At 62.8% G+C, this 115,343-nt stretch carries 92 protein-coding genes, 1 other RNA gene and 1 pseudogene (1 of these 94 running past the window's edge); 56 read left to right on the top strand and 38 right to left on the bottom strand.

Annotated elements, in window-relative coordinates:
* From HKD46_RS01445 to ald, 3 genes are all read right to left on the bottom strand, one after another.
* Positions 1 to 1,013, bottom strand: partial view of a diguanylate cyclase gene (locus HKD46_RS01445; RefSeq protein WP_171864798.1) — the 5' portion only. It extends 229 nt beyond the left edge of the window; only the first 1,013 of its 1,242 coding nucleotides appear in the window; it begins with the start codon at positions 1,011 to 1,013; the stop codon falls past the left edge of the window.
* Between the two features lie 58 nt (positions 1,014 to 1,071).
* The gene (gene trxB / locus HKD46_RS01440) at positions 1,072 to 2,022 is read right to left on the bottom strand and encodes a thioredoxin-disulfide reductase (RefSeq protein WP_010674516.1); all 951 of its coding nucleotides are present in this window, start codon (positions 2,020 to 2,022) and stop codon (positions 1,072 to 1,074) included.
* 183 nt (positions 2,023 to 2,205) lie between these two features.
* The gene (gene ald, locus HKD46_RS01435; RefSeq protein ID WP_069651142.1) at positions 2,206 to 3,321 is read right to left on the bottom strand and encodes an alanine dehydrogenase; all 1,116 of its coding nucleotides are present in this window, start codon (positions 3,319 to 3,321) and stop codon (positions 2,206 to 2,208) included.
* A 150-nt stretch (positions 3,322 to 3,471) separates the two neighbouring features.
* Here ald and lrp point away from each other — a divergent pair, with 150 nt between their 5' ends.
* The 7 genes from lrp (at position 3,472) to purF (ending at position 12,524) form a co-directional block, all read left to right on the top strand.
* Positions 3,472 to 3,963 (top strand): leucine-responsive transcriptional regulator Lrp, encoded by a 492-nt coding sequence (gene lrp, locus HKD46_RS01430; protein WP_005300047.1) that lies wholly within the window; start codon positions 3,472 to 3,474, stop codon positions 3,961 to 3,963.
* A 189-nt stretch (positions 3,964 to 4,152) separates the two neighbouring features.
* Positions 4,153 to 6,657 (top strand): DNA translocase FtsK, encoded by a 2,505-nt coding sequence (locus tag HKD46_RS01425; protein WP_171864797.1) that lies wholly within the window; start codon positions 4,153 to 4,155, stop codon positions 6,655 to 6,657.
* Positions 6,658 to 6,728: 71 nt separating this feature from the next.
* Complete coding sequence (lolA, locus tag HKD46_RS01420) at positions 6,729 to 7,337, top strand: outer membrane lipoprotein chaperone LolA (protein WP_039039163.1); 609 nt, start codon at positions 6,729 to 6,731, stop codon at positions 7,335 to 7,337.
* A gap of 67 nt (positions 7,338 to 7,404) precedes the next feature.
* The gene (locus tag HKD46_RS01415; RefSeq protein ID WP_272954092.1) at positions 7,405 to 8,742 is read left to right on the top strand and encodes a replication-associated recombination protein A; all 1,338 of its coding nucleotides are present in this window, start codon (positions 7,405 to 7,407) and stop codon (positions 8,740 to 8,742) included.
* 280 nt (positions 8,743 to 9,022) lie between these two features.
* On the top strand, positions 9,023 to 10,318 hold the full coding sequence (gene serS / locus HKD46_RS01410) for a serine--tRNA ligase (RefSeq protein WP_171864795.1): 1,296 nt from the start codon (positions 9,023 to 9,025) through the stop codon (positions 10,316 to 10,318).
* 175 nt (positions 10,319 to 10,493) lie between these two features.
* Positions 10,494 to 10,985 carry a CvpA family protein gene (locus HKD46_RS01405; RefSeq protein WP_010674522.1) on the top strand — a complete coding sequence of 164 codons (492 nt, stop codon included), beginning with the start codon at positions 10,494 to 10,496 and terminating at the stop codon, positions 10,983 to 10,985.
* 18 nt (positions 10,986 to 11,003) lie between these two features.
* Positions 11,004 to 12,524, top strand: coding sequence for an amidophosphoribosyltransferase (gene purF, locus HKD46_RS01400; RefSeq protein ID WP_171864794.1), 1,521 nt, complete (start codon positions 11,004 to 11,006; stop codon positions 12,522 to 12,524).
* An 89-nt stretch (positions 12,525 to 12,613) separates the two neighbouring features.
* Here purF and HKD46_RS01395 read toward each other — a convergent pair whose 3' ends face one another.
* Positions 12,614 to 14,044 (bottom strand): 6-phospho-beta-glucosidase, encoded by a 1,431-nt coding sequence (locus HKD46_RS01395; protein WP_171864793.1) that lies wholly within the window; start codon positions 14,042 to 14,044, stop codon positions 12,614 to 12,616.
* A 31-nt stretch (positions 14,045 to 14,075) separates the two neighbouring features.
* Positions 14,076 to 15,530 (bottom strand): PTS cellobiose/arbutin/salicin transporter subunit IIBC, encoded by a 1,455-nt coding sequence (gene ascF / locus HKD46_RS01390; protein WP_171864792.1) that lies wholly within the window; start codon positions 15,528 to 15,530, stop codon positions 14,076 to 14,078.
* 253 nt (positions 15,531 to 15,783) lie between these two features.
* Between ascF and HKD46_RS01385 the strand changes: the two genes are divergently transcribed.
* Both HKD46_RS01385 and miaE read left to right on the top strand, forming a co-directional pair.
* Entirely contained in the window at positions 15,784 to 16,794 is a 1,011-nt protein-coding gene (locus HKD46_RS01385; protein ID WP_171864791.1) for a LacI family DNA-binding transcriptional regulator, read from the top strand.
* 93 nt (positions 16,795 to 16,887) lie between these two features.
* Complete coding sequence (miaE, locus tag HKD46_RS01380; protein ID WP_042016277.1) at positions 16,888 to 17,646, top strand: tRNA isopentenyl-2-thiomethyl-A-37 hydroxylase MiaE; 759 nt, start codon at positions 16,888 to 16,890, stop codon at positions 17,644 to 17,646.
* Positions 17,647 to 17,784: 138 nt separating this feature from the next.
* Here miaE and HKD46_RS01375 read toward each other — a convergent pair whose 3' ends face one another.
* The 6 genes from HKD46_RS01375 to pspF all read right to left on the bottom strand — a co-directional run bounded on the left by HKD46_RS01375 (position 17,785) and on the right by pspF (position 24,513).
* The gene (locus HKD46_RS01375) at positions 17,785 to 18,570 is read right to left on the bottom strand and encodes an ATP-binding cassette domain-containing protein (RefSeq protein ID WP_039039015.1); all 786 of its coding nucleotides are present in this window, start codon (positions 18,568 to 18,570) and stop codon (positions 17,785 to 17,787) included.
* An 82-nt stretch (positions 18,571 to 18,652) separates the two neighbouring features.
* Positions 18,653 to 19,651, bottom strand: a complete 999-nt coding sequence (locus HKD46_RS01370; protein WP_010674529.1) for an oligopeptide/dipeptide ABC transporter ATP-binding protein — start codon at positions 19,649 to 19,651, stop codon at positions 18,653 to 18,655.
* A gap of 79 nt (positions 19,652 to 19,730) precedes the next feature.
* Positions 19,731 to 20,624 carry an ABC transporter permease subunit gene (locus HKD46_RS01365; protein WP_010674530.1) on the bottom strand — a complete coding sequence of 298 codons (894 nt, stop codon included), beginning with the start codon at positions 20,622 to 20,624 and terminating at the stop codon, positions 19,731 to 19,733.
* Positions 20,625 to 20,713: 89 nt separating this feature from the next.
* Positions 20,714 to 21,673 carry an ABC transporter permease subunit gene (locus HKD46_RS01360; RefSeq protein WP_010674531.1) on the bottom strand — a complete coding sequence of 320 codons (960 nt, stop codon included), beginning with the start codon at positions 21,671 to 21,673 and terminating at the stop codon, positions 20,714 to 20,716.
* Between the two features lie 61 nt (positions 21,674 to 21,734).
* Complete coding sequence (sapA, locus tag HKD46_RS01355) at positions 21,735 to 23,330, bottom strand: ABC transporter substrate-binding protein SapA (RefSeq protein ID WP_171864839.1); 1,596 nt, start codon at positions 23,328 to 23,330, stop codon at positions 21,735 to 21,737.
* Between the two features lie 136 nt (positions 23,331 to 23,466).
* A complete protein-coding gene (gene pspF, locus HKD46_RS01350; protein ID WP_171864790.1) occupies positions 23,467 to 24,513 on the bottom strand; it encodes a phage shock protein operon transcriptional activator in 1,047 nt (348 codons plus the stop codon).
* 196 nt (positions 24,514 to 24,709) lie between these two features.
* On the opposite strand from pspF, the gene pspA reads away from it, so the two are divergent.
* The 12 genes from pspA to hutW all read left to right on the top strand — a co-directional run bounded on the left by pspA (position 24,710) and on the right by hutW (position 35,876).
* Positions 24,710 to 25,390, top strand: a complete 681-nt coding sequence (pspA, locus tag HKD46_RS01345; RefSeq protein WP_010674534.1) for a phage shock protein PspA — start codon at positions 24,710 to 24,712, stop codon at positions 25,388 to 25,390.
* Between the two features lie 3 nt (positions 25,391 to 25,393).
* Positions 25,394 to 25,630 (top strand): envelope stress response membrane protein PspB, encoded by a 237-nt coding sequence (pspB, locus tag HKD46_RS01340; protein WP_005300084.1) that lies wholly within the window; start codon positions 25,394 to 25,396, stop codon positions 25,628 to 25,630.
* Between the two features lie 106 nt (positions 25,631 to 25,736).
* Complete coding sequence (gene pspC, locus HKD46_RS01335) at positions 25,737 to 26,141, top strand: envelope stress response membrane protein PspC (RefSeq protein WP_010674535.1); 405 nt, start codon at positions 25,737 to 25,739, stop codon at positions 26,139 to 26,141.
* A 72-nt stretch (positions 26,142 to 26,213) separates the two neighbouring features.
* On the top strand, positions 26,214 to 27,620 hold the full coding sequence (locus tag HKD46_RS01330; RefSeq protein WP_134997782.1) for a YcjX family protein: 1,407 nt from the start codon (positions 26,214 to 26,216) through the stop codon (positions 27,618 to 27,620).
* Positions 27,621 to 27,669: 49 nt separating this feature from the next.
* Positions 27,670 to 28,713 (top strand): YcjF family protein, encoded by a 1,044-nt coding sequence (locus HKD46_RS01325; protein WP_171864789.1) that lies wholly within the window; start codon positions 27,670 to 27,672, stop codon positions 28,711 to 28,713.
* 166 nt (positions 28,714 to 28,879) lie between these two features.
* Entirely contained in the window at positions 28,880 to 29,674 is a 795-nt protein-coding gene (gene phhA / locus HKD46_RS01320; protein ID WP_041215282.1) for a phenylalanine 4-monooxygenase, read from the top strand.
* Positions 29,675 to 29,715: 41 nt separating this feature from the next.
* Entirely contained in the window at positions 29,716 to 30,054 is a 339-nt protein-coding gene (locus tag HKD46_RS01315) for a 4a-hydroxytetrahydrobiopterin dehydratase (RefSeq protein ID WP_010674539.1), read from the top strand.
* 142 nt (positions 30,055 to 30,196) lie between these two features.
* Positions 30,197 to 31,744, top strand: a complete 1,548-nt coding sequence (gene tyrR / locus HKD46_RS01310; RefSeq protein WP_010674540.1) for a transcriptional regulator TyrR — start codon at positions 30,197 to 30,199, stop codon at positions 31,742 to 31,744.
* 192 nt (positions 31,745 to 31,936) lie between these two features.
* Complete coding sequence (locus HKD46_RS01305; protein ID WP_171864838.1) at positions 31,937 to 32,485, top strand: YfiR family protein; 549 nt, start codon at positions 31,937 to 31,939, stop codon at positions 32,483 to 32,485.
* Positions 32,482 to 33,723 carry a diguanylate cyclase domain-containing protein gene (locus HKD46_RS01300; protein ID WP_124245223.1) on the top strand — a complete coding sequence of 414 codons (1,242 nt, stop codon included), beginning with the start codon at positions 32,482 to 32,484 and terminating at the stop codon, positions 33,721 to 33,723. The genes HKD46_RS01305 and HKD46_RS01300 overlap by 4 nt, the downstream gene beginning before the upstream one ends.
* A gap of 33 nt (positions 33,724 to 33,756) precedes the next feature.
* On the top strand, positions 33,757 to 34,245 hold the full coding sequence (locus HKD46_RS01295) for an OmpA family protein (RefSeq protein WP_010674543.1): 489 nt from the start codon (positions 33,757 to 33,759) through the stop codon (positions 34,243 to 34,245).
* Between the two features lie 275 nt (positions 34,246 to 34,520).
* The gene (gene hutW, locus HKD46_RS01290) at positions 34,521 to 35,876 is read left to right on the top strand and encodes a heme anaerobic degradation radical SAM methyltransferase ChuW/HutW (protein ID WP_171864837.1); all 1,356 of its coding nucleotides are present in this window, start codon (positions 34,521 to 34,523) and stop codon (positions 35,874 to 35,876) included.
* A 56-nt stretch (positions 35,877 to 35,932) separates the two neighbouring features.
* On the opposite strand, the gene xseA is transcribed toward hutW, so the two are convergent.
* Positions 35,933 to 37,297 (bottom strand): exodeoxyribonuclease VII large subunit, encoded by a 1,365-nt coding sequence (gene xseA / locus HKD46_RS01285; RefSeq protein ID WP_143238326.1) that lies wholly within the window; start codon positions 37,295 to 37,297, stop codon positions 35,933 to 35,935.
* A gap of 173 nt (positions 37,298 to 37,470) precedes the next feature.
* Between xseA and HKD46_RS01280 the strand changes: the two genes are divergently transcribed.
* A protein-coding gene (locus HKD46_RS01280; protein WP_161653749.1) for an IS5 family transposase occupies positions 37,471 to 38,324 on the top strand; the annotation gives its coding sequence in 2 pieces (ribosomal slippage) (positions 37,471 to 37,813 and positions 37,813 to 38,324; 855 coding nt in all).
* Between the two features lie 9 nt (positions 38,325 to 38,333).
* On the opposite strand, the gene HKD46_RS01275 is transcribed toward HKD46_RS01280, so the two are convergent.
* Positions 38,334 to 39,242 (bottom strand): DMT family transporter, encoded by a 909-nt coding sequence (locus tag HKD46_RS01275; RefSeq protein ID WP_171864788.1) that lies wholly within the window; start codon positions 39,240 to 39,242, stop codon positions 38,334 to 38,336.
* Positions 39,243 to 39,618: 376 nt separating this feature from the next.
* On the opposite strand from HKD46_RS01275, the gene HKD46_RS01270 reads away from it, so the two are divergent.
* From HKD46_RS01270 to HKD46_RS01245, 6 genes are all read left to right on the top strand, one after another.
* On the top strand, positions 39,619 to 42,825 hold the full coding sequence (locus tag HKD46_RS01270; RefSeq protein WP_235673790.1) for an alpha-amylase family glycosyl hydrolase: 3,207 nt from the start codon (positions 39,619 to 39,621) through the stop codon (positions 42,823 to 42,825).
* 828 nt (positions 42,826 to 43,653) lie between these two features.
* Positions 43,654 to 44,289 carry a YitT family protein gene (locus HKD46_RS01265; protein WP_010674548.1) on the top strand — a complete coding sequence of 212 codons (636 nt, stop codon included), beginning with the start codon at positions 43,654 to 43,656 and terminating at the stop codon, positions 44,287 to 44,289.
* Positions 44,290 to 44,554: 265 nt separating this feature from the next.
* Positions 44,555 to 46,018, top strand: coding sequence for an IMP dehydrogenase (gene guaB / locus HKD46_RS01260; RefSeq protein WP_010674549.1), 1,464 nt, complete (start codon positions 44,555 to 44,557; stop codon positions 46,016 to 46,018).
* 84 nt (positions 46,019 to 46,102) lie between these two features.
* Positions 46,103 to 47,692, top strand: a complete 1,590-nt coding sequence (gene guaA / locus HKD46_RS01255) for a glutamine-hydrolyzing GMP synthase (RefSeq protein WP_171864787.1) — start codon at positions 46,103 to 46,105, stop codon at positions 47,690 to 47,692.
* A 759-nt stretch (positions 47,693 to 48,451) separates the two neighbouring features.
* A complete protein-coding gene (locus HKD46_RS01250) occupies positions 48,452 to 49,747 on the top strand; it encodes an anti-phage deoxyguanosine triphosphatase (RefSeq protein WP_171864786.1) in 1,296 nt (431 codons plus the stop codon).
* A 69-nt stretch (positions 49,748 to 49,816) separates the two neighbouring features.
* Positions 49,817 to 50,128, top strand: a complete 312-nt coding sequence (locus HKD46_RS01245) for a hypothetical protein (RefSeq protein ID WP_171864785.1) — start codon at positions 49,817 to 49,819, stop codon at positions 50,126 to 50,128.
* 210 nt (positions 50,129 to 50,338) lie between these two features.
* Here HKD46_RS01245 and HKD46_RS01240 read toward each other — a convergent pair whose 3' ends face one another.
* The 5 genes from HKD46_RS01240 to HKD46_RS01220 all read right to left on the bottom strand — a co-directional run bounded on the left by HKD46_RS01240 (position 50,339) and on the right by HKD46_RS01220 (position 54,080).
* Positions 50,339 to 51,166 (bottom strand): bifunctional transcriptional activator/DNA repair enzyme AdaA, encoded by an 828-nt coding sequence (locus tag HKD46_RS01240; protein WP_171864784.1) that lies wholly within the window; start codon positions 51,164 to 51,166, stop codon positions 50,339 to 50,341.
* Positions 51,167 to 51,217: 51 nt separating this feature from the next.
* Positions 51,218 to 51,982 carry an SDR family oxidoreductase gene (locus tag HKD46_RS01235; protein WP_171864783.1) on the bottom strand — a complete coding sequence of 255 codons (765 nt, stop codon included), beginning with the start codon at positions 51,980 to 51,982 and terminating at the stop codon, positions 51,218 to 51,220.
* 420 nt (positions 51,983 to 52,402) lie between these two features.
* A complete protein-coding gene (locus HKD46_RS01230; RefSeq protein WP_171864782.1) occupies positions 52,403 to 52,774 on the bottom strand; it encodes a DUF6616 family protein in 372 nt (123 codons plus the stop codon).
* A complete protein-coding gene (locus tag HKD46_RS01225; RefSeq protein ID WP_171864781.1) occupies positions 52,771 to 53,553 on the bottom strand; it encodes a HEAT repeat domain-containing protein in 783 nt (260 codons plus the stop codon). Before HKD46_RS01225 ends, HKD46_RS01230 begins: the two co-directional genes overlap by 4 nt.
* Positions 53,550 to 54,080, bottom strand: coding sequence for a MarR family winged helix-turn-helix transcriptional regulator (locus HKD46_RS01220; RefSeq protein ID WP_171864780.1), 531 nt, complete (start codon positions 54,078 to 54,080; stop codon positions 53,550 to 53,552). Before HKD46_RS01220 ends, HKD46_RS01225 begins: the two co-directional genes overlap by 4 nt.
* A gap of 260 nt (positions 54,081 to 54,340) precedes the next feature.
* On the opposite strand from HKD46_RS01220, the pseudogene HKD46_RS01215 reads away from it, so the two are divergent.
* Positions 54,341 to 55,711, top strand: a pseudogene (locus HKD46_RS01215) (leucine-rich repeat-containing protein kinase family protein).
* A gap of 110 nt (positions 55,712 to 55,821) precedes the next feature.
* The gene (locus HKD46_RS01210; RefSeq protein ID WP_171864779.1) at positions 55,822 to 56,469 is read left to right on the top strand and encodes a thiopurine S-methyltransferase; all 648 of its coding nucleotides are present in this window, start codon (positions 55,822 to 55,824) and stop codon (positions 56,467 to 56,469) included.
* 284 nt (positions 56,470 to 56,753) lie between these two features.
* Here the strand turns inward: HKD46_RS01210 and HKD46_RS01205 are convergent, their stop codons facing one another.
* Positions 56,754 to 59,528, bottom strand: a complete 2,775-nt coding sequence (locus tag HKD46_RS01205) for an insulinase family protein (RefSeq protein ID WP_042016091.1) — start codon at positions 59,526 to 59,528, stop codon at positions 56,754 to 56,756.
* Between the two features lie 162 nt (positions 59,529 to 59,690).
* Between HKD46_RS01205 and sixA the strand changes: the two genes are divergently transcribed.
* The 3 genes from sixA (at position 59,691) to HKD46_RS01190 (ending at position 61,604) form a co-directional block, all read left to right on the top strand.
* Positions 59,691 to 60,158: a phosphohistidine phosphatase SixA gene (gene sixA / locus HKD46_RS01200; protein ID WP_171864778.1), complete on the top strand. Its 468-nt coding sequence runs from the start codon at positions 59,691 to 59,693 to the stop codon at positions 60,156 to 60,158.
* Positions 60,159 to 60,291: 133 nt separating this feature from the next.
* Positions 60,292 to 60,498, top strand: a complete 207-nt coding sequence (locus HKD46_RS01195) for a DUF1107 domain-containing protein (RefSeq protein WP_005324080.1) — start codon at positions 60,292 to 60,294, stop codon at positions 60,496 to 60,498.
* Between the two features lie 185 nt (positions 60,499 to 60,683).
* A complete protein-coding gene (locus HKD46_RS01190; RefSeq protein WP_171864777.1) occupies positions 60,684 to 61,604 on the top strand; it encodes a DMT family transporter in 921 nt (306 codons plus the stop codon).
* A gap of 49 nt (positions 61,605 to 61,653) precedes the next feature.
* On the opposite strand, the gene HKD46_RS01185 is transcribed toward HKD46_RS01190, so the two are convergent.
* A complete protein-coding gene (locus HKD46_RS01185; RefSeq protein WP_171864776.1) occupies positions 61,654 to 63,270 on the bottom strand; it encodes a peptide ABC transporter substrate-binding protein in 1,617 nt (538 codons plus the stop codon).
* 144 nt (positions 63,271 to 63,414) lie between these two features.
* On the opposite strand from HKD46_RS01185, the gene HKD46_RS01180 reads away from it, so the two are divergent.
* Positions 63,415 to 63,657 (top strand): hypothetical protein, encoded by a 243-nt coding sequence (locus HKD46_RS01180; RefSeq protein ID WP_139739434.1) that lies wholly within the window; start codon positions 63,415 to 63,417, stop codon positions 63,655 to 63,657.
* Entirely contained in the window at positions 63,645 to 64,679 is a 1,035-nt protein-coding gene (fbp, locus tag HKD46_RS01175; protein ID WP_029314452.1) for a class 1 fructose-bisphosphatase, read from the top strand. Before HKD46_RS01180 ends, fbp begins: the two co-directional genes overlap by 13 nt.
* Before the next feature lie 536 nt (positions 64,680 to 65,215).
* On the opposite strand, the gene mfd is transcribed toward fbp, so the two are convergent.
* Together mfd and HKD46_RS01165 are read right to left on the bottom strand one after the other, a co-directional pair.
* Positions 65,216 to 68,680, bottom strand: a complete 3,465-nt coding sequence (mfd, locus tag HKD46_RS01170; RefSeq protein ID WP_171864775.1) for a transcription-repair coupling factor — start codon at positions 68,678 to 68,680, stop codon at positions 65,216 to 65,218.
* 42 nt (positions 68,681 to 68,722) lie between these two features.
* Positions 68,723 to 69,298 carry a hypothetical protein gene (locus tag HKD46_RS01165; RefSeq protein ID WP_049636824.1) on the bottom strand — a complete coding sequence of 192 codons (576 nt, stop codon included), beginning with the start codon at positions 69,296 to 69,298 and terminating at the stop codon, positions 68,723 to 68,725.
* A gap of 76 nt (positions 69,299 to 69,374) precedes the next feature.
* On the opposite strand from HKD46_RS01165, the gene HKD46_RS01160 reads away from it, so the two are divergent.
* From HKD46_RS01160 to lolE, 3 genes are read left to right on the top strand one after another with little or no spacing between them, the layout of a single operon-like run.
* The gene (locus tag HKD46_RS01160) at positions 69,375 to 70,610 is read left to right on the top strand and encodes a lipoprotein-releasing ABC transporter permease subunit (protein ID WP_010674566.1); all 1,236 of its coding nucleotides are present in this window, start codon (positions 69,375 to 69,377) and stop codon (positions 70,608 to 70,610) included.
* 40 nt (positions 70,611 to 70,650) lie between these two features.
* Entirely contained in the window at positions 70,651 to 71,349 is a 699-nt protein-coding gene (lolD, locus tag HKD46_RS01155) for a lipoprotein-releasing ABC transporter ATP-binding protein LolD (protein ID WP_010674567.1), read from the top strand.
* Positions 71,349 to 72,590, top strand: coding sequence for a lipoprotein-releasing ABC transporter permease subunit LolE (gene lolE / locus HKD46_RS01150; RefSeq protein WP_171864774.1), 1,242 nt, complete (start codon positions 71,349 to 71,351; stop codon positions 72,588 to 72,590). Before lolD ends, lolE begins: the two co-directional genes overlap by 1 nt.
* A 130-nt stretch (positions 72,591 to 72,720) precedes the next feature.
* Here the strand turns inward: lolE and yfbR are convergent, their stop codons facing one another.
* Together yfbR and HKD46_RS01140 are read right to left on the bottom strand one after the other, a co-directional pair.
* Entirely contained in the window at positions 72,721 to 73,311 is a 591-nt protein-coding gene (gene yfbR, locus HKD46_RS01145; protein ID WP_010674569.1) for a 5'-deoxynucleotidase, read from the bottom strand.
* 84 nt (positions 73,312 to 73,395) lie between these two features.
* Positions 73,396 to 73,830 carry a YccF domain-containing protein gene (locus HKD46_RS01140; protein WP_039039046.1) on the bottom strand — a complete coding sequence of 145 codons (435 nt, stop codon included), beginning with the start codon at positions 73,828 to 73,830 and terminating at the stop codon, positions 73,396 to 73,398.
* Positions 73,831 to 74,260: 430 nt separating this feature from the next.
* Between HKD46_RS01140 and tig the strand changes: the two genes are divergently transcribed.
* The 6 genes from tig to ppiD all read left to right on the top strand — a co-directional run bounded on the left by tig (position 74,261) and on the right by ppiD (position 82,696).
* The gene (tig, locus tag HKD46_RS01135; protein WP_010674572.1) at positions 74,261 to 75,571 is read left to right on the top strand and encodes a trigger factor; all 1,311 of its coding nucleotides are present in this window, start codon (positions 74,261 to 74,263) and stop codon (positions 75,569 to 75,571) included.
* An 86-nt stretch (positions 75,572 to 75,657) separates the two neighbouring features.
* A complete protein-coding gene (gene clpP, locus HKD46_RS01130; protein WP_005324106.1) occupies positions 75,658 to 76,281 on the top strand; it encodes an ATP-dependent Clp endopeptidase proteolytic subunit ClpP in 624 nt (207 codons plus the stop codon).
* A 70-nt stretch (positions 76,282 to 76,351) separates the two neighbouring features.
* Positions 76,352 to 77,626, top strand: a complete 1,275-nt coding sequence (clpX, locus tag HKD46_RS01125; protein WP_010674573.1) for an ATP-dependent protease ATP-binding subunit ClpX — start codon at positions 76,352 to 76,354, stop codon at positions 77,624 to 77,626.
* 139 nt (positions 77,627 to 77,765) lie between these two features.
* On the top strand, positions 77,766 to 80,120 hold the full coding sequence (gene lon / locus HKD46_RS01120) for an endopeptidase La (protein ID WP_010674574.1): 2,355 nt from the start codon (positions 77,766 to 77,768) through the stop codon (positions 80,118 to 80,120).
* 240 nt (positions 80,121 to 80,360) lie between these two features.
* The gene (hupB, locus tag HKD46_RS01115) at positions 80,361 to 80,633 is read left to right on the top strand and encodes a nucleoid-associated protein HU-beta (RefSeq protein WP_005315375.1); all 273 of its coding nucleotides are present in this window, start codon (positions 80,361 to 80,363) and stop codon (positions 80,631 to 80,633) included.
* A gap of 149 nt (positions 80,634 to 80,782) precedes the next feature.
* Positions 80,783 to 82,696 (top strand): peptidylprolyl isomerase, encoded by a 1,914-nt coding sequence (gene ppiD, locus HKD46_RS01110; RefSeq protein ID WP_171864773.1) that lies wholly within the window; start codon positions 80,783 to 80,785, stop codon positions 82,694 to 82,696.
* 283 nt (positions 82,697 to 82,979) lie between these two features.
* On the opposite strand, the gene HKD46_RS01105 is transcribed toward ppiD, so the two are convergent.
* The 5 genes from HKD46_RS01105 to HKD46_RS01085 all read right to left on the bottom strand — a co-directional run bounded on the left by HKD46_RS01105 (position 82,980) and on the right by HKD46_RS01085 (position 89,269).
* Entirely contained in the window at positions 82,980 to 84,572 is a 1,593-nt protein-coding gene (locus tag HKD46_RS01105; RefSeq protein ID WP_010674576.1) for an ABC-F family ATPase, read from the bottom strand.
* Positions 84,573 to 84,781: 209 nt separating this feature from the next.
* On the bottom strand, positions 84,782 to 86,437 hold the full coding sequence (locus HKD46_RS01100) for a cation acetate symporter (RefSeq protein ID WP_039039048.1): 1,656 nt from the start codon (positions 86,435 to 86,437) through the stop codon (positions 84,782 to 84,784).
* Complete coding sequence (locus tag HKD46_RS01095; RefSeq protein WP_039039049.1) at positions 86,434 to 86,745, bottom strand: DUF485 domain-containing protein; 312 nt, start codon at positions 86,743 to 86,745, stop codon at positions 86,434 to 86,436. The genes HKD46_RS01100 and HKD46_RS01095 overlap by 4 nt, the downstream gene beginning before the upstream one ends.
* A 107-nt stretch (positions 86,746 to 86,852) precedes the next feature.
* Positions 86,853 to 87,479, bottom strand: coding sequence for a 3'-5' exonuclease (locus HKD46_RS01090; RefSeq protein WP_171864772.1), 627 nt, complete (start codon positions 87,477 to 87,479; stop codon positions 86,853 to 86,855).
* Between the two features lie 2 nt (positions 87,480 to 87,481).
* Positions 87,482 to 89,269, bottom strand: a complete 1,788-nt coding sequence (locus HKD46_RS01085; RefSeq protein ID WP_171864771.1) for a putative nucleotidyltransferase substrate binding domain-containing protein — start codon at positions 89,267 to 89,269, stop codon at positions 87,482 to 87,484.
* Positions 89,270 to 89,426: 157 nt separating this feature from the next.
* On the opposite strand from HKD46_RS01085, the gene HKD46_RS01080 reads away from it, so the two are divergent.
* Positions 89,427 to 90,233 carry a crotonase/enoyl-CoA hydratase family protein gene (locus tag HKD46_RS01080; protein WP_114522928.1) on the top strand — a complete coding sequence of 269 codons (807 nt, stop codon included), beginning with the start codon at positions 89,427 to 89,429 and terminating at the stop codon, positions 90,231 to 90,233.
* Positions 90,234 to 90,300: 67 nt separating this feature from the next.
* On the opposite strand, the gene HKD46_RS01075 is transcribed toward HKD46_RS01080, so the two are convergent.
* A complete protein-coding gene (locus HKD46_RS01075) occupies positions 90,301 to 91,800 on the bottom strand; it encodes a sodium:alanine symporter family protein (protein ID WP_043156472.1) in 1,500 nt (499 codons plus the stop codon).
* Between the two features lie 328 nt (positions 91,801 to 92,128).
* On the opposite strand from HKD46_RS01075, the gene HKD46_RS01070 reads away from it, so the two are divergent.
* Both HKD46_RS01070 and HKD46_RS01065 read left to right on the top strand, forming a co-directional pair.
* Positions 92,129 to 92,542 carry a GNAT family N-acetyltransferase gene (locus HKD46_RS01070; protein WP_171864835.1) on the top strand — a complete coding sequence of 138 codons (414 nt, stop codon included), beginning with the start codon at positions 92,129 to 92,131 and terminating at the stop codon, positions 92,540 to 92,542.
* Positions 92,543 to 92,560: 18 nt separating this feature from the next.
* On the top strand, positions 92,561 to 93,370 hold the full coding sequence (locus HKD46_RS01065) for a zinc-dependent peptidase (RefSeq protein ID WP_171864770.1): 810 nt from the start codon (positions 92,561 to 92,563) through the stop codon (positions 93,368 to 93,370).
* Positions 93,371 to 93,448: 78 nt separating this feature from the next.
* Here the strand turns inward: HKD46_RS01065 and HKD46_RS01060 are convergent, their stop codons facing one another.
* From HKD46_RS01060 to HKD46_RS01025, 8 genes are all read right to left on the bottom strand, one after another.
* The gene (locus HKD46_RS01060) at positions 93,449 to 94,045 is read right to left on the bottom strand and encodes an acetate uptake transporter (RefSeq protein WP_171864769.1); all 597 of its coding nucleotides are present in this window, start codon (positions 94,043 to 94,045) and stop codon (positions 93,449 to 93,451) included.
* A gap of 1,062 nt (positions 94,046 to 95,107) precedes the next feature.
* Positions 95,108 to 98,014: a DUF748 domain-containing protein gene (locus HKD46_RS01055; RefSeq protein WP_171864768.1), complete on the bottom strand. Its 2,907-nt coding sequence runs from the start codon at positions 98,012 to 98,014 to the stop codon at positions 95,108 to 95,110.
* 271 nt (positions 98,015 to 98,285) lie between these two features.
* Entirely contained in the window at positions 98,286 to 98,699 is a 414-nt protein-coding gene (locus HKD46_RS01050) for a MerR family DNA-binding transcriptional regulator (protein ID WP_010674587.1), read from the bottom strand.
* A gap of 54 nt (positions 98,700 to 98,753) precedes the next feature.
* Entirely contained in the window at positions 98,754 to 99,725 is a 972-nt protein-coding gene (locus tag HKD46_RS01045) for a hydroxymethylglutaryl-CoA lyase (RefSeq protein ID WP_171864767.1), read from the bottom strand.
* A complete protein-coding gene (locus HKD46_RS01040; RefSeq protein ID WP_171864766.1) occupies positions 99,722 to 101,686 on the bottom strand; it encodes a biotin carboxylase N-terminal domain-containing protein in 1,965 nt (654 codons plus the stop codon). Before HKD46_RS01040 ends, HKD46_RS01045 begins: the two co-directional genes overlap by 4 nt.
* Before the next feature lie 109 nt (positions 101,687 to 101,795).
* The gene (locus HKD46_RS01035) at positions 101,796 to 102,644 is read right to left on the bottom strand and encodes an enoyl-CoA hydratase-related protein (RefSeq protein WP_042878770.1); all 849 of its coding nucleotides are present in this window, start codon (positions 102,642 to 102,644) and stop codon (positions 101,796 to 101,798) included.
* 9 nt (positions 102,645 to 102,653) lie between these two features.
* The gene (locus HKD46_RS01030) at positions 102,654 to 104,270 is read right to left on the bottom strand and encodes a carboxyl transferase domain-containing protein (RefSeq protein ID WP_171864765.1); all 1,617 of its coding nucleotides are present in this window, start codon (positions 104,268 to 104,270) and stop codon (positions 102,654 to 102,656) included.
* Positions 104,267 to 105,415, bottom strand: coding sequence for an isovaleryl-CoA dehydrogenase (locus HKD46_RS01025; RefSeq protein ID WP_171864764.1), 1,149 nt, complete (start codon positions 105,413 to 105,415; stop codon positions 104,267 to 104,269). Before HKD46_RS01025 ends, HKD46_RS01030 begins: the two co-directional genes overlap by 4 nt.
* Before the next feature lie 257 nt (positions 105,416 to 105,672).
* Here HKD46_RS01025 and HKD46_RS01020 point away from each other — a divergent pair, with 257 nt between their 5' ends.
* From HKD46_RS01020 to ffs, 9 genes are all read left to right on the top strand, one after another.
* Positions 105,673 to 107,184, top strand: coding sequence for a CoA-acylating methylmalonate-semialdehyde dehydrogenase (locus HKD46_RS01020; protein WP_221413896.1), 1,512 nt, complete (start codon positions 105,673 to 105,675; stop codon positions 107,182 to 107,184).
* A gap of 81 nt (positions 107,185 to 107,265) precedes the next feature.
* Complete coding sequence (locus HKD46_RS01015; protein ID WP_171864763.1) at positions 107,266 to 108,423, top strand: acyl-CoA dehydrogenase family protein; 1,158 nt, start codon at positions 107,266 to 107,268, stop codon at positions 108,421 to 108,423.
* Between the two features lie 118 nt (positions 108,424 to 108,541).
* A complete protein-coding gene (locus HKD46_RS01010; protein ID WP_041215244.1) occupies positions 108,542 to 109,333 on the top strand; it encodes an enoyl-CoA hydratase in 792 nt (263 codons plus the stop codon).
* A gap of 78 nt (positions 109,334 to 109,411) precedes the next feature.
* Positions 109,412 to 110,512, top strand: a complete 1,101-nt coding sequence (locus tag HKD46_RS01005; RefSeq protein ID WP_171864762.1) for an enoyl-CoA hydratase/isomerase family protein — start codon at positions 109,412 to 109,414, stop codon at positions 110,510 to 110,512.
* Positions 110,513 to 110,539: 27 nt separating this feature from the next.
* Positions 110,540 to 111,460: a 3-hydroxyisobutyrate dehydrogenase gene (gene mmsB / locus HKD46_RS01000; protein ID WP_171864761.1), complete on the top strand. Its 921-nt coding sequence runs from the start codon at positions 110,540 to 110,542 to the stop codon at positions 111,458 to 111,460.
* A gap of 71 nt (positions 111,461 to 111,531) precedes the next feature.
* A complete protein-coding gene (locus HKD46_RS00995) occupies positions 111,532 to 112,293 on the top strand; it encodes an SDR family oxidoreductase (protein ID WP_171864760.1) in 762 nt (253 codons plus the stop codon).
* A 365-nt stretch (positions 112,294 to 112,658) separates the two neighbouring features.
* Entirely contained in the window at positions 112,659 to 114,095 is a 1,437-nt protein-coding gene (arcD, locus tag HKD46_RS00990; protein ID WP_010674600.1) for an arginine-ornithine antiporter, read from the top strand.
* A 91-nt stretch (positions 114,096 to 114,186) separates the two neighbouring features.
* Entirely contained in the window at positions 114,187 to 114,975 is a 789-nt protein-coding gene (locus HKD46_RS00985) for a sulfite exporter TauE/SafE family protein (protein WP_171864759.1), read from the top strand.
* A 102-nt stretch (positions 114,976 to 115,077) separates the two neighbouring features.
* Positions 115,078 to 115,174, top strand: an RNA gene (ffs, locus tag HKD46_RS00980) — signal recognition particle sRNA small type.
* The last annotated feature ends 169 nt before the right edge of the window (positions 115,175 to 115,343 follow it).

The following is a 115,343-nucleotide window of genomic DNA, read 5'->3' as shown; positions in this document are numbered from 1 at the left end:
AGGGCAAATTCTTCACCACCGAATCGGGCTATCATGGCATCCGGGAAGAACTGGGTGAGCAGCCTGGCCAGATGACAGAGCAGCTGATCGCCGATGGCGTGCCCCCAGTGATCATTGACCTGCTTGAAGTGATCCACATCGAGCACGCACAGGGAGAGCTGCGCCTGATGGCGCTGATGCTCCTCGAACCACTTTTGACCCTCGTTGAACCAGTAGCGTCTGTTGTAAAGCCCGGTCAGGTAGTCTCGGTTGGCCGATTCCTGGATGTTGTTGAACTGCTCAAGGGCCTCCAGGTTGTAGCTGACCCGGCACTGCAGCTCCTCGGGTTCAAAGGGCTGATTGAGAAAATCATTCGCCCCTTGCTTGAGGTAGCGTGCCGAGAGGCCGTGCTTGTCCGACACCGAGATGCCGATGATGGCGAGCTGCTGCTTGCTGTAGCGCTCGCGCAGCATTCGCACCAGGCTGATGCCATCGATCTCCGGCATGTAGTAGTCCACCAGCATCAGGCGAATGGCGGGGTGCTGCTCGAGCTGCGCCAGCGCATCGCGTGCTGAATTGGCCTCGTGCACCTGCAACAACTGCTTGCGCAACTGGGCCGCGGTGCGGTGACGGGAGGTGCGTGAATCGTCGACCACCAAGACTTCGATGGCCTGGTTGAGGTAGAGGCGGTGCACCAGACCGACGGCATATTGCAGGGAGTGACGTGAATCCTTCATCACATAGTCCAGCACCCCGGCCTCCAGCCAGGCTTCCCGCTTCTCTTCGCTGATGTCGGCCGTCAGGATCACCACCGGCAGCCCACGCTCCCTCAGCACATTGACAGCTTCTCCGCCGGGGGCGTCCGGCAGGGTGAGATCCACCAGGGCGACCACATAATCTTCCCCATGGCAATCGCGAGCCCCTTCAAGGGTATCGAACGCGTCGATTTCCAGCCCGGTCTGCTGCGCAATGGCCTGGGTCAGCATACGGCGTACCGTCAGGCTGTCTTCCACTATCATTATTTTTCGTTTCATCCTGCTCCTTGCAATAAAAAAGGGCATGCCAACTGGCATGCCCTTTATATCCTTCCGATTATTGTGCGTCCAGATATCGCTCTGCATCGAGGGCGGCCATGCAGCCGGTTCCTGCGGAGGTGATCGCCTGGCGGTAGACGTGGTCGGCCACGTCGCCGGCGGCGAACACGCCCGGGATGCTGGTCTGGGTTGCGAACCCTTCCAGTCCGCCACGCACCTTCAGATAGCCGTTTTCCATGGCCAACTGCCCTTCAAAGATCTGGGTGTTGGGCTGGTGACCGATGGCGATGAAGACCCCCATCAGCGGCAGCTCGGAGGTGGTGTCATCCCGGGTGCTGCGCAGGCGCACGCCGGTGACGCCCATGTCGTCACCCAGTACTTCGTCCAGGGTCTGATGGGTGTGCAGGACGATATTGCCGCTCTCGACCTTGTCGTTGAGGCGCTTGATCAGGATCTTCTCGGCGCGGAACTCGTCGCGGCGATGAATGAGGTGCACCTTCTTGGCGATGTTGGCCAGATAGAGTGCCTCTTCCACGGCGGTGTTGCCGCCACCGACCACGGCCACTTCCTGGTTGCGGTAGAAGAAGCCGTCACAGGTGGCGCAGGCGGAGACGCCGCGGCCCTTGAAGGCCTCTTCGGAGGGCAGACCCAGGTATTTGGCGGAGGCGCCGGTGGCGAGGATCAGCGCATCGCAGGTGTATTCCCCGTTGTCGCCCTTGAGGCGGAAGGGACGCTCGGTCAGCGTCACTTCATTGATGTGATCAAAGAGGATGCGGGTATCGAACTTCTCTGCATGCTCTTTCATGCGCTCCATCAGGGCCGGGCCGGTCAGCCCTTCCGCGTCCCCTGGCCAGTTTTCCACTTCGGTGGTGGTGGTCAGCTGACCACCTTGCTGCATGCCGGTGATGAGCAGGGGATTGAGGTTGGCGCGAGCGGCATAGACGGCCGCAGTGTAACCTGCCGGACCGGATCCCAGGATCAGCAGTTTGCTGTGAGTGACTTGGCTCATGATGTGATTTCCGAGACGTGATGAGTTTGCGCGATTGTAGGTAATTCGTGATCCGTGGTCAAAGGCCAGCGCATCGATTGGGGCAATCGCCAACAAGAGGGGTGAGCCGGGGACGGCAGGCCAAAAAAAACCGCCCATCGCGGGCGGATTTTCACTCATCTACCTCCCTTTGCAGGGACGCGATCAGTTCAGCAGGGTCAGGGGATCCGTGTAAGCCAGGTTGTGGGCCACGGCAACCTCCTTGCAGGTGATTTTGCCCGCCATCACGTTCAGGCCGTGCAACAGGTGGGGATCGGCGAGCAGAGCGTTGCGATAGCCCTGTTCGGCCAGCTTGATGATGAAGGGGAGGGTGGCGTTGTTCAGGGCCACGGTGGAGGTCCGCGCCACGGCACCCGGCATGTTGGCCACGCAGTAGTGCACCACCTCGTCGACGATGAAGGTGGGATCTTCATGGGTGGTGGCATGGGAGGTCTCGACACAGCCGCCCTGGTCGATGGCCACGTCCACGATGGCTGCACCGGGTTTCATGCGAGCAATGTGGTCACGGCTGACAAGTTTTGGCGCAGTGGCGCCAGGCACCAGCACGCCGCCGATGACCAGGTCCGCCGCCAGCAGATGGCGCTCCAGGGTCTCGCGGTTGGAGTAGACCACCTTGGCAGCCCCTTGGAACTCGCTGTCGAGACGGCGCAGGGTATCGACGTTGTTGTCGAGGATGGTGACGTCGGCACGCAGGCCGACGGCCATGCGGGCTGCGTTGGAGCCCACCACACCACCACCGATGATCACCACCTTGGCCGGTTCCACACCGGGCACACCGCCGAGCAGCACGCCGCTGCCGCCACGGGATTTCTCCAGTGCCTGGGCTCCGGCCTGAATAGACATGCGTCCGGCCACTTCCGACATGGGGGCCAGCAGGGGCAGACCGCCACGACCGTCCGTGACGGTTTCATAGGCGATGCAGACGGCACCACTGTCGATGAGATCCTGGGTCTGGGCCTGGTCCGGCGCCAGATGCAGATAGGTAAAGAGGGTCTGGCCGGGACGCAGCATGGCCCGTTCCACTGCCTGGGGTTCCTTGACCTTGACGATCATCTCCGCCTTGGCGAAAACTTCGGCAGCGGAGGCCAGGATCTCGGCTCCGGCAGCCAGATAATCTGCGTCACTGAACCCAATGCCATTTCCTGCGCCGCTTTGGACGAAAACAGTATGGTTTCGTGCTGTCAGTTCACGTACACTGGCCGGAACCATGCCTACGCGATATTCATGGTTTTTTATTTCCTTAGGTACACCGATAATCATGCTATCCCTCGTCTATCGATTGGTGGTTTATGTTGCCTAGATGTTAAGCGACATTTGCGCCTAGTATATTCAGGTATTGACAGGATTTGTGACCATTATTATAAAATGACTGGTGATTCTTACCAAAAAATAGCCAAAGGATGGAATTAAATGATGGAAGCTAAGAGTCGGCTAAAGGATTTGGACAGGATTGACCGCAACATTCTGAATGAACTGCAAAAGGATGGCAGGATTTCGAACGTTGAGTTGTCCAAACGAGTTGGCCTGAGTCCCACACCGTGTCTGGAACGGGTTCGTCGCCTGGAGCGACAAGGGTATATCGAAGGATATGCCGCCATTCTGAACCCTCATTATCTGGACGCGTCTCTGCTGGTGTTCGTGGAAATTACCCTCAATCGTGGCGCCCCCGATGTGTTCGAGCAGTTCAACAAGGCTGTTCAGGTGCTCGAAGAGATCCAGGAATGTCATCTGGTGTCCGGTGATTTCGACTATCTGCTCAAGACCCGCGTCAGCGACATGTCCGCTTACCGCCGCCTGCTGGGTGAAACCCTGCTGCGTCTGCCGGGCGTCAACGACACCCGCACCTACGTGGTGATGGAAGAGGTCAAACAGAGCAGTCGTCTGGTGATCAGCACCCGATAAGCGGGGTTGTGCTGTGACTTGCAAGTTCCATGACGAGTCACGATAGTCAGAAACGAGCGGCCGGTCCGCTCGTTTCTTCTTATAGAGAGTTTCAGGCCCGCCCTCAGGCACTGGCTGACAATCGGTGGGCTTTTCAGGGATACTAGGCCCCCTATCCCCGCATTCATGTTTTCACAAAGGAGCCGGAGTTTGGCCGATAAAAAGCTGTTTACTCCTTTATCAGGTACACAACGGATCTTCGAGGCCGTCTTGATCGCCATCACCCTGATGGCTGCCTATCTTTTGCTTGCCCTGCTGACCTACCATCCCGCCGATCCCGGCTGGTCGCAAACCTCCTGGCAAGGGGAGGTGAAGAACCTCGCGGGCAGCGCCGGTGCCTGGCTCGCCGACATCACCATGTTTACCTTCGGGGCCTTCTCCTATCTGGTGCCCCCTCTGGTGGTGCTGCTTGGCTGGAGCCTGTTCTGGCGCCCGAGCAAGCTGCTGGAAGTGGATTACCTCACCCTGTCGGTACGGATCATCGGCTTCGTGCTGACGGTGCTCGGCATGTCCGCCATCGCCAGCATGAACTTCAACGACTTGCAGAACTTTTCCGCCGGCGGCCTGGTGGGGGATGTGATCGCCTCCGCCGTGGTGCCGCTGTTTGGCGGCGTGGGGGCCAACCTGATGCTGCTCTGCTTCGTGGCGACCGGCATCACCCTCTTTACCGGCTGGTCCTGGCTCACCATTGTCGAGCGCATCGGTGCCGCCTGCACCGGCTCAGTCAGCGCCATCTACCATTTCCCCACCACCCTGGGCCGCTGGCTCACCGGTGGCTGGCGCCAGCCCCGCTATGAGGGGCCGGATCCCCTGCTGGAAGGGGGCGTGGGCAGCTTCGATCAGGAAGAGGATGACGAAGACCCCCACGGCAGCTGGACACGCAACCCCAAGGCGAAGAATCGCGCTCCAAAGACAAAAGCTGACGAATGGCTGCCGGAGCTTGACGAAGACACCTTCCAGTTCGATCCGCAGTTTGACGACGAAGAGGACGAGGCTCCGGCGCCTGCCGCCAAGGGCAAGCGCGTGGCCAATGGCCGTCCGCGTCCAGCCGTGCGCCAGGAAGAAGATGACCTCGACTTGCCCTGGGCGGAGGGGGATGACGAACCCGATGCTCCCGTTGCCGCGGCGCCGGTGAAAGCCAAGCACCGTCCCCAGCCCGGTCTGGCCCCTTTGCCGAGCATCGATCTGCTGGACAGGCCGCCCGCCAAGACCCAGATGATGAGCAAGGACGAGCTGGAGCGCATGGGCCGGCTGGTGGAGGCGAAGCTCGCCGATTACAACGTGCAGGCCAAGGTGGTGGGCGTCTATCCCGGTCCCGTCATTACCCGCTTCGAACTGGACCTGGCGCCGGGCATGAAGGCGAGCAAGATCACCAATCTTTCCCGGGATCTCGCCCGTTCTCTCTCTGCCAGCAGCGTACGGGTGGTGGAAGTGATCCCGGGCAAGACGTTCGTCGGGATCGAGCTGCCCAACCGGGTACGCCAGACCGTCTACCTGCGGGAAACCCTCGACTGCGAGGCGTTCGCGGCCAGCCGCAATCCGCTCACCATGGGGCTGGGTCAGGACATCGCGGGGGAACCCGTGGTGGTGAACCTTGCCAAGATGCCTCACCTGCTGGTGGCGGGTACCACGGGCTCGGGCAAGTCGGTGGGGGTGAACACCATGATCATCTCCATGCTCTACAAATCCTCCCCCGAGGATCTGCGCTTCATCATGATCGACCCCAAGATGCTGGAGCTCTCGGTCTACGAAGGCATTCCGCACCTGCTGACCGAGGTGGTCACCGACATGAAGGATGCCGCCAACGCCCTGCGCTGGTGCGTAGGCGAGATGGAGCGTCGCTACAAGCTGATGTCCGCGGTCGGGGTGCGCAACCTCAAGGGGTACAACGACAAGGTGCTGGCCGCCATCGAGGCGGGGGATCCCCTGGTCGACCCCCTGTGGCGTCCGGGCGACTCCATGGATCAGATGCCGCCGGAGCTGGAAAAACTGCCCCACATCGTGGTGGTGGTGGACGAGTTCGCCGACATGATGATGATCGTCGGCAAGAAGGTGGAAGAGCTGATCGCCCGTATCGCCCAGAAGGCACGGGCGGCCGGTATTCACCTTATCCTCGCGACCCAGCGTCCGTCGGTGGATGTCATTACCGGCCTCATCAAGGCCAACATCCCGACCCGTATCTCCTTCCAGGTGTCGAGCAAGATCGATTCGCGCACCATCCTGGACCAGGGGGGCGCCGAATCCCTGCTCGGCATGGGTGACATGCTCTACATGCCTGCCGGCACCTCCAACCCCACCCGTGTCCACGGTGCCTTCGTCGATGACCACGAGGTACACAAGGTGGTGGCGGACTGGAAACTGCGTGGCGAGCCGGATTACATCGACGAGATCCTCTCCGGCGAGTCGGACGGCGAGGGCGGCGGTGGCGACTTCGGCGGGGGCGGCGATGAAGAGCTCGATCCCCTGTTCGACGAGGCGGTGGCCTTCGTGGTGGAATCCCGCCGTGGCTCCACCTCCAGCGTCCAGCGCAAGTTCAAGATCGGTTACAACCGGGCGGCCCGTCTCATCGAGCAGATGGAAAACCAGGGCATCGTCAGCGCCCCGGGCGGCAACGGCCAGCGCGACGTGCTGGCACCGCCGCCGGTTCGTGACTAAGCCTCACATCATCCTGGCCATGCCCTCTGCGGGCGTGGCCTTTTATCGAGAACCTCCCTATGAAGAGCCTGATGAAAAAACAACTGTTGATGGGTTCCATTCTGCTGGTCGCCAGCAGCCAGGTGTGGGCCGATGCGGCCAGTGATCTCAAGGAGAAGCTCTCCTCCGTCAATGTCTTCTCCGCGACATTTGCCCAGACCGTTTATGACAGCAAGGGCAAGGAGCTGCAAAAGGCGAGCGGCTCCCTGCTGGTGCAGCGACCCAACCGCTTCAACTGGCACACTACCTCCCCGGACGAGAGCCTGATCGTGGCCGATGGCAAGGATGTGTGGGTGTACGACCCCTTCGTCGAGCAGGTCACCGCTCTCAAGATGAAGGATGCGGTGCTCAACACCCCCTTCGTGCTCATCGCGGGCAACGACAACAGCCTCTGGAAGAACTATGACGTGACCCAGGAAGGGGATGTCTATACCGTCACCAGCCGCAACAAGGACGAGCTGATCGCCTCCTTTCGCATCACCTTCGACCGTCAGAACAACATCAGTCGCTTCGACGTGAAAGAGGCGCAAGGGCAGTGGAGCGAGTTCACTCTGAGCAGCTTCAACCGCAAGCCGGTGCTCAAGGGCAACGAATTTGTCTTCAAGATCCCGAAGGGGGTCGAGCTGGACGACCAGCGTTGATGAGCCAGCCGTTACCGGCGTTATCGTCTGACCGGGCGTCATGGACGACCGGTCAGCTGCAAGGTCAATGCAGATGAGCAATTTATCCCTGGATTTCTCCTCGGACTTTCGTCCGCTGGCGGCCCGGATGCGGCCGCAAATCCTCGAGCAGTACATCGGCCAGCAGCATATCCTGGGGCCGGACAAGCCCCTGCGAAAAGCGATCCTGGCGGGGCACTGCCACTCCATGATCCTCTGGGGGCCCCCCGGTACCGGCAAGACCACGCTGGCAGAACTGGTTGCCCACTACTGCCAGGCGGAGGTGGAGCGGCTCTCGGCGGTCACCTCCGGCATCAAGGAGATCCGCGCCGCCCTCGACAAGGCGAAGGAGAACGGCTGGCGCGGGGTGCGCACCATCCTGTTCGTGGATGAAGTCCACCGCTTCAACAAGAGCCAGCAGGATGTCTTCCTGCCCCACATCGAAGACGGCACCATCACCTTCATCGGCGCCACCACCGAGAACCCCTCGTTCGAGCTCAACAACGCGCTGCTCTCCCGGGCCCGGGTCTATCTGCTCAAGAGGCTGGAGGAGCAGGACATCCTCGCCATGATCGATCAGGCGATGCAGGATCCGCGCGGCCTCAATGACCCTAGCCTGCGCTTTGCCCCCGGGGCCAAGGAGGCGCTGGCGAAAGCGGTGGACGGGGACGGGCGCAAGTCTCTTAACTACCTGGAGCTCCTGGCCGACATGGCCGAGGCCGACAGCTCAGGGGCGCGGGTGATCGACAGTACCCTGCTCGCCGCCGTGGTGGGGGAGCACGTGGCCCGTTTCGACAAGGGCGGCGATCACTTCTACGACCTCATCTCGGCGGTGCACAAGTCCATTCGCGGCTCGGCGCCGGATGCGGCCCTCTACTGGTATGCCCGCATGGTGAGCGCCGGCTGCGATCCCCTCTACATCGCCCGCCGCTTGCTGGCCATTGCCTCGGAAGACGTGGGCAACGCCGATCCCCGTGCCATGCAGGTGGCGCTCTCGGCCTGGGACTGCTTCCATCGCATCGGTCCGGCGGAAGGGGAGCGGGCCATCGCCCAGGCCATCGTCTACCTCGCCTGCGCCCCCAAGAGCAATGCGGTCTACACCGCCTGGAAGGCGGCGCTTCACGACGCCAAGAACCTGCCGGACTTCGAGGTGCCACCGCACCTTCGCAATGCCCCGACCAAGCTCATGAGCGAGCTGGGCTACGGCGCCGAGTATCGCTACGCCCACGACGAGCCGGGGGCCTATGCCGCCGGCGAGCAGTACTTCCCCCCGGAGCTTGCCGGCAAGCAGTACTATCAGCCCACCGAGCGAGGCCTTGAAAAGCAGATAGCCCAGAAGCTCGACTATCTGCACGAGCTGGACAAGCAGAGCCCGCGCAAGCGATAGGAAAGACCTTCAAGCCCCTTGCCGGGAAAGCGCACGGCAAGGGCATCAGGGGAGGGGGGCACGGAAAAAACGGGCGCAATAGTCCCTGTTCGGGCGGGGGGGCGGTCTGCTACACTGCCCGTCTGACCCCGGTTGTCTTGGCCTTGCACCATCTTCTTGATTTCGAAGGCCCGATTCCGAAGGCAAAGGGGTGCGCCAACCGATGTTAACTTCCGGATCTGTTTCCCAACCCGGTCACGATGACCCGGGCCCAGATCCCATTAAAAAAAGTAGGTAAACCATGCTGGATCCCAAATATCTGCGCAGCGACATCACCGAAGCTGCCGCTCGTCTGGCGACACGTGGCTACGTTCTGGACGTAGCGGCGGTCAATGTTCTGGAAGAGAAACGCAAGGATCTGCAGTCCCGCACCCAGGAGCTGCAGGCCGAGCGCAACGCCCGCTCCAAGTCCATCGGTGAGGCTGCCCGTCGTGGTGAAGATGTTGCCCCCCTCAAGGCCGAGGTGACCAAGATCAACGACGAGCTCGAGACCAGCAAGGTCGAGCTGGAGGCCCTGCTGGCCCAGCTCAAGGGGATCGCCGACGCCATCCCCAACCTGCCGAGCGAGACCACCCCGGTGGGCCGTGACGAGAACGACAACGTGGAGGTCCGCCGCTGGGGTACCCCGCGTGAGTTCGATTTCCCGGTGCGCGATCACATCGATCTGGGTGAGGCGGCCAAGGGGGTCGACTTCAAGAACGGCGTCAAGCTCTCCGGCGCCCGTTTCGTGGTGATGAAGGGCCAGATTGCCCGTCTGCACCGCGCCCTGGCCCAGTTCATGCTGGACCTGCACACCCTGCAGCACGGCTACACCGAGTGCTACGTGCCCTATCTGGTCAACCCGGACAGCCTGTACGGTACCGGCCAGCTGCCCAAGTTCTCCCAGGACCTCTTCAATACCGGCATCGAAGGGGAAGGGGAAGACGAAGGCAAGGTGCGCAAGTTCTCCCTCATCCCGACCTCCGAAGTGCCGCTCACCAACATGGCCCGTGACGAGATCTTCGACGAGCAGGAGCTGCCCATCAAGATGACCGCCCACAGCCCCTGCTTCCGCTCCGAAGCGGGCTCCTACGGTCGTGATACCCGTGGCCTCATCCGCATGCACCAGTTCGACAAGGTCGAGATGGTGCAACTGGTGCACCCGGAAAAATCCTGGGATGCCCTGGAAGAGATGGTGGGTCACGCCGAGAAGGTGCTGCAACTGCTGGAGCTGCCGTATCGCGTGATGGCGCTTTCCACCGGTGACATGGGCTTCTGCGCCGCCAAGACCTACGATCTGGAAGTGTGGCTGCCGGCCCAGAACACCTATCGCGAGATCTCCTCCGTCTCCAACTGCACCGACTTCCAGGCGCGCCGCATGCAGGCTCGCGTGCGTATCGACGGCAAGCCGCAGCTCATTCACACCCTGAATGGTTCCGGTCTGGCGGTGGGTCGTACCCTGGTGGCCGTGCTCGAGAACTACCAGCAGGCAGATGGCCGCATCGCCATCCCGGCTGCGCTGCAACCCTACATGGGCGGCCTGACCCACATCGGGTAAGCGCTCGTTGCAGACGACAACGCCATGGCATGCCATGGCGTTGTGCATTCTGGGCCCGGGAAACCCGCCGCAAGGGGAAGGGATAGCTCCCTTCGGGCCTGTAACACAATTTTATCAAGCATTGCGCAATCGTTTTTGTTAGACTGCGCCGCAATTTCGCAGGACATCTTTTTCTATGGTCTGGATTGATTACGCCATCATCGGCATCGTCGGTTTCTCCGCCCTCATCAGCCTGGTGCGCGGCTTTCTCAAGGAGGCCATGTCTCTGGTCACCTGGTTCGTCGCCTTTTTCATTGCCAGCCATTTCTATCCCGATCTCGCCGTCTATTTCACCTCTTTCTCCGATGCCATGGTTCGCAACGGTCTGGCCATCGCCGCCCTGTTCGTGGCGACCCTGATCCTCGGCAGCGTGGTGAACTACGTGGTGGGCCTGCTGGTGGAAAAGACCGGGCTTTCCGGCACCGACAGGGTGCTCGGGGTCTGTTTTGGCGCCATTCGCGGGGTGCTGATCGTCAGCGCCCTGCTGTTTTTCATGGATACCTTCACCAGCCTCTCCCAGAGCGACTGGTGGGTGGCGTCCAGGCTGGTGCCGGAGTTCAAGCCGGTGATCCAGTGGTTTTTCGGGTTCATGATGAACTCGTCCAGTTTTCTTCAACAGGTACAGTGACTTCGAGGTAGCAAAGACATGTGCGGTATTGTCGGTATAGTTGGCACCACCCCCGTCAATCAGGCCCTCTACGACGCCTTGACGGTGTTGCAGCACAGGGGACAGGATGCCGCCGGGATCGTGACCATTGACAGTGGAAACTTCCGGCAACGCAAGGCCAACGGTCTGGTGAAGGATGTGTTTGAAGTGCGCCACATGCAGCGCCTGAAAGGGAATATCGGCATCGGACACGTCCGTTATCCCACCGCAGGCAGCTCCAGTGCGGCAGAGGCGCAGCCGTTTTACGTGAACTCCCCCTACGGCATGGTGCTGGCCCACAACGGCAACCTCACCAACGCCAAGGAGCTCAAGGAGCAGCAGTTCAAGGTGGCCCGCCGCCACATCAATACCACCTCGGACTCCGAAGTGCTGTTGAACGTGCTGGCCCACGAGCTGGACTTGTGCGACAAGATGGCGCTGCGCCCGGAAGATATCTTCTCGGCGGTGCGCAAGGTGCACCAGCAGATCCGCGGCGCGTATGCCGTGGTCTCTCTGGTGATCGGCCACGGCCTCATCGGCTTTCGCGACCCCAACGGCATTCGCCCGCTGATCCTGGGTCGCCGGGTCGACGAGCAGGGGCAGGTGGAGTACATGCTCGCCTCCGAGAGCGTGGCCCTCGACGCCATCGGCTTCGAGACGGTGCGTGACGTCGCCCCGGGCGAGGCCATCTACATCACCGAGCAGGGCCAGCTCTTCTCCGAGCAGTGTGCGGAGAACCCGCAGATGAACCCCTGCATCTTCGAATACGTCTACTTCGCCCGTCCCGACTCCTTCATCGACAAGGTCTCCGTCTATGCCGCCCGCCTCAACATGGGTCGCAAGCTGGGCCAGAAGATCGCACGGGAGTGGGACGATCTCGACGTGGACGTGGTCATCCCCATCCCCGAGACCTCCTGCGACGTGGCGCTGGAAATCGCCCACACCCTGGATCTGCCGTACCGTCAGGGCTTCGTGAAGAACCGCTACATCGGCCGTACCTTCATCATGCCGGGCCAGACCCAGCGCAAGAAGTCGGTGCGCCGCAAGCTCAACGCCATCAGCTCCGAATTCAAGGGCAAGAAGGTGTTGCTGGTGGACGACTCCATCGTGCGGGGCACCACCTCCGAGCAGATCATCCAGATGGCCCGTGAAGCGGGGGCCGCCAAGGTCTACTTCGCCTCGGCCGCACCGGAAATTCGCTTCCCCAACGTCTACGGCATCGACATGCCCACCGCCAACGAGCTCATTGCCCATGGCCGTGAAGTGGAAGAGGTGTGCAAGCTTATCGGTGCTGACGGCCTCATCTTCCAGGATCTGGAAGATCTGGAAGAGGCGGTGCGGGAGATCAACCCCGAGCTGCGCCACTTCGAGACCTCGGTCTTCAACGGTCACTATGTGACCTCCGACGTGGATCAGGGTTATCTGGACCACCTCAATGCCCTGCGCAGCGACGACAACAAGGCCGTGCGCGAGTGGCAGGAAGGGACCAGCAACCTCGAGATCTTCAACGAAGGCAGTTAAACGTTTTCAGATTGCCAGCGTGATGAACAACAGGGGGGCCTCGGCCCCCCTGTTGCATGGATGCGCCTTGCGGCGAAACTGAGGGGGCCTCAGGCCAGATCCTCCCCGTTGCTCGCGATCACCTTCTTGTACCACCAGAACGACTTCTTGCGCCGGCGGGCCAGGGTGCCATGGCCGGCGTCGTCCCGGTCCACGTGGACGAAGCCATAGCGCTTGCTCATCTCGCCGGTGGAGGCGGAGACGAGATCGATGCAGCCCCAGCTGGTGTACCCCATCAGGGGCACGCCGTCCTCGATGGCATCCCCCATGGCCTCGATGTGGGCGCGCAGGTAGTCGATGCGGTAGTCGTCCTCTGTCTCCCCTTGCTCGTTCATTTCGTCCACCGCCCCCAGGCCGTTTTCCACCAGGAAGAGGGGCTTCTGGTAGCGATCGTGCAAGGTGTTGAGGGTGATGCGAAGGCCCAGGGGATCGATGCCCCAGCCCCACTCGCTCACCTCGATGTGGGGATTGCGCAGGGACTTGACCACGTTGGCCTCGCTGGTGTTGCCCGCATTCATGTCGGCGGCGGCGCAGCGGGAGGCGTAGTAGCTGAAGGAGACGAAATCCACGGTGTGCCTGAGGATCTCGTCATCTTCCGGCCCCTTCACCAGGGTGATCCCCTTGTCACGAAACACCCTCTGCGCATAGGCCGGATAGGCGCCCCTGGCCTGCACGTCGATGAAGAGGAGGTTCTCCCGATCTTTCTGGAGGGCGGTCCAGACGTCGGCGGGCTTGCAGGAGTAGGGGTAGAAGTTGCCCCCCGCCAGCATGCAGCCCACCTGGTTGGTCGGGTTCACCTCGTGGGCGATCCGGGTTGCCAGGGCGCTGGCCACCAGCTCGTGGTGGGCGGCCTGATACTTCACCTGATCCTGGTGTTCCCCTTGCTCGAACACCAGCCCCGCCCCGGAGAAGGGGCTGTGCAGCAGGATGTTGATCTCGTTGAAGGTGAGCCAGTACTTCACCAGGCCGTCGAACTGCTCGAAGCAGGTGCGGGCGTAGCGGGTGAAAAACTCCACCATCTGGCGGTTGCGCCAGGAGCCGTACTCGGTCACCAGGTGCATGGGCACATCGAAGTGGCACAGGGTCACCAGGGGCTCGATGTTGTACTTTCTGCACTCCTCGAACACCGCACGGTAGAAGGCGATGCCCTCGGCATTGGGCTCGCGCTCGTCCCCCCTGGGGTAGAGACGGGCCCAGGCGATGGAGGTGCGAAACACGGTGAAGCCCATCTCGGCCATCAGGGCGATGTCCTCCCGATAGCGGTGATAGAAGTCGATGGCCCCGTGGCTTGGGTAGAACTCGTCATCTTGCAGGGTGATGCGCTTCTCCTGGCCGAGTTTGACCGCCATGCGGCGCGGGCCATGGGGGATCATGTCCACCGTGGTCAGCCCCTTGCCCCCCTCGAGATAGCCGCCCTCCGCCTGATTGGCGGCCAGGGCACCGCCCCAGAGAAAGCCCTCGGGAAATCTTGTTAACGACATCTGTTACCTCTTGTCATGTCTGAATGGGGTGTCACAGTCCGGCCTGCGCCTGGCTGGTGGCGACGGGTTGCACGGGCTCGGCGCGGGGGGCCGGGCTCTCGACCGGGATGTCCTCGAACCCCATCACCAGGGTCAGCACGAAGGAGAGCACCACCGAGAGGGCCATCACGCCGAACACCCAGGCGATGGTCATGGGGTTGGCCGGATCGAAGAACTGCACGCTGGTAAAGAGCCCGGGGGCGGCCATGGAGTGGCTGGCGAGCCCCGCCATGCCGGCGACGGCACCGCAGACAAAGCCGCTGATGAGGCTCGCGATGAGCGGACGCTTGAGGCGCAGGGCCACACCGTAGAGCGCGGGTTCGGAGATCCCCGCCATGATGGCGGAGGCGGCCGCCGCGAGCGCCGTCTGGCGCAGTTCCGGGTTTCGGGTGCGCCAGGCCACCGCCAGGGACGAGCCGCCAAGAGAGAGATTGGCGCCGATTTCGGAGGGCATCACCATGCCTTCCTTGCCGGTCTCGGCGATGGTCTGGATGATGGTCGGGGTGAAGACGCGGTGCATGCCGGTCATCACCAGCAGGGGCCAGAGCGCCCCCATGATGGCCACCGACAGCCAGCCCAGGTAGTCGTGGACCGTGTAGACCAGGCCGGAGATGGCGGTGCCAATCCAGATGCCGACGGGGCCGATGAAGAGGATGGCGAGGGGCGCCGCGATCAGCACGATCAGCATGGGTTTGAGGAAGTTCTTGGTGACCGCCGGAGTGATGCGGTCGACCCAGCCCTCGATGTAGGAGAGGCACCAGGTCATCACCAGCGCCGGAATGACGGTGTAGGTGTATTTGACCGCGGTCACCGGGACCAGGGCGAAGGTCACCTGCTCCCCCTCGGCGGCTCTGGCCATCAGCTCGATGAAGCTGGGGTGCACCAGCACGCCAGCGATGGCGATGGCCAGGGACATGTTGGTCTTGAACTTGACGGCGGCGGAGGCGGCCACCATCAGGGGCAGGAAGAAGAAGGCCCCATCCCCGGCTACCGTGAGGATGGTGAGGGTCGAGGAGCCTTTCTCCAGCACGCCGGTCATCTCCAGCACCATGGCCAGCAGCTTGAGCATGGAGCCGCCGATGATGGCCGGGATGAGGGGGGACATGGTGCCGATCAGGGCGTCGAGGATGGCGGCGCCCATGCGGCGCAGGCTCCAGCCAGCGGAAGCCTCCGGAAGCGGAGTCTGCCCACCGCCCTGGGGCAGCAGGGCCAGCACCTCGCGATAGGCGTGGGAGACGGTGTTGCCGATGATCACCTGACACTGGTTGTCCGCCTGCACCACCCCGAGCACGCCAGGGATGGCCTTGAGGGCAGGGCCATTGACCCGGGCGGGATCGCCCAGCACAAAGCGCAGCCGCGTCATGCAGTGGGTCACGGCGACGACGTTGTCGGCGCCGCCGAGTGCGGTGATGACGGTACCGGCCAGAGCCGCATAGTTTTTTGACATCGAGGTAGATCCTTTTCACCAAGTGGGCCTGCTCGCCCCCGCCGCCGCGAAGGGCGGGAACGCGCATGAAACCGAATGTGGAACCGGTTCCACATAGAGTGCGCGGCCTGAGCGCGGGAGACAAGCATCTTGTGCAGCGAGCGTCCGGATCCGTGAATGGGATCACTGAACCCGGGCCTGCACGCCATTCGTGCGACGACAAGCCGGGGGCGGTGCAGTACACTGCGCCCCGTTACGAGCAAGGGAGAACACAATGACGACGATGCTGGAGGTGGCAAGGCGGGCAGGGGTGTCGAAGGCGACGGTCTCCCGGGTGTTGTCGGGCAATGGTTACACCAGCCAGGAGACCCGGGACCGGGTGCAGCAGGCCATCGAGGAGTGCGGCTATCGCCCCAACCTGGTGGCGAGGCAGCTGGCGACCAGGCACACCCGGACCCTGGGACTGGTGGTCACCAACACCCTCTACCACGGCGTCTACTTCGGCGAGCTGCTCTCCCAGGTGGCGCGGATGACCGAGGATCGGGGCCGCCAGCTCATACTGGCGGACGGCAAGCACAGCGCCGACGAGGAGCGCCAGGCCATCCAGTATCTGCTCGATTCCCGTTGCGATGGCGTCATCATCTATCCGCGCTTTCTTGGGGTGGAGGAGATGGACGAGATCATCGAGCAGCATGAGCAGCCCATCATGGTGCTCAACCGGCGTCTGAGCCGCCATCCGGCCCACTGCGTCTATGCGGACCAGCAGGCGGCGGCGGAGGCGGTGGTGGACAAGCTGGTGGCCATGGGGCACAGGGAGATCGCCTTCATCGCAGGCTCTGCGGATTCCCCCACCGGCGCCGAGCGCCTGGCCGGTTATCGGCAGGCGCTGATCCGGCACGGCATCCCCGTGCAGGAGACCTTGATCGCCCCCGGCAAATGGACCCCCGCCTGTGGCGCGGCCGCCGTCTCGACCTTGCTGGCGCGAGGCGCTCGCTTCAGCGCCTTGGTAGCCAGCAACGATGACATGGCGATCGGGGCCATCAAACGGCTGCACGAAGCCGGTGTGATGGTGCCTGACGAGGTCTCGGTGGTGGGGTTTGACAACATCCCCCTGGCCCCTTACGTCATTCCCGCGCTGTCGAGCGTCAAGATGCCGGTGAACGGGATGATCCAGGAGACCATCAACCGCCTGATCACCATGGTGGAGGAGGGGAGCCGGGACGCACTGCCCGCCTTCAGCGGCACCCTGATCCGCCGCGACTCCCTCAGGCGTCTGACGGGCTGAGCCATGATGGCGGTGGGCAGGCCGGGCGGGATCCGTTAGCATAGGCCCCCCGGCGCCAGGCGCCGCGTGTCGTATCAACAGATGAGAGTTCAGATGGATGACCTGTTAGCCCCCGTTCGCCAGTTCCTGCATTGCGAGACCCCGGATGAGTGGGTGGAAATGGCGCGGGATCCCGCCCAGTTGCCGACCCTGCTTATCGATCACGCCAACTGCGAGAACAAGGCGGCACTCACCGCCCACAGCCTGGTGCGCCGCTACTGCCTGCCCAAGGAGAAGCGTCACCTGCTGCCCAAGCTGACCTTCTACCGGGAGCTCGATGCCTTGCCGGAGAAGGCGGAGATCCTCGGCAAGCGCACCATGGGCGAATCAGACAGGAGCGTGTTTGCCGAGCTGGAGCGCAATCCCCTGCTGTTCCCCATGGTGCGCCTCATCCAGGAGGAGCTGCATCACTTCGAGCAGGTGCTGGAGATCATGGCCGCACGGGGCATCCCCTATGGTCCCGTCACCGCCTCCCGCTATGCCCGCAGCCTGCTGACTCATGTGCGCACCTACGAGCCGGCGGCCGTGGTGGACAAGATGATCATCGGTGCCTATATCGAAGCGCGATCCTGCGAGCGTTTTGCCAGGCTGGCCCCTCATCTGGACGAGGAGCTTGGCCGCTTCTATGTCTCCCTGCTGCGCTCGGAGGCGCGTCACTATCAGGACTACCTGGCCCTGGCACAGACGTTCGCAGACGAAGACATCAGCGAGCGGGTGGCCTTCTTCGGTCGCCTGGAGGCCGAGCTCATCTGTTCGCCGGATCCGCAATTCCGGTTCCATAGCGGACTGCCTGTCAGATCTGACAGTTGTTGAGGTGACGGGGGCTGCCTACCATTCCCCTGTTCCTACTACGAGCGACGCAATCACTTTTTGAGCGCAATCCCCCGGCGACTGATGAGACATCAGGCCGGGTTTTTTTATGTCTGGCGCAAGGGAAAACGCGCCGCGGGATCAGCGGCGGTATTCGTTGTTGTAGTTCTGAATGAGGCGGCGGGTGACGTCGTGCTGGGGGTCGGCGAAGACCCGCAAGGTCTTGCCGCGCTCCACCACACGCCCTTCGTGCATCACCAGCACCTCGTCGCTGATGTGGCTGACGATCCCCAGATCGTTGGCCACCAGCACATAGCTCAGCCCCATGGTCTCCTGCATCTCCAGCAGCAGGTTGATGATCTGGGAGCGTACCGAAATATCCAGGGTCGAGAGCGCCTCGTCCGCCACCACTATCTTGGGATTGAGGATGAGCGCCCGTGCCAGCCCCACCCGCTGCTGCTGGCCGGCGGAGAGCATCTGGGGATAGAAGAGGGCGTGGTCGGGCAGCATGCCCACCATGCGCAGGGTCTGGATCACCTTCTCCCGGCGCTCCTCCTCGCTCAGGGCCGTGTTGAGGCGAAGGGGGGTCTCCAGGATCTGGCCGACCCGGATTTTCCGGTTAAGGGAGGTGTTGGGGTCCTGGAAGATCATCCGCAGCAGCTTGCAGCGTGTCTGGTAATCGCCGTGGACCATGGGTTGCCCCTCGATGGCGATCTCCCCGCCACTCGGTTCAATCATGCCCGCCAGAATGCGGGCCAGGGTGCTCTTGCCCGAGCCCGCCTCCCCGACGATGGCCAGGGTCTGGCCCACCTCGAGATCGAACGAGAGGGGCTTTATCGCCTCCACCGCGCGGCGCCTGAACAGGCCGGTGCGGTTCTGGTAGGTCTTGCACAGGCCCCTGACCTGCAACAGGGAAGGTTCGGTCACGACGTGGTCTCCTTGGGTGTGCTCGCCGGATAGAGGGGCTGACGGGGCGGGCAGGTGCCCCGGATCAGGGTCTGGTGCCGGTTCATTTCTTCGGTTCTTCCATGTTGAGCGGGAAGTGGCAACTGAACTGATGCCCCTTGACCTTGCTCATCAGCGGCGTCTGCACGCACTGCTTCTGGGCGTAGGGGCAGCGTGGGCCGAGGCGGCAGCCGATGGGCAGATGCTGCAGCGGCGGTATCACCCCGGGCAGGGTCTCGAGCCGGGACTTGTGGCGCACCAGCTTGTCAAAGTCCGGGATGGACTTGAGCAGGGCATCCGTATAGGGGTGGTGAGGGGATTCCAGGATCTGGTCCCGGGTCCCCACTTCCACCATCTGGCCGCAATACATGATGTTGAGGGTGTCGGTCAGGTTCGCGATGGCGGCGATGTCGTTGCTGATGATGAGGATGGTGGTATTGCCCAGCTTGTTCATCTTGTCCAGCAACCGCAGGATCTGGGAGTGGGTGGTGGACTCCATGGCGCTGGTGGGCTCGTCCGCCACCAGCAGGCGCGGCTGGTTGGCGATGGCCATGGCGATCATCACCTTCTGGCACATGCCGTCCGACAGCTCGTGGGGATAGGCCCGCATCACCTTGCGGTGATCCTTGACCCCGACCCGGTGCAGCAGGGCGATGGCCCGCTTCTTGCGCCACTGGAAACGCTGCCAGAACTTGCCGGTGAAGGCGCTGGTGGGGATGGCCTCTTCGAGCTGGGTGCCTATCTCCTCGGAGGGGTCGAGGCAGCTGATGGGGTCCTGGAAGATCATCGCTATCTCCCGCCCCATGATGCGGCGTCGTTCCTTGGGCGCCATGGTCAGCAGGTCCATGTCGTTGAAGCGCATCCGGTCGGCGCGCACCGTCCAGTTGTCCTTCTGGATGCCGACGATCACCTTGGCCACCAGGCTCTTGCCCGAGCCGGATTCCCCCACCAGCCCGCGGATCTCCCCCTCGTTCAGGGTCAGGCTGACTCTGTCCACCGCCTTGACCTTGCCCTGGGGAGTGTCGATTTCGATGGTGAGGTTGCGTATGTCGAGCAGGGGCATCAGCAATGTCTCCCGTTCAGGGCGCAGCCGGGTCGCTCAGGGCGTCCGGGGGCGGGGATAGATAACAAGGCTGGCAACATCAGTCGTTCCCCTCTTTGAGTGCTTCGCGAATGCCTTCGCCCACCAGGTTGGTCACCAGCACGCTGAACAGGATGGCCATCCCGGGCAGGGTCACCGTCCAGGGGGCCAGATAGATAAGATCGCTCGAATCGGCCAGCATGGCACCCCACTCCGGCTGGGGAGACTGGGCCCCGAGACCGAGGAAGCCCACCGCCGAGATGTCCAGGATGGCGGCGGAGAGGGTGCGGGTGGTCTGGGTCACCAGGGTCTCGACGATGTTCGGCAAGATGGCCAGACGCATGATCCGCTGGGGCGGAGAGCCGTCGAGGCGGCTTGCGATGATGTACTCCTTCTGCATCTCGGCGTGGACCGCGTTGTAGGTGGCCCGGATGAAAGGCGGTATCAACGCGAGCGTGATGGCGATCAGGGTGTTGAACAGACCCGGCCCCAGGATGGCCACGACGATGATGGCCAGCAGCAGGGACGGGATGGAGAGCAGGGTATCGAGCAGGTGATGGAGCACGCTCGACTTCACCCCCTTGCTCATGCCGCCGAGGATGCCGATGGCCGAGCCGATGACCAGCGCGATGAGCACCACCAGCAGGGCGTTGCCGAAGGTGAGCCTGGCCCCGGCCACCAGACGGGAGAGGATGTCGCGCCCCAGATCGTCGGTCCCCAGGAAGTAATCGATGTTGCCGCTGTTGGCCCAGGAGGGGGCGAGCAGCAGGTGGTTGCTGTGCTGATCGTCGATGCCGTAGGGGATCACCAGGGGACCGATGAGGGTCACCAGCAGCAGCAGCCCGAAGCACCAGAGCCCCGCCATGGCCAGCGGGTTGCGCCGGTAGGAGGCCCAGGTCTGCTCCAGGGGGGAGAGGATCTTGAGCTCCGGATAGATGTTCGATTTATCGTGCATGATGCAGGCTCCCGTGCTGGTCGCAAGGGGATGGGCACGCCTGTGCGCCGGTGGCCCATGGGCCGCCGTGGTTCATCCACAGACCGCAATCAATCTTGTCTTGCATAGAGTTCTTTACGCCGTGCCGGATACATGATGGTGGTCAGCAGATCGGTGCTGACGCTGATGAAGATGACGAAGCTCGCCACCACCAGGAAGGCGCCGCGGATGGCGGCATAGTCCTGCAGCGCGATGCTGCTCACCAGCCAGCGGCCGATGCCGGGCCAGTCGAACACCACCTCGGTGATCATGGCGGATGTGAGCACGCTGCCAAGTTGCAGCCCCAGCAGCGGCAACACCGGGGGCAGGGCGTTCTTGAGCCCGTGACGCCAGACGATCTGGCGGCGGGAGAGTCCGCGGCTGGCGGCAGCCTTGATGTAGTTCTGTTTCATCACGTCGATGAGGGAGCTGCGCACGTGGCGGATCACCTCGGTGGTGGGCACCACGGCCAGCACCAGGGAAGGCAGTACCAGATGGCGCAGGGCGTCGTGCAGGGCCGCCTCCCGCCAGGGCTCCTGGCTCATCAACACATCGACGATGGCGATCCCGGTGATGGAGGGCACGTCGTAGAGCAGGCTGATCTGGCCAGAGGAGGGGAGCCAGCCAAGATCCAGGGAGAAGAACATCACCATCAGCAGCCCCAGCCAGAAGACCGGGATGGCATAGCCGACGAGGCCGGCGGCCATGATGGAGAGGTCCGGGCTGCGCCCCTGATAGAGGGCCGCGAGGGTGCCCAGGGGGATGCCCACCAGCAGCGAGATGGCGAAGGCGGCGAGGCAGAGGGTCAGGGTCGCCGGGAAGTAGTGACGGATCTCGTCGAGGACCGGCTGGCCGGAGACGCTGGAGAGCCCGAAATCCCCGGCGGCGATGCGCTGGAGGAAGTCAGGATAGCCGTGCCAGAAATCCAGCACCTGGGTGATGAGGCGAAACTCCAGGAGGTAGGCCCCCAGAGTCAGCACCAGGAGGGTGATCACCAGCAGGGTGATGCGGCGCAGGATATAGAAAAACATGCTTATGCCTCCTGGGGACGGTGCGCCGATGGCCCGACGATGGAGTGGTTATCTTTCATGGTCACTCCCGATGTGCCTGGTTGAAGGTTGTGCCGCCAAAGGGCATCAGGGTCAGCCCCTGAATGTCGCTGCGACTCACCTGGGTTCTCAGGGCATGGGCCAGGGGAATGAGCGGCAACTGCTCGTTGAGCAGGGACTGGGCATAGTAATAGTTGCGCAGGCGGAAGGCGAGCTGCGGGGTGGTCACCGCATCGTCCAGCAGCTGATCGAAGGCGGGGCTGCACCAGCGGCTGTAGTTGTTGCCCCGCTCGACGGCGGCGCAGCTCAGCAACTGGCGGAAGAAGTTGTCCGGATCCGCGTTGTCGGCGATCCAGCCCGAAAGCAGGCTGTCATATTGTCCATGGGCGAGCCGGGTCTCGATGACCGGCCAGGCCTGCTGCACTATCTTGAGGCTCACCCCAATCTTGGCGAAATCGCTGCGCATCAGTTGCGCCGTCTTGAGGCCGTCCGGGTTGTAGGGGCGGGCGCCGGGTTGCACCAGCACCTGCATCTCGAAGCCGTTGGGGTAGCCCGCGTCCTTGAGCAACTGGCGAGCGAGCTTGAGATCCGGCTTGCGCTGGGGCAGGGAAGGGTTGTAACCCCAGGAGAGGGGCGGCAACAGGCTGGCAGCGCTCTGGCCGGTCTCGAAATAGACAGCCTGCAGCAGATTCTGCACATTGATGGCGCTGGCGAGGGCCTGGCGCACCTGCACCTTGTTGAACGGGGCCTTGCGGGTATTGAGGGCGAGGAAGGCGACGTTCATCCCCGACTGCACCGACAGATCCAGGTGGGAGTCTTTGTCTATCACCGACAGCTGGCTGGCTGAGGGGGTGCTCATCACGTCGCACTCGCCGGTCAACAGCTTGGCCAGGCGCTTGGAGGACTTGGGCGTGATGTCGTAGATGAGCTGCTCCATTCTGGCCTCGCCGCCCCAGTAGCCGGGGTGGCGCAGGTAGCGCACGAACTCGTTGTGGCGATACTCCTTGAAGCTGAAGGGGCCGGTGCCGATGGGGCGGCTGTCCAGCAGCGCCGGGGTGCCGACCCTTAGCATCTGCTCCCCGTACTCGGCGGAGAGCACGATGGCGTAGTCGCTGGCCAGGGTGGCGAGGAAGGAGGCATCGGGGCGGTTCAGCTCGAACACCACCTCATAGGGCCCCTTCTTGTAGACCCGCTTGATGAGGTTGCCGAGCCCCAGGCTGTGAAAATAGGGGTACTCGCCGCCGGAGACGGCGTGGAAGGGGTGGTGTTCGTCCAGCAGACGCTGCCAGGTGAACAGGACGTCGTCGGCATTGAAGTGACGGGTCGGGCTGAACCAGGGGGTACGGTGGAAGGTCACTCCCTTGCGCAGGGTCAGGGTATAGGAGAGGCCGTCCTCGCTGCTTTGCCAGCGGGTGGCGAGCCCCCCTTCGATGCCGAGGGTGTTGGCATTGACCTCGAGCAGGCGATCGTAGATGGGACGGGCACTGGCATCCAGGGTCGCATCCGAATTGGCAAGCTGCGGGTTGAAGGTTCGGGGTGCCCCTTCGGCACAATAGATGAGCCCGGTTTTGGAGGCTTCATCGCGTTTCTGACAGCCGCTGACCAGGACCAGGAGACCAAGCAGCAGGGGGGTGAGCATTCTCATGTTGGAACCATGTTTTCAGACAAAGTTGCCCGCCAGGGGGCGGGCGCGTTGCGGGGGGCGACCGGGCAGGCGCTCCCGTCGGGGGTGACGTGCGCCGCGTTATCCGCGCGCACAGACCCGGTGCCAGGCATCAGCCCGCCTCCTGGTTGCCACTGTTGTCATCCCCGTCCAGCAATTGATATTTGCGCAGCATCCCCCGGAACTGGTGATAGCTCAGGGCCAGCAACTGGGCTGCTTTGCGCTGATTATACTGGGATTGCTGCATCGCTTGCTTGAGTAAATTAATCTCGTACTCCGCCACCGCCCCTTTGAGATCCAGCGGCAGGGTCGGGGTCGGGGCCGTCTCTGCCGAGGTCGGCGCGTCGGTGGAAGGGGCGGCGTCACCTCGGGCACGGGGGCGCCAGGGGGAGTCAAAGGGATTGAGCACCAGATCCGCCAGCGGCAACTGGGGGTTGCCCTGGCGATAGAGGCTGCGCTCCACCACGTTCTTGAGCTCCCGCACGTTGCCCGGCCAGGGGTAATCTTGCAGCAGCTGGGTCGCCTTGCGCGAGAAGCCGGCAAAGAGCGGATACCCCAGCTCCCGGGTCATGCCGTGGGCGAAGTGCTCCGCCAGCATCAGGATGTCCTCGCGTCGCTCCCGCAGGGGGGGCAGGGTGATAACGTCGAAGGCGAGCCGGTCCAGCAGGTCGTGACGAAACCGTCCTTTCTCTGCCAGTGCAGGCAGATCCTCGTTGGTGGCGCACACCAGCCGCACATCCACCTTGAGGGGCTTGGCGCCGCCCACCCGCTCGAACTCCCCGTACTCGATGACCCGCAGCAGTTTTTCCTGCACCCGGGCGCTGGTGGTGGCCAGTTCGTCAAGGAACAGGGTGCCGCCGTCGGCCCGCTCGAAGCGCCCCTGATGGCGCTTGGCGGCGCCAGTGAAGGAGCCCGCCTCGTGGCCGAACAGCTCGGTCTCCAGCAGGCTCTCGCTCAAGGTGGCGCAGTTGATGGTGACAAAGCTTTGATCCCAGCGATCCGAGAGATAATGTAGGCGGTGGGCGATGAGCTCCTTGCCGGTCCCCCGCTCGCCGATGATGAGTACGGGCTTGCGCAGCGGCGCGAGGCGCGATGCCTGCTCGATGATTTCTAGAAATGCGTTGGATTCACCCAACAGACTTTCCGTGGCCGTGGTCATCCCTGCCCCTGTGAGTTGAAAAATCTGGTTAATCTTACCAAAAGTTGGTTATTTTAATCATCACTTGTTTCCCCGGGACTTGAATTGCATTCTGAGTGCCCATATAAATCAACAAGTTAAATATTGTTCCAGATTGGCACACAAGTTGCCATTGTCAATGGAGACACAACCCGATGCCTATCACAGGAGTACAATCATGAGCATTTTTTCTCGCCTGGCCGACATCATCAATTCCAATCTGACGGCCCTGCTCGACAAGGCGGAAGATCCCCAGAAGATGGTGCGTCTGATCATCCAGGAGATGGAAGATGAACTGGTGAAGGAGCGCTCCAATCTGGCCCGCTTCCTCGCGAATCAAAAAGAGATCGGCCGTCAGGTGAGCCGCCATCAGGAGCGGGTCGCCGAGTGGCAGGGCAAGGCCGAGCTGGCCCTGACCAAGGGGCGCGAAGATCTGGCCCGGGCTGCCCTCATCGAGAAGAGCAAGCAGGCGGAGCTTGCCGACGCCCTGTCTCGTGAACAGCAGGCGGTGGACAGCGGCATCGAGAAGCTGGGGGAGGAGATCCGTCAGCTGGAAGCCAAGCTGGAAGACGCCCGTGCCCGCCAGAAGGCGATGGCCATTCGCAGCGAAGCCGCCAGCAGCCGTCTCAACGTGCAAAGCCAGGTGGCCCGTGGCGACAGTCAGGCCGTGGTGAGCAAGTTCGAGCGCATGGAGCGCCGCATCGACGAGATGGAAGCCCGCGCCGATCTGGGGCAGTCCGACAAGGCGCTCGCCCAGCAGTTTGCCGAGCTGGAAGCGGACGACCAGATCAGCCGCGAGCTGGAAGCCATGCGCCAGAAGCTGGGCCAGCACAATCCGGCACCGAAACAGGGAGAGTAACAGATGGAAGATCTGCTGGGTGTATTGATGGTTCCCATGGTGGTCTTCATGGTGGTGGTGGCCCCCATCTGGCTGGTGCTGCACTACCGCGCCAAGGGACGCATTGGCGCCGGTCTTGCCGATGGTGAGCGTGAACAGCTGCAGGGCTTGCTGGTGCGTGCCGAGAAGATGCAGGAACGGGTCGGCGCCCTGGAGTCGATTCTGGATGCCGAGGTTCCTGGTTGGAGAAACAAGGTATGACGGTTTTCAATGAGAGATGTCATGACTGTGGCAAAAAGCCGGAGCGGGCCGAAACCGTATTGGCGTCGATTCTGGATGCGGAAGTCCCCGGTTGGAGGAACAAGATATGAACAGTGTCAGTCGTGAAGGGCGCAACCTGTACCGGGATCCCCAGCGGGGCAAGATTGCCGGGGTCTGTGCCGGTCTGGCAGAGTACTTCGGGGTGGAGACCTGGATCGTGCGGCTGCTGGCCATCAGTGGTCTCATCTTCGCCGGTTTCATCACCTTCACCGCCTATATTGCCGCCTGGTTCTTGCTCGACAAGAAGCCGGTCACCCTCTACTCCCAGGAAGATGCCGAGTTTGCAGAGGTGCGGATGAAGGCGCGCAGCTGGCAGGCAGGCGTCACACCTCATCAGGCCCTTGCCCGCATCGGCCAGGAGCTGGATGCACTGGAGCCCAGGGTGCAGCGCATCGAGAAGCTGGTGACCTCCAAGGAGTTCACCCTGCAACGGGAGTTCAGCAAGCTCTAATCGTGCCGGGCCGCGAGGATACCGCCTCGCGGCCGTCTCTCTGATGTGATCACAAGGAGAAGAAGACCCGCCTTGATACGCAACAAACTCGAACACTCCTGGTCGGTGCTCCAGCACAAGGCCGTTGACGCGGTGAACCGGGCCCGGGATCGCCACATCCGGCTGGCGGTCACCGGCCTCTCTCGCAGTGGCAAGACCGCGTTTATCACGGCGCTGGTCAATCAACTGGAGCACGCGGCCATCGACGGTCGTCTGCCACTCTGGGACGCCCAGCGCCAGGGACGCATCCTTGGTGCTCGCCGGGTGCCCCAGCAAAACGCCCACATTCCCACCTTTCCCTATGAACGGGGCCTCGATGCCCTGTTTGGCGATCCGCCCGCCTGGCCCGCGCCGACCCGGGGGGTGGCCGAGGTACGCCTCGAGATCCGTTATCGCACCCGCCATCCGCTGCGTCGGCACCTGGGGGAGATCTCCACCCTCTATGTGGATCTGGTGGATTATCCCGGGGAGTGGCTGCTGGATTTGCCGCTGCTGGATCTGAACTACGAGCAGTGGAGCGAGCAGGTGCGGGAGCAACTGTGCCGCCCCGAGCTGCAAGCCCTGGCGGCAGGCTGGTTGACGCCGCTCTGGCAGGCGGATCAAGCCTTCGAGGAGCGTGCCGCCAGCGAACTGGCCGCCCGCTACACCGAATATCTGCACGCCTGCAAGCAGGCGCTCGGGCTTCACCTCATCCAGCCCGGGCGTTTCGTGTTGCCCGGCGAGTATGCCGGTGCGCCGCTGCTGCAATTCGTGCCCTGGGTATGGGAGATGCCCACACACTCCCCCGAAGACGGCACCCTCTACGCCACCTTCAAGCAGCGCTTCGAGCAGTACAAGCAACATCTGGTACAGGGCTTCTATGAGCAACACTTTGCAGGCTTTGATCGCCAGATCGTGCTGGTGGACTGCCTGGCGCCCCTCAATGCCGGTGCCGCGAGCTTTGGTGACATGCAGCAGGCCATCGCCCGCATCATGGAGAGCTTCGCCTACGGCAAGAGCAACTGGTGGCGCCGTCTGTTCGCCCCGCGCATCGACAAGCTGCTGTTTGTGGCGAGCAAGGCCGATCACGTCACGCCGGAGCAGCACGGACCTCTGGTGTCGCTCCTGCAGCACCTGGTGAGCCGTGGCCGGGGTCAGGCCCGCTTCGAGGGGATAGAGACCGAATGCCTGGCGCTGGCCGCCATCAAGGCCACCGAGGTGGGCAAGGGGGTGGCAGACGGACGGGAATTTCCCGCCATTCGTGGCACTACCCTCTCGGGCGAGCCCTTGCTGCTCTTCCCGGGGGAGGTGCCTGCCCAGATCCCGCCTGCGCAGTGGTGGAAAACTCAAGGGTTTGATTTTCAGGCCTTTCGCCCGCTGCCCATGAGCGCTCATCAGGCGCTCCCCCATATCCGACTCGATGCGGCGCTGGAATTCCTGCTCGGGGATCACCTCGAATAACGGGTGGGTGGCCCGCTGTGCTCGAGGGGCGCCCACAGGAGAGAATGCGATGAACGATCAGACAAGATGGCGCACCGATGACGCCGCTCCTCTGCAAGGCAAGGTGACGCTGGAGCCCGCGCCTTCGATGGCAAGCGAAGCGAAGCCACCCGCCCCGGCCCGGCGGTTGGAAGAGGAGAGCTTCGAGCCTCTTGACGTGCTGGACGAGCTCACCGAGGTGGAACCCGCGCTTACCGTCAGGCCTCGGCGCCGTCATCGTCTGCTGGCCTGGGGGCTGGGCGGGGTGGGGCTGCTGTCCCTTGGCCAGTTTGGCGCTTTTCTGGTGGATCAGTTTGCCGCCTCCCCCTTCTGGGGCGGCGCCTGGTTGCTCGCCTCTGGCCTGGTGGCGGTGGGCACCGCCGCGGTGGCGGGGCGCGAATGGCTGCGGCTGCGCACCTTGAAGCGGCGCCAGGATGTGCGCTCAAGAGCCGAGGATCTGCTGGCCCATCAGGGGGTCGGTCAGGGGCAGGCCTTCTGCGAGGCCCTGGCCGAGAAGAGCGGTGACAAGGGGCGGGAAGGGTATCGCACCTGGTTATCCCAGCTTGACGAGAGCCACAGCGATCGGGAAGTGCTGACCCTCTACAGCCAGCTGGTGCTCACCGAGCGGGACAAGCTGGCCCAGGCCCGCGTCGCGAAATGGTCGGGGGAGGCCGCCGTGCTGGTGGCCCTGAGTCCGCTCGCCACCGTCGACATGATGCTGATGCTCTGGCGCAACCTGCGGATGATCGAGGACATCGCCGATGTCTATGCCATCGAGCTCGGCTACTGGAGCCGCATCCGCCTCATTCGTCAGGTGTTTCGCAACATGCTCTATGCGGGGGCCACCGAGCTGGTGACCGAGGTAGGGATGGATCTGCTGGGGGCCGAGCTGACCGCCAAGCTCTCCGCCCGCGCCGCCCAAGGGGTCGGGGCCGGGTTGCTCACCGCGCGCCTCGGGATGCGTACCATGGAAGCCTGTCGTCCGCTCCCCTGGTGTGCCGACGAGAAGCCGAAACTGGGCGAGCTGCGCAAGCGGCTGATCGGCCAGTTGGCGGGTTATCTCAACAAGTCGTGAGGTGGCTGGGGTTCGATAGAGATGTCACAAATTATTTACAATTGTCAAAAGCAGCCGACCCCGGGGTCGGCTGCTTTTTTGAGGGGCAAACCGTTACAGTGATCCCATGACTCAACGGCCAGTGACCGCCCGGATGGCGGCTGGCACCCGAAGGATGGGAGCATTCATGGCAAGTCTCTACACGGCCCGCCAACCGGATGGGCAGGGCCGGATCCACTACACGGACGAGGAGCACGGCACTTGGCGGATCCTGATTGCACGCCAGCTTGCGGCGCTCGATGGCAAGGCCTGCGACGAATACCAGGCCGGGTTGGCACGCCTCGACCTGCCTCTGGACCGCATCCCCCAGCTGGGCGAGATCAACGCCGCCCTGATGCCCGCCACCGGCTGGTCGGTGGCAGCGGTGCCAGCCCTCATCTCCTTTGATCACTTCTTCGCGCTGCTCGCTGATCGCCGTTTTCCCGTCGCCACCTTCATTCGCCGCCGGGACGAGCTCGACTACCTGCAAGAGCCCGACATCTTCCACGAGATCTTCGGCCACTGCGCCATGCTGACCAACCCGGCCTTTGCCCACTTCACCCACCTGTATGGTCGGCTCGGACTCCATGCGAGCAAGGAGGAGCGGGTCTATCTGGCGCGGCTCTACTGGTTCACGGTGGAGTTCGGTCTCCTGCAGGGGGAGGAGGGGCTGCGCATTTACGGCGGCGGCATTCTCTCCTCCATCGGCGAGACCGCTTATGCCCTCTCGGGCAAGCCTGAGCTGCAACCCTTCGATCTGCTGGAGATCCTGCGTACCCCCTATCGCATCGACATCATGCAGCCGACCTATTTCGTGCTGCCTCGTCTCGATACCCTCTATGGTCTGGAGGGGCAGGGGATCATGGCGGCCGTGGCCGAGGCCCGTCGTCTTGGCCTGCGTCCACCCCGCTTTGCCCCCGTTGCCGGCAAGCAGGCGAGCTGACCCGTATTCATTCCCACGATGTTTCATGAAAGGAGTCCCGAATGACTGAACTGGCGAGTCAACGATGCGAGGCGTGCCGCGCCGATGCCCCCAGGGTGAGCGATCAGGAGCTGGGGGAGCTGATGCACCTCATCCCCGACTGGCAGCCCCTGGTGGTCAACGGCGAGCTGCAACTGCGTCGTGAATTTGTGTTTCGCAACTTCAAGGAGGGGCTGGCGTTCACCAACCGCCTCGGAGAACTGGCGGAGGCGGAGTTCCATCATCCGGCGATCTTGCTTGAATGGGGCAAGGTGACCGTGAGCTGGTGGACCCACAAGATAGGCGGCTTGCATCGCAACGATTTCATCATGGCAGCCCGCACCGACGGTCTGATGAAGTAACCGCCTTCTGGCGCCAACGCAGACAGGGCCTGCCCGGTGAAAGCGGGGCAGGCCCGCATTTTTGTGGGGGAGCGCTCGCACTGGCGGGATCGAGTCTGTATTATCCCGTTATTCAGAATGTTAGCTAGGAAGTGTGTGCCGAATGCGTCTTGAAGTCAGCTGTGAAGACCGTCTGGGCCTGACCCGGGAATTGCTCGACCGACTGGTGGAGCACAACATCGATCTGCGCGGCATCGAAATCGATACCTCAGGCATCATCTATCTCAATTTCCCCGAGCTGGAGTTCCGTGACTTTCAGCATCTGATGCCGGAAATTCGCCGCATTCCCGGCGTCTATGACGTCAAGACGATCCCCTACATGCCCTCCGAGCGGGAACACCACGAGATAGAGGCCCTGCTCAAGGCCCTGCCGGACCTGGTTTTCTCCCTCGACAGCAAGGGGCGGGTGACTCAGGCCAACCAGGCCGCCCTCACCACCCTGGCGTTGCCACCGGACGAGGTGCGCGGCGTGGCGATCGCCTCCCTGGTCAAGGGCTTCTCGTTTGGCCGCTGGCTGGAGTCGGGGGAGATCAAGCCCCAGACCTGCAAGCTGAGCCTCGGTGGCGAAGAGTACCTGGGCGATCTGATGCCGCTGTTCGTGGCCGAAGAGAAGGGCAAGCAGGCTCTGGCCGGCGCCGTGGTGGTGCTCAAATCCGCCCGCCGGGTCGGCATGCACTTCAGTGCCCTGCACGCGGTGGAAGTGGGGGGCTTTGAGCACCTCCAGGCCGAGAGCCAGAAGATGAAAGAGGTGCTGGCCCAGGCTGCCAAGCTCGCGATGCAGGACGCCCCCTTGCTCATCGTGGGGGAGACCGGCACCGGCAAAGAATTGCTGGCCCGGGCCTGCCACGGCGCCAGCCTGCGCTCCAGCCACCCCTTCATGGCGCTCAACTGCGCGGCCATGCCGGACAACGTGGCCGAGAGCGAGCTGTTCGGCTATGCCCCCGGCGCCTTTGGCAACAACACCGAGGGCAAGCGCGGGGTGCTGGAGCTGGCCAGCGGCGGCACCCTGATGCTGGACGAGATCGGCGACATGTCCCCCCATCTGCAGACCAAGTTCCTGCGGGTGCTGCAAGATGGCGTGTTTCGCCGGGTCGGTGACGAGCAGGAGGTGAGGGTCAACGTGCGCTTCATCTGCACCACCCAGAAGCAGTTGCTGGATCTGGTCCATGAAGGGAAGTTTCGCGAAGATCTCTACTACCGCCTCAATGTGCTTAGCCTCAATCTGCCGCCGCTGCGCGAGCGCAAGGCGGACATCATGGCCCTGGCCCAGCAGTTCGTGTCGCGCTTTGCCAGCGAACTGCAGCGCCCGCGTCCGCGCTTTACCCGCAACATGGCCGAGTACCTCACCGCCTACCGCTGGCCCGGCAACGTGCGCCAGTTGCGCAACTGCCTCTATCGGGCCATGACCCTGCTGGAAGGGGACGAGATTGGACCCGAGCACGTGGACTTGCCGGTGGCGGCCGATGCCATGCCGCTCATCGACGAGTGGTTCGAAGGGGGGCTCGACGAGGCGGTGAAGCGTTTCGAGAGCCGCCTGCTGGAGCGGCTCTACCCGGCGTTCCCCTCCACCCGCCAACTGGCCAAGCGGCTCGGTGTCTCCCATACCGCCATCGCCAACAAGCTGCGCGAATATGGGATTGGCAAGAAGTAGTGTCGATGGACGGTGTCTGCCTGGGGCATTGAGTGCCTTGCAGGCGCGGCTGCGACACCCGGTGACGCAACCGTGCCACTTGCCTCTGGGGGCTGGCCACCCGGCTGGTAAGCTCGGTGCGGTGCCATGCAGGCACTCTCATCATGGGCGTCGGGTTACCCCGGCGCCGACCTGGACACTCTCGCGGGCACCATGCAGATGTTTTGTTACCTCCGGTTACTGATGTGGCTGGCGCCACTGTGCTGCATGCTGATGCTGGCAAACCAGGCCATGGCGGCAACCTCCGCCGAGGCGCGCGGCGACATGGTGCGCCAGACCGTGCTCGATATCCTCAGTTACACCCGCTGGCCCAGCGAGCCCGCCAGACTTCGGCTCTGCATCACGGCGCCCACGGAATATGCGTCATCCCTTCTGACCATCGAACGGCAGGCCAATGGCCGACCGGTGGAGGTCCATCGCTACGACATGGACGATGAGGCGCTGATCCAGCGCTGCGATGTCATCTATCTGGGGGGGCTGGCACCGGCGCAGCGCCTCTCCCTGTTCGAACGCCTGCGCGGTCACGCCATCCTCAGCATCAGCGAGCAGAGCCGCGAGTGCATCGCCGATGCGGTCTTCTGTCTGCAGGCCGGGGAGGAGAGGGTGCGTTTTCGGGTCAATCTGGATGCGCTGGCCCGCAGTGGCGTGCGAGTGCACCCGGCCGTGCTCAAGCTGGCGCGAGCCGATGAGGAGGTGCGATGACGGTCCATCACGCCACTCCCCGGCTTACCCTGCGACAGAGTCTGGGGCGCACCCACATGATGATCTCCCTGACTGCCGTCTGCATGGCCGGGCTGTTTCTGACCGTCACGGCGCTGCTGGCGCTGCGCCTTTATGCGGATCACAACCTCAAGCTGGTGGCGCGGGCCATCAGCTACACCACTGAGGCGGCCGTGGTCTTCCATGACAAGGAGGCGGCACTGGATGCCCTGGAGACCATCACCTCCCGGGAAGACATAGCCAGCGCCAGCATAGTACTGCCGGACGGCCAGGTGCTGGCGAGCTGGCGCCGGGACATCACTACCCCCTGGACCACCCTGGAGCAGCACCTGGCCCGCCTGATCCTGCCGGGGCCCGTGGCGCTCCCCATGGTGCGCGAGCACAAGGAGATAGCCAGGGTGCATCTGGTCGGTCACGGCCAGTACCTGCTGCGCTTCCTGTTGCAGACCTTGCTGGCTACCCTGGTGTGCCTGCTCATCAGTATTCTCGGGGCACTCCATGTGGCGCGCCGGATGCAACGCTCCATCACGGCACCCCTCAAGGCCCTGACCGAGGTGGCTTACAACGTCAGCCGCCAGCGGGCCCTCAAGGAGCGGGTGCCGGCGGCCAATATCGCCGAGCTGCACGAGCTGGGCGAGGATTTCAATTCGCTGCTCGATGAGCTGGAAGCCTGGCAGGCCCACCAGAAGCGGGAGAACGCCAGCCTGCTGCATCAGGCAACCCATGATCCCCTGACCGGTCTGCCCAACCGCGCTCTGTTCGAGGCTCGCATGGAGCAGGCCATCCTGGCAGGCAACAAGGGGCATGAAGGTTTTGCCCTGCTCTATCTGGATTGCGATCGTTTCAAGCAGATCAATGACAACCTGGGCCACAGCATCGGCGACGAAGTGCTGATCGCCGTGGCGCGGCGGGTGCAGCATCAGCTCAGGCCCCTGGATCTGGTCTGCCGGCTGGGGGGAGATGAGTTCGTCATCCTCCTGACCCCGATCCATGGGGAGGACGAGGTGCGCGAGGTGATAGGGCGAGTGCAGCAGGCCATGAACACCCCCGTGGTATTGAGTGACGGTCGCCATCTCGGGGTGGGGATCAGCATCGGCTCTGCCCGCTATCCCGAGCAGGGGAAGACGGCGGATGCCCTGCTGCAATGGGCAGACGACGCCATGTATCAAGCCAAACGACAACGCAGGGAGGAGAGAGAAACACGAAAAACGAGCACGTGAAGTTGAACCGGAAATAGTGAAAGGATGATAAGAATGCGCATGTTGAACCCGATCAAAGCGGGCCTGGTGGCACTGTTGCTGAGTGTGCTGGCGGCGTGCCAGAGCCCTCCCCAGGGGCTCACGGCGGAGCAGATCGCCGCCTTGAAGGAGCAGGGATTTCACCTGACCGACGAGGGATGGACCCTGGATATCTCCAACAAGGTGCTGTTCGCCAACAATGTGGGGGCCCTCAACCCCGAGACCCGCCAGGTGGTGGAGAAACTCGGCAAGGCCCTGATTGAGGTAGGACTGAACCGGGCCCGGGTGGACGGTCATACCGACTCCAACGGTGATGAGGCCTACAACCAGCAACTCTCCCTCAAGCGGGCACGGTCGGTGGCCGATGTCCTGGTGTCGGTGGGTATGCCACAGGGGAACCTGGATATCCGCGGCCGCGGAGAAGAGGCGCCCATCGCCGACAACGCGACCGCTGCCGGGCGAGCGGAAAATCGCCGGGTTGCCATCATCATCGGCAATGGCTGACCCCCGTCAGCCGGTATCGGCGCGGCGCTCCCGTCGGGAGCCTTGAATCAACCGCCCGATCCTGTGTGTGCCACCACTCTCCAGTGGGAGAGTGGCTCTCTTCCCTTGTTGTTTCACGCTTTCCTTGCCTGACGCGCTGTTGCCCTGATGGGGACAGAGTGACGGCTCAATCCTTCCCGACTTGATCCAGCACAAATACCTGCAACTGATATTCGTTATCATTTGCGTTATTTACGCAGGGTAACCCAGTGACGACTCTCCAGCTTTCTTCGACCATGACGGGGCTTTGTACCCCGGATCCCCTCAAATTCGCCTTCACCGCCAAGACGTCGGCCCATGCCAGCCGGGGAGGGACCGCCCCCCTGATGCTGGACGATGCCGGCTGGCAAGCCTGGTGGCAGCAGGAGAGCGAGGCCAAGGCCCGAGCGCTCTATATCCATATCCCGTTTTGCCGCAAGCGCTGCAGTTTTTGCAACTTCTTCGAAAACGGCGCCAATCCGGCGCGCATGAGCCGCTACATGGAGGCACTCTGCGGGTCGCTGCGCCAGGCAGCCGAGACGCCGCTTGTCCAGAGCCGGCCTTTCTCGGCGGTCTATGTGGGGGGCGGCACGCCAACCGACATGGCGGCGGGCGATCTCGCCCGCCTGGCCAGCGCCATCCGCCGTTTTCCCCTGACCGTGGATGCGGAGCTGACCCTGGAGGGGCGGCTCAACGGCTTTGATGACGAGAAGTGGCAGACGGCCCTGGCGGGTGGCTTCAACCGCTTCTCGTTCGGCGTGCAGAGTTTTGATACCCGCGTGCGCCAGCAGGCGGCCCGCTTCGATGACAGGGAGACCTTGCTGTCCCGGCTGGCGGCGCTGACCCGCCACAACGAGGCGGTGATCGTGGCGGATCTCATCTTCGGTCTGCCGGGGCAGGATGAGGCCGTGTGGCGCCAGGATATCGCGGATGTGATGGCGAGCGGGGTGCACGGGGTGGATCTCTATCAACTCATCTCCATGGCGGGCACCAACCTGGCGCGCGCCGACGAGAAAGGCACCCTGGGCTGGGCCGCCGATGGCCAGCAGCGGGCAGTCATGTATGCCGACGGGGCACGGACGCTGGAGGCGGGGGGCTGGGAGCGGCTCTCCTGCAGCCACTGGCGGCGCATCGATGCCGAGCAGAGCCGCTACAACCAGATGGCCAAGTGGGGCGCCGAGATCCTGCCCTTCGGCGCAGGGGCGGGGGGCAACATTCACGGCCACGGCCTCATGTATGGCCGGGATCTGGCGCCCTGGCATGAGGCGCAGGCGGGGGGCGTGCGTGCTCCCGGCATGGTGATGAGGCCCAATCCCGATGCCCGTCTCGACGGGCTGCTGCGAGGGGGGCTCGATACCGGATGGCTGGCGTTGTCGCAATTGCCACAGGGGCTGGTCTCCCACCTGATGCCGCTCTTTGAGGCCTGGCAGCGACACGGGCTGGCACGGCTCTCGGCCGAGCGTCTCGCCCTCACCCTGGCGGGGCGTTTCTGGAACGTGAATTTGCAGGCCGGGTTGTTCGAGTATCTGAGGTGCAATCCACCGGGGGGGATCAAGGGGGGCGAGAAACCATCCGGCCACCCGGGCAAGATGGCCGGTCATGCCCTGGTATAACGGGCTATCGGAGCACAGAAAGGAGGCGGGGGCCTGGTGCAGGCCCCCGCTTTTTGTCAGCGGTTGTCGACCTCGTCCACCCGTACCCGCAGCGCTCCCTCTGCGAGGGTGGTGATCAGGGTCTGGCCTGCATTGACCTGGGATGCGCGGCGGATCACCTCCCCGGAGGGGGTGCGCACGATGGCGTAACCGCGCCCCAGGGTGGCCAGCGGGCTGATGCCGTCGAGGCGGGCTCCCAGCATGGCGAGGCGGTGGCGGGCGAGATCCTGGCGTTTTGCGATGAGGGCATGGAGGCGCTCCTCGGCAAGCTGGTGACGACGTTTGCCGATGGCCAGCCGCTTTTCGGGGCTTCTGGCCTGCAGGCGCATGGCGAGGCCCGCCAGGCGCCGCTCCCCCTGGTGCAGGCGATCACGCAGGTGCTGCTGCAAGCGGCGGTCGAGCTCGTCGAGGCGCTGGGACTGCTGCTCCAGCCGTCGCTTGGGATCCTGATGATCGAGCCGCTTCTGCAGCAGGACGAAGCCATGGCGGGCGGCGACCTGGTGACGGCTCATGGCCTGGGTGAGCCGCTGGCGCAGGTGCACGAGGCGCTGGGCGCGGGTGCTCCTGTCCGGCGCGACCAGCTCGGCGGCGGCAGAGGGGGTGGGGGCACGAAGGTCGGCGGCAAAGTCGCTGATGGTGACGTCCACCTCGTGTCCTACGGCGCTCACCACGGGGATGGCGGAGCCTGCGATGGCCCGTGCCACCGCCTCTTCGTTGAAGCACCAGAGATCTTCAAGGGAACCGCCGCCGCGTCCGACGATGAGCACATCCACCTCGGCGCGGCGGTTGGCAAGCATGATGGCCGAGACGATCTGGGCGGTGGCGGCGCTCCCCTGCACCTGGGTCGGGTAGATGAAAACGGGCAAGTCCGGGGCGCGGCGTTCAAGCACCGTCAGCATGTCGTGCAGGGCGGCGCCTGTGGCGGAGGTGACCAGCCCGACGGCGCGGGGTTCCCGGGGCAAGGGGCGCTTGCGCCCTTCGTCAAAGAGCCCTTCGGCCCCGAGGCGGCGCTTGAGCTCCTCGAAGCGCAGGGCCAGCATGCCATCCCCGGCGGGCTGCATGGACTCGATGATGAGCTGGTAGTCGCCCCGGGGTTCATAGAGGGAGACTCGCGCCTGCACCAGCACCTGCATGCCATCCTGGGGACGGAACGGCACCCGGCGGTTGTTGCCCTTGAACATGGCGCAGCGCACCTGGGCCGACATGTCCTTGAGGGAGAAGTACCAGTGGCCGGAACTTGGCATCGCGAGGTTCGAGAGCTCGCCGGTGAGCCACACCAGCCCCAGATCCTGCTCCAGGATCATGCGCACGGCGCTGTTGAGGCGGGTGACGGTGAAGATCTGCTGTTGTCTGCTCTGACTGGCGGGTTCGAGGTGATTCAAGGCTGGCCCTGCTGTGGTGTCCGCCGGGGCGGGAGAAACGATGGGGGTCATCTTACCCCAGTTGCGCCCATCTGCCGAGCCATGGGTCCGGCAGATGACGCGGAGCCTAGGCTGTGTTCTTAAAGTGATGAAGATATAATCTCACATCTTCTCAACAGCTTAAGACCTATGTAGTGTCCCGTCGCTATCAGTTAACCGATGCACAATGGGGGCTTATCGAGCCCCTGTTTCCATATCACCGCATAAGCGGACGCCCTACTCGTGAGCCACGCCAAGTGCTTGATGGCATTCTCTGGATACTTCACACCGGTGCACCTTGGCGAGATCTGCCAGAACGTTTCGGCCCATGGAACTCGGTCTACAACTCCTTTCGACGTTGGCAAAGCACAGGCCGCATTGATGCCATCCTTGCGGTGCTGCAACTGCATCTCAATGAAGAAGGGCTTATCGACTTCGACCTGTGGTGCATTGACGGCTCCAATGTCAGGGCATCCAAAGATGCTGCCGGAGCGCGTAAAAAAACACTCCGGTGAATCAAGCACTTGGTCGCTCTCGTGGTGGTTTTGGCAGCAAAATTCACTTGGTCACTGATGGTAATGGTTTACCGCTGGGGTTCTGCCTTTCGCCGGGGCAATCAGCGGAAATCAGATATGCGACAAGTGCGTTGGCCATGGCAAGGATCCCGACTTCATCAGGCCGTTATCGCACGCGACCAACGCATCTTGCCGCAGATAAGGCCTATAGCAGCAGGGCTCTGCGGGCAGAACTCCGGCGCAGAAAGATAAAAGCGGTTATCCCGCAACGCAGCGACCAGCAACGGCACCATAAGGGACGTCCACTGGTATTAGACAAAGCTCGTTACCGTAGGAGAAATGTGGTCGAACGGTGCTTCGGATGGCTGAAGAAGTTTCGCCGATTCTCAACGAGGTATGAAAAGCTGGCGGGAAGTTTTGCAGCCTTTATCAAGCTGGCTTTCTGCCTTCGTTACTTACGGGAACTATTGGTGAACAGAAAGCAAGCATTTTGAGAACACAGCCTAGGCTTGCGCCTTGGCCGGCTTGGCGGCCCTGGCCGGGCTCACCACCAGCCAGACCGCGAGACAGACGATGGCGCCGCCTGCCACGAAGCCGCCGGTGAGGGTTTCGCCGAGCACCAGGTAGCCCCACAAGATGCCAAAGGGGGGGATGAGGAAGGTGACCGTGAGGGAGCGCAGGGGCCCGATGTCGGCGATCAGCCGAAAATAGATCAGGTAGGCGAAGGCGGTGCAGAGGAAGCCGACCGCCAGCACGCTGGCCCAGACGTCAGGTTGGGCCCAGTCGACGGCGGGGCCGGTCACCAGGGTGTAGCCGAAGAAGGGGAGCAGGAAGAGGCAGGCGCCGAGCTGGCTGCCAAAGGCCACCAGCTTGGCATCCAGCCCACCCCGCTCGGTGATCCAGCGCCTCGTCAGGAAGCCGGCGCAGCCGTAGCAGGCGGTGGCGATGAGGCAGGCCAGCACCCCGATGATCAGATTGCCGGAGAGGTTCACTTCCCCCGTGGTAGTGATGAGGGTGATCCCCATCAGGCCCAGCATGACGCCAGCCCATTTGCGCCAGGTCAGCGTCTCGCTGAAGAAGGAGAAGCCGATGAGGGCTCCCATCAGGGGCGTGGTGGCGTTGAGGATGGCGGAATACCCCGCGGGCAGCCAGAGGGCGGCGATGGCGTACATCAGGAAGGGGACGCCGGAGTTGATGATGCCAAGCACCATGGCGGACTTGAGCTTGCCCTGGAACCGCATGGGGGTGCGCAGCAGAAGCAACATGGCGGCGAGGCCGATGAGGGCGAAGAAGACCCGCAGGAAGGTGGTGTTGACCGAGCCAAAGGCGGGCGCCGCGATGCGCATGAACAAAAAGCTGGCGCCCCAGATGGCCGCCAGCGCGAGCAATCTCCCGTAATCCGATGGTCTCATCGTTTCTCCCTGAATGAACCGCCCTGTTGCCCGAGATGGCAAGGGGGATTGCATCATGGGGGCAAGTGTCCCCGATGGCAACGGCGCCGTGCAGGAGGCAGGGGCTGACCCTGTGCCCGAGGTGGTCGCGGAGGGCGGCCATCTTGCTCTCCCCGATGGGGACGCCCCTCACTTCTGCGCCAGGAAATGAAAGCGCTATCAATCACATACAGCCCATGATGAGGTCGACAGTGGTCACATTTTGCGCGTGCTGGCCATGAATTGGTCATGGGGGACTCTAGACTGGTCGGGCTCATCTGAAGGCGGGACGTTGCGGATGGGGGAATGCCGGGACACACCGGCATCACACACAAACAATGAAAATAAAGGACTATCAATGGCTAGATGGATACTCGCGGCCGGATTGTTGGGAACCCTGATCACGGCGCCGAGCACGGCGGCGGAGTGGTTCTTCCGGGGCACCGCGAATGGATGGGCGGCGACCGCCATGACGTCGACGGACGGCGTCAATTTTGATACCTGCCAGCGCTTCGTGAGCGGGGATGCCAGCGGCGGCCCGCGCTTCAAGATCGACCGATACGGCAACTGGCAGCAGAGCTACCCGGCGGCCGACTACGGGGTCAATGCCAACACGGCGTACCAGATCCGCATCAACGCGAGCACCCAGGCGGTGAGCGCGACGGCGGTGGCCAGTTGCGAGGCCTCGGGGTTTGCCAGCACCTTGCCGCAGCTCAATGTGCGCGGCACCTTCAACGGCTGGGCCAGCCTCCCCATGACCCTGGTGGCGGATCACCTGTGGCAGGTGGAAGCCTACCTGGATGGCAAGGCGAGCCAGCGCCTCAAGTTTGATCAGGCTGGCGACTGGGCCGTCAACTTTGGCGACAGCAACGGCGACGGCGTGCTGGAGAAAAGTGGCGGCGACATCTTCTGGATCGCCGTAGGCACGGTGCGCATCCAGGTCAACGATCAGACCCTGGCCTACAGCATCACCCCCCTCGGGGATGACAACCAGCCGCCGCTCGCGGTCATCACCCCGGGGGGGACGGTGAACGTGACCCAGGGGGCGTCGCTCACCTTGAGCGGCAGCGACTCCACGGATCCCGACGGCCAGATCGCGAGCTATCTGTGGAGCAGCGGCGAGACCACGGAGAGCATCGTCGTCAACACCACCCAGACCGGCACCTTCACCTATGGCCTCACGGTCACCGACGATCAGGGCGCCAAGGGCAGCAGCAGCGTGAGCGTGGTGGTCGGGGCAGGACAGAGCAGTGACAGCTGGTACTTCCGGGGCACGGCCAACAACTGGGGGCTCACCCCCATGACCAGCGAGGATGGCACCACCTTCTGCACCGAGCAGGCCTTTGGCAGCAACAACCCCCGCTTCAAGATTGACCACAAGGGGGACTGGAGCGAGGCATATCCGGCCCAGGATTACCTGGTCAGCGCCAACACCAGCTATCGCATCTGCTTTGACAGCCTGCGCAAGGCCATCGAGGTGGAGACGCTGGCCGGGGCCGATCTGCAGGCCCCCACGGTGACGGCCACCCCGTCCCCGGGGAGTTATGTGGACAGCCAGTCCATCACCCTGGGAGTGAGCGACGATCAGGACAGCGCCCCCGCCGTGCATTTCACCACGGACGGCAGCCAGCCCACCACGGCATCGGCCCGCTATGCAGGTCAGCCCCTGGTGGCGAGTGACAAGGGGAGCGGCACCGATCTGGTGATCCGCACCCTTGCCATCGACGCCAGCGGCAATCAGCGCGAGCAGCGCTTCGAGTACCGTATCGGCGAGCAGGGGGTGGCGAGCGGCGATTTTCGCGCCGAGAGCATCTACTTCCTGCTGACTGCCCGCTTCTATGATGGCGATGCCAGCAACAACTACTACAACCGGGATCGCTACAAGGCGGGGGATCCCCAGTGGCGTGGCGACTTCAAGGGTTTGATCGCCAAGCTCGACTACATCAAGGATCTCGGCTTCACCGCCATCTGGGTGACGCCGCCGGTGGAGAACCGCTCCGGCCTCGACTACCACGGCTACCATGCCTACGACTTCTACCGGGTCGATCCCCGTCTGGAGTCGCCGGGGGCGGGTTACCGGGAGTTCATCCAGGCGGCCCACGCCAAGGGGCTCAAGGTGATCCAGGACGTGGTGCTCAACCACTCGAGCCAGTACGGCCTGCGCGGCAAGACCTGGATCGATCGCCTGCCCGTCAAATACTACGTACCGGCGGGGTCGAGCCAGGGACTCATCAACAATGGCCCCTATCAGGGCAATCTTGGGGATTACGCCAGTGCCAACCGCTGTGACGACGACAACCCGGCGGCGCCCGACTGGTACAAGGCTCGCTGCCAGTCCGATCCGGCGGGCACCCAGCCCCTGGTAGATCCCAAGACCGGCGCCACCGTGCCGAGCGCAGGCTACAACCCCAACCGCTTCTTCGGCATCGACGCCCAGACCCTGGATCCCGCCTGGTATCACCTGGACGGTTTCATGTCCGGCGGTGACTGGGAGAGCCCGCTCGCCCTGCAGCGCAAGCACATGGCGGGGGACTGCATCGATCTCGCCACCGGCAACCAGAACGTCAAGGACTACCTCAACGGCGCCATTCGTCAGTACCTCGACATGGGGGTGGATGCGATTCGTATCGATACCTTGAAGCACATCGAGCGGGACGAACTGCTGACCTATGTCCATGACTGGCAGGCCCACAAGCCGGGGCTGTTCGTCTTTGGCGAAAACCTGGTCAAGGGCACCGGCTGGGGCTCTGAGCTGGCCAACGACAATGCCTCGGCGGTGATCCGCCCCTGGTGGTATACCCGCACCACGCCGAACCCGGCCAATCCCCGTGCAGGGGGCGATTCCGGCCTCTCTGTGCTGGACTTCTCCCTCTTCTCCACCTTCCGTGACAACGTCACCCGGGGGAACTTTGGCGGGGTAGGGGGGATTTTCGCCATGGACTGGGTCTATGGGGATGCCACCAAGCTCATCACCTTCTTCCAGAACCATGACGTGGGGCCGGACAACGACTTCAAGTACCGCTACGGCGGGGAAGAGGGGAATGCGGCCATGACCTACAACCTGCTCTGGACGGCGCGGGGGATCCCGACCCTCTACTACGGGGAGGAGGTGATGTTCCAGGCGGGCAAGCCCCAGGATATCGATGGGGCCACCATGACGGTGGATCAGACCGGTCGTGCCTACTACGGGGAGGTGCTGGACAACCCCGCCACCCCGAGCCACCCGCTTTATCAGCACATCAAGCGCTTGAACCAGATCCGCAAGGCGGTGCCCGCCCTGCAAAAAGCGCCCATGAGCCAGGTGAACGAGTGGGGGAGCGGCATCAGCTTCGTGCGTGATCTGAGTGCCGAAGGGAGCTACGCCGCCGTGGGCCTTGCGGCCAACTCGGCCCAGCAGATAAACCTGAGTGGCCTGAAGAACGGCACCTACACGGACGCGGTAACCGGTGCGAGCCAGAGCGTCAGCAACGGCAGCCTGAGCTTTGCGGTGCCCGCCTATTCGGCGCGGGTCTGGGTACTGAACGGCCCGGGCAAGGTCGGTGCTGACGGCAAATACCTCAAGTAAGGAAGCCCTGTCACAGGGTGCAGCGAGTCGGCCTTCGGGCCGACTTTTTTATTCTGCCTTCTGCCTATGCCTGAATGGATGCCCCATCCTGATGGGGCTCTGGCTCTGGCTCTGGCTGCGGGGGCTGGTGGATGGGCAGACCTGTGGACTCGCGACCAGCACGCTCATGGGCAGGGGGCTAGAGGGAAGGGAAGTAGTGCATCCGCCGCCCGAGTCACTTCATGCTCTGCATATTGCAGTGCTCATGGCAGTGCTCATGGCAGTGCTCATGGCAGTGAGCAAAGCGGTGCCCATGTCGCCTTTGCGCCGCGGTGCAAGGCAAACTGTGCCACTCAGTTGATCTATATTGGTGCAATTGCACTTTATTGGTGCGTTCCATCCACATCCGCCCCTGGAGCCCGCCCCGAAGAAACACGCCGTATGGCCCTCGGGCTTCCCCCATGACAGGCATCATCCATGCTGAAAAGCGGCATCGTATCGACATGATCTGCCGAAAAACCGGGCTGTGAAGGGGATACCACGAGGCCTTTCTCGGTGACTTGGGTGAACATGCTGCGCCACCGTGATGACCGATCACTGAAGTGGTGCATTCAATCTGCATATTGCGTATTTATCAGAATTTAAATCCGATTATTTATGGTATCGCGGACTCTTGTTTTGATTGGCGCTCTTTTTGCTGTGCCTTGTCATCCCCACGATGGCGACATAAGGGGGCGGGGGAGCGCAAGATTGGGGGACGGCAAGGTGAACGGGCCGCCGCCATCAGCCCCAATGCGGCCTGGTTGTCGGGCAACGGATGCCACCATCACATCGGATCTAAGGAGTCATATGGAAGGTGAAATGACCATGCAGCCAGCGGCTGCGGGAAGGGGGCTGGCCCATACCCTCAAGGACGATGTCTACGGCATGGTGCTCGGGGTCATGTTTATCGCCGTGGGGCTCAATCTGCTCAAGTGTTCCGGCATGATCACCGGTGGCATCGCGGGCATCGCCCTGCTGATCGCCCATGTCAGCACCCTGCCCATCGGCGTGCTCTTCTTCCTGGTGAACCTGCCCTTCATGGTGTTCTGCTACGTCACCATGGGGCGCGCCTTCACCCTCAAGACGCTGATCGTCAACGTCGCCCTCTCGGCGGCCACCCAGGCGGTGCCGCTGCTGCTGACGGTGAGCTATGTCCATCCCCTGTTTGCCGCCCTGGTGGGGGGAACCTTCCTCGGCATGGGGGTCTTGTCTCTGGCGCGCCACAATGCCTCCGTGGGGGGCACCGGCGTGGTGACGCTCTGGCTGCAACGGCGCACCGGCATCAATGCAGGAAAGAGCCAGATGGTGCTGGATGTGCTGGTGTTTGCGCTCTCTCTGCTCACCCTGCCGCTTCCCCTGCTGCTCTGGTCAACCCTGAGTGCGCTGGCCATGAACGCCATGCTGATGAACTGGCACAAGCCGGGCCGCTATCAGGGGAACTGACCGCCGGTCTGGCTGACGGCTGTGAGTGGAAAAAAGGCCGTTCCGGGAGACTGGCGGCAGAAAGGGGCTCAACGGCAAAAAAGATCATCTTGTCGGGAAAAACGGCATGGTTACGGCTGAATTTATTGGTTTTTTGCCCTGTTGGTGGCGTTAAATCGGGCTACGCCATAAAAAATTCAAAAAACTTCTTTACCACTGCCCAATGCATGAGTAAAATTTGTCGGCAATATTTTACACCCCCACTCCTCAACGGTGAGATATTGCCATGCTCAGGATTGCCAAAGAAGCGCTGACCTTCGACGATGTACTGTTGGTTCCAGCCCACTCCACTGTTCTCCCCAATACCGCCGACCTGCGTACCAAGCTCACGTCTGCGATCACGCTGAATATCCCGATGATCTCCGCTGCCATGGACACAGTGACCGAAGCCCGTCTGGCTATCGCACTGGCCCAGGAAGGCGGTATCGGCTTCATTCACAAGAACATGTCCATCGAGCAGCAGGCTGCCGAAGTGCGCAAGGTCAAGAAGTACGAGAGCGGTGTGGTCAGCGACCCCGTTACCGTGCGCCCTGACATGACCATCGCCCAGATCAAGGAGCTGAGCCACAAGAACGGTTTCGCCGGTTACCCCGTGGTGACTGACGGCAACCAGCTGGTGGGCATCATCACCGGCCGTGACGTGCGCTTCGTCATCGATCTCTCCCAGACCGTCGAACAGATCATGACCCAGAAAGATCGTCTGGTGACCGTGCGTGAAGGGGCCCCTCGTGAAGAGGTGGTGGCCCTGATGCAAAAGCACCGCATCGAGAAGGTGCTGGTGGTCAACGGCGACTTCAAGCTCAAGGGCATGATCACCGTGAAGGACTTCCAGAAAGCCGAGCGCAAGCCCAACGCCTGTAAAGACGAGCGTGGCCGTCTGCGGGTCGGTGCCGCCGTCGGTGCCGGTGCAGGCAACGAAGAGCGCGTCGCCGCCCTGGTGGAAGCCGGTGTGGACGTGCTGCTGATTGACTCCTCCCACGGCCACTCCCAGGGCGTGCTGGATCGCATCAAGGCGACCCGTGAAGCCTATCCTGACCTGCAAATCATCGGCGGCAACGTCGCCACCGCCGCTGGCGCCAAGGCGCTGGTGGAAGCGGGTGTCAACGCCGTCAAGGTCGGTATCGGCCCGGGCTCCATCTGTACTACCCGTATCGTGACCGGCGTGGGCGTGCCCCAGATCACCGCCATCTCCGACGCTGTGGACGCCCTGGAAGGCACCGGCGTGCCGGTGATTGCCGATGGTGGCATCCGCTTCTCCGGCGATGTGGCCAAGGCCATCGCCGCGGGCGCAAGCTGCGTCATGGTGGGCTCCATGTTTGCCGGTACCGAAGAGGCGCCGGGCGAGATCGAGCTCTATCAGGGCCGCTCCTTCAAGTCCTACCGCGGCATGGGCTCCCTGGGTGCCATGTCCAAGGGCTCCAGCGACCGTTACTTCCAGACCGACAACGCCGCCGACAAGCTGGTGCCGGAAGGGATCGAAGGGCGCGTGCCGTACAAGGGCCGCCTCAAAGAGATCATCCACCAGCAGATGGGCGGCCTGCGCTCCTCCATGGGGCTGACCGGCAGCGCGACCATCGACGACATGCGCACCAAGGCCGAGTTCGTGCGCATCTCGGGCGCCGGGATGAAAGAGTCCCACGTTCACGACGTGACCATTACCAAAGAAGCCCCCAACTACCGGATGGGCTGATGAAACGGGGCTCTGCGCCCCGTTTTTCCACCCTTTTTTTATCCCGTGCTTTTTGTGACAACATCAGCCTGATGCAGGAATAAAATGACTAAAGACATTCACGCCCACCGTATCCTTATCCTGGATTTCGGTTCCCAGTACACCCAGCTCATCGCCCGTCGCGTTCGTGAAATCGGCGTCTACTGCGAGTTGTGGGCCTGGGACGTAACCGAAGCGCAGATCCGCGAGTTCAACCCGAGCGGCATCATCCTCTCCGGCGGCCCGGAATCCGTGACCGAGGCGGGCAGCCCGCGCGCCCCCGAGTACGTGTTCAACGCCGGTGTGCCGGTGTTCGGTATCTGCTACGGCATGCAGACCATGTCCGAGCAGCTCGGCGGCAAGGTGCAGTCCTCCAACCTGCGTGAATTCGGCTATGCCCAGGTCGAAGTGCTGGGCCAGTCCGGCAAGACCAGCGCTCTCTTGCGCAACATCGAAGACGCCATTGCCGACAACGGCAATGCCCTGCTGGATGTCTGGATGAGCCACGGCGACAAGGTCACCGAGATCCCGGCCGGCTTCACCACCATCGCCCAGACCGCGACCTGCCCCCATGCCGCCATGGCCGACGAAGCCAAGCGCTTCTACGGCGTGCAGTTCCACCCGGAAGTGACCCACACCCGTCAGGGTGCCCGTATGCTGGAGCACTTCGTCAAGGACATCTGCGGCTGCGAATGCCTCTGGACCCCGGCCACCATCATCGATGACGCCGTTGCCCGCATCCGCGAGCAGGTGGGTGACGACGAGGTGATCCTGGGCCTCTCCGGCGGCGTGGACTCCTCCGTGGTCGCCATGCTGGTGCACCGCGCCATCGGCGATCGCCTGACCTGTGTCTTCGTCGACAACGGCCTGCTGCGCCTGAACGAAGGCCAGCAGGTGATGGACATGTTCGGCGATCACTTCGGCCTGAACATCATCAAGGTCGATGCCGAAGAGCGCTTCCTCTCCGCTCTCGCGGGCATTGACGAGCCGGAAGCCAAGCGCAAGACCATCGGCCGCGTCTTTGTGGACGTGTTCGACGACGAGTCCAAGAAGCTCAAGAACGCCAAGTGGCTGGCCCAGGGCACCATCTACCCGGATGTCATCGAATCCGCTGCCAGCAAGACCGGCAAGGCCCACGTCATCAAGTCTCACCACAACGTCGGCGGCCTGCCGGAAGAGATGAAGATGGGTCTGGTGGAGCCGCTGCGCGAGCTGTTCAAGGACGAAGTGCGCCGCGTCGGCCTCGAACTCGGCCTGCCCTACGACATGCTCTACCGTCACCCCTTCCCGGGTCCGGGCCTGGGCGTGCGCGTGCTTGGCGAAGTGAAGAAAGAGTACTGCGACCTGCTGCGCAAGGCTGACGCCATCTTCATCGAAGAGCTGCGCAAGGCCGACCTCTACAACCAGGTCAGCCAGGCGTTCGCCGTCTTCCTGCCGGTGCGCTCCGTCGGCGTCATGGGCGATGGCCGCAAGTACGACTGGGTCATTGCGCTGCGCGCCGTCGAGACCATCGACTTCATGACCGCCCACTGGGCTCACCTGCCGTACGACTTCCTCGGCCACGTGTCGAACCGCATCATCAACGAGATCAACGGCATCTCCCGCGTGGTGTACGACGTCTCCGGCAAGCCGCCTGCAACTATCGAATGGGAATAAGCGGCTAACGCCTCTCTCCCAGCGGTAACGCAAAAACTGTCAAAAAGGCGCCCTTGAGGCGCCTTTTCTTTTTCCAATCGTTTGCGAGAAAATTTTGCTCCTGGCGAAGGGGATAGAGGCCCTGTTGCCAACGTTGTCGTGGTGAGTGCCTGGGGCGATCGGCAGAGCATCATCTATCGCGTCCACATAGGGCGGCAGGCTGTGGTTTCTCCGGGTAGGGGAGGGGGAGCAAACCCTGTCCGTCAGGTGCCATGTGGGCAATAGAGCCGGATACCTGACGTGTCGATGCTCCATATTGATGCAAGAGGGTGATGCGAGCGGCTGATGCGCCCCCAAGATGGGGTAATTTCTTGATCTGGCTTGGGAAACGCCCACCTTCTGCTTTTTCTTGTCTCTCATGCTCGCTAGGATAGCCGTCTGGGTATGGCCGCTTTGGCGTCACCGATGAGCCAAGCCAGAGACACCAAGTGGGTTAAAGGCTGCAAACAGAAGGCTGCCGTATGGTAGCTTGGCTGTTATTCGGGAATGGTGCTAGTACACCGACGAGCGCTAGTGGGCATTTTATGCAGAGGTTGAAGTGATGAAAGCGCATCACTGCCTTGGTTTGTTCACACTGGCTGGGTTTGGTAGCTTATTGATTGACTGCGTTTACACAACAATGATGGTTATTGCTGTGGAGCAGAGTTATACAGGAGTCTTTGCTATCGGATTAGTACCGCCTTCCATCTAATCATTTTTTATATTTTAAATAGAGGAAATATGTGGATATCAAGATTTGAAACAGCAACCGATAGTGGATTTAATCGCGACGAATTTGGAAGAGATAGAGCACGTATAATCCACTCTGCATTTTTTCGAAGGTTACAAGGAAAAACACAGGTATTAGGATTAGGTGAAAGTGATTTTTACCGAACTAGATTAACGCATTCATTAGAAGTTGCTCAAATTGCCGGTGGTATCTCAGAGTTCTTAAAAATAAAATATCAGGATCAGCCTGAGTTAGTCGCATTACTTCCTGAGCAAAATCTTATCGAGTCAATTGGACTCGCACATGATATTGGCCATCCACCTTTTGGGCATGGTGGTGAGGTAGCTTTGAATTATGCAATGCGAAATAATAATGGTTTTGAAGGTAATGCTCAAACCTTAAGAATCTGTACAAAACTTGGTGAGTATTCTGAAAATGGTGGATTAAATCTGACCCGAAGAACGCTTCTAGGTGTAATAAAATACCCATGTTTTTATAGCGATGTTGTTAATAACGAGAAGTATGAAAACTCAGATGGTTTAAATCTTGATTCATATCATCCGCCTAAGTGCATATTCGACTGTGACAAGGACCATGTTGAATGGATTCTTTCACCTTTTACTAATGATCGTGAAAAATTCATGTCAGCAAGTGAGTTATTACCAAGGAAACATCGAAAACCTTTATATAAATCTTTCGATTCTAGTATAATGGAAATTGCTGATGATATTGCTTACGGTGTACATGACTTAGAAGATGCCATTGCATTGCGACTAGTAAATGAGCGTGTATGGCAGAGTGAAGTCGTAGCAAAATTACAAGATCCACTTAAAAAACTGCCGTTGTCAGCTAAAATCAACGAATTCACAGCACATTTATTCTCTGGTGAGAATAGAATAAGGAAAAAAGCTATTAGTGTATTGGTAAATTACTTTGTCACTAATTCAGAGGTGGTGAAGCTAAATGTTTTCACTCACAATCTATTAGATTATCACGCTAAAATGCAGCCTTTGGCACGTGAGGAACTCAATATACTTCAGGAGTTTGTGATCAATAATGTGATAAAAACTCCGGAGGTTCAAACGCTAGAATATAAAGGGCAGCAAATGATAGTTAAGTTGTTTGATACGATTGCAAATAACCCATCAAGACTTCTTCCAAGGAAGTATTTTGATAAATACAAACTCGAAGGTGATAATTTAAGAGTGATCTGTGATTACATCGCTGGCACAACAGACGACTATGCAACTCGGCTCTACCATAAGATATTTACCCCATCTTCAGGCTCTATTTTTGATAAGTTGTAAATATAACAAGTTTGGTGTGGGGCTGCTATGCGGCTCCATAGTAACAACTACGAGCAAGCAAGGCCCTCTATGACTCAGACAACAAGAGCTCATAATGAAAAAACATCTGAATTTTTGTCTCAAGTTCATAAATTTCAGAATTATCACTGGAAGCTGCATGTAAAGAACAAACGGCTTGCATCATTCTTAGTTGTACTTGGCGTATTGCTAAGTGGTGCAACCACTGCGGCCGGATTTATGTCCTATGCACAGCTTGCAGGCTTTTTAGGGTTAGGCACTACTTTATTTATTGCTCTACATGACGCCTTCAATTTTTCAGAAAAATCTCAGTTCTTCAATGAAGTTCATGTGCAAGCAAAAAATAATCAGAGACAAACTTAGATATCAAGTCAGCTCTGACGAAGACTTTAATAAATTATTTGATGAATTCCAATGTTTGCGAGATCACTCAAGCCGAAATATTCCACAAGGAAAGGGCATCTCAGTAGTTAAGCGTATAAAAAGTGATACTGCCATAACTTAAAAGGTGTTCATTCTGTCAGAAAGCAACATTGATAATGGTACGCATGCTCTGCGTTTATTGGCCGTTCCTCACTCATACCTCGCCGCTTCCCAGGCGTGTATCGCCTGTTTGCGGGTCTCGCCCCAGTGATAGCCGCCGAGTTTGCCGTTTTGCTGGATGACTCTGTGGCAGGGGATCATCAAGGCGACGGGGTTGGCCCCCACCGCCAGCCCCACGGCGCGGGCGGCCTTGGGGTTGCCGACGGCGCTTGCCACCTGGGCGTAGCTCACCACCTTGGCGGGCGGGATCTGCAATAGCGCCCGCCAGACGCTTATTTGAAAGTTGGTGCCGCTCACGTGCAGCGAGAGGGGGCGATCCGGCGTCTTGCTGCCATCGAACATGGTGTGGATGACCTCCTGGGTACGTGAGGGCGCTTCTCGCAGCTCTGCCGCAGGCCAGCGCTGGGCGAGGGCGGCCAGGGGCGCCTCTGGGGCCTGGTCATCGAGAAACGAGAAGTTGCACACCCCCCGCGGGGTGAGGGCGACGAACGCCTGGCCGAAGGGGGTGTCGTGCACCCCGTGATCGATCACCAGCCCGGCGCCGCGTTGCTTGTACTCCCCCGGTGTCACCGCTTCGAGTTGCACGAAGTGATCATAGAGCCGCGAGCCGCTGCTCAGGCCCAGGGTGTCGGCCACCTCCAGCAGCGGGCGCGACTCCTGCAACAGCGCTTTGGCTCGCTCCAGAGTCAGCACCTGCAAATAGCGCTTGGGCGTCACCCCGGCCCAGCGGCTGAAGAGCCGCTGGAAGTGAAAGGGGCTTAGGTGAACGTGCGCCGCTATCTCGTCCAGGGTGGGCTGGCGCGCCACCTGGCTTGCGATAAAACGGATGGCATCGGCGATGCGGGCGTAATCAGACATAGGACGCTCTCACGATAGGTTGGCAGCCGCAGGATCTTGGGTGCGACAAGGTCATGTGCGACAAATAGATACCCCACCATCGGCCAGCAGAGCAATGCCGGTGGTAAAGCTCGATGCATCGGATGCCAGATAGAGGGCCGAGCGGGCGATCTCCTCCGGTTGGGCCAGCCGTTTGAGGGCATGCATATGCTGCACAAAGGCGAGACTCTCAGGTGTATCGGTAAAGGCCCGCCCCATGGGGGTGTCGGTGCCCCCCGGCAGCAGGGCGTTGACCCGCACCCCTTGTGCCCCATATTCGGCGGCCAGCACCTGGGTCAGGCCGATGAGGCCTGCTTTGCTCGCGGCATAGGCCGCCATGCCGGGCAGCCCCAGGGTATGGCCGACGAAGGTGGAGGTAAAGATAAGCGAGCCGCCCCCGCGTGCCTGCATGGCGGGGATCTGGTACTTGGCCCCCACAAAGGCGCTGGTGAGGTTGGTATCCAGGGTCTCTTGCCACTGCACCAGTTCAAGCCCCGGCACGCTGCCCGGTGTCCCCGTGGTGCCGGCGTTGTTGAAGGCGATATCGAGTCCGCCAAAACGGGTCAGCGCAAGATCCACCAGGGCGCGGGCATAGGTTTCGCTTTTCACATCTCCCGCCAGGCTCACCGCCTGGCCCCCCTCATGGCGGATCTCCTCCACCAGCAGATCCAGCTCGCTCTGGCGGCGGGCGCCGACGACGACGCTGGCTCCTTCCCGGGCAAACAGGATGGCGCTGGCGCGATCGATACCGGAGCTGGCGCCCGTGATGATGGCGACCTTGTTGGACAGTAATGACATGGCAGTTCCCTCGCGTGATGTGCATGGCGCCGGGTGGTGACGCTCATGCAGGGTTGGCAGACAAGTGGATGGGTTCAACCCCCTCCTGGTTCAAACCTCCTTTGGTTCAACCCTCCTTTGGTTCAAAGCTTTGGGGGGGTCGAAAGCACTGTTGGTTTGAAAGCACTATGGCGGCGAACCTTCGTCACGACGACCCGGATCTTGCTCACTTTTCCCATCGGCGATGGGCCATCACGGCATCAGGAGATATCAGCGTTTTATAAAGGGAGTGGGAAGGAAGTAGGAAGGGAGCGGGGCTGTGGCGCCGCTTTCCCAGGTGGTGGTGACCTGGGTCTGCAAGGGCAGGGCATGGAAAACAGTGCCACCGGTGTCGGCGGCACTGACGCAAGGCCTGGTGGGATAACGCTCTTTTAGGGGTTATCAGGCCAGGGCGGGGCTGGATGTGGCGGCGCTGGGCAGGGCGGCCAACTGTGCAAGGTGCTCGCCCAGAGAGACCCCGGCGCCGGTGGCGTTGACTGTCTCGAAGTAGTCGTGCCAGCCCGATGCGGCTATCCCCTGGACGAGGGCCTCGATGGCCGCGGCATCCGGCCCGCGCCAGATGGCGAAGAAGGGGTGGGGCGCACCATGGAGGGTGGCAGCATCGGTCTCGCCCAGGGCGATGGGCTCCACCCCGAGGGCGGCGAGGTTGGCCATGCCTGTGCCAATTGCCTCAAAGAACTGCTGACGGGCCGTCTGGCTCAATGCCAGCCAGGCGGGAGTGGGGGTGTAGAGCTCTGCCAGATAGTGGGTCATAGGGGTTCCTTTGGGAGTTGGCCTTTGCGCAAGGTGCGCAAGGCGCGTTGACAAATCCGGGTTGTCGCGGGGCTGGGGCTTTCGCGAGACCAGCGCGCGCAGAGGTCAGTGACCCACTGTGGCCTGTCTTTGCTCGCATCGTTCAGCCAGTTGGCAACGGAGTCCTGCACATAGGGGGCGGGATCGGCCTTGAGGGGCTCGAGCAGCATCAGGGCCTGCTCCGGCGCTTGTCGCAGGGACGCAAGATGGGTACACCAGACGCCGCGGGGCCGGGTCGCTTCGCTGGCAAAGCGTCGCAGTCGCTCGGACGGCTCCGCCGTCCAGGGCACCAGGGCGGCAATGGCCGCCTCGAGCTGCGCGGCAATGGTCGAGCGCATTGCGAGCCAGGCCCACTCGCGCACCCCAAAGTGCGGGTCATCGGCGAGGGGGCGAATGAGGGCCAGGCGGTCGCTGAGCGACAGCCCCTCGCTCGCGCCCACCATGAAACAGGCCCAGCCCCGCACGGTATCAGAGGGATGACGGCTGAGCGCCGCAAGATCCCTCGTGCCGCTCTCGGCCAGGAGCAGCCTGGCGGCCAGCGCCATGCGCCGGGTAATGCCCTCCCCGGATGCAGCGTGCATCGACGCCAGCGCCTGGGGCCCGAGCGAAGGCCGGGTGCACTGCATCAGGGCGGCAAAATTCACCGCCAGGCATTCGGTCAGGTTGCTTGCCTCAGCCTCTCCCCGGTTGAGCTGGGCGAGGCGTGAGGGGGCGATATCCGTGATGCGGCTGCGTGTCATGGGTGCTCCTCTGTGGCGTCATCACTGCAGCCTGCCCGGGATGAGAGGACATTGAGCCAGGCCCGCTTGAGCAGGGTACTCAGGGTCTCTCGCTCTGCCTGATCGAACCCGGCAAACAGGGAGCCTATCCACTGGCTGTGCTCATCGAGCAGGTGCTGCGCCAGGGCCTGGCCCTGCTCTGTCAGGCGCACCGAGATCTTTCGCCTGTCCTGGCTGTCGCTGTGGCGAGCCAACAAGCCGTCCCGTTGCAGCCCGTCGAGCAGGCCGGTGATGGTGGCCCGTGTGACCCCCGCCTTGTCGGCAAGCTCGTGGGGAGCCAGCCCTTCTGGCAGGTCGCGCAGCAAAAACAGCAGCACGAACTTGCCTTCGGAGAGGCGGTGAGGGGCCAGGCGCGCCGCGCACGCCTGATCGATGGCAGCGGCGAGGGTCAACACCTCAAAGCAGACGCGCATGTTTTGGGTGTCCGCGTGTCCGCGGCGCTCTGCATCCTCGAGCAGGGCGAGGTGTTTCTGTTCCAGCGTGATCATGATGGTGAGTCTCGAATGACTTTGTATGGCACCATACTATATGGTGCCAATCAAATGTTCAACCACCCAAGCGCGCGACCGGGATGGTTCATGGCAACGGAGAGCGGGAGTGTGGCGATGAGGGGCCTTTGCAAGAGAAGGCGTTGCAAGAAAATCGGCCATCTTTGGCCGTCATTCCCTATAATGCCCCTCCTTTGTGGTCTGGGGGGAGTGCCCCGCAGTGAGCCACCGCAAGCCCGAATGTTGATAGAGACGATCCCATGCATACCCTGGAACAGCTTCGCGCAGGCGAACTCTGCGGCGCCCGCCACCTCAAACTTGCTGAAAACCTCGCGGTGTTCCCTCCCGAGATCCTGAGCCTCAAGGAGACCCTGGAGGTGCTGGATCTCACCGGCAACCAGCTGAGCGAGTTGCCTGACGAGTTGGCCGAATGCAAGAAGCTGCGCATCCTCTTCTGCTCCGAGAACAACTTCACCGAACTGCCCGAGGTGCTGGGGCGCTGCCCTGCGCTCACCATGGTGGGCTTCAAGGCCAACCGCATCGCGACCGTCCCGGCCGCCTCCCTGCCCGCCAGATTGCGCTGGTTGATCCTGACCGACAACGAGATAGAGACACTGCCCGGAGAATTGGGGCGCTGCATTGACCTGCAAAAGCTGATGCTCTCGGGCAACCGGCTCGCTGGGCTTCCCGAGACTCTTGCCGGTTGTCACCGTTTGGAGCTTTTGCGCATCGCCGCCAACCGCCTGCCAGCGCTGCCGAGTTGGTTGCCCTAGATGCCGCGCCTGTCCTGGCTGGCCTTTGCGGGCAACCCTTTCTGTGATGAGCAGGCGTGTCTGAACGGCACATCGGAGTTCACTACCGAGATCCCCTGGCAGGCGCTCTCACTGGGGGATGTGCTCGGGGAGGGGGCATCCGGCGTCATCTATCGCGCCGAGTGGGCGAGGGCCGAAGGGCCCGGGGCGGTGGCGGTCAAGCTCTTCAAGGGGGCCGTCACCAGCGATGGCTTACCCCTGAGCGAGATGGGGGCGTCCCTGGCCGCCGGTCGTCATCCAAACCTGGTCGGTGTGATGGGGAGAGTGAGCGATCATCCCTCCGGCATCCCGGCACTGGTGATGCCCCTGATAGACCCCGCCTTCGCCACCCTGGCGGGGCCCCCGAGCCTGGACTCCTGCACCCGGGATGTCTATGGGGTGGATCTGAACTTCACCCCGGTCCAGGTGATGGCCATGGTGCAAGGGGTGGCTGCGGCCGCCCGGCACCTGCACGAGCGGGGCATCCTCCACGGCGATCTCTACGCGCACAACCTGCTGTACTCCTTGCAGCCCGCGATGCCTCACTCGCCGCAGGAGGCGCCGGGCCGGGTGCTGCTCGGTGACTTTGGCGCCGCCTCCTGTTACGACCGCGCCGATGAGGTGCTGGCCGGGCGGCTCGAGCGCCTGGAAGTGCGGGCCTTTGGCTGCCTGCTGGCCGAGCTGCTGGCGCGCTGTAATGGGGGCGACGCCGACCTCGACCCCCTTCATCGACTGGCCGGGGAGTGCGGCTTTGAGGTGCCTTCCCGGCGACCCACCTTCGCGCAGATCCTGACCCGGCTGGCAGCGATGGCGACAAGCCTGCCTGGGGCCGTGGCCTGAGGCCTGCCCATCGTGGGCCTTCTCTTGCACAGGGGCGGGATCATGGGGCTTGCGCCACTTCGGTGAAGTTGTGATAGTGATGCACCATTGCAGATGACGAGAGGAAGATGATGGAAGCGGCATTTTGGCACCAAAAGTGGAAAGAGAACCGGATTGGCTTTCATCAGGCAGATTTCAACCGCTGGCTGCAATCCTGGTGGTCGGCCCAGCAAGGGAGCAACCCCGTGCTGGTGCCCCTTTGCGGCAAGTCCCGGGACATGCTCTGGCTGCGTGAGCAGGGGCATCCGGTGGATGGCTTCGAGCTCTCCGAGCTCGCCATTACCCAGTTTTTTGACGAGAACAACCTGAGTGCAGAGAGAAGCGAGGTGGGTCCCTATCAGTGCCACCGGCACGAGGATCTGCGCATCTATCAGGGGGACTTCTTCGCCGCTCCGGAGCTTGGTCAGCGTTATCGCCTGGTCTATGACAGGGCGGCCCTCATCGCCTTGCCGGGCGCCATGCGCCGCCAGTATGCCGCCCTGATGAGCCGCCTGGTGGAGGCGGGGGGGCAGGTGTTGCTGGTGACCCTCGAGTATCAGCCCGAGCAGCAGCAACAGCCGCCGTTCTCGGTGGGGGAGATGGAGGTGCGCACCCTGTTTGAGCGCGACTTTGGTGTCGAGGTGCTGGGCCGGGGGGCGGAGCTGGATCACCCCAGGGTGCTCTCGGGGCAGCTCTTCTATTTCGACGAGGTAGCTTACCGGCTGATCCGCCGGGGCTGAGAGGGCGCGAGGCCGCTGCCAACGAGGGAAGTGGCGCTTGTTTTACCTCCTTTGACATAGATCAACGTGGAAAATCAGGGAAATGCCTAAGATGAGGCTGTTTCTCAATCACTGCTGGTGCCGACCGGTGAGCTCTGGTTTGAACGCCGGTCGAACATCAACCCAGTGTCTGATTTTCACGCTCATGTTCACTTTTGGCGGCTCTGGTCGCAATTGATTATGGTTTTTCCAGCCGACCCCACGGGGTCGGCTTTTTATTGTCTGCGCGTTGCCAACAGGGGAGGTCAGCCTTCAAAGGTGGCGGCGTTGAGCCGAAATGCCCTGGGATCGTCGACAAACTGGCCGGTGATCCGCTCGTCGTGCTCGTGGCCCAGGCCATAGCTGCAGAGGATGAGGCGATCCGAGGTACGGGATCTCAGCTGGGTGATGAAGCGCACCAGATCGGCACGGCTGAGCCTGCCCACCTCCTCGCGTACCCGTTCGCGCTGATCAAAACCCAGATCCTTGTTGCCGATGCTGACCCAGAGCCGCTGGCCGCGGCTGCGCAGGTTGGCATCCCGCTCGCTGAGCTGGGCCTGCAACCCCGCCTTGCTCTCCTGCCACTGCTGCTCGGTGAACTCCAGCATGGCGAGCGGGAAGAGATCGATGAACTCCTCCACCGCATCCAGCAGGATCTGCGGCCCCGCTACCGGCGACTGGATATAGAAGATGAGACCGGGATGGCGGTTGAGGGGCAGGTTGCCGGCTCCCACCACGTAACCGAGCTGCTGGCGGGTGCGCAGCTCGTGGAAGAAGGTGGATGACATGATGTGGTTGGCCAGGGTGAAGCAGGCGAGATCCCGCGCCCGGGTGGTGCGCGACTGGTAGTAGACCAGCAGCGCCGAGTCCTCGTGATCGCACCCCTGTTCGCGAATGAGGGTGCCTCTGTCCTGGATGGAGATGAGGGGGCGGCGGGTCTCGGCGCTGGGCTGGCTGTTGGCACCGAGGTGGCGCTCCAGCAGGGCCGCGAGTTCGAGGGCCTCGGCGGCCGTCCAGTCTCCGTGTACCAGGGCCTCCAGATGCACCCTGGCAAAGAGCTCGGAGACGAAGCCGGGCATCTCCCCGAGTTCAACGGTGCGCAGGTGGCGCAACAGCTGCTCGAAGGGCGGGTTGTTGGGTTGCAGCAAACTGGTGAGCTGGTTGAACAACTGGGAGATGGGGCGGGTCTTGGACTGGTTCTCCCAGTTGCGGATAAGCTGCTCCTTGATCTCGCTAAAGCGGGCCGGATCCGGATACCCCAGGGTGCGGTTGCCGAGGATCATGTCGAGCAGCAGCGGTTGCTTGTCGGCAAAGCCGCTGAGGTTGATGGTAAAGCCCCCCTGATGGGCATAAATCTGGTAGCCAAGGCCCGCGAGCTCCGCCGGGTAGGTAAGGGCGTTGAGGTGATCCGTGAGCAGTTCCACGGCCAGACGCGCCATGGCGATGTGACGCGGGCTCTTGACCGCATGTTCGCTGTCGACGGAGATGTAAAGGCTGCCCTTGGGCACGCTGAACTGATGCTCGTGCAGGTGCCAGAGCCGAAAACCGGGCCTGTCGATGAGGCAGGACGGCATGTCGGCGGGCAGTGCCGGCAGACGGGCGTCGAGGCGGGTGCTGATGAAGGGGTTGGGCGCCGGCAGGTGCAGGGCGGGATCCGGTTCACTCTGCTGCCAGCGGATCTTCTCGGCCTCGCTGATGCTCTGGACGCTGTAGGGGGTCTGGTACCAGCGGGCGAGGCGATCCGTGCTCACTTCCGGGGCCTGGATGGTCACCCGCAGATTGTGGGGCGTCAGCTTGGCGAGGAAGCGCCGGATCAGCGGCTCATCGAACTCGCGCATCATGTAGTCGCCGTAGAGCAGATCGTCCGGCCCATAGCTGAACAGGTTGAGCACGAGGCCGGAGACGGTGTCGAGGGCCCGTCCCCGCTCCTGGAAGCGGAAGGCGGATTCCAGCACGCTGCGCTTCTCCTCATAGCGCCAGGCCTGCACCCCACCCCGCTCGATGAGCTTCAGATAGCCAAACAGGGCGGCGATGATCTCGTCCACATGCTCAAGCCCAAGGGGGGTGAGGCCAAAGCTCACGCCAAAGTCCTTGAAGTTGGCGCCGCTGATGCCGCCGCCGGCGGCGAGCTGATTGACCCAGCCCCGCCCCTTGAGCAGGGAGAGCAGGCTGCCTTCCCCCTCATAGCCGATGAGGTGGCTCAGGAAGGTGAGGGGTTTTTTGTCGTAATACTCATCCACGCACGGCAGCGGGAAGGTCAGCGCCAGCTTGCGGGTCTCCTTGACCGGGGTCAGCTGGATGCGAATGCCGAGATCATCGAGCCGATAGAGAGGATGGCTCAGTACCGGAGGGCCGAGGCGGCGATCCGGAATGGCACCAAAGAAGCGATCACACCAGGCCAGCTGGGTCTCGATGGGTGCCGGTGAAAGCATGACCAGCGCCATGCGATCCGCACTGTAGTGGGTTTCGTAGAACGCAATGAGGTCCGAGCGCAGATCCCGGCCGGGGAGATCCGCCAGAGTGTCGAGGTTGCCCACCGAGAATTTGGAGAAGGGGTGGTCCGGATTGACCGTCTCCTTGTGCACCTGGTAGCTGCGGCGCACGTCGTCCTGCAGCTTGAGGCGGTACTCGGAGTCCACCGCGTTGCGCTCCTTGTCGACCCACTCCGGTGCAAAGGTGGGGCAGATGAAGAACTGGGAGAACCGGTCGAGCCCCGCCTCGAAGAAGCCGTTGTCGATGTCGAAGAAGAAGTTGGTGAACTCGGTGCCGGTCCAGGCGTTGTTGCTGCCCCCGTGACGGCTCATGAATTGCTGGTACTCACCGGGTTTGGGGTAGGTGCGGGTGCCGAGAAACAGCATATGCTCGAGGAAATGGGCCATGCCCTGGCGATCGGCAGGATCGTCGAAGTGGCCGGTATTCACCGCCAGGGAGGCGGCGGATTTGTCGGTCTCGGGATCACAGATCAGCAAGACCCTGAGCCGGTTTGCCAGCTCCAGATAGTGATACCGCCGATGGTCATTGGGACTGGCATATGGGCTCATTGGGGAGGGGCTCGCGGTGAATTTATTTGAATTTAAACATGATTATCGACCCCGCTATCTTGCGAGGCAAACCCTTTTCTGAGAGGTGGCGCAATTGTTTCCCCCGGCATGGCGGGGTAAGATTCCCCCGCTATTTAAACAGGCCCCCTGGGCGAGGTTGTAATGAAAATCTACATCATGCGTCATGGCCAGGCTGGCATGAACGCAAAGACTGATGAACAGCGTCCACTGACCGAGCAAGGCATCGAAGAGTCCATCCACATGGCGGGCTGGCTGGCTCCCCAATTGGCAGGCTCCCTGAACCTGGTGATCCACAGCAACTACCTGCGTGCCAGACAGACCTGGCAGGCCATCGCCCCCGTGTTGCCCAAGGCCCTCAAGGTCGAGGAGAGCGGCGACATCACCCCCTATGGGGACCCGGCTTTCGTGGCGAGCTACCTCACGGAGCTGGCGGCGGAGCATGACAACATCCTGATGGTCAGCCACCTGCCGCTGGTGGGGTATCTGGTCCAGAGTCTCTGCCCGGTGGCAGGGGCCCCCATGTTCGCGACGTCCGGGCTGGCCTGCATCGACTGGCAAGATGGCAAAGGAGTCTTGCTCTGGCTGGAAGGACCGCATACAATACGGTAAAAGTTAATAATAAGTTACAGTTTGGTTTTTTGGGGAAGAGAGAGTCGTTTTTTCCGGTTTTTTATATAAATTTAACGGAATTATTTCGCATAAGCTGCTGTCATACGGATACAACTTCAAGAGGTTGCAAACGATGAGAGTGTTCAAGAAGTACCTGCCACTGATGGTGGCAAAACATGTCAAAACCTTCTTCAAGGGGCGGATTTACATCCACGGCAGGGGACGCTTCGATTTCCAGTCGGGCTTGCTGATGATGCCATTGCAAGCCGACATTCCCCATCGCCAGACGGTGCTCGAGGTCAATGAACTGATTTCAAGGCTCCACATGGATGCCGCCTGAGGCGCCTCAGGCTGACCCTGGTCCCCCTCATGCCCGCCCCTGTGCGGGCATGATTGTTGATGGCGCCTGGGCGCGGTGCCAACCGTTCGCGTCATGGCGCTTCTTCCTGCGTTGGCAGGCTTGCTTATCCTGATTGCCTCTCTATACTCGCGCGCAATACCCGCCTTTTGATTCTGGATATCGCAATGCCCCTTGCCTTCCTGTTTCCCTTCTCCTGCATGGCCATCTGGGCCGGCAATGGCATCGTCAGCAAGCTGGCGGTCGGGGTGTTGTCTCCAGCAGCGCTCGCCTGGTCGCGCTGGATGGTGGCGGCCCTGGTGCTGACCCCGTTTCTGGCTCACCGGGCCTGGCGCGAGCGCCGCAAGCTGCGGGCCGGTTTCTCTAAGCTGGCGATGCTGGCCCTGCTCGGGATGGTCTTGAACCAGACCTTTGGCTATTACGCGGCCCAGACCCTGGGGGCCACCGAGATTGGCCTGATGATGGGACTGACCCCCTTGATGACAGTGCTGCTCAGCATCTGGTTGCTGCGCGAGCGGCCCACCTGGGGGGCGCTGCTGGGAGGCGCCATCTCCATTCTGGGGCTGGCGATTTTGTTGGGGCAGGGGGATCCGGCCCGGTTGCTGACCCAGGGCATCCATATCGGTTCCGTTTACATGCTGCTCTCGGCGGCTACCTATGCGCTCTACAGCGTGCTGCTCAAGTGCTGGGATCTGGGGCTGGACAACTGGTCCATGCTCTACGGCCAGGTGCTGTGCAGCCTCCTGTTCCTCACCCCCTTCTATCTGCTGGTGGACGGGCACTGGCCCGATGGCAGCGCCCTCTGGCTCATCCTCTATGCGGGGATCCCGACCTCGGCCCTCTCGCCCTGGCTCTGGATGCAGGGCATTGCCCTGCTCGGGGCGAGCCGCACCGCCATCTTCATGAACCTGTTGCCGGTGATGACGGCCGCCCTTGCCATCAGCTGGCTCGGGGAGCGGCTCACCAGCTATCACCTCATCGGTGGCGGCATGACCCTGATGGGGGTGCTGCTGGCGCAGTTGCTGGTGAGGCCCGTGACGGTGCGAAGACGCGCCCGGCTCGCGGTGGCGGGCTGTCAGGAGAAGTAGGATAAAAAAAGACCGCCCTCGAGGCGGTCTTTTGGTTCGGTGCCCAGCGTCACTGCGCCGTCAGATAGAGATCCTTGGCATAGACCAGGTCTTGCGGGTTCTGGTAGGGGTAGCCCTTGACGTTGGGTTTGAGCAGCCGTGATTTCACGTAGAAGTAGACAGGCGCGATGGGTGCTTCCTCGTCGATCAGCACCTCGGCCTGCTGATAGAGGCGGTTGCGCTCGGCCGGATCCTTGGCGTCATGGGCCTTGGCCAGGAGGGCGTCGTACTCCTTGTTGAACCACTTGCCGCTGTTGGCGCTGCTGCTGGAGGTCATGATGTCGAGGAAGGTGGAGGCATCGTTGTAGTCTCCGTTCCAGGAGTAGCGGCTTACCCCGAAGTCACCCTCGTTCAGGGCCGACACCATGGTCTTCCACTCCATGTTGTTGAGCTCCGCCTTGACCCCCAGGTTGTGCTTCCACATGGAGGAGATGGCGAGCGCTATCTTCTTGTGCCCCTCGTTGGTGTTGTAGAGGATGTCCACCGTCAGCGGCTTGTCCGGGCCGTAACCCGCCTCGCCGAGCAGCGCCTTGGCCTGCTTGATGCGCTCTTCCTTGCTCATCAGCTCGCTGGCGGGGCGTTTGAGCTCGAAGCCGTCCACGCTCGGAGGGGTCAGGCTGAAGGCGGAGAGCTGCCCCTGTCCCAGGATCTTCTCCGTGATGGTGTCCCGGTCGATGGCAAGAGAGAGTGCCTTGCGTACCCTGACGTCGTCAAAGGGTTTGCGCTGGGTGTTGAAGACGTAGTAGTAGGTGGCGAGCATGGGGGCGCTCACCAGCTCCTCCGGGCTCTGGCGCTTGATCTGCTGATACTGCTCCAGGGGATAGGTGGTGTAGTGCAGCTCGCTCGCACGATAGCGGTTGTAGGCCGCGGTATCGGAGACGATCTCCAGATAGATCACCTTGTTCAGCACGGTGTGCTCGTTGTCCCAGTAGTGGGGGTTGCGCTCGGCGATGAGGCGCTCGTTCGGGGTCCACTCCTTGAGGGCGAAGGCGCCGTTGGAGACGATGTTGCCCGGTTTGACCCACTCATGGCCGAATTTCTCGATGGTGGCCTTGGGCGCCGGGAAGGTGGTGTAGTGGGAGAGGGTCTTGAGGAAGAAGGGGACCGGGTTTTTCAGGGTGATCTGCAGGGTGTAGTCATCGAGCGCCTTGATCCCCAGGGCATCCGGGCTCTGCTTGCCCTGCACCACGTCGCTGGCATTGGCGACGCCGGTCAGCTCGATGAACCAGGCGTAGTTGGAGGCGTTCTTGGGGTCCGCCGCCCGCTGCCAGCCATAGACGTAGTCCGCCGCCGTCACCGGCTCGCCGTTGGACCATTTGGCATCGGGTCTGAGCTTGAAGGTGTAGACGGTGCCCGTGGCATCGAGCTCGTAGCCAAGGGCGCCCGCCGCCTGCAGCTTGCCGTTGCCATCCAGGGTATAGAGCCCCTCGAACAGATCGTTGACGACGTCGCTGCCCGCGCTCTCTTCCACCATCTGGGGATCGATGGAGGCAGGCTCGGTGCCGATGTTGCGCACGAACACTTGCTGGGCGGCTGGCAGAAGCTGGGTGCCTTCAGGCACCTGGGCGGCGAGGACGGGGAGGGTGAGCAGAGCGGCAACCGCCCCGGCGATAAGCGACTTTTTCATTGAATATCCTTATGTTTTTTTGCTTCCAAAGCGCAGCCAGTGTGCGGGATTGGGGGGCAGATCTCAAGAGGGGCGCCTCTGGCGCAACATTGCCGGGCGCCAGGGGGGAGCAGGGCGGGCAGCCGCGTCGGCCCGGATGCATTCTTGTCACGAATTAACCCCCCAAAAGATGCCGGATGGCACCCTTGTTTCACGGCGAAAGCCCGTGGTGGCGCGGCTTTCTGGCGATTTAAAGAACGGCTTAATTCGCTGCAAAAACAAAAAACAGGCGTTACATTGGGTTACAAAACAACGCTGCCGGGGATCGGCACTTTTTTTGCCGACACTTGCAAACGTTTTCAACGGCCAACGGAAACGATCTTAAAGGAACAAGAATGCGAAACATGATCACCATGGGCGAGTTCATCGTCAAAAAGCAGGCGGACTACCCGACCGCGACCGGCGAGCTGACCTCCTTGCTCAGCTCCATCCGCCTGGCCGCCAAGGTGGTGAACCGGGAGATCAACAAGGCGGGGCTGGCGGACATCATCGGTTCCATCGGCGCCGAAAACGTGCAGGGCGAGGTGCAGCAGAAGCTGGACGTCTATGCCAACGAGCGCTTCAAGGCGGCGCTGGAGGCCCGTGGCGAGGTGTGCGGCATGGCCTCTGAGGAGGAGGAGGACTTTGTCTCCTTCGATTCCGAGCTCTCTCGTCACTCCAAGTACGTGGTGCTGATAGACCCCCTCGACGGCTCCTCCAACATCGACGTCAACGTCTCGGTCGGGACCATCTTCTCCATCTACCGCCGGGTCAGCAAACCGGGCGCCGGGGTCACTCTGGAGGACTTCCTGCAGCCGGGTCACCGTCAGGTCGCGGCGGGCTACGTGGTCTACGGCTCCTCCACCATGCTGGTCTACACCACCGGCTTTGGGGTCAACGGCTTCACCTATGACCCCTCCATCGGCTGCTTCTGCCTCTCCCACGAGAACATCCGCATTCCGGAGGAGGGCAAGATCTACTCCATCAACGAGGGCAACTACATCAAGTTCCCGGACGGGGTGAAGAAGTACCTGAAATACTGCCAGGAGCGTGACGAGGCGACTCACAGGCCCTACACCTCCCGCTACATCGGCTCCCTGGTGTCGGATTTCCACCGCAACCTGCTCAAGGGGGGCATCTACATCTACCCGTCCGGCACCAACTCCCCGAACGGCAAGTTGCGCCTGCTCTATGAGTGCAACCCCATGGCCTTCCTGGTGGAGCAGGCCGGTGGCAAGGCGTCCGACGGCTTTGGCCGCATCATGGACATCCAGCCTACCGCCCTGCACCAGCGCACCCCTTACTTCGTCGGCTCCACCAGGATGGTGGAGCGGGCCGAGGCCTTCATGCGGGAGTTCTCCGCCCACGAGGATCCGGCCAACCAGGGCTGAGCCCGGGCCAGCGTCCCTTCGTCACGGGAGCCGTCAAGGCTCCCGTTTTTATTGGCGTGCAGGCGGGTGTAGCCAGGTTGATATGCTGACGGACTGACGGACTGACGGACTGACGGACTGACGGACTGACGGACTGACGGACTGACGGACTGACGGACTGACGGACTGACGCGACGCTTCGGTTGTCGCGGTGCAATGGCTGGTGGCCCCCTTGCCGGGATACCTGGTCTGGATACGTGGGCGGGATAAATACGGCACGGGCCATCTGCGGGGCGATCGAGGCGCGTTGAACCCGTTTGTTGCCCACAATCATCCCCACATCCATCTGTTTTTCAGATGGGTGGTGACTCAATGTATCGCATCAGTGGATGGATTTGGCGGCAAAATGGTGCTGCCAGGAGGGCGAACCGAGGCATCGAGAGGCAAGAAGGGGGGCCGGGGGCGAGATGCCGCCCCTTGCTAGCAACGAAACGGGAGCCCTGGGGCTCCCGTTGTTATAGGCGGCAGGTCGCGCCCTGCTGACGTCATGCTTCTCCTCAGGGGGTGGCATGGCGGGCGAGATCCGCCAGCAGGCCGTCCACCAGTTTGAGGCGCATGGCCCTGTCCTGGGTCGGCACCTGGAAGCGCAGCCGGGTCGGTCCGTCCATCTTGTAGATGCGCGGCTGCTCGGAGAGCAGCTTGACCAGATAGGCCGGGTTGACGCGGGTTTCCTGGGTGAAGTCCAGATAGCCGCCGCGCTCGCTCATCTCCACCCGGCGAATCCCCAGCGCCGTGGCGCGCTGGCGGAAGGCGGCCAGCTCCATCAGCGTCTTGGTCGGCTCCGGCAAGAGGCCGAAGCGATCGATGAGCTCCACTTTGAGCTCCCGCAGCTCCTGCTCATCGGCGGCACTGGCGATGCGCTTGTACATGGAGAGGCGCATGTTGATGTCCGGGATGTAGTCGTCAGGGAGCAAGGCGGGCAGACGCAGCTCCACCTCGGTATGCTGGCTCATGAGCTGCTCCAGCGACGGTTCCTTGCCATGTTTGAGCGCCTCCACCGCTTGCTCCAGCATCTCCATGTAGAGGGTGAAGCCCACCGATTCGATCTGGCCGCTCTGATCGTCGCCGAGCAGCTCGCCCGCGCCCCGGATCTCCAGATCGTGGGTGGCGAGCGCAAAGCCGGCGCCGAGATCTTCGAGGGATGCGATGGCCTCCAGCCGCTTGGCCGCATCCTTGGTCATCAGCTTGGGATGGGGGGTGAGCAGGTAGGCATAGGCCTGGTGGTGGGAGCGACCGACCCGGCCCCGCAGCTGGTGCAGCTGGGCCAGGCCAAGGTGATCCGCCCGGTCCATGATGATGGTGTTGGCGCTCGGCACGTCGATGCCGGTCTCGATGATGGTGGTGCACACCAGCAGGTTGAAGCGCTGGTGGTAGAAGTCCGACATCACCCGCTCGAGCTCCCGCTCGCGCATCTGGCCGTGGGCGATGCCGATGCGCGCCTCCGGCACCAGCTCGGCAAGATCGGCGGCGCACTTCTCGATGCTCTCCACATCGTTGTGCAGGTAGTAGACCTGGCCGCCGCGCTTCAATTCCCGCAGTACCGCCTCGCGCACCACTGCAGGTTCGTGCTGGCGCACGAAGGTCTTGATGGCGAGCCGCTTGGCGGGCGGGGTGGCGATGATGGAGAGATCCCGCATGCCGGACATGGCCATGTTGAGGGTGCGGGGAATGGGGGTCGCGGTGAGGGTGAGGATATCCACGTCGGCGCGCAGCGCCTTGATCTTCTCCTTCTGGCGCACCCCGAAGCGGTGCTCCTCGTCGACGATGAGCAGGCCCAGATCCTTGAAGGTGAGCTCGGCGCCGAGCAGCTTGTGGGTGCCGATGATGATGTCCACCTTGCCCTCGGCCATCTCCTTCATCACGGCGCTCTGCTCCTTGGCGGAGCGGAAGCGGCTCAGCACCTCCACCCGCACCGGCCAGTTGGCGAAGCGGTCGCGGAAGTTGTCGTAGTGCTGCTGGGCCAGGAGGGTGGTGGGCACCAGCACGGCCACCTGCTTGCCGCCGTGCACGGCCACAAAGGCCGCCCGCATCGCCACTTCGGTCTTGCCAAAGCCCACGTCGCCGCACACCAGGCGGTCCATGCTCTTGGCCTGACACATGTCGCCGAGCACGGCGTTGATGGCATTGAGCTGATCCTCGGTCTCCTCGAACGGGAAGCTCGCGGCAAACTGGCGGTAGGCCTCCCGGTCGTGTTTGAAGGCAAAGCCGTGACGGGCTGCCCGCATGGCATAGACATCCAGCAGCTCGGCCGCCACGTCCCGCACCTTCTCCGCCGCCTTGCGCCGCGCCTTGACCCAGGCCTCGCCGCCGAGCTTGTGGCTGGGCGGGTTGTCCGAGCCGGTGTAGCGGCTGATCAGGTGCAAACTGGTGACCGGCACGAACAGCTTGTCGCCGCCGGCGTATTCCAGGGTCAGAAACTCGGTGGGCAGGCCGCCTGCATCTATGGTCTCGAGCCCCAGGTAACGACCGACCCCGTGATCCAGGTGTACCACCGGCTGGCCCTGGGTCAGCTCACCCAGGTTTCGGATCACCGCATCGGAGCTTAAGTTCTTGCTCTTGTCCCGCTGGCGCTTGCTGCGGATCTTGCCGCCGAGCAGCTCGGCCTCGGTGATGAGGGCAAGGGGCGTCTGGCCGGGCTCTTGCAGCAGGAAGCCCCGCTCCAGGGGGCAGACCAGCAGCCCGTGGCGCGCATCGCTCACCAGGAAGGCGTCGAGGGAGGCAAACTCCCGGGGTTGCAGGTTGATCCGTGCGAGCAGATCCCCGAGCCCCTCGCGCCGCCCCTCGGACTCCACCGCAAACAGGGTGCGCCCGGCAAAGCCTTGCAGGAAGCCGTCAAGGGCCAGCAGGGGTTGCTCCTTGCTGTGGTCGAGCTGCAGATCCGGCAGGGGGGCGAGGGGCAGATCCTGCTGACCCGCTCCGCCGTCAACGGTCGCCTCCTGCAGACGCACGGCGCCATAGTCCCCGAGGGCGGCGAAGAGCTGCTCCACCGGCAGATAGATCTGCTGGGGCGGCAGCAGGGGACGGGTGTTGTCCCAGCGTCTATCTTCATAGCGCTGGCCGATGTCGTTCCAGAAGCGCTGGGCCGCGGGGTAGATCTCCCCCACGGTGAGCAGCAGGGTGTTTTCGGGCAGGTAATCAAACAGGCTGGCAGTCTGCTGGAAGAAGAGCGGCAGGTAGTATTCGATGCCGGCGGGCCAGCGCCCCTTGCTCACCTCCTGATAGACGGAGCCCTCGGCGCGGGAGATCTCGAATTGTTCGCGATACTGGCCACGAAACAGCTCGATGGCCCCCTCGTCGGTGGGAAATTCCCGGGCGGGCAGGAGGCTCACCGACTTCACCGGCTCGCTGGAGCGCTGGGTCTCGGGGTCGAAGGGGCGGATGGAGTCCACCTCGTCGTCGAAAAAATCAATGCGATAGGGGCGGCTGCTCCCCATGGGGAAGAGATCCAGCAGGGAGCCGCGGGCGGCGAATTCGCCGTGCTCCAGCACCTGTTCCACCGCCACGTAGCCCGCCTCCGCCAGACGCCCGCGCAGCTGCTGCAGGTTGAGGCGCTGGCCGCTTGTGACCATCAGGCTGTATTTGTCGAGATAAGCCTGGGGCGCCGTGCGCAGCATCAGGGTGGAGATGGGCACGATGAGCACGCCGTGGCGCATCTGCGGCAACTGGTAGAGGGTCTCGAGGCGCTGGGAGATGATGTCCTGGTGGGGAGAGAAGCTGTCGTAGGGCAGGGTCTCCCAGTCCGGGAACAGCAGCACCGGGCAATCCTGATCCGCCAGCAGGAACCCCAGTTCCTGTTCAAGGCGCAGGGCGCTCGGGGTATCGGCGGTGACCAGCAGGACGGGTCTTCGGGCTTCCCGGGTGAGGCGGGCGGCAACCAGCGCCAGGCTGCTGCCGACCAGCTGGCCGAACGTTGTCTTCTGGCCCGCTTTGGCGGGCAAGGCGGGGAGGGTCATTGGCATCATCGGAGTCTTTTACTGTTGGCGTTCTTTTGACATGGACCTGGGTTAGCGCTGACGTTCCTGGGCACGCAGCTTGAGCTGTTTCGACTGCACATGCAGGCTGGCGCGCACCAGCAGCTCCCGGTCATCCTCGCGGATGCGCACGTAGTCGAGCATCACGTGGGTGCCGTGCTCTCCGGCGTCCCGCTGCACGACCTCGCCGTAGCAGTAGACGGCGGAGGCCTCTTCCCGCAGGAAGATCTTGAGCCGCACGATCTGGTGCAGGGCGGGGGCCTCCCCGTGCCCCTGGTGGGGGTGCAGGTAGGTGAGCTGCCCGGCGCCAAAGCGCAGGGTGTGGAAGCGGTGCTCGGGGTGATCCTGGGCTGCCAGCACATAGCCCATGATCATGTCGATCTTGCGGGACTGCTGGTTGATGATCTCCACCAGATCGTGCATGGACTCGTTCTGGCTGCGCAGCAACCGGCTGCTCACCAGATCGATGGAGGTGATGGCGGAGGCGATGCGAAACGGCTCGGGCAACTCGGCCTCCAGGGCCTCCAGCGTCGGCAGACGAAAGTCGGCCGGCATGGGGATCACATTGACCGGCGTGGCATGGGTGACGCTGAAGAACTGTTCCTGCATGGAGGCTATCCCTTGTTGTCATAGACGGTTTCCCTTTATTATCCGGTATCTTATTTCGTTGGCAACGTAGATATCCTTGAAGACCGGACTTTTTCAGCCACTGTCGCTGGCCATCGGCCTGCGTTATGCAGGCTCGCGACGCAGTAACCGCTTCGTCTCCTTTATCTCCCTGTTCTCCACCTTTGGCATCGCCATCGGGGTCGCCGCCCTGATGGTGGTGATCTCGGTGATGAACGGGTTCGAAGGCCAGCTCAAGGGGCGCATCCTCGGGGTGATCCCCCATGTGGTGGTGACCAATCAGGCCGGACGCATCGAGGCCGAGCCCGAAGGTCTGCCCGATCTGGCCCGCTTGCCCCACGTGGTGGCCACGGCCCCCATGCTCGACAGCGAAGGCATGCTGCAAAGCCCGGGTCAGCTCACCGGCGTGAGCGTGCAGGGGATCGATCCCGCCCGCTGGCCCAAGGATGACATCTTGCACGCCCAGATGCTGGGAGGGCGCCTTGACAGCCTGCAGGCCGGTGAATACCACATCGTGCTGGGGCAGGGGGTGGCCAGCCGCCTCAAGGTCTCCATCGGCGACCAGGTGCGTCTCATCCTGACCGAAGGTACCCGCTTTACCCCCTTTGGCCGGGTGCCGGCCCAGCGTCTTTTCACCGTCTCCGGTATCTTCGGGGTCGGCGCCGATGTGGACAGCCAGGTGGCACTGATTGCCCTGGGGGATGCCCAGCGCATGCTGCGCCTGCCTGCGGACAAGGTGGGCGGCATCCGCCTCTGGCTGGACGATCCCTTCGCCGCCGACGAGGTGGTGAAGACCGCGTTGCCAGACGGGCTGGAGTGGCAGGACTGGCGCCGCGAGCGCGGCGAGCTGTTCCAGGCGGTGGCCATGGAAAAACGGATGATGGGGCTGATGCTGGTGCTGATCATCGCGGTCGCCACCTTCAACATCCTCTCCGCCCTGGTGATGGTGGTCACCGACAAGGAAGGAGAGGTGGCCATCCTGCGTACCATGGGCATGAGCGAATCCGGCATCGTCAAGATCTTCATGGTGCTGGGGGCGTCGAGCGGCGTCATTGGCGCCCTGTTCGGGGGGCTGGCGGGGCTGGCGCTCTGCTTCGGCCTCAATCCTCTGCTCAATGCCCTTGGGCTCAACCTCTATATGGCGGCGGGGGGCAGCGGTCTGCCGGTCATCGTCGAGCCGGCCCAGGTCATGACGATCCTGCTGGGTGCCGTGCTGCTGAGTTTCAGTGCCACCCTCTACCCGGCCTCCCGCGCGGCCCGGGTCAAACCGGCGGAGGCGCTGCGTTATGAATAATTCATCTTCTGTTGTTACAGGTGCAAGTGGAGCCCCCGTTATGAATCAATCCGTCTCCTGCGAGCCGCTGCTGCGCTGCCAGGCCCTCAATCATGTCTACAAAGAGGGCAATCTGGAGACCCAGGTACTCAAGGGGATCGAGCTGGACGTCGCCCCCGGGGAGATGCTGGCGGTGGTGGGGAGCTCGGGCTCCGGCAAGACCACCCTGCTGCACCTGATGGGGGCGCTGGACAACCCCTCCAGCGGCGCCGTGCTGTTCAAGGGGCAGGACATCCATGGCTGGGACAGTCGCACCCAGGCGAGGTTTCGCAACCAGGAGCTGGGCTTCGTTTACCAGTTCCACCACCTGCTCTCGGAATTCAGCGCGCTGGAAAATGCGGCCATGCCGCTGCTGATCGCCGGTGAGTCGGTGGCCAGCGCCACCGAGAAGGCGAGCAAGATGTTGGGGCGGGTGGGGCTCTCCCACCGTCTCAACCACAGACCGTCCGAGCTCTCCGGTGGCGAGCGCCAGCGGGTGGCCATCGCCCGAGCCCTGGTCAACGAACCCAGCCTGGTGCTGGCGGACGAGCCCACCGGCAACCTGGATCATGCCAGCGCCACCGCCGTCTATGAGCTCTTGTGCGAGCTCAATCGCGAGCTTGGCACCGCGTTCGTGGTGGTGACCCACGATTTGAGCCTGGCCGCCAAGCTCCACCGCCGGGTCACCCTGGTGAGCGGCATCATGGCGGAGGTCGCCTGATGTTCAAGCCGCTGCCCCTGTTCCTGGGCCTGCGTTACAGCCGCTCCCGCCGTCGCAACGGTTTCATCGCCTTTATCTCGGCCTCCTCCCTCATCGGCATCGCCCTCGGGGTGATGGCCCTCATTCTTGGCCTCTCCGCCATGAACGGGTTCGAGCGGGAGCTCAAGAACCGGGTGCTCTCCGTGGTCCCCCACGGCGAGCTCATCGGCATGGAAGCGCCGCTGCCTGACTGGCCGCGGCTCAGGGACTACCTGCTGGCCCAGCCCGGGGTGGAGGCGGCTGCGCCCGTCATTCGCCTGGACGGCCTGCTGGAGCACGGCTCCGCCCTCAAGGGGGTCCAGCTGCGTGCGGTGCTGCCGGAGCTGGAAGCCAATCTCTCCGATGCGGGCAACTTCATGACGGGTCGGGGCCTTCGCGAGCTGCAGGCGGGTGAACACAGGGTCATCCTCGGCAAGATCATCGCCGACAAGCTGGGGGTCAAGACAGGGGACACCGTCACCCTGCTGCTGCCCCAGGCGGGTGATGCCGCCGGCATCAAGAACCCGAAACGGGAGGTGCTCACCGTGGTAGGACTGCTCGAGATCGGCGGCCAGCTCGACGGCCTGCTCGGCTTCATGCACCTGGCGGACGCCCAGGCCATCACCGGCATGGGCAGCGCGGTGGAGGGGTTCAGCCTCAAGGTGAGCGACGTGCTCAAGGCCCAGTCCATCACGGTGGCGGCGGCCCAGAAATTCCCGCACTACGTCTATATCAGCAGCTGGATGAGCCGCCAGGGTTATCTCTATCAGGACATCCAGATGGTGCGCACCGTGATGTACGTGGTGATGCTGATGGTGGTGGCGGTGGCCTGCTTCAACATCGTCTCCACCCTGGTGATGGCGGTGAACGAGAAGCGCAGCGAGATTGCCATCTTGAAGACCATGGGGGCGAGCCCGGGCCAGATCCGGCTTACCTTCGTCATCCAGGGGATGGTGAACGGGGTGGCGGGAGCCTTGCTAGGCGCCCTGCTGGGCGGCCTGCTCTCCAGCAAGCTGACCCAGATCCTGAGCGCCATCGAAGGGGTGATCGGGCACCGTTTCCTCAATCCGGACATCTACTTCATCGACTTCCTGCCGACCGAGCTGCACATGCAGGACTTGCTCATCGTGACCGGCGCCGCCATCCTGATGAGCCTGGTGGCGACCCTCTATCCCGCCTGGCGGGCGAGCGGCCTGGTGCCGTCCCGGGAGCTGGGGCATTGATACCCATGGATGTGATAAAGGGCCCTGCGGGGCCCTTTTTATTGTCACTCTTTTGTGGGGAAACCCCCGAAGTGGCGGTTATCGGGGCAATACGCAGGAGGAGATGATGCCTGGTGCCGTGTTGATGGCATCAATGGGCATTCAACTCATCGAGAGGCAGTGAAAAACTCCCCACGAAGACATCGATGAAGTAGCGCATGGCAGGGTTCATCCTGGCGTCCAGCATCTGCTCGAGGCGCTTTCGCGCGGGCTCGAACTCCCGGTTGCCGACGCTCAGCTCCTCCAGACACTTGGTGTAGGCACAGAGGGTGTCTGCATCCTTCACCAGGCTGGTGAGGGCCTCGTCCTGGGCGCCGGAGTCGAGCAGGGGGCGAAAGTCCTCGACCAGCTCAGGCGGCAACATCCCCAGCAGGCGCTGCTCGGCGGCAAGCTCAATCTTCTTGTATTCGCGGGCGATTTCGGGATTGAAGTACTTGACCGGGGTGGGCAGATCCCCGGTCAGCACCTCGCTGCTGTCGTGGTAGAGGGCCATGACGGCGGCCCGGTCTGCATCCACCTGAGCGCCGAACAGGCGATTGCTGATAAGGCCGAGGGCGTGGGCCACCATGGCGACCTGCAAGCTGTGCTCGGCGATGTTTTCGGGCTGGATGTTGCGCATCAGGGGCCAGCGGTAGATGAGGCGCATACGGGCGAGGTTGGCAAAAAAATGGCTGGGCAGCATGGAAGACCTCGAATGGGGCAATGAAAAAGGGCAGACCCTAGTCTGCCCTTTTTTCCACCCGCAAGGATAGCCTGAGATGGGCTGTCAGCGGATGTAGCGGCCCGATTCGGCCTCGTGGTTGGTCACTATCATCTGGCCGATGGGGGCCAGGCTGATGAGGGCCAGCTTGAGGTGCTGGATGCCGAACGGGATGCCGACGATGGTGACGAAACAGGCCAGCGCCGAGGCGATGTGGCCGATGGCCAGCCAGACCCCGATGAGCACAAACCAGAGAATGTTGCCAATCAGCCCCAGGGCGCCGGTGCCGATGTCGCTCTGGCCCGTCATGCTCTTGCGGCTCACCGCCTGCTTGCCAAACGGGAAGAAGGTGAAAGTGCCGATGACGAAGCAGGCGCGTCCCCAGGGGATCCCGATGAGGGAGACGAAGCAGAGCAGCCCCGCCAGCCACCAGGCCAGCCCCATGAAGACGCCTCCCAGCACGAACCAGAGCAGATTGAACAAGAAGCGGAAAAAGGACATGTGGGTGACTCCAGCAGCACGTGAATTGGCTGTCACCATAGCGAGCCCGGCCGGGGGACGCAATGGCACAGGCGAGAAGGTGGACAATTTGGGTCGCAGCACGCCATTTTTGTGCCCGATTGGCGGCGGATGGCGATCAAAATGGCCCGTTCGCCGTGAAAAAGAGTGAGCCAGTGCAAATTATTGCGGATGGAACGCTTGAACTCGGTGCAAGGCTTCCCCATATAGGAGAAAGTCTTGCGCAAATTGTGCTGTCTGTGCCCCGGATGGGGGATGTGCGGCTCGACGCGACCACTGCACGCCGCTATAATGTCGCGTCATATTTTCTCATCACAAAGACAGTCGTTGTCTTTATAAACAGGAAGACTCCGGGCTTGCCCGGGGGCAATAAAGGGTCAGCACGCAGTGCTGAGTTGAACGAGGTAAAAGAATGCAAGTTTCTGTAGAGACAACCCAGGGTCTGGAACGCCGTCTTACCATCACTGTACCGGCCGCTACCGTTGACGCCGCCGTGCGCAAAGAATTGAATGGCCTGGCCAAAACCCGTCGCATCGACGGTTTCCGTCCTGGCAAGGCTCCGGTTGCCATCATCAAGAAGATGTTCGGTGCCATGGCTCACGCCCGCGTTGCCGATGAAATGATGCAGAACAACTTCATCAAGGCCATCATCGAGAACAAACTGAGCCCGGCTGGCGCCCCGACCATGGATCCGAAAGAGATCAAAGAAGGTCAGGATTTCGAATTCACCGCCACTTTCGAAGTGTATCCGGAGTTCGAAGTTGCCGGTCTGGAGAGCATCAAAGTCGAGAAGCCGGTTGCCACCGTGAAGGACAGCGACCTGGAAAACATGATCGACACCCTGCGCAAGCAGCACGCCACCTGGACTGAAGCCGCTGTGGCTGCCGCCAACGGCATGCGTGTGACCATGGACTTCGTCGGTTCCATCGACGGTGAAGAGTTCGACGGTGGCAAGGCTGAAGGCTTCACCCTGGAACTGGGCGCTGGCCGCATGATCCCGGGCTTCGAAGACGCCATCCTGGGTAAGAAAGCGGGCGACGAGTTCACCATCGAGGTGACTTTCCCGGCTGACTACCACGCCGAAGCCCTGAAGGGCAAGGCTGCCAAGTTTGCCTCCAAGCTGCACAAGGTTGAAGAGCAGGTGCTGCCCGAGCTGACCGAAGAGTTCGTCAAGCGTTTCGGCATCGAGAGCGGCAGCGTTGAAGAGCTGAAGGCAGAAGTGCGCAAGAACATGGAGCGCGAACTGGCCCAGGCCCTGAAAAACAGCGTGAAAGAGCAGGTACTGAACGGCCTGGTTGAAGCCAACCAGATCGATCTGCCGAAGGCTGCCGTTGCCCAGGAAATCGACACCCTGCGTCAGCAGGCTCTGCAGCGCTTCGGTGGCTTCCAGGGCGGCAACGCCCCCGAGCTGCCGGCCGAGCTGTTCCAGGCCCAGGCCGAGCGCCGTGTCCGCGTTGGTCTGCTGCTGGGTGACGTCATCCGCACCAACGAGATCAAGGCTGACGACGCCCGTGTGACCAGCATCATCGAGTCCATGGCCACTGCCTACGAAGATCCGAAAGAAGTGATCGAGTACTATCAGCAGAACGAGCAGATGCTGAACGGCGTGCGCAACCTGGCCATTGAAGATCAAGCCATCGATCTGATCCTGTCCAAGGCGCAAGTCACCGAGAAAGAAGTTGCCTTCGACGAAGTGATCAACAAGTCCGGTGCCGCTGCCTAAGAACATTTGACTTAAGGTCAAAACTGTTAAGTATAATGGCTCGTGTGATCTCCACTCGGGCCATTTTATTTTAGGGACAATGCCTTATGTACAAGAACTATAACGATGTGACTGAATCCCCACGCAATGCGCTCATCCCGATGGTGGTAGAGCAAACCGCGAAAGGGGAGCGTTCCTACGACATCTATTCCCGTCTGCTGAAAGAGCGGGTGATCTTCCTGACCGGTCAGGTCGAGGATCACATGGCGAACCTGGTGGTGGCCCAACTGCTGTTCCTGGAGTCCGAGAACCCGGATCAGGACATCAGCATCTACATCAATTCGCCGGGTGGCGCCGTCACTGCGGGTATGTCCATCTATGACACCATGCAGTTCATCAAGCCGGACGTGAGCACCGTCTGCATGGGGCAGGCCTGCTCCATGGGGGCCTTCCTGCTGGCCGGTGGCGCCAAGGGCAAGCGTTTCTGCCTGCCCAATGCCCGAGTGATGATCCACCAGCCGCTGGGCGGCTTCCAGGGGCAGGCTTCTGACATCCAGATCCATGCCCAAGAGATCCTGAAAATCAAGAATACCCTGAACGATCGTCTGGCGTTCCATACCGGTCAGGACATGGCCACCATCGAGCGCGACACCGACCGTGACAACTTCATGTCCGCCGAACAGGCCGTTGCCTATGGTCTGGTTGACGGCATCCTGAGCCAGCGCGGCTGAGCAGGGTACCCCGTCCTGTTGTAAACTCAACAGGACGATCCATCCTCTATTGATAAAACGAGGTCGCTGAATGACAGAGAAACGCAAGGGTGAGGGCGACAAGCTGCTGTATTGCTCTTTCTGCGGCAAAAGCCAGCATGAAGTGCGCAAGCTGATCGCTGGCCCTTCCGTCTACGTATGTGATGAGTGTGTCGAGCTGTGCAACGACATCATCCGCGAAGAGATCCGCGAGATCTCTCCCAAGCGCGATGGTAGCGAGCTGCCGACCCCTCATGAAATCCGCGCCCATCTGGACGACTACGTGATCGGTCAGGAGTACGCCAAGAAGGTGCTGGCGGTGGCTGTCTATAACCACTACAAGCGTCTTCGCAGCGGCAGCGAGTCCGGTGGCGTGGAGCTGGGCAAATCCAACATCCTGCTGATTGGCCCCACCGGCAGCGGCAAGACTCTGCTGGCCGAGACCCTGGCTCGTCTGCTGGATGTGCCCTTCACCATGGCCGATGCCACCACCCTGACCGAAGCCGGTTACGTGGGCGAGGACGTGGAGAACATCATCCAGAAGTTGCTGCAAAAGTGCGACTACGACGTGGAGAAGGCCCAGCGCGGTATCGTCTACATCGACGAGATCGACAAGATCTCCCGCAAGTCGGACAACCCCTCCATCACCCGCGACGTCTCCGGTGAAGGGGTGCAGCAGGCCCTGCTGAAACTGATCGAAGGCACCATCGCCTCCGTGCCGCCCCAGGGCGGTCGCAAGCACCCGCAGCAGGAGTTTTTGCAGGTCGACACCTCCAAGATCCTCTTCATCTGTGGTGGTGCCTTCGCGGGGCTGGACAAGGTGATCGAGCAGCGCTCCGTCAAGGGCACCGGCATCGGTTTTGGCGCCGAGGTGAAGTCCAAGAATGCCAAGGCAACCCTGAGCGAGAACTTTGCCAAGGTGGAGCCGGAAGATCTCATCAAGTACGGTCTGATCCCCGAGTTCATCGGTCGTCTGCCGGTGGTCGCGACCCTGACCGAGCTTGACGAGGCTGCCCTCATCCAGATCCTGAAAGAGCCGAAGAACGCGCTGACCAAGCAGTATGCCGCGCTGTTTGCCCTGGAAGAGGTGGAGCTGGAGTTTCGTGACGACGCGCTCAATGCCATTGCCCGCAAGGCCATGGAGCGCAAAACCGGTGCCCGGGGTCTGCGTTCCATTGTCGAGGCCGTACTGCTCGACACCATGTATGACCTGCCCTCCCTGAAAGGGGTCAGCAAGGTGGTGATCGACGAGACGGTGATCAAGGGAGACTCCGCGCCCCTGATGATCTACGACAATCCCGAAACTCAGGCCGCAGCCTCAGAGTAACTGTCTGATTTTTAATCACATAAAGGGGCTTTTTGCCCCTTTCATGCTTTTTACGGCCAAGGCGATTGAATCTCATCTTTGCGCCCCCATATACTCACCCAAGCCTTTGCCAACGGTATAACAAGCCGAGAGGACATATATGAACCTAGAGCGTTCAGAACGCATCGAGATTCCCGTCCTGCCTCTTCGTGACGTGGTGGTCTATCCCCACATGGTCATTCCACTCTTTGTGGGGCGGGAAAAATCCATTCGCTGTCTGGAAGCGGCCATGGAGCAGGACAAGAAAGTCCTGCTGGTGGCCCAGAAGGATGCGTCGACTGACGAACCGACGGTGGAGGAAATTTTCTCCGTCGGGACAGTGGCCAATATTCTGCAGATGCTCAAGCTGCCGGACGGCACCGTCAAGGTGCTGGTGGAGGGGGGCCAGCGTGCCCGCCTTGAGCGGATGATCGACGATCGCGACTTCTTTGTCGGGGAGGCCCAGTACATCGCGTCCGCCCCCATCGAGGAGAAGGATCAGGACGTGCTGGTGCGCTCTGCCATCGGCCAGTTCGAAGGTTACATCAAACTCAACAAGAAGATCCCGCCCGAGGTACTCACCTCGATTTCGGCGATCGACGATGCGGCGCGCCTGGCCGATACCATGGCTGCCCACATGCCGCTCAAGCTCGAAGACAAGCAGAAGGTGCTGGAAATCGCCTCCGTGTCCGAGCGCATCGAGTTTCTGATGGCCATGATGGAGTCGGAGATCGACCTGTTGCAGGTCGAGAAGCGCATCCGCTCCCGGGTCAAGAAGCAGATGGAAAAGAGCCAGCGGGAGTATTACCTCAACGAGCAGATGAAGGCCATCCAGAAAGAGCTGGGTGAGCTGGAAGACAGCCCGGATGAATTCGAAGCCCTCAATCGCAAGATTGAAGAGGCCGGGATGCCGGAGGATGCCCGCGAGAAGGCCCAGGCCGAGCTCGCCAAGCTCAAGATGATGTCCCCCATGTCGGCGGAAGCCACCGTGGTGCGCAGCTATGTGGACTGGATGGTGCAGGTGCCCTGGAAGGCCCGCTCCAAGGTCAAGAAAGACCTGGGCAAGGCCCAGGAGGTGCTGGATGCGGATCACTATGGCCTGGACAAGGTCAAGGATCGCATCCTCGAATACCTGGCGGTGCAGGCGCGGGTGAACAAGCTCAAGGGCCCCATCCTCTGCCTGGTCGGGCCTCCCGGGGTGGGCAAGACCTCCCTGGGCCAGTCCATCGCCAAGGCCACCGGCCGCAAGTATGTGCGCATGGCCCTGGGTGGGGTGCGTGACGAGGCGGAGATCCGTGGTCACCGCCGTACCTACATCGGCTCCATGCCCGGCAAGCTCATTCAGAAGATGGCGAAAGTCGGCGTGAAGAACCCGCTGTTCCTGCTCGACGAAATCGACAAGATGAGCTCGGACATGCGTGGCGATCCCGCTTCCGCCCTGCTGGAGGTGCTGGATCCCGAGCAGAACAGCAGCTTCAACGATCACTATCTGGAAGTGGATTATGACCTGTCGGACGTGATGTTCGTGGCCACCTCCAACTCCATGAACATACCGGGTCCGCTGCTGGACCGGATGGAAGTGATCCGTCTGTCCGGTTACACCGAGGACGAGAAGCTCAACATTGCCAAGCAGCACCTGGTGGCCAAGCAGATCCAGCGCAACGGCCTGAAGCCTTCCGAGATCACCATCGAGGATTCGGCGCTGATCGGGGTGATTCGCTACTACACCCGCGAGGCGGGTGTACGCAGCCTGGAGCGTGAAATCTCCAAAATCTGTCGCAAGGCAGTCAAACGCATCCTGCTGGACAAGAGCATCAAGCATGTTCAGGTCAACCAGGAGAACCTCAAGGAGTTCCTGGGGGTACAGCGCTTTGACTATGGCAAGGCCACCGACCAGAACCAGATTGGTCAGGTGTGCGGGCTGGCGTGGACCGAAGTGGGGGGCGATCTGCTCACCATCGAGACCACCAACATGCCGGGCAAGGGCAAGCTCACTTACACCGGTTCCCTCGGTGACGTGATGCAGGAGTCCATCCAGGCGGCCATGACGGTGGTGCGGGCCCGTGCCGAGAAGCTGCGTATCAACGGCGACTTCTACGAGAAGCGCGACATCCACGTGCACGTGCCGGAAGGGGCGACCCCGAAAGACGGCCCGAGCGCCGGTATCGCCATGTGTACCGCCCTGGTTTCCAGCCTCACCGGCAACCCGGTGCGTGCCGACGTGGCCATGACGGGTGAAATCACCCTGCGTGGCGAGGTGTTGCCCATCGGTGGTCTCAAGGAGAAACTGCTGGCGGCCCACCGTGGTGGCATCAAGCGTGTGCTGATCCCGAAAGAGAACGAACGTGACCTCGAGGAGATCCCGGCCAACGTCAAACAAGATCTTGAAATCTATCCGGTTCGCTGGATTGATGAGGTGCTTGCACTGGCGTTACAGGACAATCCGCAAGGTTTCGAACGCGTTTCTGTCGTGTAAATGTTGATGCGCCGCAAATTTGGCGCATTCGGGGGGTGGTTAAGGCTTGCATGCACCGGACAACGGAAGTAGCCTTGACCACCGATCGGGTACTCATGATGAGTCGCAATGCGTGATGTGGCGCGGGTTTGCGCCAGATTGTCACTTGCAACTGATCAGGAGGCTTGTTATAAAACCTCCACTTGTTGTGGCCAGGGAAATCAGCGCCGCAGCGATGTTCGATAAAAGGGGAATATAAGAGTGAATAAATCTCAACTGATTGACAAGATTGCAGACGGTGCTGATATCTCCAAAGCTGCCGCTGGCCGTGCGCTGGATGCCTTCATCGATGCCGTGGGCGAAGCCCTGAAAGAGGGTGACCAGGTTGCTCTGGTTGGTTTCGGTACTTTCGCCGTTCGCGAGCGTGCAGCCCGTTCCGGCCGCAACCCGCAAACTGGTGCGACCATCGAAATCGCTGCCGGTAAAGTTCCTGCCTTCAAAGCCGGCAAGGCCCTGAAAGACGCGGTCAACTAAGCCGGTCGCTGATATCTATCGGCACCGTCCTTGGTCTCTGACCAGACAAGTGAGAGGGCTCTCCCTCATACTGCTTGACCAAGGCGCATCGCAATCGGTGCGCCTTTTCATTATTTACGCCCATCGAGTTCGGGAGCATAAGTACAAACATGATGTTGGATAAACTACGCGAAGGGGCGCAGGGCAAGGTAGCCAAGGTTATCTTGGGCCTGATCATCCTCTCCTTTGCCTTGGCCGGGGTAGGCAGCTACCTCAATGGCCCGGCACGTACCGCCCCCGCCACCGTCAACGGCAATGACATCAGTGCCCCCGCACTGGAGAATGCCTACCGCAATGAGCGGGCCCGCATGGAATCCCAAATGGGTGAGGCCTTCAACCAGCTGGCCGCCAATCCCGATTACATGAAACAGTTCCGCCGTGGCGTGCTGGACCGTCTGATCGATCAGGCGCTGGTCGATGACAAGGCCCGCTCCCTGGGTCTGCGCGTCAGCGATGAGCAGATCAAGCAGGCCATCGTCGCCATGCCCGAGTTTGCCGAGAACGGCAAGTTCAGCAATGACCGCTACCTGCAGCTCATTCGCCGTGCCGGCATGACCCCCGAGATGTTCCGCGACTCCCTGCGCCAGGACATGGTGCGCCAGCAATTGATGGGCGCCGTGCTGGGATCGGAGTTCGCCCTCAAGGGTGAAGCCGAGCAACTGGATCGCCTCTACAACCAGACCCGTGACCTGCGCCTGATCCGTCTGGTCGCTTCCGCCTATGTGGACGGGATCGAGGTGAGCGATGCCGAGGTGGAGCAGTTCTACAAGGCCAACAGCGCTCGCTTCATGAACGATGAGACGGTCAAGGTCGACTATCTGCTGCTCGATGCCGCGAACCTTGGCAAGAACATCAAGGTCACCGAGCAGGATGCCCAGGATTACTACGACCAGCATCAGGATCTGTTCCAGCGTCCCGAGCGCCGTCAGGTGGCGCACATCCTGATCCCGTTTGGCAAGGATGAAAAGGCCGCCGAGCAGAAAGCCGAGGCCGTGCTGGCCAAGGCCAAGGCAGGTGACGATTTCGCCGCGCTGGCCAAGGCCGACTCCTCCGATACCTTCTCCGCGAAGAAGGGCGGGGAGCTCGACTGGTTCGAGAAGGGGGTGATGGATCCTGCCTTTGAGAAAGCCGCGTTCGCGCTGGCCAAGGCTGGCGATCTCTCCGCCGTGGTGAAGAGCCCGTTCGGCTTCCACATCATCAAGCTGCTGGCCGTCGAGCCTGCCAAGACCAAGCCCTTCGTGGACGTGATGAGCGATACCATCGCCCGTCTGCAGTCTGAGAAGGCCAAGGAGCAGTTCTTCGCCGAGCAGCAGAAGATGGCCGACAGCAGCTTCGAGAACCCGGACTCCCTGGACTTGACCGCCGAAGCCATGGGCCTCCAGGTGCAGTCCACCGGCTATTTCAGCCAGGCCGATGCGCCGGCACCGCTCAATGATCCCAAGGTGCTCTCCGTGGCATTCTCCGAACAGCTGCGCGATGACAACACCAACTCCGACGTGATCGAGCTGGCCGACGGCAAGGCGCTGGTGCTGCACATCATGGGTCACCAGCCGAAGGCGGCCAAGCCGCTTGCCGAGGTGAAAGAGCAGGTGATCACCGCCATCAAGCACGACAAGGCCAGTGAAGTGGCCCGTGGCAAGGCCCAGGGTCTGCTGGACAAGCTCAAGGCCGGTGAGAACGTTCAGGCCGACCTGACCGCGCTGGGTCTGAAAGTGGATACCCATACCGGTGTATCCCGTTTCGCCCAGGAAATGGACCAGAACCTGGTGACCCAGGCGTTCCGCATGCCCCATCCGACCGATGGCAAGCCGAGCGTCGAGCTGGTGACCGAAGCCAACGGTGATCGTGTGGTGGTGGCGCTGGACAAGGTCAACGTCATCAAGGAGCCGTCCCAGATGGTGAGCCTGCTGCAAGGTCAGCTGGGTCAGGGCAAGGCACAGGCCGACTACAAGTCGCTGATCGACGAGCTGCGCAAGGCGGCCAAGATCGAATACTTCACCGACGTGGAAGCCACTGTCGAGTAAGTCAGCCTCACGGCCCCAAGTGTGAAAACGGCTCCATGATGGAGCCGTTTTTTTTGTGCCATCGACAGCCCGGCAGAGCGGGCGGGCGCAGGAGGGAAGGGCCAGGCACGGGCTTGTGCTGCCTATCCTGGCTGGGGATGAGCGGGACAGGTGTATGACAGCGCGCTGTACTCTTGCTCTCCCTATCCCCAATCCTTCTCTTGCTGTGGGGCGTGATCAAGGAGGCATAAAAAAACCGGCGCACGAGGCGCCGGTTCTGATCGCTTTGCTTGAAAGCGGAGGATTACACCACACCCTGGGTGCGCAGGTAATCCTCGTAGGTGCCGCCGAAGTCGCGGATGCCGTCTTCGGTCAGTTCCAGGATGCGGGTCGCCAGGGAGGAGACGAACTCGCGGTCGTGGGAGACGAAGATCAGGGTGCCCTTGTACATCTCCAGCGCCAGGTTCAAGGATTCGATGGATTCCATGTCCAGGTGGTTGGTCGGTTCGTCCATGATCAGGATGTTGGGGCGCTGCATCATCAGCTTGCCGAACAGCATGCGGCCCTGTTCACCACCGGAGAGCACCTTGACCGGCTTCTTGATGTCGTCCTGGGAGAAGAGCAGACGACCCAGCACGGAGCGCACCGCCTGCTCGTCTTCGTTCTCCTGCTTCCACTGGGCCATCCAGTCGAACACATTGAGATCGGTGTCGAAATCTTCGGCGTGATCCTGGGCGTAGTAGCCGATCTGGGCGTTCTCGGACCACTTGATGGTGCCGGTATCCGGTGCCAGGGCACCGACCAGCGTCTTGATCAGGGTGGACTTACCGATCCCGTTGGTACCCAGGATGGCGACCTTCTCGCCCACTTCCAGCATCATGTTGAGCCCCTTGAACAGGGGACCGTCGCCATAACCCTTGGAGACGCCTTCGATCTCCAGGATGTTGCGGTAGAGCTTCTTGTCCTGCTCGAAGCGGATGAAGGGGTTCTGACGGCTGGAGACCTTCACTTCCTCAATCTTGATCTTGTCGATCTGCTTGAGGCGGGAGGTAGCCTGGCTGGACTTGGAGGCGTTGGCGCTGAAGCGGGAGACGAAGGATTGCAGATCGGCGATCTGGGCCTTCTTCTTGGCGTTGTCGGCCAGCAGGCGCTCGCGAGCCTGGGTGGCAGCCAGCATGTACTCGTCGTAGTTGCCCGGGTAGACCCGCAGCTCGCCGTAGTCCAGATCCGCCATGTGGGTGCAGACGGAGTTCAGGAAGTGACGGTCGTGAGAGATGATGATCATGGTGCTTTCACGATCGTTGAGCACCTGCTCCAGCCAGCGAATGGTGTTGATGTCCAGGTTGTTGGTCGGTTCGTCCAGCAACAGGATGTCGGGGTTGGAGAAGAGCGCCTGCGCCAGCAGTACCCGCAGTTTCCAGCCTGGGGCCACTTCGCTCATCGGACCGTTGTGCTGCTCGATGGGAATACCGGCACCCAGCAGCAGCTCGCCTGCGCGAGATTCGGCGGTATAGCCATCATATTCGGCGACCAGGCCTTCCAGCTCGGCGGCCTTCATGTAGTCGTCGTCGGTGGCTTCCAGGTTGGCGTAGATGGCATCGCGTTCGGCGATGGCGGCCCACAGCTCGGTGTGGCCCATCATGACCACGTCCAGCACGCGCATCTCTTCGTAGGCGAACTGATCCTGGCGCAGCTTACCGATGCGCTCGTTGACATCCAGGCTCACATTGCCGCCGGTGGGTTCGAGATCGCCGCCGAGGATCTTCATGAAGGTGGACTTGCCACAGCCGTTGGCACCGATGAGGCCGTAGCGGTTGCCGCCGCCAAACTTGACGCTGATGTTCTCAAACAGCGGCTTGGCGCCGAACTGCATGGTGATGTTGTTGCTTGAAAGCACTGGAATGTCCCGGTTGGTCTGTCAAATGGCGCGCATTATGGCACAGATCCCCTGAAAGTTTTAGCAGGAACTGTGATCTGGCCCCATTGCAGGGAGGAAGGTTTCACGACCAGGCCGGCAACGGGCTCCGGCCTCTCTTGCAGAGGGGAGGCGAGGGGCGGTCATGAAAAAAGCCGGCACTGGGCCGGCTTGGATGCGTGGGATGCCACTTAGTGGGCGGAGGCGCCGGAGGCACCGAGCCCGGTCTGGGAGCGGACGAACTGCGGGAAGAACTTCGCATGCTCATCGGAGGCTGCCTGGGACTTGTCGGTGACCGAGAAGAACCAGATCCCGATGAAAGCCAGCCCCATGGAGAAGAGCGCCGGGTATTCGTAGGGGAAGATCGCCTGGGCATGGCCCAGTACTTTCACCCAGACGGTGGGGCCCAGGATCATCAGGGTCACGGCGCTGATGAGACCGAGCCAGCCGCCGTAGACGGCGCCACGGGTGGTCAGGCGGGACCAGAACATGGAGAGGAAGAGCACAGGGAAGTTGCAGCTCGCCGCAATGGAGAACGCCAGGCCCACCATGAAGGCGATGTTCTGCTTCTCGAACAGGATGCCAAGGCCGATGGCGACCACACCCAGCACCAGGGTGGTCATCTTGGAGACGCGCAGCTCGTCGGCCTCGTTGGCCTTGCCTTCCTTGATGACGCAGGCATAGAGGTCGTGAGAGACCGCGGAGGCCCCCGCCAGGGTCAGCCCGGCCACGACCGCCAGTATGGTGGCAAACGCCACGGCGGAGATGAAGCCCAGGAACAGGCTGCCGCCCACCGCATCGGCCAGATGGACCGCCGCCATGTTGGTGCCCCCCAGCAGGGCACCGGTGGCGTCCTTGAAGTCCGGGTTGGTGCTGACCAGCAGGATGGCGCCAAAGCCGATGATGAAGGTGAGGATGTAGAAGTAGCCGATGAAGCCGGTGGCATAGAACACCGATTTACGGGCTTCCTTGGCATCGCTCACGGTAAAGAAGCGCATCAGGATGTGGGGCAGACCGGCGGTACCGAACATCAGGGCCAGCCCAAGGGAGATGGCGGAGATGGGGTCGGCGACCAGGCCGCCCGGGCTCATGATGGCCGCACCATTGGCATGCACCTTGACCGCTTCGCTGAACAGGGTACCGACGTCGAAGTTGACGGACTTCATCACCATGATGGCCATGAAGGAGGCACCGGAGAGCAGCATCACCGCCTTGATGATCTGTACCCAGGTGGTGGCCAGCATGCCGCCGAACAGCACGTAGAGCACCATCAGGATGCCGACCAGCACCACGGCCACATGGTATTGGAGGCCGAACAGCAGCTCGATGAGCTTGCCGGCACCGACCATCTGGGCGATGAGGTAGAGGGCGACCACCACCAGGGAGCCGCTGGCGGAGAGGCTGCGCACCGAGGTCTGCTTGAGGCGGTAGGAGGCCACGTCGGCAAAGGTGTACTTGCCGAGGTTGCGCAGCCGCTCTGCGATCAGGAACAGGATGATGGGCCAGCCCACCAGGAAGCCGATGGAGTAGATGAGACCGTCGTAGCCCGAGGTATAGACCAGGGCGGAGATGCCGAGGAAGGAGGCGGCGGACATGTAGTCACCGGCGATGGCCAGACCGTTCTGGAAGCCGGTGATGCGCCCGCCAGCGGCGTAGTAGTCGGAAGCCGAGCGGTTGCGCTTGGAGGCCCAGTAGGTGATGAACAGGGTGGCGGCCACGAAGACCACGAACATCACGATGGCCGAGATATTGAGGGGTTGGCGTTGCACCTCGCCGCTGATGGCGTCGGCCGCCAGCAAGGGGGTGGAGATCAGACCTGCCAGCGGCAGCAGAAACTTGCCTTTCATGATTGCGCTCCCTTGAGGATCTTCTGGTTCAGCTCGTCGAACTCGCCGTTGGCACGAAATACGTAGATACCGGTCAGCACGAAGGCCGATACGATGAGACCAATCCCGACCGGGATGCCACGGGTGATGCTGGAGCCTTCGCTCAAGGGGGTGCCAAGCCAGCCCGGTGCAAAGGCGATGAGCAGGATGAACGCCAGGTAGAGCCCCAGCATCAGGATGGAGAGGGTCCAGGCAAAACGCTGGCGTTTGGCGACCAGTGCCTGGAAGTTGGGATCTTGCTGGATCCGAAGATACGGTTGCTGTTCCATTGCAGTTCTCCATGACAGTGAATGTCAGCGGTGGATGAGGGGTTCCCTACCGGACAGCACGGCTGTCCATGTAAGCAAAATGTGAATTAAATGTTATTTGTGGACAATTAGACTTTGGGATAAGCCAGCGGGCCGCCCTGATGCAGGCGTACAAAGACAAGGGCGGCGGTGACGGCATCGCTCAGGGCGTCGTGGGGGGGCAGGGCTGGCAGCGCCAGATGGCGACAGATCGCGGCCAGGTGCAGATCGATGGCGGCGTCGGGATAGCGGCGATAGAGGTGATCGTGATAGAGGCGGCTCACCTCGATGCCGCGCTGGGGCAGGGTGAGCCCCCACAGCCGTTGGCAGGCGAGGTTGAGAATGCGCAGGTCATAGGCGATGTGATACCCCACCAGCTCACGGGGGCCGATGAAGGCCAGCAGCGCGCGCAGCGCGGGCTCCAGTGCCATGCCCTGTTGCAGATCCTGATGGCGCAGGCCGTGGATCACCACGGACCCGGCGCTCAGGCTGGCGGGAGCCTGGACCCGGATGGCAAGGGCATCGCCCGTCTCTATCCGGTTGCCCCGGATACGCACCGCCCCGATGGAGACGATCTCCGCCAGCGCCGGATCCAGGCTGGTGGTCTCGAAGTCCAGCGCCACCCACTCGTCGTCAGCAGGGCGGGCAAAGAGCGGGGCAAACTCCCCCTCCCGAAACATCCTGCCAAGCCAGCGGCGGCGCCAGTGCATCCACATCGCTATTGCCTAAGACGAAAGTGCAAGGTGAGCCACTGCTGGAACTTCTTTACCTGGTGCAGGGCATGGCGCAGCAGATCCCGCTCTGCGGGGCCGAGGTCTGCCACCCGCACCCGTCCGTCTCCCTCCTGCAACTGGCTGCGCAGCCGAAGCCGCATGAACAGCCGGAAGGCCTCCGCCAGATTGGTGCCATAGTCCCGGCTGAGGCGTCCCTGGCCCATCAGGGCCTCGATGCGCCCTGTGGTTGAGGTCTCCAGGATCCCCGCCTCCAGGGAGAGTACCCGGACGCCGTGGACAAGGGGGAAGAGGCCGCCCCGCTTGAGATCCAGCCCCTCCGGGGCTTGCTCCAGCCTGCCAAAGAGGGTGAGGGGGGCGTGAAAGGCGACGGCGGCCCTTGCCATCTCCGCCAGCAGGTCCGGCCGGTCGGCGAGGCAGGCCCGCAGGTGGCGGGCGACGGGGGCGAGCCGGGCGCGATCTCCCGTGATGGCCTGGGCATCGGCCAGGGTGGCGAGCCAGAGCAGATCCGCTTCGCTGGCGCGCACACAGGCCTGCTCTATCCCTTGCAGCCAGCCGCCAAGCGGCTTCACCCAGGCCGGGTTGTTGACCATCACCCTGCCCGGGCAAGGGGGATAACCCAGGCGCGCCAGCAGGGCGCTGAAGGCGGCCAGATCCGCCGACTGGGTGGGCCACGGCAGGCCATCCGGCAGGATCAGGGCATTGTCCTGATCGGTTTTCTGGATCTGCTCGCCACGCCCCTCCGACCCCAGCATCAGCAGGCACACCTGCTCTTGCTGCGCTGCGGGGATCACCAGGGAAAAGGCCTTGGCGATCAATTGCTCGTTGATGGTGGCGATGAGCTTCATCAGGAACAGGGTGTGGATCCCCTGGGCAAACAGGGAGCGAATGAGCTGCTGCTGCTCCCGGGCGACTGCCTCGAGGGCGGCCGGGGAGTCGGCGCGGGCGATGCGCAGGGTCAGCACATGGGAGTGGGTGGAGAAGAGCCCGAGCACCTGGGTCAGATGCAGGATGCCAGCCACCTCCTGCCCCTGCCAGATGACCAGGCGCTTGATGCGGTGGCGGGTCATCAGCAGCAGGGCATCGAACAGATAGCTCCCCAGTGGCAGACCCGTCAGCGGGGTGGGGGTCAGCACCGCCAGCGGTGCACTGAGCGGCAATCCCTTGAGGGTGAGGGCGTGGAGCAGGGTCTTGCGGGTGGCCAGGCTCAGGCTGCCGTCTGCTCCGGGATAGAGCAGGCAGTCGGTGCCCCTGGCCACCATGGCCTCGGTGGCGGCCAGGAGCGAGAGGCTGCTTTCCACGATGAGCGGCGCCTGCAGATGGTCGGGAGCGATGCGGGTCAGGATGAACTCCGCCAGGTTCTGCTGCCCGAGCTGACTGCGCCGCTCCTGCTCCCGCTGGCGCTCCGCCAGGGTGGCGGTGAAGTAGCGGGCGATATGGGGGTGCGCGTCGCACAGGGCCAGAAAGACGGAGCGGGGAATGAGCTGGCAGAGGGTATCTTCCAGGGCGGCGAAACGGTGGCGGCAGTGCCCGTCAAACTGGGCACGGACGTCGAACATGTCCCCCTCGCCATAGTCGCCAAAGGATTGATGGGGGGCAGACTCTTCCACGGCCCCCTTGATGATGAGGTAGAGCCCGGCGGGCTCCTCCCCGGCGTGCTGCACCGTCTGGCCCGCGCGAAAGTAGCAGATGCTGAGGTGCTGACCGAGCCGCTGGCGTGCCTCCTCGTCCAGGCCGTCGAACGGTGGACGGGCAAAATTGAACAGAAGTGACATGAGAGGCTCCACCGTGACCATGGGGCCAGTCTGACAAAGGCTCCACCACCGGGCCAGCCGACTTTAGTCGCAGGCCCGGGGCGGCCTCCCTGTACCTGCCCATAACACTCTGGTAACGTTGTGGTATGACCAGTTGAATCAAAGGACGAAGACGGAGATGGAAAAGCCAAGGGTCAAATGGGTGTTTCAGGAGGGGATCGCCGAGGTGATGCTCTGCCGGGGGGACAAGCTCAACGCGCTGGATCGGGCCATGTTCGACGCCATCGACGAGACGTTGAACACGCTATCCCGGCAAAAAGGGTTGCGGGCCGTGATCCTGCACGGGGAGGGGCGGGCGTTCTGCGCCGGGCTGGATGTGAAATCCATGCTGAGGCAGCCGGTGGCGGCGCTGGAGATCCTCAAGCGCGAGGCGGACGAGGCGACCAACCTGGCCCAGCGGGTGGCCTATGGCTGGCATCAGTTGCCGGTGCCCGTGATTGCGGTGACCCAGGGGGTCTGTTTTGGCGGCGGCCTGCAGATAGCGCTCGGCGCCGATTTTCGCTTCAGCACCCCGGATTGCCGCTTTTCGGTGATGGAGATCAAGTGGGGCATCATCCCCGACATGAGCGGCAGCGTCACCCTGCGCAACCTGATGGGGATGGATACCGCCATGGAGCTTGCCATGAGCGGGCGCGAGCTGGAAGCCAGCGAAGCCAAGTCCCTCGGCCTGGTGAGCCGGGTGTGCGCGGATCCCCTGGAAGAGGCGCGGGCCTTTGCCCGGACCCTGATCACCAAGTCGCCGGATGCGCTGGCGGGGATCAAGCAACTCTACACCCAGGCCTGGGCTCGCAGTGACGAGGCCATGCTCAAGGAAGAGACCCGGTTGCAGAGGCAGATCCTGGGGCGCCCCAACCAGTGGCGGGCGACCCTCAACAGCCTGTTTCGCTGGCGCCTGCCATTCGGACCGCGCCGCAACGCGCTTTGAACCCCTCACCCATCCAACACAAATGAAAATGGCAGCCGAAGCTGCCATTTTGCATTGTGCCGTCTGATTACTTGGCAACGGTATCCGGGTCCGCCTCGAAGGGGTGGCCGGTTTGCTCGCGCATCAGGTTTACTTCGGCGCGGTTTTCAATCCAGTAGTCCGCGTTCTTGATGCCGAGCTTTTCCGGGTGGAACACGGGATCCAGACCCTTGGCCAGCTGTGCCTCGTAGTCTTTCAGACAGGCGAAAGCCGGCTTTTGCAGCATCAGGATGGCACCGATGTTGAGCCAGGCCATCAGGCCGACCCCGATGTCACCCAGGCCCCAGGCCAGATCGGCGGTCTTGACGGTGCCGTAGACGGTGGCAGCCATCAGCGCAATCTTCAGCAGGAAGGTGAGCCAGGGGCGGTTAATCTTGCGGTTGACAAAAGCGATGTTGGTTTCGGCGATGTAGTAGTAGGCCACGATGGTGGTGAAGGCGAAGAAGAACAGGGCAATGGCGACGAAGTAGTTGCCAAAGCCTGGCATCATGCTCTCCATGGCGGTCTGCACATAGCCGGGGCCTGCCGCGATGCCTGCGATGCCGGTGTAGAGGGCGGCACCGTCCGGACCCTGCACGTTGTACAGGCCGGTGATGAGCAGCATGAAGCCGGTGGCGGAGCAGACGAACAGGGTGTCGATGTAGACGGAGAACGCCTGCACCAGGCCCTGCTTGGCCGGGTGGCTCACCGCCGCGGCGGAGGAGGCGTGGGGGCCCGTGCCCTGGGCGGCTTCGTTGGAGTAGACCCCGCGCTTGACACCCCACATGATGGCCAGACCCAGAATGGCGCCGAAGCCGGCTTCCATCCCGAAGGCACTCTTCCAGATGAGCAGGATCACGCCCGGCAGTTGGCCGATGTTGAGGGCGATGATGACGCAGGCAACGATGATGTAACCCAGCGCCATGAAGGGCACCACGGTACTGGCGAAATTGGCGATGCGTTTGACGCCGCCGAAGATGATGAAACCGAGCAGCAGCGCCAGACCGGCGGCGGTGACGTTCGGATCGATGTCAAAGGCGGTCTGCAGGCTGGAGCCGATGGAGTTGGCTTGCACGCCCGGCAGCAGCACGCCGCAGGCGAAGATGGTGGCGATGGCGAAGGTCCAGGCATACCACTTCATGCCCAGGCCCTTCTCGATGTAGAAGGCCGGACCGCCGCGATATTCACCGTTGATCTTCTCCTTGTAGACCTGGCCCAGGGTGGACTCCACGAAGGCGGAGCTGGCGCCGAGGAAGGCGACCATCCACATCCAGAACAGGGCGCCCGGGCCGCCGAAGGTGATGGCAGTGGCCACACCGGCGATGTTGCCGGTACCGACGCGACCGGCCAGGGTCATGGAGAGTGCCTGGAAGGAGGAGACACCGGCATCGTTGCCCTTGCCCTGAAACATCAGGCGTATCATGCCTTTCAAGTGGCGCAGTTGCAGGAAACGGCTGCGCAGGGAGAAGTAGAGGCCTACCCCCAGACACAGATAAATGAGCGCAGGGCTCCAAATCACGCCATTGATGGCATTGACGATCTCATTCATGTACAACAACTCCTTTGTCGCGCTGTCTTGGCGAGGTCTGTGCCTCGCTGCCCTAACATTGAAATATATGGTGACCAAGGGGGTCACTCAGGATTGTGCGGGACTTTCGACTGGTTAGTCCGCGGGATTTAACATATCGGTTTGTTCAGGGCCTTCCTAGTGAAAAGTGTTGTGACTTTGTTAATTTGTGAATTGACATTAACAAATGGTGAATGGAACTGGACAAGATTCGGTACATACCCATCATCTGCCGCTTTGCCATGCCCAGAGGGCTGATTGAGGTAATGCAAATAGGAGGCCAGGAGTGGCGACAAGGGAAAACAGATACATCATTCGCCTCGCCGGGGAGGAAGATGGTGCCGGATTGACGGGGTTGTTTGCCCAACTGGGCTACCCCAACCCTGACGGGGCGGTCAGCGCCAGGCTGGCCCAGCCCGATCCGGCGCGGGAGGTACTGGTGGCCCTGTGCGAGGGGATCCCGGTGGGGGTGCTGGTGTGGCACCACTTGCAACCCATGCACCTTGCACCAGCCTGGGGCCTGATCTCGGCGCTGGTTGTCGATGAGAGTGCAAGGGGCGGGGGCATCGGGGCCCTGCTGCTGGCGGCGGCAGAGCAGCGGGCGGCAGCCCTGGGGTGCGGCCAGCTGGAGCTCTCCAGCAGCCTCAAGCGCGAAGGGGCGCACCGATTTTATCTGGCGCAAGGGTATTGCGAGCGTCCGAAACGTTTTGTGAAAGCTGTCTGATTGGCAAGAGGAGTCTGTGTGTTCTGGTCCAGGTTGAAAGAGGTATTGGGTGGTGCATCTCCCCGGGAGCCCCGTCTCCCCGAAGAGCAGGAGTGGCGCGAGGCGCTGGCGGCGGTGCCCATCTTGCAGGGGCTTGAAGAAGAAGAGGCGCAGAGGCTGATGGAGCTGGCGCGCCATTTTCTCTCGCGCAAGACCCTCACCCAGATCGGGGTGGAACTGACGCCCCGCCAGCAGGGGGTGCTGGCCCTGCAGGCAGTGCTGCCCATCCTGCACCTGGGGTTCGATTGGTATCGAGGTTTCCACGAGGTGATCATCATCCCCGAGCCCGTGACCCGTCGTCAGGAGGTGCAGGACGAGTTCGGGCTGGTGAGCGAATTTGAAGAGGAGAACGCCGGTGAATCCTGGCCCCAGGGGCCGCTGGTGCTGGCCTGGAGCGAATTGCAGCAGGACGGGGACTGGGACGGATTCAACCTGGTGATCCATGAGCTTGCCCACAAGCTCGACATGCTGGGAGGGGATGCGGACGGTGCACCGCCCCTGCCGCGGGGCATGGATCCCCAGCAATGGACCCGGGCGCTGCAAGGTGCGTTTGACGAGATGAACGATCAGTTGACCAGAGAGGAGGTGACCGAGATAGACCCCTACGCCGCCTCGCATCCCGCCGAATTCTTCGCGGTGTGCAGCGAGAGCTTCTTCACCGATCCGTTGCGCCTGCGCGCCGTCTACCCCGCGGTCTATGACCAGCTCGCCCGCTTCTACGGCCAGGATCCCGCCGCCCGCTACCCGGCCACCCGGTTGCTGGCGGGAGATCCCGGAGCGCAGGGCTGACCGGCACTGTGTCCGGGCGGCAGAAACACAAAAGGCACCCGAGAGTGCCTTTTTCGTGACAGCGATGTCGCCGGGTGCTTAGGCAGCGGTTTTGAGCTCGACGGGAGCGGCTTTCTTCTGCTCGCCGATGGGCAGCACGGTGCGACCGAACTGCTCGTTGATCACGGTGGCCATGGCCAGGTAGATGGCGCTGGCGCCGCAGATGATGCCTTCGAAACCGGCGATGGTGCCGATCAGGGTGCTGCCGGTGAAGTCACGGGCGGCCAGCAGGAAGAACAGTACGGTCAGGGAGGCGAACACGAACTGTTTCACGCGGGGGAAGTTGACGGTCCCGATCAGCATGAACAGGGTGAACATGCCCCACATCAGCAGGTACCAGCCCATGTAGGCGTGGGGAGTGGCCTCGGCCAGACCCATGGTCGGCATCACCAGCAGGAACACCAGGCTCCACCAGAAGGTGCCGTAGGAGATGAAGGCGGTGACACCGAAGGTGTTGCCACGCTTGTACTCCATGATGCCGGCGATGATCTGGGCCAGACCGCCATAGCACAGACCCATGGCCAGGATCATGGCGCTGATGGGGAAGAAACCTGCGTTATGGATGTTCAGCAGAATGGTGGTCATACCGAAACCCATCAGACCCAGAGGGGCAGGGTTGGCCAATTTTTCGCTCACGTGGTGTTCTCCAACAATAGAGGTGGGGTTGATAAAAGACGCGCGATTTTAGGCAGGCTCAGGGTCCCGGGCAAGGGGGGGACACACAGAAATGGTAAAAAAGAACACGAAAGTTTAAGTGGCCAACCATTCGTGCCATTCAGGTAGACGAGTGGTGAATGAAAAACGTTTTCAACGTTGCGATTTTGTATAAAAGGCACCTTGGCATGAAAGTCGGCAACGACGATGGTGACTGGGATTGGTGAGGGAAACGCGCCCCCGGATGGTCTCGTCATGGCGGCTTGATTGAAAAATGAGTTCATATGCCATCAGACCAGAGTGTTTCCCTCCTGTTTGTGGCGCATGGACCTCCCGTATCGCTTGCCATCGCAGTGTCCGTTGCGCTCCCCATTTTCTCGTCAACCCCGCGCTCGCCACCGTGTTCCCTACACAAGGGCGGGGTGCCTGAGAAACCCGCAAGCGCGCCGTGTTGACTGCCACGGGCGAAAGGGGCGCAAGATTAACGGGCAGGATCAGAGGCTGCCCTTGTCAGAAAGCCAGAGGCGGGATGGGCCATGGGCCCAGATGACAAAAACCGAGACGCAAGAGGGTGAGCCAAGGGATTGCCCTGTGGCCGGAGGCTTCAACATGGCAGACACGGCAGTACCGGTTGTACTGGTGAAAAAGCGTCAAGACGGGAGGCATGGCGTCATGGGCTAGCCAGGTGACAAAAACCGAGACGCAAGAGGGTGAGCCAAGGGCGCGTTCTGTGGCAGAGAGCCTCAAGATGGAAGGCGCGGCAGAACAGGGTCTATTGAAGACGCTTCGAAATGGAAGGGGGGCGCGGGGTTGGCCCTGTGGCGTGCGGGAGATTGTGTTCAGGATTGGCCCGATTAGACACTGTATATCTGAGCGGGCCATCTATTTTGACATGCCGATATGCCGATATGCCGACATGCTGGATGACTGGATTGTTCGGGACGGCTAGCGAGAGAGATATCCTGATGGAAGGGGTCAGGGGAGGGAACCCCTTGGGCCATATGCCGTCGGGGCAAACAAGAGGGGTATCCGGCGGGCGCCGGATCAGTTGTCCAGGGTCAGCACCACCTTGGCTTCCTTGTCCGTCTCCTTCACCTGGCTGTCGAGCACGAAGAGGCGCTCCGGCGCGATGCCCTGGGTATCCACCAGATACTCCTTGGTGTTCTGGGCGCGGCGCATGGCGAGGTTTCGCAGGGACTTGGCGGTGATGAGCTGCTGATCCCGCAGCAGGAGCACCGCCTGGGCGCGCAGGGCCTCGCTCCCTTCATCGAGTCGCAACCGGTCGGCCAGCTCCCCGAGATCTTCGTTGAACTTGGCTTCATAGGCCTCTGCCAGTGCGGATTGCATGGCGGGATCCTGCTCCAGCAGCGTCAAATCCACCGGGCTGCCGGTGATCTTGGCCAGCAGCCGCTCAAGCTTCTGACGCTGGAGGATGGGGCGCTCTTCGTTGAAGTTGACCTTGCCGCGGATGTTCATGCTGAGCTTGGGCCTCTCCTTGAGGGCCTGCGCGAGGGTGGTCAGCTTGGTCTGCTGGGTCGGGGTCAGGGCGGGATCGCCAGGCAGGAAGGGGAGCTCGTCGAGATCCTTGGTGCCCCCCGTCAGGGACGCAAGCAGGGAGAAGGGGGAGGTGATGGCCTTGCCGAGGGTATTGCCGAGCACGTCCCAGAAGATGTTGCCCAAGCTGAAATCAGGCTGATCCAGATTGCCCTTCACCTTGAGGTTCATCTTGATGACGCCGTTCGAATCGCTCAGCAGGGCGATGGCGAGGCCGAGGGGCAGATCCTTGGCCTGCTCGCTCTTGACCTTCTCCCCGAGTTGCAGCTTCTTGATGGTGATGTCGTTGTCCCCCTCCAGCCGGTTGCCCTGCAGCTTGTAGTTGAGCTTCATGGAGAGCTGCCCCTTGTCGATGGCATAGCCTGCATAGGTGCTGGAGTAGGGGGTGAAGGTGGTGAGCTCCAGGTTGTTGAAGGCCACGGCCACGTCCAGCACGGGATCCTCGATGAGCAGGTTGGCGCCCCCCCGAATGGTGACGGGGGCATAGCGGTCCACCTTGCCGTTGAAGGCGAGCTCGGAGCGCTGCCCCGGGGTGTTGCTGATATGGCGGCTCTGGCCGTCGAGGGAGGCGATGTCCACCACGAACTCCGGGCTCAGGCTGCGATCGGCGAAGCGCAGGTTGCCCTGGGCTGTACGGATCTGAACGATGACGATGTGCGGGGTGGGGGCGCTCTCCCTGGCGTTCGCGGCGGGTTGCGGCAGCAGCAGTTGCTGCACGTTGGTGATCCCCTCTTCGTTGATCTCGATGCGGGCATAGGGTTTGCTGAGCAGGATGTCGGCGATGTGCAGTTGCTGGCTCAGGCCATCATAGTGCAGGCCGCTCAATTGCAGATTCTCTATCTGGAGCAGGCGCTGGTTGTCGGCCCGATCCAGCACGTTGAGCCCCGCGACCTCGAGTCCACCGCTTATCTCCAGCTTGCTGATGGCCCCCTGGCGGTCGGTGATCAGGTCAAGCCTCGTGCGGCTGGCAAGCTCGCCGTCCCGCACGCTGATGCGCAGCAGATCCTGCAGGTAGGGTTGAGCCAGGGTCAGCGGCAGCCCCTGCTGGCGGATGGCGCCGTTCAGGGTGAAGGGGGTCAGCCCCAGGGTGCCGTCAAACGCCACCGTCGTCCTGGTGTCGAGGGCTGCGTTGAGGGTGAGGGGGCTGGGTTGGGCGGTTTGGCTGCCAAGGGGCCCGAGGGTGAGGGCGATGGCGGAGATGGCCCGTTTCAGGGGCTTGCCGCTGGTGGCTTCGGTCAGGGTGAGGCTGCCCTGGTCGATGCGGGTCTGCTTGAGGGCCCATTGCCAGGGCTTGGTGGGGGTGGCCGGTTGTTTGCCCCCCTTGGGGGTCTTCTGGGGGATCAGCAGGTCCGCGAGATCCAGTTGTTGCTGGTGGTCGAGGACGGCGGTGATGGCCGGGCTCTTGAGGATGGCGGCATCGAGCTCAAGGCGCTGCTTGTTGCCATCGATGCGGATCCCGGTCAGCGCCAACTGCTTGAAGCGGGCAAATTCCTCCCCCTTGTTGCGTGTGAGCTGCCAGTTGGCCAGGGTCAGCTTGCCCTTTGACAACTGCCAGTCCAGTCCCTGCTTGCCCTGGGTGAGGCGATAGGCGAGCTCGGCGCTGGCCTCCCCCTTGACGAGGGTCGCCTTGAGATAGGGGGCCCAGAGGGGGGCGAAGGGGGCGATGGCCACCTTGCCAAGGCTGAGGTGGCCCTTGCCGGCGCCGCTCATCATGTCGAGTTCCCCTTCGGCCTTGAGGGGGCTCTTCTCGTTGACGGTGGCGCTCAGGCGATAGGGGTTGAGCACCCCCTCTGCGGTGGAAAAGCCGGGCAGGTGCAGGGTGAGCTTGTCCAGGGTGAGGGGCGGCACCCACCCCGGGCTGCTCTGCTTGCGGCTGTCCCGGTAGCTGAGCCGGCCCTGCTCGACGGACAGCTTGCCGATGGTCACCAGCACGGGCTCGGCGCTAGCTGGCGGTGTTTGCTCCGGCGCAGGGGCGAGCAGGGAGGCCAGTGCATCGGTCAGGTTGAAGCGTGCCTCCCCCTTGAGATCCTCGAGGCGCACCAGATCTGCCTTGGGGGCGGTCAGTGTGGCCTCTTCCAGTACCAGGGCGCGCTGCTGCCAGCTCGCTTTCAAGGCGGGAATGAGCTTCAGCTCTTCAAATGACACCAGTGCTTGCTGCTGGTCATCGAGCAGGGCGCTGGGCCCCAGCACGAGGGAGGGGGAGCGGATCCCCACCTCTATCTTGCCAAGGGAGAGGTGCAGACCGTAATGGGTGGCAAGCCAGCCGGGGAGATGGCGCTGGATGAGGGTCGGCGCCTGCCAGAGCACGATGGTGATGCCGATGAGCAGGAGCGCGAGAAGATAGAGGGCATAGCGCAGCAGACGAGCGGGCAGAGGCTTGAGCATGATGGTCTCCATTTGATGCGCATATGGTAGCAATTAATCGTGCCCGGTTCATGGGAAGGACTCATGAGGTGCGCCGCACTCTGACCGGGCTGGGGAATTATTGCGCGACCAAGGCCGGATTTCCCCCGTTTGCCCCACCTCGCCGCTTGCCCAAACCGCTCAGTCTGTCCGGCATGCCGTGACGGGCGATGTGGGGAACAAGGGGGTTGCCGGGTCAGGGCCTGCCACTGCGAATATCCACTGGAAAACCGGGATACCGGGGGCGAGATACCCCCAGAGTCTGTCAATCCCCGTCGGTTTTCAAGCCGCCGAGGGAGTGGATGCAGCGCTGCTCGGCGGCATCGAGCTCGGCCATCACCATCTGGATGTCCTCCAGCTGCTGGCGCAGGGAGTGGCGTCTGGCCTCGATGAGCTGGATCATGGAGTGAAGCTGCATCCGGCTGGAGCGGTCGGTGTCGTACATGTCGAACAGCTCGCGGATCTCCGCCAGGCTGAACCCGAGGCGCTTGCCGCGCAGGGTCAATTTCAGGCGGATCCTGTCCTTGTGGCTGTAGATACGGGTCTGCCCCTCCCGGGTCGGGGTGATGAGCCCCTCGTCCTCGTAATAGCGGATGGTGCGGGGGGTGATGTCGAACTCCTGGGCCAGCTCCGAGATGCTGTAGGTTCTCTCTTTGCCACTGGCGTGTCTGGCTCTCATGGTGCGCCCTCCTGATGAGCTGGCGGGGTCCTGGCACTGCGGCAAGGGCCGAGTTCATGATGCATGATGGCCTCCCGGGGTGCGCTGCTCGCGCTCTTGTGCGAGGCGCCGTCCCCTCCCGTGCAGGGCCTGGCCGACCCGGGAGCTGTTGGGGCGCCCCAGCAACTCGCTCACCCACTGGCCGGTGGCGGCCAACTGGTCGAGATCGACGCCGGTGCTCATGCCAAGGCCGTGCAGCAGATAGACCACCTCTTCCGACGCCACATTGCCGGAGGCGCCGGGGGCATAGGGGCAGCCGCCGAGCCCGGCCACCGAGCAGTCGATGGTGCGGATCCCGCGCTCGAGCGCCGGCAGCAGGTTGGCCAGCCCCTGGCCATAGGTGTCGTGAAAATGAACCGCAAGCCGGCCCGCCGGGATCTCGTGCAGTACCGCATCCAGCATGGGAGCCACGGTGCCCGGGGTGCCGACGCCGATGGTGTCGCCGAGGGATATCTCGTGGCAGCCCAGATCCAGCAGCCGCTCGGCCAGGGCGGCGACCCGTTTCGGGCGGGTCGGGCCGTCGAACGGGCAGGCGATGACGGTGGAGAGGTAGCCGCGCACCTTGATGCCGAGGCTGCGCGCCTCCTGCACCAGGGGGGCAAAGCGCACCAGGGACTCCTCCACGCTGATGCCGATGTTGGCCCGGGTGAAGCCGTCCGAGCAGGCGGTGAAGAGGCCTATCTCGTCGGCGCGTGCGGCGATGGCGGCCTGCAGACCCTGCAGATTGGGCACCAGGGCGCCATAGCGGGTCGGCCCCCTGCGCGGCAGGGCGTTAAAGAGTGCGGCGGAATCCGCCATCTGCGGCACCTTTTTGGGAGAGACGAAGGCCCCCACCTCGATGCGCTGCAACCCGCTCTCGGCCAGGTGGGCGATGAGCGCCAGCCGCTGCGCCAGGGAGAGGGTCGCAGCTTCATTTTGCAGGCCGTCCCGCGGCCCCATCTCCACCAGGCTGACCTTGTCGTCCCGGTTCTCGTGCGTGTGGCTCATGAGCGCTCCTCCTGCGCGGTATGGTCCTCGGCAAAGCGCACCAGCAGGGCGCCCTGGCTCACCTGTTCCCCCTGGCGGCACTGCAGGGCCTCAATCACCCCGTCCCGGTCAGCCTTGAGGACGTGCTCCATCTTCATCGCCTCCAGCACCAGCAGGGGTTGCCCCTTGCTGACCGGCTGGCCGGCCTCGACCTGCAGCGCCACCACGATGCCGTGCATGGGGGCCAGGATGCCCGGGACATGGCTCGTGTCATGATCATGGTGGAGCTGATGATGCTGATCATCGAGCGAGAAGCGGATGCGTCTGCCCGCCAGGTGCAGCAAATAGGCGCCCTCGCCGAGGGGCTGCACCGGATAGCGTTGCCAATGTCCACCTTGGCACAGGCGGATCTGATCTGACCCGAGTTCGAACGGGATCTGCTCGCTCTGCCAGAGCAGGGCGCCTCCTCGCTCGGTGAGGGGGAGAGTGCGGGTCTCCTCGCCGATGCGCACCGTGGCGCAAAAGCGGCGGGTGGGGCCCAGCCGAAAGCCTGCGGCCTGCTGCCAGGGGGAGGCATCGCGCTCGCAAGTGGCGAGCCAGAGGGTGGCGAGGGGCCAGGCGATCGCCGGAACAGGCAGGGTGTCGGTGGGAATGGGCCACTGGGTGTGGTGGCGCATCGCCAGCACCTCTGGCACTTCGCACAGGCGTTGCAGGAGCGGGCCGTTGTGCACCAGAGGGCCGAGTTCCAGTGTCGCCAGGGCATCGGCCAGGGTGGCAAAGGCTTCGCTGCGGCTCGGTGCGTGGGCGACGAGCTTGGCGATCATGGGGTCGTAATAGGGGCTCACCTCATCGCCGGCGCCGACGCCGGTGTCGATGCGCACCCCCTTGGGCCAGGTGAGCCAGTGGATGGGGCCGCTCGCTGGCAGAAAACCGGCGGCCACGTCCTCGGCGTAGAGGCGCGCCTCCACCGCGTGGCCACGCAGCACCACCTGCTCCTGGGTGAGGGGCAGCGGTTTGCCCTCGGCCACCGCCAACTGCCAGGCCACCAGATCCTGGCCGGTGATGGCTTCGGTAACCGGGTGCTCCACCTGCAACCGGGTGTTCATCTCCATGAAGAAGAACTCCTCCTTGCAGAGCAGAAACTCGATGGTGCCGGCCCCCCGATAGGCGATGGCCTTGGCCGCAGCCACGGCCGCCTCGCCCATGGCGCGGCGCAGGGCAGGGGAGATGTCGGGGGCGGGGGCCTCTTCGATCACCTTCTGGTGGCGGCGCTGCAAGGAGCAGTCCCTGTCCCCCAGATAGATGGCGTTGCCGAGGGCATCGGCAAAGACCTGCACCTCCACGTGACGGGCGCAGGGGAGATAGCGCTCCAGCAGCACATGGTCGTCGCCAAAGGCGGCACTCGCCTCCCGCTTGACCGCCGCCAGGGCTGCGTCAAAGTCGGCCAGCTGATCGACCCGGCGCATCCCCTTGCCACCGCCGCCACTGGCTGCCTTGATAAGGAGCGGGAAGCCCACCTGGCTCGCCTGATCGCGCAAAAAGTCGGGGTGCTGATCCGCGCCGTGATAACCGGGTAGCACGGGGACGCCGGCTGCCTGCATCAGCCCCTTGGCCCCCGACTTGTCCCCCATGGCGAGGATGGCGGCGCCGCTTGGGCCGACAAAGCGCACGCCCCGCTGTTCGCAGGCGGTGGCAAAGTCGCTGTTCTCGGAGAGGAAACCGTAGCCTGGGTGGATGGCGTCGGCATTCGCCTCTTTGGCAATCTTGAGCACCTTGCCGGTGTCGAGGTAGCTCTCCCGGGCGGGGGCCGGCCCCAGATGCCAGGCCTCGTCGGCTTCGCGCACATGCATGGCGCGGGCGTCGGCGTCGGAGTAGAGGGCGATGGTGTGAATGCCGAGGCGCCGTGCTGTCTTGATGATACGCACGGCGATTTCACCGCGATTGGCGATCAGCAGGCGCTTGATGGGAGTGTGGTTGGTCATGCTACCTCCCTGCTGTTCAAGGTGCACATGTGCGAAGCGTGTTGATCCACACTCCAGTGATATTGACCACAGCTGGCGATCAGCAGGGGCTTGATGGGGTGGTATTGAGTCATGCTTCGTCCTTGAAACGGGGGCGCCAGGTTGGGGGGCGTTTGTCGAAGAAGGCCTGGATCCCCTCTTGGGCCTCGAGGCCGACCCGTACCCGGGCGATGGTCTCGACGGTCTGCTCTTCGTGCTGGTGGCCTGGGCGCCCTTCGAGGGCGGCCAGCAGCCGCTTGGTCTCCTTCATCGCCTGGGGGCCGTTGCGACACAACCGCAGGGCCATGGCGCGTCCCTCCGCCAGCAACTGATCAGGCTGGCTGAGCCTGTGCACCACGTTGAGTCGGCAGGCGGTGATGGCATCGAAAGGCTCCGCGCTCAGCATGTAGCGGCGGGCCTGGCGCATCCCCATGGCGCGCACCACGTAGGGGCTGATCACCGCAGGCACCAGTCCCAGGGTCACCTCGGAGAGGCAGAAGCGGGCATTTTCGCTGGCCAGCACGATGTCGCAGGCGCAGACAAGGCCTAAGGCTCCGCCGTAGGCGGCCCCCTGCACCAGGGCCACCGTGGGGAAGGGCAGCTCGTCCAGTGCCTGCATCAGGTGGGCCAGCACCCGGGCGTCCTCGCGATTCTTGTCAAAGGCGCGGGGGTCGAACGCCTCCCCTGCCATCTTGCGCATCCACTCGAGATCGGCGCCCGCGCAAAAATGCGGCCCCTCGGCGCGCAGCAGCAGCACGTGGGGGCGGTCGGCCAGCGGCTGGCCGTGGGCCAGCTCGTCGAGACAGTCGAGCAGCCCCTGCATCAGGTCGGCATCAAGGGCGTTGTGACGGGCCGGGCGGGCGAGCACCAGCTCGATCACCGGGCCGTGGCGCTCCAGGCGAAAATGGGCAAGGGGATCGTTGAAGAGCGGGTCTGACATATGAACTCCTTACATCCGGAAGATGCCGTACTGCCCGGGGCCCGGCTCGGCCCCCTGGCAGGCCGCCAGCGCCAGGGCCAGCACGGTGCGGCTCTGGACCGGGTCGATGACGCCGTCATCCCACAGGCGAGCACTGGCGTAATAGGGGTGACCCTGGCGCTCGTACTGCGCTATCACCGGGGCGCGAATGGCGGCCGCCTCCGACTCGCCCAGAGTCTTGCCCTCGGCGGCCAGCTTGTCCCGGCGCACCTGCACCAGCACCCCGGCCGCCTGCTCGCCCCCCATGACGGAGATGCGGCTGTTGGGCCAGCTGAAGAGAAAATCCGGTTCATAGGCGCGCCCGCACATGCCGTAGTTGCCGGCACCGAAGCTGCCGCCGACGATCAGGGTGATCTTGGGCACCCGGCTGCAGGCCACGGCGGTCACCAGCTTGGCGCCGTGCTTGGCGATCCCCTCTTTCTCCGCCGTACTCCCCACCATAAAGCCGGTGATGTTTTGCAGAAACAGCAGCGGGATCCCCCGCTGGTTGCAGAGCTGGATGAAGTGGGCTCCCTTCTGGGCGCTGTCGCTGTGCAGCACGCCGTTGTTGGCGAGGATCCCCACCTGCATGCCCTCAATGCGGGAAAAACCCGTCACCAAGGTAGTGCCGAACAACGCCTTGAATTCGTCAAACACAGAGCCATCCACCAGTCGGGCGATCAATTCTCGTGCGTCATAGGGGCGCTTGAGACTGGTGCCCACCAGGCCGTAGAGCTCCTCGATGGGGTAGTGCGGCTCATCATAGGAGGGAGCGGATGGGGCGGGTGACGCCGCCGTCTGGTTGTCCCCTAGGTTGCTTACCAGGGTGCGGGCGATGGCCAGGGCATGGGCATCGTCCCGGGCCATGTGATCCGCCACCCCGGAGTGGACGCAGTGCACCTCGGCGCCCCCCAAGGCTTCTGCGCTGATCTCCTCGCCGGTGGCGGCCTTGACCAGGGGCGGGCCCGCCAGAAAGAGGGTGGCCTGCTCCCTGACCATGATGGACTCGTCCGCCATGGCGGGCACGTAGGCGCCCCCGGCGGTACAGAGCCCCATCACCACCGCCAGCTGGGGGATGCTCTGGGCCGACATGCGGGCCTGATTGTAGAAGATGCGGCCAAAATGCTCCCGGTCGGGGAACACCTCGTCCTGCATGGGCAGGAAGGCGCCGCCGGAATCCACCAGATAGAGGCAGGGGAGGCGCAGCCGCTCGGCGATGGCCTGGGCGCGCAGGTGCTTTTTCACCGTGAGGGGGTAGTAGGTGCCGCCCTTCACGGTGGCGTCATTCACCACCAGCATGCACAGGCGCCCCGAGATCCGGCCGATACCGGTGATGAGGCCGGCGGCGGGCACCGGCTCGTCATAGACCTGCCAGCCCGCCAGCGCCGACAGTTCGAGAAAGGGGGAGCCCGGGTCCAGCAGCTGGTCGATGCGCTCGCGGGGTAGCAGCTTGCCGCGGGCCTGATGGCGGGCGTTGTTGGCCGCGCCCCCGCCCTGGGCTATCTCCTCCAGGCGTGCATTGAGATCGTCGACCAGTGCCTGCATGGCGGCCCGATTTGCCTCATAGTCGGGGCTCGCGGTGTCGAGACGGGAATGGATCCTGCTCATGCGTTATCCCCCATCAGCTCGCGGCCGATGAGCCAGCGGCGGATCTCCGAGGTGCCGGCGCCTATCTCGTAGAGTTTGGCGTCCCGCAGCAGGCGGCCGGTGGGGTATTCGTTGATGTAGCCGTTGCCGCCGAGCAGCTGGATGGCATCGAGGGCCATCTGGGTGGCATTTTCGGCGGCAAACAGGATGGCGGCGGCGCAATCCTTGCGGCTGGTGCGACCCTGATCGCAGGCGCTCGCCACCGAGTAGACCAGCGCCCGGCTGCTGGCGAGGCGGGTATACATGTCGGCGAGCTTGCCCTGCACCAGCTGAAACTCGCCGATGGCCTGGCCGAACTGCTTGCGCTCGCGCACATAGGGGAGCACCACGTCCATGCAGGCCTGCATGATGCCAAGGGGCCCGGCCGCCAGCACCACCCGCTCGTAGTCCAGACCGCTCATCAACACCTTGACCCCGCCGTGCAGGGGGCCCAGCAGGTTCTCCTGCGGCACCCGGCAGTTGTCGAACACCAGCTCGCAGGTACTGGAGCCGCGCATGCCGAGCTTGTCGAGCTTCTGGGCGGTGGAAAAACCTGGGGTGCTCGCTTCGACGATAAAGGCGGAAATCCCTTTGGACCCGGCGGCGGCATCGGTCTTGGCATAGATGACGAAGGTGTCGGCATCGGGCCCATTGGTGATCCACATCTTGTTACCGTTCAGCACGAAGTGATCCCCCTCGCGCACCGCGGTGAGGCGCATGCTCACCACGTCTGAGCCGGCGCCCGGCTCGCTCATGGCCAGCGCCCCCACGTGTTTGCCGCTGACCAGATCAGGCAGATATCTCGCCTTCTGATCAGGGGTGCCGTGGCGGTGGATCTGGTTGATGCAGAGATTGGAGTGGGCGCCGTAGGAGAGGCCGACCGAGGCGCTGGCGCGGCTCACCTGCTCCATCACCAGCACATGGGCCAGATAGCCGAGGTTCACCCCGTCATACTCCTCCGCCACCGTGATGCCGTGCAGCCCCAGCTCACCCATGCGGGGCCAGAGATCCCGGGGGAAAGCGTTGCTCTGATCGATCTCGCTGGCGCGCGGTGCGATCACTTTCTGGCAGAAAGCCTCGACCTGTTCGGTCAGGGCCTGGAGGGTTTCATCCATCAGGGCATGCATCCGTGCTCTCCTTGGTGCAGTGGACTGCCGATTTCCCCTGCCATCAGGGTGATGACTGGTCAGTCCATTCGTGATTCAAGTTTACGTTAGCGTAAACGTAAATGAGTTGTTAGTCTAAGGTAAATTCGATGGCAGCCCGCCGCAAGGGGCTACCCGGGCAGAGGAGCGCAAGGAGTGAACAGGATGTGCAACAGCAACATGGATGTGGCCGGCCCAGGGTGGCCTGCCATCGCCTGCCAACGGGCTAGGAGGGGGGCATGAGCCAGCATCACACCCAGTACGGGGATCTGCCGCTCTACATCGGTGGCGAGGCATGTCCGTCCGCAAGCGACGAGTGGATAGAGGTGACCGACCCGGCGGACCAGCATCTGCTGGCGCGGGTGCCGAAAGCTACCTCTGCGGAAATTGAGCTGGCGGTGCGCGCCGCCCACGACGCCTATCTGCTGTGGCGAGAGGTACCGACCTCCGAGCGGGCCCGGGTGATGTTCAACTACCAGCATCTGTTGAAAGTGCATCACGACGAGCTGGCGACCCTGCTGGCCCAGGAAACCGGCAAGAACCTGGCGGATGCCAAGGGGGATGTGTGGCGCGGCATCGAGGTGGTGGAGCAGGCCTGCGCCATTGCGAGCCAGACTCTGGGGGAGACCATGGGCAACGTGGCGCGCAGGGTCGACGGCCACTCCTGGGTGCAGCCCCTCGGGGTCTGTGTCGGCATCACGCCGTTCAACTTTCCGGCCATGATCCCGCTGTGGATGTTCCCGCTGGCGGTGGCCTGCGGCAACGGCTTTGTGCTCAAGCCCTCCGAGCAGGATCCGCTCACCCCCATGCGCCTGGCCGAGCTGTTTACTGAGGCGGGGGCCCCCAGGGGCATTCTGTCGGTGGTGCACGGCGGCGCCGAGCAGGTGGATGCGCTGCTGGCCCATCCCGATGTCAAGGCAGTCAGTTTCGTGGGCTCGGCCCGGGTCGGCGGCCACGTCTATCGCACCGCCACCGACCAGCTCAAGCGGGCCCAGTGTTTTGTCGGCGCCAAGAATCACATGGTGATCATGCCGGATGCCAACAAGGCGCAGGTACTCGGCAACCTCGTGGGAGCCGGAGTCGGCGCCGCCGGTCAGCGCTGCATGGCCATCAGCGTGGCGGTGTTCGTGGGGAACGCCAGGGAGTGGATCCCCGAGCTCGCCGCCGAGTTCGCCAAGGTGAAACCCGGTGTCTGGCACGATCCCGAGGCCGCCTACGGCCCCCTCATCAGCCCGGAGGCGAAAGTCAGGGTGGAGGGACTCATCGAGGCGGGGATCGCCGAAGGGGCCGAGTGCCTGCTGGACGGCCGTTTTTGCGACGTACCCGGCTACCCGGTGGGCAACTGGGTGGGACCAACCCTGTTTCGCGGCGTGACCCCCGAGATGAGCATCTACAAGGAGGAGATCTTCGGGCCCGTGCTGGCCTGCCTCGAGGTGGGGAGCCTCGACGAGGCGCTTGCCCTCATCAACGCCAACCCCTATGGCAACGGCACCTCCCTCTTCACCGGCTGTGGCGCCGCCGCTCGCAAGTTCCGCCACGAGGTGGCGGTGGGCCAGGTGGGGATCAACGTGCCCATCCCGGTGCCGCTGCCGTTCTTCTCCTTCACCGGCTGGCGCGGCTCCTTCTACGGGGATCTGCATGCCTACGGCAAGCAGGCGGTGCGTTTTTACACCGAGACCAAGACGGTGACGGAGCGCTGGTTCGACGAAGACATTCCCAGCGGCCCCAATATGACCATTCAGCTGCGCTGACGGCAGGGGTTGCCCACTTTGCCCGGGTGCCCCCATTGACAGCAACGGATCGACGGAACAAGTACAAAGGAAGCGAACAAGATGGATTTTACCCTGACCGAATCCCAACGGGCCTGTGTCGAGTCGGCCGGCGCCTTCGCCGATCTGGCGCTCAAACCCCACGCCGCGCGCTGGGACAGGGAGCACGAGTTCCCCATCTCCACCATCAAGCAGGCGGCGGCACTGGGCCTGTGCGGCCTCTATACCCCGGAGCAGTATGACGGTCTGGGCCTGAGCCGGCTCGATGCCAGCCTCATCTTCGAGCGCCTCGCCATGGGCTGCACCTCCACCACCGCCTATCTCACCATCCACAACATGGTGAGCTGGATGCTGGGCAGCTGGCTGCCTGCCGAGGTGGCCGCGGAGTGGGTACCCAGGCTCGCCAGCGGCGAACTGCTGGGCTCCTACTGCCTCACCGAGCCGGGGGCGGGCTCCGACGCGGCGGCCCTCAAGACCCGCGCCGTGCGCGATGGCGCGGATTACCTCCTCGACGGCAGCAAGGTGTTCATCTCGGGCGCCGGCAGCACAGACGTGCTGGTGGTGATGGCCCGCACCGGTGGCGAGGGGGCCAAGGGGATCTCTGCCTTCATGGTACCGGCCCAGACCCCTGGCGTGAGTTACGGCAAGGCGGAGGAAAAGATGGGCTGGAACAGCCAGCCGACCCGGGAGGTGAACTTCAATGCCGTGCGCATTCCCGCTCGCTTCCGGCTGGGGGAGGAGGGGGAAGGGTTCAAGTTCGCCATGCAGGCGCTCGATGGGGGGCGCATCAACATCGCGAGCTGTTCGCTGGGCACTGCCCAGCAGGCTCTCAACGATGCCCTGGCCCATGTGCAGCAGCGCCAGCAATTTGGACACCCGATCAGCGAATTCCAGAGCGTGCAGTTTCGCCTGGCCGACATGGCCACCGAGCTCGCCGCTGCCCGCCTGCTGGTGCGCCAGGCGGCCGCCAAACTCGATGGGGGCAGCCCGGACAAGAGCGCCTGGTGCGCCATGGCAAAGCGTTTTGCCACCGACGTGGGGCACCGCATCTGCGACGACGCCCTGCAACTCTTTGGCGGCTATGGTTATATCCGCGAGTATCCGCTCGAGCGCTATCTGCGCGATACCCGGGTGCACCGCATTCTGGAAGGGACGAATGAAGTGATGCGGCTCATCATCGCCCGCCGCCTGCTGGCCGACCCCGGCCTGTCGCTGGAGTAGCGGGAGTAGCCTGCCCTGAGGACGCAGTCGGCGCGTCCTCAGGCTTTGTGAGCCAAGTGCAGGTTGGCTCCATTCAACCCTGTCATCATGGGGCAGTTTTTTTGACAAGGACAACGCAATGACAAGGATCAGGCTCGAATATCACGGCCACGTGGCCTACATCACCCTCGATCACCCACCCGCCAACACCTGGACGCTCGCCAGCCTGAAAGCCTTCTTGCAGATGATGGTGGAGCTGGATGGTCGCCCCGACGTGGTGGCCCTGGTGATCCGCGGTGCCGGAGAGAAATTCTTCTGCGCCGGCGCCGATCTCAAGATGTTCGCCGACGGCAGCCTGGCGCATGCCCGCGAGGTGGCCGAGGCCTTTGGCCACGCCTTCGAGGCGCTGGCCCGCTTTCACGGGGTCAGCATCGCCGCCATCAACGGCTATGCCATGGGAGGGGGGCTCGAAGTCGCGCTGGCCTGCGACATCCGCATCGCCGAGCAGCAGGCCAAGCTGGGGTTGCCGGAGGCCTCGGTGGGGCTCCTGCCCTGTGCTGGCGGCACCCAGCGCCTCACCGAGCTGGTGGGGCCGGGCTGGGCCAAGCGGATGATCCTCTGCGGCGAGAAGGTGAGCGCCACCCTGGCCTACGAGATGGGGCTGGTGGAGGAGGTGGTGACGGAGGGGCACGCCTGGGAGGCGGCGCAGCAGATGGCCCAGCTGGTGGAGCGCCAGAGCCCGAGCGCCCTGCGTGCCTGCAAACAGCTCATCAATCAGGGGCGAAGCACCCACAGGGACGCGGCGCTGCCGCTCGAGCGCAGCCTCTTTCTCGCCCTGTTTGACGATGCCAACCAGCGCGAAGGGGTGGCGGCCTTCCTCGAGAAGCGGGCCCCGCGGTGGCGTTATGACCAATCCAGGCCGAAAGAGTGAGGGAGTGAAGGATGAATGAGGTATTGATGGCGACCCGCCATGTCGCAGGGGCAGATACCCGGTCTGCGGGGGCCGACCATGAGTGAGCCCGTGCGCATCGAGACCCACCCCACGGCGGATGGCCGCCACATCGGCATGCTGACTCTGGACAGCCCCGACTCCCTCAACGCCCTGAGCCTTGAGATGATCCAGTTGTTGCAGGGGGCGTTGACCCGCTGGGAGCAGGATCCGGCCATCGTCTGCGTGCTGCTGCAGGGGGCCGGCGAGAAGGCATTCTGCGCCGGTGGCGACATCCGCTCCTTTTATTACCGCAAGCAGGAGGGGAGCGAACAGGCGCTCTTTGCCTATGCCCGCGACTTCTTCCTGCAGGAGTACCGGCTCGATCACCACATCCACTGCTACGGCAAGCCCCTTGTCTGCGTGGCGGACGGCATCTGCATGGGGGGCGGCATCGGTCTCTTTGCCGGGGCCGGGTTCCGGGTGGTGACCGAGAAGAGTCTGTTCGCCATGCCGGAGGTGACCATCGGCCTCTATCCGGATGTGGGGGCCAGCTGGTTTTTGAGCCGGATGCCGGGGCGGCTCGGGCTCTGGGTCGGCCTCACCGGTGCCCGCTTCAACGGGGCGGACGCCATCGGCCTGGGGCTCGCGGATCACGCCATGGGGAGCCGCGAGCGGGCCGAGCTGCCGGCGCGCCTCGCCGCCCTCGACTGGTCCGCAGGCGACCCCTGCGAGCAGATCGAGGTGCTGCTCACCGGCTTGCAGCGATCCCTTGGCCAGGCATTGCCGCCTCCCGTACTGCTGCCCCACCAGGAACGCATCGATGCGCTGTTGGCCGGCCGCTCCCTGCAAAGGGTGCTGGCACGCCTCGAGGACGCCGAGCTGGACGAACCGGGGCTGGCTCAGGGGCGGGAGACCTGCCTTCGCGGCAGCCCCATCAGCCGCGCCATTCTCTGGCGCCAGTTCTGGCGGGCACGGCGCCAGTCCCTGGCCGAGGTGTTTGCCGACGAGTTGGCCCTCTCGGTCAACTGCGTACTCAAAGGGGATTTTGTGGAAGGGGTGCGGGCCCTGCTCATCGACAAGGACAAGTCCCCTCGCTGGCAGGCCCCGCAGGCAGGGGAGGCCTGGCTGGATGCCTTCTATCGCTGGCCCGAGGGGGACAACCCCTTGCGCCTCCGCTGACGCGGGATCACACACAAGGAGCACACCATGACAAGGATTGGGTTTATCGGGCTTGGCAACATGGGGAGCCCCATGGCCGCCAACCTGGCCAGGGCGGGGCACAGGGTGCAGGTGTTTGATCTGGTGCCCGAGAGCCTGAGCCGGGCCATCGAGGCCGGCTGCATTGCCGCCGGGAATGCCCGGGAAGCGGTGAGCGGCTGCGAGCTGGTCATCAGCATGCTGCCGGCGGGTGAGCACGTGCGCAGCCTCTGGCTGGGGGAGAGTGCCGGTGAGCGGGGCGGCCAGGATCTGCTGGCGGCCCTGTCGCCCGGCGCCCTGGTCATCGACTGCTCCACCATAGACGTGGCTTCGGCCCGTCAGGTGGGGGCGGCGGCGAAGGCGCGCGGCATCCGTTTTCTCGATGCACCCGTCTCGGGAGGCGTGGCCGGTGCGGCGGCGGGCACGCTCACCTTCATCGTCGGCGGCGAACAAGCGGATTTTGAAGCGGCCAGACCCGTGCTCGCCTGCATGGGGCAGAACCTGTTTCACGCCGGGGCCCTCGGCGCCGGCCAGATCGCCAAGATGTGCAACAACATGCTGCTCGCCATCCACATGGCGGGCACCGCCGAGGCGCTGGCGCTCGGGGTCAAGGAAGGGCTGGATCCCGCCGTGCTCTCCACCATCATGGGCAAGAGTTCGGGCAACAACTGGAGCCTTGAGCGCTACAACCCCTGGCCCGGGGTGATGGAGAACGTCCCGGCATCCCGTGGGTATACAGGGGGCTTTATGACCCGGCTGATGGTCAAGGATTTGGGGCTCGCCATGGCGTTGGCGGAACATGCCCACAGCGCCGTGCCCATGGGGGCCCTGGCCCGCAACCTCTTCAACCTGCACGGGAGCCTGGGCCAGGAGAACAAGGATTTTTCCAGCATCCTCGAGCTCTATCGGGACAAGACAGCGCCGGGTTAAGGGCCGCTATCTACCTTTTTACCCGATAGTCTTTGACTCGACAGTCACCGGCCATCTCACCAGGAGCATTTATGGATATCACACAAAAAGTCATTGCCATCACGGGGGCGGGCAGGGGGCTCGGGCGCGCCATCGCCCTGAGTCTGGCGGAGCAGGGGGCGCAACTTGCGCTCATCGACGTCAACCGCACCGATCTGGAGGTGACCGAGGCGGAGGTGCGCAGCCGTGACGGCCGCTGCGCCCTGTTCGTCTGCAACGTGGCAAGCGAGCCGGAGGTCGAGGCGACCTTCGCCGCCATCAAGGATCAGTTCGGTACCCTGCACGGTCTCGTCAACTGTGCCGGCATCCTGCGCGACGGCATGCTGATCAAGGTGAAGGAGGGGGCACTGACGGAGAAGATGAGCCTGGCCCAGTGGCAGAGCGTCATCGACGTCAACCTCACCGGCACTTTCCTGTGCGGGCGCGAGGGGGCGGCGCTGATGGCCATCGGCGGGGAGGGGGGCGTCATCATCAACATCTCCTCCATCGCCCGGGCCGGCAACATGGGCCAGAGCAACTATGCCGCCAGCAAGGCGGGAGTGGCCTCTCTGGTGGTCACCTGGGGGAAGGAGCTGGCCCGTCACGGCATCCGGGTGATGGGCATCGCCCCCGGCGTCTTTGCCACCGACATGACGGCGGCGATGAAACCCGAAGCCATGGCCCGCATGCAGCAGGCCATCCCGGTGGGCACCCTGGGGCAGGCGGCGCAGCTGGCCCAGACGGTGCAGTTCATCCTTGCCAACGACTATCTGTCGGGGCGGATGATCGAGCTGGACGGCGGCTTGAGGCTCTAGTCCCCCCTGCATATACCCTCTCTGACGCCCCTCCTGCAGGGGCGTTTTTGCAGGGGAAAGGCCCCAGTGCAAGGGTGCATAGCCATGCAGGTCCGGCTTTTGAAAAGCGGGGCGGCATCATGAAAAGTCGTGAAATATCAACGGGTCTTTCTTAATTTGAACCAGCTCACAGGCACCCCGGGTCAGTGCTGTAAAATTGCGCGCGGTCAAGGCGGCTCATGATTGACGGCAAGAGGGATTGCGGCCGGAATAGTCATGCAATATAGTTGCCGCCTTTTTCACGGGGTACGGATTTCTAGCCCCTCCCATGTCGCGCGCTGTATGAATACGGATGCTCAGCCGCCGCCTAATAAAACAGGTTTGAGATGGACAAGAAACTGGGGCTGGGTGCCCTCATTTCGCTGGTGATCGGCTCCATGGTCGGTGCCGGGGTTTTCAGTCTGCCGCAAAACATCGCAGCGCACGCCAGTGCCGGGGCCGTCGCCCTGGGATGGGCCATCACGGGGATCGGCATGATCTGCCTCGCCCTGGTCTACCAGAATCTCTCCATGCGTCGACCGGATCTCGATGGCGGCATCTTCAGCTACGCCAAGGCCGGGTTCGGGGATTTCGTCGGCTTCAACGCCGCCTGGGGTTACTGGCTGTGCCAGCTGCTGGCCAACGTCTCCTACGCCATTGTGGTGTTCAGTGCGCTGAGCTACTTCTTCGACACACCGGACAATGTCATCTTCGGTGACGGCAATACCCCGGTAGCCATCACGCTCGCTTCCCTGCTCATCTGGTCGGTGCATGCCCTGGTGTTGCGCGGCATCCAGGTGGCGGCGCTGGTGAACATCGTCACCACCATCGCCAAGATGGTGCCTCTCATCGTCTTCTGCGTGGCCATCCTGCTCGCTTTCAACATGGAGACTTTCACCCTGGATCTCTGGGGGCAGGGGAGCCCCGAGCTCGGCTCCGTGATGGATCAGGTGAAGTCCACCATGAAGGTGACCCTCTGGGTCTTCATCGGCATCGAGGGGGCCGTGGTGGTCTCCGCCCGTGCCCGCCATCGCAAGGACGTGGGCCGCGCCACCGTGCTGGCGCTGCTCGGCGCCCTGGCGCTCTACGTCATGGTGACCCTGTTCTCCCTGGGGGTCATGAACCAGCCGCAACTGGCGGCCCTCAAGAACCCCTCCACCGCCATGATCCTGGAAGCCGTGGTCGGCCCCTGGGGCGCCTGGCTCATCAACATCGGCCTGGTGATCTCGGTGATGGGGGCCCTGCTGAGCTGGACCGTGCTGGCGGCGGAAGTGCCCTACATCGCGGGCAAGACCGGGGTCTTCCCGGCCTGGTTCGCCAAGGAGAACAAGAACGGCTCCCCCAAGGTGTCGCTCTGGTGCTCCACCTGCCTGGTGCAGATCTTCCTCATCATCATCTACTTCCAGAACAGCACCTATCTGGCGTTGGTGAACATCGCCACCTCGGCTGCCCTGGTGCCCTATGTCTTCTCCGGTGCTTACGGCCTCAAGCTGGCGTTGAAAGGGGAGACCTACGCGGGCCAGCCCCATCAGCGCAAGCGCGACCTGCTGCTGGCCCTGGTGGCCACCGTCTATGGCTGCTGGCTGGTCTATGCCGCCGGGGTGGAGTACCTCTTGCTGGTGGCGCTGCTCTACAGCCCGGGGATCTTCATCTACTGGAAGGCGCGCCAGCACCACGGCCTGCGCAGCCTCAATCGGCTGGAGCAGGGGATGACGGCAGCCCTGCTCGGCTGCGCCGTGCTGGCGTTCTACAAGGTGATGGACGGTACCATTCCCCTGCATTAATCGGCACAATAAAGAGATGGCAAGATGCCATCTCTTTTTTATGGATAATGGCGGTCAAGTTGACCGCTGTTTCGTTATTTAAGGAATGTTTATGCTGTTTGTGGGCTATCTGGTGTTGGGCGCCTTCGCGGGCATGCTGGCCGGGCTGTTCGGTATCGGCGGCGGACTCATCATCGTCCCCGTGCTGGTCCTGAGTTTTCACGCACAGGACGTGGCGCCGGAGATCATCACCCATCTGGCCCTCGGCACCTCGCTGCCCACCATGATCTTCACCGGTTTCAGCTCCCTGCGTGCGCACCAGGAGGCCGGGGCGGTGGACTGGGGAATGATTCGGCGCCTGGGCGCCGGCATGCTGGTCGGTGCCTGGCTCGGCGGCATGACCGCCAACCTGCTCAGCGCCAGCACCCTCAACATCATCATCGGCTGCTTCGCCTGGACCATGGCCCTGCAGATGGGGCTCAATTTGAGGCCAAAAGCGGAGCGACACATGCCGGGCCCCCTTGGTACCGGGATCGCGGGCACCGTCATCGGCTGGATGTCGGCCTTGTTCGGCATCGGTGGCGGCTCGCTGACCGTGCCTTACCTCACCTGGAATTCGGTGCCCATGCGCAACGCCGTGGCCGCCTCCGCCGCCTGCAGCATGCCCATCGCCCTGGCAGGCAGCCTCAGCTACCTCTATGCCGGTTGGGGAGACGCCGATCTGCCCGAGTGGAGCGTCGGATTCATCTATCTGCCAGCCCTGCTTGGCATCGTGCTCACCAGCACCCAGTTTGCCCGTCTGGGCGCCAGACTGGCACACCGAATGTCACCCCGGCGGCTCAAGCAGGCCTTTGCCCTGCTCATGTTGCTGGTGGGTGCCAAATTCATGCTCTTTAGCTGAACCCTTGGCCAGATTGTTGAAAAATAAGGCGAACGGCTCGTGATGCGGTAGAAAGCCATTGCATTGAGGGGCCAGTTTGCCTATTCTCCTCGCCGGTGGTCCTATTGGTCCTCTCGCATTGATAACCCGTCGACCTGGTCAGGACCGGAAGGTAGCAGCCAAGGCGGGGGACTCGAGTGCCGGGATGTGGCTGGTAGGGCCACCACCTGTTTCTGCCATTCAACAAGTTACAGCTAATACCAATCAGATTAAAGATGTGATCTAATTGCTCTATTCTGGTTTCACTGTACTCAGTATGTCCGATCCAATCGATTTCTTGGCCCTCGCCAAGGCAGAAACCAACGCCAGGAAACGCATGCGATTCCTGG

Source organism: Aeromonas sp. TW 6 (assembly GCF_013168745.1).
Classification (GTDB): Bacteria; Pseudomonadota; Gammaproteobacteria; order Enterobacterales; family Aeromonadaceae; genus Aeromonas; species Aeromonas caviae.
This window is presented reverse-complemented; position numbering and strand designations above follow the sequence as displayed.

What these genes read in the sequence shown, in the direction of transcription:
- trxB (WP_010674516.1), bottom strand. Translation starts at nt 2,022, where the DNA reads ATGAGCCAAGTCACTCACAGCAAACTGCTGATCCTGGGATCCGGTCCG.
- ald (WP_069651142.1), bottom strand. Translation starts at nt 3,321, where the DNA reads ATGATTATCGGTGTACCTAAGGAAATAAAAAACCATGAATATCGCGTA.
- lrp (WP_005300047.1), top strand. Translation starts at nt 3,472, where the DNA reads ATGATGGAAGCTAAGAGTCGGCTAAAGGATTTGGACAGGATTGACCGC.
- lolA (WP_039039163.1), top strand. Translation starts at nt 6,729, where the DNA reads ATGAAAAAACAACTGTTGATGGGTTCCATTCTGCTGGTCGCCAGCAGC.
- HKD46_RS01415 (WP_272954092.1), top strand. Translation starts at nt 7,405, where the DNA reads ATGCAGATGAGCAATTTATCCCTGGATTTCTCCTCGGACTTTCGTCCG.
- serS (WP_171864795.1), top strand. Translation starts at nt 9,023, where the DNA reads ATGCTGGATCCCAAATATCTGCGCAGCGACATCACCGAAGCTGCCGCT.
- HKD46_RS01405 (WP_010674522.1), top strand. Translation starts at nt 10,494, where the DNA reads ATGGTCTGGATTGATTACGCCATCATCGGCATCGTCGGTTTCTCCGCC.
- purF (WP_171864794.1), top strand. Translation starts at nt 11,004, where the DNA reads ATGTGCGGTATTGTCGGTATAGTTGGCACCACCCCCGTCAATCAGGCC.
- HKD46_RS01395 (WP_171864793.1), bottom strand. Translation starts at nt 14,044, where the DNA reads ATGTCGTTAACAAGATTTCCCGAGGGCTTTCTCTGGGGCGGTGCCCTG.
- ascF (WP_171864792.1), bottom strand. Translation starts at nt 15,530, where the DNA reads ATGTCAAAAAACTATGCGGCTCTGGCCGGTACCGTCATCACCGCACTC.
- HKD46_RS01385 (WP_171864791.1), top strand. Translation starts at nt 15,784, where the DNA reads ATGACGACGATGCTGGAGGTGGCAAGGCGGGCAGGGGTGTCGAAGGCG.
- miaE (WP_042016277.1), top strand. Translation starts at nt 16,888, where the DNA reads ATGGATGACCTGTTAGCCCCCGTTCGCCAGTTCCTGCATTGCGAGACC.
- HKD46_RS01370 (WP_010674529.1), bottom strand. Translation starts at nt 19,651, where the DNA reads ATGCCCCTGCTCGACATACGCAACCTCACCATCGAAATCGACACTCCC.
- HKD46_RS01365 (WP_010674530.1), bottom strand. Translation starts at nt 20,624, where the DNA reads ATGCACGATAAATCGAACATCTATCCGGAGCTCAAGATCCTCTCCCCC.
- HKD46_RS01360 (WP_010674531.1), bottom strand. Translation starts at nt 21,673, where the DNA reads ATGTTTTTCTATATCCTGCGCCGCATCACCCTGCTGGTGATCACCCTC.
- sapA (WP_171864839.1), bottom strand. Translation starts at nt 23,330, where the DNA reads ATGCTCACCCCCCTGCTGCTTGGTCTCCTGGTCCTGGTCAGCGGCTGT.
- pspF (WP_171864790.1), bottom strand. Translation starts at nt 24,513, where the DNA reads ATGACCACGGCCACGGAAAGTCTGTTGGGTGAATCCAACGCATTTCTA.
- pspA (WP_010674534.1), top strand. Translation starts at nt 24,710, where the DNA reads ATGAGCATTTTTTCTCGCCTGGCCGACATCATCAATTCCAATCTGACG.
- pspB (WP_005300084.1), top strand. Translation starts at nt 25,394, where the DNA reads ATGGAAGATCTGCTGGGTGTATTGATGGTTCCCATGGTGGTCTTCATG.
- pspC (WP_010674535.1), top strand. Translation starts at nt 25,737, where the DNA reads ATGAACAGTGTCAGTCGTGAAGGGCGCAACCTGTACCGGGATCCCCAG.
- HKD46_RS01325 (WP_171864789.1), top strand. Translation starts at nt 27,670, where the DNA reads ATGAACGATCAGACAAGATGGCGCACCGATGACGCCGCTCCTCTGCAA.
- phhA (WP_041215282.1), top strand. Translation starts at nt 28,880, where the DNA reads ATGGCAAGTCTCTACACGGCCCGCCAACCGGATGGGCAGGGCCGGATC.
- HKD46_RS01315 (WP_010674539.1), top strand. Translation starts at nt 29,716, where the DNA reads ATGACTGAACTGGCGAGTCAACGATGCGAGGCGTGCCGCGCCGATGCC.
- tyrR (WP_010674540.1), top strand. Translation starts at nt 30,197, where the DNA reads ATGCGTCTTGAAGTCAGCTGTGAAGACCGTCTGGGCCTGACCCGGGAA.
- HKD46_RS01305 (WP_171864838.1), top strand. Translation starts at nt 31,937, where the DNA reads ATGCAGATGTTTTGTTACCTCCGGTTACTGATGTGGCTGGCGCCACTG.
- HKD46_RS01300 (WP_124245223.1), top strand. Translation starts at nt 32,482, where the DNA reads ATGACGGTCCATCACGCCACTCCCCGGCTTACCCTGCGACAGAGTCTG.
- HKD46_RS01295 (WP_010674543.1), top strand. Translation starts at nt 33,757, where the DNA reads ATGCGCATGTTGAACCCGATCAAAGCGGGCCTGGTGGCACTGTTGCTG.
- hutW (WP_171864837.1), top strand. Translation starts at nt 34,521, where the DNA reads ATGACGGGGCTTTGTACCCCGGATCCCCTCAAATTCGCCTTCACCGCC.
- HKD46_RS01275 (WP_171864788.1), bottom strand. Translation starts at nt 39,242, where the DNA reads ATGAGACCATCGGATTACGGGAGATTGCTCGCGCTGGCGGCCATCTGG.
- HKD46_RS01270 (WP_235673790.1), top strand. Translation starts at nt 39,619, where the DNA reads ATGGCTAGATGGATACTCGCGGCCGGATTGTTGGGAACCCTGATCACG.
- HKD46_RS01265 (WP_010674548.1), top strand. Translation starts at nt 43,654, where the DNA reads ATGGAAGGTGAAATGACCATGCAGCCAGCGGCTGCGGGAAGGGGGCTG.
- guaB (WP_010674549.1), top strand. Translation starts at nt 44,555, where the DNA reads ATGCTCAGGATTGCCAAAGAAGCGCTGACCTTCGACGATGTACTGTTG.
- guaA (WP_171864787.1), top strand. Translation starts at nt 46,103, where the DNA reads ATGACTAAAGACATTCACGCCCACCGTATCCTTATCCTGGATTTCGGT.
- HKD46_RS01250 (WP_171864786.1), top strand. Translation starts at nt 48,452, where the DNA reads ATGTGGATATCAAGATTTGAAACAGCAACCGATAGTGGATTTAATCGC.
- HKD46_RS01245 (WP_171864785.1), top strand. Translation starts at nt 49,817, where the DNA reads ATGACTCAGACAACAAGAGCTCATAATGAAAAAACATCTGAATTTTTG.
- HKD46_RS01240 (WP_171864784.1), bottom strand. Translation starts at nt 51,166, where the DNA reads ATGTCTGATTACGCCCGCATCGCCGATGCCATCCGTTTTATCGCAAGC.
- HKD46_RS01235 (WP_171864783.1), bottom strand. Translation starts at nt 51,982, where the DNA reads ATGTCATTACTGTCCAACAAGGTCGCCATCATCACGGGCGCCAGCTCC.
- HKD46_RS01230 (WP_171864782.1), bottom strand. Translation starts at nt 52,774, where the DNA reads ATGACCCACTATCTGGCAGAGCTCTACACCCCCACTCCCGCCTGGCTG.
- HKD46_RS01225 (WP_171864781.1), bottom strand. Translation starts at nt 53,553, where the DNA reads ATGACACGCAGCCGCATCACGGATATCGCCCCCTCACGCCTCGCCCAG.
- HKD46_RS01220 (WP_171864780.1), bottom strand. Translation starts at nt 54,080, where the DNA reads ATGATCACGCTGGAACAGAAACACCTCGCCCTGCTCGAGGATGCAGAG.
- HKD46_RS01210 (WP_171864779.1), top strand. Translation starts at nt 55,822, where the DNA reads ATGGAAGCGGCATTTTGGCACCAAAAGTGGAAAGAGAACCGGATTGGC.
- HKD46_RS01205 (WP_042016091.1), bottom strand. Translation starts at nt 59,528, where the DNA reads ATGAGCCCATATGCCAGTCCCAATGACCATCGGCGGTATCACTATCTG.
- sixA (WP_171864778.1), top strand. Translation starts at nt 59,691, where the DNA reads ATGAAAATCTACATCATGCGTCATGGCCAGGCTGGCATGAACGCAAAG.
- HKD46_RS01195 (WP_005324080.1), top strand. Translation starts at nt 60,292, where the DNA reads ATGAGAGTGTTCAAGAAGTACCTGCCACTGATGGTGGCAAAACATGTC.
- HKD46_RS01190 (WP_171864777.1), top strand. Translation starts at nt 60,684, where the DNA reads ATGCCCCTTGCCTTCCTGTTTCCCTTCTCCTGCATGGCCATCTGGGCC.
- HKD46_RS01185 (WP_171864776.1), bottom strand. Translation starts at nt 63,270, where the DNA reads ATGAAAAAGTCGCTTATCGCCGGGGCGGTTGCCGCTCTGCTCACCCTC.
- fbp (WP_029314452.1), top strand. Translation starts at nt 63,645, where the DNA reads ATGCGAAACATGATCACCATGGGCGAGTTCATCGTCAAAAAGCAGGCG.
- mfd (WP_171864775.1), bottom strand. Translation starts at nt 68,680, where the DNA reads ATGATGCCAATGACCCTCCCCGCCTTGCCCGCCAAAGCGGGCCAGAAG.
- HKD46_RS01165 (WP_049636824.1), bottom strand. Translation starts at nt 69,298, where the DNA reads ATGCAGGAACAGTTCTTCAGCGTCACCCATGCCACGCCGGTCAATGTG.
- lolD (WP_010674567.1), top strand. Translation starts at nt 70,651, where the DNA reads ATGAATCAATCCGTCTCCTGCGAGCCGCTGCTGCGCTGCCAGGCCCTC.
- lolE (WP_171864774.1), top strand. Translation starts at nt 71,349, where the DNA reads ATGTTCAAGCCGCTGCCCCTGTTCCTGGGCCTGCGTTACAGCCGCTCC.
- yfbR (WP_010674569.1), bottom strand. Translation starts at nt 73,311, where the DNA reads ATGCTGCCCAGCCATTTTTTTGCCAACCTCGCCCGTATGCGCCTCATC.
- HKD46_RS01140 (WP_039039046.1), bottom strand. Translation starts at nt 73,830, where the DNA reads ATGTCCTTTTTCCGCTTCTTGTTCAATCTGCTCTGGTTCGTGCTGGGA.
- tig (WP_010674572.1), top strand. Translation starts at nt 74,261, where the DNA reads ATGCAAGTTTCTGTAGAGACAACCCAGGGTCTGGAACGCCGTCTTACC.
- clpP (WP_005324106.1), top strand. Translation starts at nt 75,658, where the DNA reads ATGTACAAGAACTATAACGATGTGACTGAATCCCCACGCAATGCGCTC.
- clpX (WP_010674573.1), top strand. Translation starts at nt 76,352, where the DNA reads ATGACAGAGAAACGCAAGGGTGAGGGCGACAAGCTGCTGTATTGCTCT.
- lon (WP_010674574.1), top strand. Translation starts at nt 77,766, where the DNA reads ATGAACCTAGAGCGTTCAGAACGCATCGAGATTCCCGTCCTGCCTCTT.
- ppiD (WP_171864773.1), top strand. Translation starts at nt 80,783, where the DNA reads ATGATGTTGGATAAACTACGCGAAGGGGCGCAGGGCAAGGTAGCCAAG.
- HKD46_RS01100 (WP_039039048.1), bottom strand. Translation starts at nt 86,437, where the DNA reads ATGAAAGGCAAGTTTCTGCTGCCGCTGGCAGGTCTGATCTCCACCCCC.
- HKD46_RS01095 (WP_039039049.1), bottom strand. Translation starts at nt 86,745, where the DNA reads ATGGAACAGCAACCGTATCTTCGGATCCAGCAAGATCCCAACTTCCAG.
- HKD46_RS01090 (WP_171864772.1), bottom strand. Translation starts at nt 87,479, where the DNA reads ATGTGGATGCACTGGCGCCGCCGCTGGCTTGGCAGGATGTTTCGGGAG.
- HKD46_RS01085 (WP_171864771.1), bottom strand. Translation starts at nt 89,269, where the DNA reads ATGTCACTTCTGTTCAATTTTGCCCGTCCACCGTTCGACGGCCTGGAC.
- HKD46_RS01080 (WP_114522928.1), top strand. Translation starts at nt 89,427, where the DNA reads ATGGAAAAGCCAAGGGTCAAATGGGTGTTTCAGGAGGGGATCGCCGAG.
- HKD46_RS01075 (WP_043156472.1), bottom strand. Translation starts at nt 91,800, where the DNA reads ATGAATGAGATCGTCAATGCCATCAATGGCGTGATTTGGAGCCCTGCG.
- HKD46_RS01055 (WP_171864768.1), bottom strand. Translation starts at nt 98,014, where the DNA reads ATGGAGACCATCATGCTCAAGCCTCTGCCCGCTCGTCTGCTGCGCTAT.
- HKD46_RS01050 (WP_010674587.1), bottom strand. Translation starts at nt 98,699, where the DNA reads ATGAGAGCCAGACACGCCAGTGGCAAAGAGAGAACCTACAGCATCTCG.
- HKD46_RS01045 (WP_171864767.1), bottom strand. Translation starts at nt 99,725, where the DNA reads ATGAGCCACACGCACGAGAACCGGGACGACAAGGTCAGCCTGGTGGAG.
- HKD46_RS01040 (WP_171864766.1), bottom strand. Translation starts at nt 101,686, where the DNA reads ATGACCAACCACACTCCCATCAAGCGCCTGCTGATCGCCAATCGCGGT.
- HKD46_RS01035 (WP_042878770.1), bottom strand. Translation starts at nt 102,644, where the DNA reads ATGTCAGACCCGCTCTTCAACGATCCCCTTGCCCATTTTCGCCTGGAG.
- HKD46_RS01030 (WP_171864765.1), bottom strand. Translation starts at nt 104,270, where the DNA reads ATGAGCAGGATCCATTCCCGTCTCGACACCGCGAGCCCCGACTATGAG.
- HKD46_RS01025 (WP_171864764.1), bottom strand. Translation starts at nt 105,415, where the DNA reads ATGCATGCCCTGATGGATGAAACCCTCCAGGCCCTGACCGAACAGGTC.
- HKD46_RS01020 (WP_221413896.1), top strand. Translation starts at nt 105,673, where the DNA reads ATGAGCCAGCATCACACCCAGTACGGGGATCTGCCGCTCTACATCGGT.
- HKD46_RS01015 (WP_171864763.1), top strand. Translation starts at nt 107,266, where the DNA reads ATGGATTTTACCCTGACCGAATCCCAACGGGCCTGTGTCGAGTCGGCC.
- HKD46_RS01010 (WP_041215244.1), top strand. Translation starts at nt 108,542, where the DNA reads ATGACAAGGATCAGGCTCGAATATCACGGCCACGTGGCCTACATCACC.
- HKD46_RS01005 (WP_171864762.1), top strand. Translation starts at nt 109,412, where the DNA reads ATGAGTGAGCCCGTGCGCATCGAGACCCACCCCACGGCGGATGGCCGC.
- mmsB (WP_171864761.1), top strand. Translation starts at nt 110,540, where the DNA reads ATGACAAGGATTGGGTTTATCGGGCTTGGCAACATGGGGAGCCCCATG.
- HKD46_RS00995 (WP_171864760.1), top strand. Translation starts at nt 111,532, where the DNA reads ATGGATATCACACAAAAAGTCATTGCCATCACGGGGGCGGGCAGGGGG.
- arcD (WP_010674600.1), top strand. Translation starts at nt 112,659, where the DNA reads ATGGACAAGAAACTGGGGCTGGGTGCCCTCATTTCGCTGGTGATCGGC.
- HKD46_RS00985 (WP_171864759.1), top strand. Translation starts at nt 114,187, where the DNA reads ATGCTGTTTGTGGGCTATCTGGTGTTGGGCGCCTTCGCGGGCATGCTG.